This is a genomic window from Vogesella amnigena, from assembly GCF_042648905.1.
GTDB lineage: Bacteria > Pseudomonadota > Gammaproteobacteria > Burkholderiales > Chromobacteriaceae > Vogesella > Vogesella amnigena.
Window position 1 is genome coordinate 1 of record NZ_JBHRYH010000005.1, and the last position, 109,965, is coordinate 109,965.

Here is a 109,965-nt window from a genome sequence, read left to right on the forward strand (position 1 = left end):
TGTCGTCGTCAGCAGAGGAGGCGAACTATACCCATCGCCCCGAACCGCGTCAACAGCGAATTGCACGAAAAGACCAACGAATTCGACAAGTCGTTGATCTGCAAGGCAGGTAAAAAGCAAAAAAGCCTGGCCGCGGCCAGGCTTTTCCAGTTACGAGCAATCAGCGCAGGCTTTCCAGCTGTGCAGGAGTGAGCATGGTTTTGAGTCGCACCTGCTCGATACCGTGTTTCTCACGGTGACTGAGCCACCAGATGGCGCCTTTCTTGACGCTCCATAGCAACGGCTGCTCGGACATCAGCGTAGCGGCCAGGCGGCCAATATAGGGTTGATGCCCGACCAGTACGATGGTCTGCCCCGGTGCTGGCCAGTTGATGGCTTGCAGTACCTGCTCGACGCTGGCATTGGGGTTGAGTGCCGGCAAAATCTCGTAGCTCTTGGCCAGCAGTGCTGCGGTCTGCTGTGAGCGGCGAGCCTCCGATGCCAGCAGGCGGTAGCCATCCGGCAGCTGCTTGCGCAGCCAGTGCGCCATATTGCTGGCTTGCTGCCGGCCGCGATGGGTCAGCGCCCGTGCCAGGTCGTCACTACCCTCTTCGGCCTCGGCATGACGCCACAGGATAAGGTCCATGATATGCCTCGTTATCTTTGTTCTATGGGCAGGCAGTATGCCTGCGCGCTGTTACGGTAATAGGTAATGCACCAGCAGTGGCGCCAGTAGCGCGGTAAACAGGCCGGTCATCCCCATGGCCAGACCGGCGAAGGCACCGGCAGTTTCCGATAGCTGGAATACCCTTGCTGTGCCGATACCATGCGCCGCCACTCCGGTGGCCACTCCCAGCACCACGTCATCCTTGATACCGAATAGCTGGGCCAGCGGCCGGGCAAATACCGCGCCGATAATGCCGGTAACGATGACAAACGTTGCTGCCAACGCCGGAATGCCGCCCAGCACCTCGGCCACGCCCATGGCGATGGGGGTGGTAACCGAGCGCGGGGCCAGCGACAGTAATACCTGATGCGGCAGACCGAACAGTTGGCCGCACAGTACGGCCGTAGCGACACCCGCGATACTGCCCAGCAGGATGCTGCCTAGAATCGCACCTGCATTGCGCCGCAGCCGACCGAGGTTGTTATACAGCGGTATGGCCAGCGCCACAGTAACCGGCCCCAGCAGGAACTGGATGAAGCCCGCCCCCCGTTGGTATTGCTCGAAATTCATGCCCAGCGCCAGCAGCGTCAGCACCACGAAGGTAGCGCCCAGCAACACGGTGTTGACCAACGGGTGCCCGTGGTAGCGGCGACTGAACACCAGCGCCACACGATAAGACAGCAAGGTAAGCAACACACCGGTCAGCGGCGACTGGCGCACCCACTCCAGAGCAGCAATAGTCATGTATTCCCCTGTGTACGGCGACTAAGCCAGTGCATGGCCAGCAAGGTAATCAAGAACGTGGCCAGCGTGGACAGCAGCAACACGGCAGCCATCGCCAGCGGGTGGGCGGACAGCAGCGGCCAGAAGGCGAGGATGCCGACGCCGGCAGGAATGAACAGCAGCGACATGTGCGTCATCAGGGTAGGCACATTGTGGCGCAGTGCGGAAGGCACTTCCTGGCGCAGCAGCAGGGTGACAAACAGCAGCAGCATGCCGATGACGGCGCCCGGTACCGGCAGCCCGAGACTACGTGCCAGGACTTCGCCGACAAACTGGTAGCCCAACAGCCAGATAAACGTTTCGATCATGATGTCATCAATTACGGAAAGAGGTGACTCGGCACCGCTATGACGGGGGACAGCCGGCGGCGCGTTTTGGCATAATGCGCGCCATGACTACCCTACCCCCATGGTCCGACATCTTGCCACCGGCTGCCGCCACCCTGGCAGCCTGTATCGGCACACAAGGTTCATTGACGGAATACCTGATGGCCACTGGCCGGCCGTTTGCCGTGCAAGTACTGGCACAAGGCGAGGCAGTCGTCCTGCCGGACGAGCAGGAAATATTGCAGGTTAGCGCAAACGCCACAGTGTATGCCAGGCACGTTTGCCTGACACTAGCGGGAGAACCCGTGGTGGTGGCACGCAGCGTGACGCGCCAGGACTGCCAGGTGTGGCGGCCGATACTGGAACGCGGCGCGCGCTCACTGGGCTTCACCCTGTTTGGCGGCCTGCCCGAGCTGCAACGCGGAGGCCTGCAGTTCGCACAAGTCAGCGACCCGCACGGCTTGCAGCGGTTGGCCGCCACACAGGATGACCGCGCCAGTCACCTGGCAAGGCGCTGTCGTTTCGCATTGCACGATTCACCCCTGCTGGTCTGTGAAGTGTTCCTGCCAGCGCTGGAGAAATATCTGACATGACACACGCCGTAATGAAAGACCGCCTGCAGGTATATGGCCAGCTGATGCGGGTGGACAAACCTATCGGCACCCTGCTGCTGCTGTGGCCAACGCTGTGGGGGCAGTGGCTGGCGACACAGGGCCGCCCCGATCCGCTGATCCTGCTGATCTTCGTGGTTGGCACCTTCCTGATGCGTTCTGCCGGCTGCGTGATCAACGACTATGCCGACCGCCACATCGACCTGCACGTGGAGCGCACCAGCCAGCGCCCGTTCGCCCGTGGCGCGGTAAGCGAGAAGGAAGCGCTGCTGTTGGCCGCAGCCCTTGCCTTGCTCAGCCTGCTACTGATCCTGCCACTGAACAGCCTCACCCTGCTGATGAGTGTGCCGGCAGTGCTGCTGGCGGCCAGCTACCCGTTCACCAAGCGCTTTTTCCCGGTTCCGCAGGCGTATCTGGGCATTGCCTTCTCGTTCGGTATTCCCATGGTGTTTGCGGCTGAAACCGGCAGCGTGCCGGTAACCGCCTGGTGGCTGCTGGCGGCCAACCTGCTGTGGACGGTAGCTTACGACACTGCCTACGCCATGGCCGACAAGCCGGACGACCTGAAAATCGGCATTCGCACCTCGGCCATCACCTTTGGCGACCATGATGTCAGCGCCATCATGCTGTGCCATGGTCTGTTCATCGGCATGATGCTGCTGCTGGGCGTGGATCAGGGCCTGGGCCTGCCCTACTACGCCGCGCTGGCGGTGTCCTGCCTGCTGATTGCCAAGCAGTACACCGAGATCCGCACCCGCGACCGCAAGCTGTGCTTCAAGGCCTTTCTGGACAATAACCGTGTCGGCGCGGTGATCTTTGCCGGCATGGTGCTGGACTTCCTGCTGCGCCAGGCTGCCTGACAGACTGGAGCCCCGGAAAACAGGCGCAGCGGATTATTCGCTGCGCCTGTTGCATTTTGAAACGGAATCAATTGATACCGCTGGCCGCAAGCGTGGTCTAAGTTGAAACAGACGGCCGGCGTCTGGCCGCGTGTTCCAGGACAAGGAGGCGCATATGCTAAACGGTATCTATCAAGTACGGCTGACCACCAGTGACGGCCATGTCAGCGAAGGACAATGGGTGGTGGACGAACAACACCTCAGCGGCAACGACCAACAGGCCCGCTATCAGGGCAGGTTGCTGCTGTCGGGTGAACATGTGGCATTGCGACTGGACGTACAACGCAACCCGGAGTCACAACACACGCTGTTCGGCCCCGCCAGCCACTACCTACTGGCACTGAACGGCCACCTGCGGCGCGACAGCAACAACTTCGACTTGTCCGGCTCCATCGAACAGGTGCCGGGCATATTCGCCACGCTCAGCGGCCACTGGGTTGGCGCGTTGAGTTAGGCAGGCGCCGTCTCAGTCGTCTTCTGTCCCGGTCTGCAGCCGACCATCCAGCAGGCGGAACTGGCGTGGGCAGGTGTTGGCTAGCCGCGGGTCGTGAGTCACGATCAGGAAAGTGGTGCCTTCTTCGCGATTCAGCTCGTGCAGCAGGCCGAACACCTCGGCCGCGGTCTGGGTATCGAGATTGCCGGTGGGCTCATCCGCCAGCACCAGCCGTGGCCGGTTCATCAGCGCCCGCACAATGGCTACCCGCTGCTGCTGGCCACCGGACAGCTGCACCGGCCGCTTGTGCGCATGTTCCGCCAACCCTACCCGTTGCAGCAGCATCTGCGCCCGCTGCCGGTCGGCGCTACTGATGCGGCCAACGCCGGCCAGCATCGGCATCAACACATTCTCCTCGGCGCTGAACGCCGGCAGCAGATGGTGAAACTGGAAGATGAAACCCAGGTAGCGGTTGCGCAGCACCGTGCGCGCCGCATCATCCAGCTGGCTGGTGGCCTTGCCAGCCAGGCTCAGTTCACCCTCGGTGGGCGGCTCCAGCAGGCCGATGATGTTCAGCAACGTGGACTTGCCGGAGCCGGACGGCCCGAGCAGGGCGGCAAAACTGCCTTCCGCCAGCGCCAGATCAATGCCGTGCAGCACCTCTACCCGGGGTGAGGCACCACCGCCATACGACTTGCGTATACCTTGCAGCAACAGGACATCAGCCACGGATCGCCTCCACCGGGTCCAGCCGCGCCGCGCGCAGCGCCGGCATCAGCGCCGCCAGCACGCCCACCAGAAAGGCAATAATCGCGGTGCTGATAAACAGCTCGCTATCCAGTTGCGCCGGAAACAAGGGCGAGCCATCGGCCGTGCGGGCGATATGGGTAAAGCCGATCGCCAGCCCGGCACCCAGCAGCGAGCCGAACACCGCCCCCACCATGCCGACGATGCCCCCCTGCAACAGAAACACCCCCAGGATGCGCCAGGCCGGCGTGCCCATGGCGCGCAGAATGCCGATCTCGCGCTGGCGCTGCACCACCGACACCACCAGCACGCTGGCAATGCCCAGCGCCACGGCAAAGGTAACAAAGATGCGGATCATCAGGCTGGAGGCGCTCTGGCTTTTCAGTGCCGTCACCAGCTGGCCGTTGCTGGCCTGCCAGCTGTCCGCCTTCAGGCCCGTAGCCAGTGCCAGGTTGGCCGCAAGAGCTTCCGCTTCGAACAGCCGGCTGGTCTTCACATAGATTTCGGTGATGTCCAGCCGGTAGCCAAGCAGGGTCTGCGCACTGCGCAGCGGCATCAGCACCCAACGCCGGTTCAGATCCTTGATGCCGAAATCCAGCACTGCCGTCACCTGCACCGAATCCTGGCGGCCACTGGCCGACTGCAGACGCAGGCGACTGCCCGGCGTCAGCCCCAGCTCCTCGGCCAGCTCCTTGCCTATCATCACCTGACCGGTAGCCAGCTGCAGTTGCCCGGCCACCAGTTTGTTATCCAGCCGCACCACCTGCTGGTAGTCAGCCAGATTCACCCCCATCAACGACACCGAATTGCGCACCCCACCCTGCTGTGCCACGCCGGGGCCGGCAGCCATCGCTGCGGCAGCAGTCACCGTGGGGGTACGCTGCACGGCCGCCAGCAGCGGCGCCCAGTTGCTGATGGTGTTCACCCGCTGGGTACGCTTGCGCACATCCGGCAGCGCGGTAACACCAGGCGCCGGCTGCAGCACCGGCCGGTTGTCGCGGTCCGCCGGACGCAGCACCACGTGCGCCTGGCTGGACAACGTGCGTTCGATGATATTGGACTGCAGGCCATTGACGATGGCAGTGATGTACACCACCACCGCCACCCCCACGCATACGCCACTGAGGATCAGCGCGGTCTGGAAGCGCCCCTCGCGCAGCAGCCGCCAGGCCACGATCCAGACGAAGTTCATGGCTGCACCCGCACGCGCTGACCATCCCGCAGGCTGGCAGCCGGAGCCGGCAGCACCACCTGCTCACCGGCACGCACCCCGGCCTGTACTGGCAGCTCGCCGGCAACGGCCATGCCGGTACGCACCTGGCGCCAGAACAGATGCTGGTCCACCACCACCGCCACCCGGCCGTCACGCACGGCTGCCACTGGCAGCAGCAGCGTCTGCCGCGCCGCACCGGTGCGAATCTCCGCCGATACCGTCATGCCGCTTTTCAGAAAACCGGCTGGCTGGGTAAGCTGCAGCTCCACTTCCACCGTGCCGCTGTCCTGATCCACCCGTGGCGACACCCGGCTCACCCGCGCCGCCACCGGCCGCTGCGGGAAGGCATCCGCCAGCACGGCAGCGGCCAGGCCCACCGCCAGCTGGCCGACATCGCGTTCGTCCAGCTCCAGCAACACGCGCGGCTGGCCGGCGCTGGCAAACAGCAGCGCCGCCTTGCCGGCGGTAAGCACATCGCCGATTTCCACATCCCGCCGCAGCAGCACCCCATCGCTGGGCGCGCGTATTTCGCTTTGCCCCAGGCGCACCAGATTCTGCTGTCGCAGTGCCTGCAGCTGCGCCACGCTCTGGCGTGCGGCGTCGCGGCTCAGGCGGCTACTGTCCAGCGCAGCCTGGCTGATGAATCCCTGGGCAAACAGCTGCTGCTGGCGCTGCCACTGCCGTTCGCTCTCGCGCAGCGTGGCCTGTGCCGATGCCAGCTGCGCCTCGGTCTGCAGTTGCAGCGCACGCAGTTCGTCCGGCTCCAGCCGCAGCAAGGGCTGGCCGGCGCGCACGCTGTCGCCGGCCGCCACCGGCGTAGCTACCACCCGTCCGGTAACAGTGCTGGACAGAGTGCTTTCCAGCTGCGCCTCCACCCGCCCGGTGCTGACTACGCTGAACTGCACCTCTTTGCTGCGCAGTGTCAGCACCGTTACCGCCGGCGGCAGCAGCCACCAGGCCAATGCGGCCAACAGCAGGGCTGCCAGCAACAGCCACCACAGCCACTTCGCGCGAATGCGTTTCATGCCTTCCCCTTGCCAGCCGGTAATGTGTGACCGCACGACAGCGCCACGGCGAACATGCCGTGCGCAATCGTGAACCGGCTCTTAACAATTTACTGTCATCAGCGCGTATTGTAATCAGCCACCGTCGCCACGGTTTATCAGATATGAAACAATCGGCCGGAATTTGACTCACCACAGGATACCCAGCATGAGCTTTGCCGACATTCTCGCCACCCTGCCCGCCATCGACGGCATTGCCGCCGTGGAACTACTGGATGCCAGCGGCAACAGCGTGGCGCGCCTGGAAAACCGCCCCGGCACCGCCGGCTCGGTGCGCGTCTACCATGCGCTGCATGCCCGCTTTGGCAGCATCAACCAGGCCGCCGCCAGCGAAGGCCTGGCGCTGTACGCCGAACACACCGCCGATGCGCGCGCCTTTCCCGGCAAGCACCCGAATATCGACCGCCTGCTGGCGATTGCCGAACAGGGTGCCCCGGCGCTGAGCCTGCGGGTGATCGCGGCCTGATCCGCCTGCTTTCTACAAACAAAAAGCCCGCCGGAATTGGCGGGCTTTTTGTTGAACTGCTTGCGGCCAACGTTGGCCGCAAGGTTTGGCTCCAGTTTACACGTCCTGCCCTTCCACAATCCCGTCATGACTGGCAGCCTTGCCCGGCAGGATCATGTTCAGGATGATGGCCAGCAGCGAGCACAGGCCGACGCCGGCCAGGCCGAAGCTGCCGAATTTCAGCTCCAGGCCGCCGATGCCGGCGGTGAGCACCACCGAGATGATTACCAGGTTGCGCGGCTCCATCAGATCCACCTTGGCTTCGATCAGTGTCTTCAGGCCGATGGAAGCGATGGTGCCGAACAGCAGCACCATGATGCCGCCCATCACCGGCATCGGGATGGACTGCAGCAAGGCGTTGAACTTGCCGAAGAAGGCCATGGCGATGGCGAACAGCGCCGCCCAGGTCATCACCACCGGGTTGAAGTTGCGGGTGATCATCACCGCGCCGGTCACCTCGGCATAGGTGGTCACCGGCGGGCCGCCAACCAGGCCGGCAAAGCACACGCCCAGGCCGTCGCCAGCCAGGGTGCGGTGCAGGCCCGGGGTCTTGGTGTAGTCATTGCCGGTAACGCCGCTGATCGCCATCACACCACCGATGTGCTCGATGGCCGGGGCAATCGCCACCGGCAGCATGAACAGCGCCGCCGCCCAGTTCACTTCCGGGCTGTGGAAGGCCGGCGCCGCGAACCAAGGCGCATTGGCCACCTTGGCGAAATCCACCATACCCATGAAGGCAGCGGCGATGTAGCCAACGATCACACCAGCCAGAATCGGCACCAGCTTGAACATGCCGCGCGCGTAGATGGACACCGCCACGGTGGTGGCCAGCGAAATGGCGGCCAGCAGCAGCGAAGTCTCGTACGGCATTACCTGGTTGCCACCGGCACGGCCCATGGCCATGCCGGACGCGGCGCCAGCCACGCTAAGGCCGATGATCATGATCACCGGGCCGATCACCACCGGCGGCAGCAGGCGGTTTACCAGCTCCATGCCGCGCCAGTGCACGATGGCGGCAAACACGAAGTACATGAAGCCGGCACAGAACAGGCCGAACATGGTGGCACCAGGGCCCCAGGTCTGCATCGAGTAGATGATGGGGCCGATGAAGGCAAACGAGGAGCCGAGGAAGATCGGCACCTGGCGGCCGGTGCACAGCTGGAACAGCAGCGTGCCGACGCCGGCACCCAGCAGCGCCATGGCCGGATTCAGTCCGGTAAGCAGCGGCACCAGCACCAGGGCGCCAAAGGCAACGAACAGGATCTGGGCACCAGATACCGCCGTCTTGAGTTGTTGGAACATGTGGATTCCCTATTGTTATCGGTTAGTGGAAGTGCGTACTGCGTCTTGCCTGGCGCCAGTACTGTCGGCCTCAGCGCAGCCAACAGCTATTGAACAGGCGCTTGCTGCTTGCGGCCAACTGTTAGACAGTGCAGTACATCACCGCCTGCGCAATGATGTTGTTCTGCTCTGCCGCCAGCGTGCTGTGCTGGCGGAAGTCCAGCACCATCGCCTGCACGCGGTGATAGGTATCGAAATTGGGCAGCGGCCGGTAGGCGACATCCACCCCCAGCCGTGCGGCCAGCTTCTTGATGGTGGTGGGCTTGATGCACACATGGTGCTGCGGGTCGCTGTAGGCCAGGAAGCAGGTCACCAGCGGCCACTTGGCCGGGTTGGCATTGCCGTCGTTGCGGCACAGCTGCAGCACCTCGACGAAATCGGCAAAGCTGGTCTCGTCAAAGCAGTACAGCAGCGCATGCAGTGCCGCCACGAACGGCCGGTGCACATCGCTGAACGCCAGGTAGTTGCGGAACGCCATCTTCTCGAAGGTGCTCACCGTAGTGCAGCGGCCCACGATCTGACGGCAGGTGTCGACTACCGCCAAGGTATTGCCACTGTCGATGGCTGCGCGCAATACCGGCTCGGCCAGGCCTTCGCGACACAGCCGCATCACGCCTTCGATGCTGCGGTGCTTCTTGCCCAACGCCAGCCAGGCTTCGTCCTGCAGCCCGTGTGGAAAGCGGGCGAGAAAGTCGGCTTCGATCTGTCGGTATGCGTCCATGGCTTCCCCCTTGCGGCCAACGTTGGCCGCAGCAGTGCTGGCTATCAAGCGTGCCCCATCAGGCGTGTTTGGTACCGAAGATCTTGTCGCCGGCGTCGCCCAGGCCCGGAATGATGTAGCCATGCTCGTTCAGGTGGCTGTCCAGCGAGGCAGCCACGATCTGCACGTTCGGGTGCGCCGCGTTCACCGCTTTCACGCCTTCCGGCGCCGCCACCATCACCACCGCCTTGATCTGTTTGCAGCCATTGCGCTTGAGCAGGTCGATAGTGGCGATCAGCGAGCCACCGGTAGCCAGCATCGGATCGATGATCATGGCGATGCGCTCGTCCAGGTTGCCGACGAACTTCTCGAAGTAGGACACCGGCTCCAGGGTTTCCTCGTTGCGCGCCAGGCCCACCACGCTGATCTTGGCCGACGGTACCAGGTCCAGCACGCCATCCAGCATGCCGATGCCGGCACGCAGGATCGGCACCACGGTCACTTTCTTGCCCTTGATCTGCTGCACCTCGATCGGGCCGCACCAGCCTTCGATGGTCACCGGCTCCAGCTCGAAATCACGGGTGGCCTCGTAAGCCAGCAGGCGTGCCAGCTCCTGGGTGAGCTGGCGGAATTTCATGGTGCTGATATCGCCTTCGCGCAGCAGACCAAGCTTGTGCTGTACCAGCGGGTGATTGACGACGGTAATGTTCATGGCGGTCCAAACCTTGCAACTGGCGCCACCCGGCTCGTAACCGGCTGCGCGCATTCTGGATACGGAAACCGGCAGGCGGATACCTGCCGGTACGGATTTGGGGCGGCATTTTACAGGCAAACGCTTGTTCGCGCGCTGCGGGATGGCCCTTGCCTTATGTGATAGCCGATTTTGTGGCGCACATTTGCGCCGGCACAAACAAAACGGCCCGCACAAGGCGGGCCGCTTCGACGTAAGCATCTGGCGATCAGGCTGCCAGGTCTTTCAGCATTTCCTGCAGTTCGCCGGCCTGGTACATCTCGTACATGATGTCCGAGCCACCAACGAATTCGCCCTTGATGTACAGCTGCGGAATGGTCGGCCAGTTGGAAAATTCCTTGATGCCCTGACGCACGTCGGCATCGGCCAGCACGTCTACGGTCACGAAGTCGTTCACGCCACAGGCTTTCAGGATCTGCACGGCCCGGGAGGAGAAGCCGCACTGCGGGAAAGTGGCGGAGCCTTTCATGAACAACACTACCGGGTTGCTGCTAACGGTCTGCTGGATGGTGTCTTGAACGGACATGATTTTCCTTTGCTTCGGTCTGGCGCCGGGGCATTACCCGACTAATTCAATAAGTTATTTTAGGCCCGCTTGCCCGCTCGGCTCAAGCCTTGCGTTGCAGCACCGCGGCAAAAAAGCCATCGCTGTTATGCAGATGCGGACGCAGGCTCAGGTAGTCGCCGGTATCCAGGTCGATCTTCTGCTCGGCCAGCAGCGTATTGGCCGGCAGCAGACTGAAGTCCGGGTTGGCCGCCAGGAAGGCCTCGACAATGTTCTGGTTCTCCGCCGGCAGCAGGCTGCAGGTGGCGTACACCAGACGGCCACCGGCACGCACCAGGCGGGCGGCGGAAGCCAGGATGGCGGCCTGCTTCACATTCAGCTCGGCCACGCTTTCCGGGCTCTGGCGGTATTTCAGGTCCGGGTTGCGGCGCAGGGTACCCAGGCCGGAACACGGCGCATCCACCAGCACGCGGTCGGCCTTGCCGGCCAGGCGCTTCACCTTGGTGTCGTTCTCGTGCGCGATCAGCGTGCTATGCACATTGGACAGCCCGGAGCGTGCCAGGCGCGGCTTGAGGTTGGCCAGGCGCTTTTCCGATACGTCGAAAGCGTACAGGCGGCCGGTAGAAGCCATCTGCGCGCCCAGCAGCAGGGTCTTGCCGCCGGCGCCGGCGCAGAAATCCACCACCATCTCGCCACGGCGGGCGCCGGTGAGCAGGCCCAACAGCTGGCTGCCCTCGTCCTGTACTTCGATGGCGCCCTGCACGAACAGCGGGTGCTTGGACAGCGCCGGCTTGCCCTTGAGGCGGATGCCCAGCGGCGAATACGGTGTCGGCTCGCATTCGATGCCGGAGTCGCGCAGGTACACCACCGCCTCGTCGCGGCGCATCTTCAGGCTGTTGACGCGCAGGTCCAGCGGCGCGGCAGTGGTCAGGCCCTTGCCCAGCGCCACCACTTCGCCCTCGTCCTGCTCGGCCAACATACCGATCACCCAGCCAGGCAGGCCGGAACGCACCGCCAGGTCTGCCGGCAGCTCGGCGCCCTTGATGCTGGCCAGCCACTCGCTTTCGCCTTCCTTGGTGACGGATTCCAGTTCGCGCAGATTGCTGCCGCCGATGCGCACCAGCGTTGCCAGTGCCAAGCGGCGGGTGTTGATGCGCGGTGCGCACAGGTGGCGCAGCAGTTCCAGGTGGCGCAGGCAGGCGAAGGCGGTTTCGGCGATCAGGTGACGATCGCTGGCGCCCAGCTTGTTGTTCTCGCGGAAGAAGGCGGACAGCACGACATCGGCCGGACGGTCAAAGCGCAGCATGGCATGCAATACCTTGTCCAGCTGCTCGAATTGTTTAGCGCTTACTTTCATTTCTCAGCTTTCTTGGCGGCTGCTTCCACACGGTCTGCCCCGCCAGTTCGATCAGGTTGGCCCGTAGTTCGTAACGCGCATCCTTGCCCACGCGCAACACACGAATCGGGATATTGGCGAAATCCGGCGCCAGCCAGAATTCGTACATTTCATCCGGTTGCTTCACCCGCACCACCACGGCGCGGATATTGCCATCCCCGGTATCAAAATCGGTTTCACCATCCGGCTTCAGCAGCATGCGGTACACCTTCTTGCCGGTGGTGATCTGGATCGGCGCGTCGCCCATATTGTCGCCACGCAGCGCCAGCTGCACCCCCAGGCCCAGCCAATCCTGGGCGCCGGCCTCAAGCGGCTCGCTCTTGTCGGCGTTGCGGTCGCCGTAGCTGAGTACGCCCGCCGACCAGTCGAAATAGGCACGCTCGCGCGGCTCGCCATCACGGCTGGCCTCGAAACGCTCCGGCTTCAGCCCCTGCTTGCCGACACTGCCCACCGTTTCATAGTGCAGTTTCGGGCCGATGGCCGGTACTACGTCGGTAAGCAGACTGTAGCTGCCACCCTCGCGCTGCCACACCATATTGCCCTGCCCGATCAGTATCCCGGAGGTCAGCAAGCCGTACTGCACGCGCGCCGACTGGGGGAAGCGGCGTATCGGCTTGTCCGGCTTCACCGTGTCCTGCGGCGGTGCCTCGGCCACGGCACTGCTGGCCGGCTGCTGCGCCATGCTGGCACTTGCGGCGTGCTTTGCTTCTGCCACGGGGGCGGAGGCTGCCACTGCGGCAGCCGCCACCGCCAGCGGGGCCGATGCCGCCTGATCGCGTGGCGTCTTGCGTGCCGGCTTCGGTTTCGGCCGTGCCGCCACCGGCTGCGAAGCATCGCCACCGTCCGCGCCCAGCGTGCCGGGCAATGCCGGCATCTGCAGCGCCGGTGCCGAGGCTTCGTCCAGCTGCATGGTTTCCAGTTTGGCGGTGAGCTGGCGCAGCTTGGGGTCGTCCGGCATCTCCACACTGTCGAACGACACCAGCCCGCTGCCGAGCATGGTCAGGTGCGCCAGCAGCGAGAGGACAAAAGCCAGCAGCATCAGCCGGCGGGTGTTGGGGCGGAGCTTTTTCAACGCGGCGCCGGTACCAGCAGGCTAAGGTTGGCCGCATCGGCGGCTACACCGGCAATGCGACCGGCGTTGATCGCCAGCTCGCCGGCCACGAAGCGGCGTACCGCGTCCGGGTACAGCTTGTGTTCCTGCGCCAGCACGCGGGCAGCCAGGGCGGACTCGCTGTCGTCGTCCAGCACCGGCACCACTGCCTGCGCCACGATGGGGCCGTGATCCAGCTCGGCGGTGACAAAGTGCACGGTACAGCCGGCTACCTTGCAGCCCATGTCGATGGCGCGCTGGTGGGTGTGCAGGCCGGGGAAGGACGGCAGCAGCGAGGGATGGATATTCAGCATGCGGCCTTCGTAACGCGCGGTGAAAGCCGACGTCAGGATGCGCATGAAGCCGGCCAGCACCACCAGATCCGGCTGGAAGGCATCGATTTCGGCAGCCAGCTGCGCATCGAACGCCTCGCGGCTGGCGAATTGCTTGTGATCCAGGCCCACGGTGGCGATGCCACGTTCGGCGGCCCAGGCGAGGCCGGCGGCGTCCGGGCGGTTGGCAATCACCGCGGCGATGTTGGCTCCGGGAATATTGGCCTCGACAATGGCCTGCATATTGGAGCCGCGGCCGGAAATCAGGATGACGATGTTTTTCATGATGCTGTGGCTAGCCGGCGCAAGCGCCGTGAAACGTTGGCCGCAAACCTGCTGCGGCATGCCGGCGGCATCACTGGCCGCCAAATGAAAGCGCCGCCAGCAAGGCCAGCGGCGCTGTCTGCCCAGGGAGCTTACGCCACCTGGGTCTGGTGCTCGTCGCCGTTGCGCGCGCGGATCACACCGATGCGCGATACGGTTTCGCCCTGCTCGGTCAGGAAGGCAGCCGCGGCGTCGGCATCGGCCGCGTCCACGATTACCACCATGCCGATACCGCAGTTGAAGGTGCGGTACATTTCCTGGGCATCGACATTGCCTTCGGCCTGCAGCCACTGGAACAGCTTGGGCAGCTCCCAGCTACCGGCATCGATCTGCGCCACGGTGTTTTCCGGCAGCACGCGCGGGGTGTTTTCGGTAATGCCGCCACCGGTGATGTGCGCCATGCCCTTCACGTTCAGCTGCTGCATCAGTGCCAACAGCGGCTTCACGTAGATGCGGGTCGGGGCGATGATGGCGTCACGCAGGGTCTTGCCAGCATCGAACTGGGCATCCAGCTGCGGCTGGGCGCGCTCGATGATCTTGCGCACCAGGCTGTAGCCGTTGGAATGCACGCCGTTGGACTTGAGACCCAGTACCACGTCGCCCGGCTTGATGTCGCGGCCGGTGATGACCTTGCTCTTTTCCACCACGCCGACGGCAAAGCCTGCCAGATCGTATTCGCCCACCGGGTACATGCCCGGCATTTCGGCGGTTTCGCCGCCGATCAGCGCGCAACCGGCCTGCTCGCAACCTTCGGCAATGCCTTTGATCACGTCGGTGGCCTGGGCCACATCCAGCTTGCCGCAGGCAAAGTAGTCAAGGAAGAACAACGGCTCGGCACCCTGTACCAGGATGTCGTTCACGCTCATGGCCACCAGGTCGATACCCACGGTGTCATGCTTGTTCCAGTCGAAGGCCAGCTTGAGCTTGGTGCCTACGCCGTCGGTACCGGAAACCAGTACCGGCTCCTGGTATTTCTTGGAAATTTCCACCAGTGCGCCGAAACCGCCGAGGCCACCGAGAACTTCCGGGCGCATGGTGCGCTTGGCAAACGGCTTGATGTTTTCGACGAGCGCGTCACCGGCATCGATGTCGACGCCGGCGTCACGGTAACTGAGGGACGTGGTGTTCAAGATAAACTCGCTTTCTGCTAACGTATTCGCTTTGCTGCCTGGGAGTGCGCGGGCTCGTGGCCCGAAGCGCCTGTATTTTAACTGAAAACCGCCAGACAGTCAGAACTGCTTCAGGAGAGCCAGCATGCAGCTCAAGGACATTCCATTTGGCATCACCGACTGGGCCGGTATCGAGGCCGAAATTCACCCCGGTGAACAAGGCGAGGCGCGCTGGCGTAGCCGCCATTTCGGCGACATCCGGGTACGCATGGTGGAATACAGTGCCGGCTACCTGGCTGATCACTGGTGTAAAAAGGGCCATATCCTGCTGTGCCTGGCCGGCGAACTGCATACCGAGCTGGCCGACGGCCGCCGCTTCGTGCTGACGCCAGGCTGCAGCTACCAGGTGGCTGACGAAGCCGAACCGCACCGCTCCAGTACGCCCCAAGGCGCCACCCTGTTCATTGTCGACTAAGCGTCACCCCACACCTTTCCCTATGCCCTCCAGCCCCATGCAAACACCCTCACCCTCCAGATTGCTGCCCTGGCTGCTGGGCGCCATTGGCGCGTTCAGCGTGCTGTGGCTGCTGGACCGCCTGTCCGCGGTACTGGCGCCGTTCATCACCGCTGCGGTGCTGGCCTATATTCTCGACCCGCTGGTAGACCGGCTGCAGACTCGCCGCCTGTCGCGCAGCGCGGCACTGCTGCTGGTGATGCTGGCCGGCTGCTTCATTGTGCTGGGCTTGCTGCTGATCGTGGTGCCGATGCTGATCTCGCAGGCACAGGCATTGGCCACGCGGCTGCCGGTGCTGGTGGACTTCGTGCAGCACACCGCCCTGCCCTGGCTGAACCACACCCTGGGAACCGCCATCAGCATCGACAGCCAGAGCTGGCGCGAGGCACTGGCGGGCAATGCCGCCGGCGTGCGCCAGGCGCTGGCACGCATCGCGCCGCAACTGGGCCACGGCGGCGCGCTGCTGCTGCAGACAGTGGCCAATCTCTCCTTGCTGCCGGTGCTGCTGTACTACTTCCTGCATGGCTGGGACGACATGGTGCAGCGTGCCGCCACCCTGGTGCCGCGCCGCTGGGTGGACGAGGTTGGCCGCATCGCCAGCGAGGTGGACGACATGCTGGGCCAGTTCCTGCGCGGCCAGTTATCGGTGATGCTGATCATGGCGCTGATCTACGGCGGCGGGCTGGCACTGGTGGGGCTGGATTCCGGCCTGGCCATCGGCATCGTGGCCGGCCTGCTGGTATTCATCCCCTACCTTGGTGCGTTTCTGGGCCTGTTGCTGGCCACGCTGGCGGCACTGCTGCAGTTCGACAGCTTCAGCGGCCTGCTGCTGGTATGGGGCGTATTTGCCGTCGGCCAGCTGCTGGAAAGCTTCCTGATCACCCCCTATCTGGTGGGCGAGCGCATCGGCCTGTCGCCGGTAACGGTGATCTTCGCCCTGATGGCATTCGGCGAGCTGATGGGCTTTGCCGGCGTGCTGCTGGCGCTGCCATTGTCGGCCATCACCGTGATCCTCGGCCGCCATCTGATCCGGCATTATTTCAACAGCCGCTTTTATCAGCGTAGAATCGAGCCCTGATTCCAGATACCCCACATCCATGTTGGACCAGCTCGTTCTCGACCTCCTGCCGGAGCCCCTGCCGGCCTTCGACAACTTCCTAGCCGAACGTAACCGCGAAATCATTGCCGCGCTTACCGCCGAAGAGGGGGAACGTTTCGTCTACCTGTGGGGCGAGCCCGGCTGCGGCAAGACCCACCTGCTGCAGGCGTGGATCGCCCATGCCGAGCGCCTGGGCCGCGCCTCCATCTACCTGGATGCCGCGCACGAACACCTGCCCGACTTTGCCCGCGAAGCCAGCTTCATCGCCGTAGACCACGTGGACGACCTGGCGCCGGATGACCAGATCATGCTGTTCTCCATCTACAACTCGCTGAAGGAAAGCGGCGAAGGCCGCCTGCTGATGGCCGGCCGCCAGCCGCCGATGCAGGCGCCGGTGCGCGACGACCTGCGCACCCGCCTGGGCTGGGGCCTGGTGTTCGAGGTGAAGGCGCTATCCGACGACGACAAGCTGGACGCGCTGCGCCAGCACGCCGCCAGCCGCCAGCTGGCAGTGGGCGACGACGTGTTCCGCTACCTGCTTACCCACTGGCGCCGCGACCTGTCCAGCCTGATCGCCATGCTGGACATGCTGGACCGCTACTCGCTGGCGCTGCGGCGGCCGATTACCGTGCCGCTGGTGAAAAACGTACTGCAAACCACCGAAACCGAGCCATGAACCTTGCCCTGTTTGACCTCGACAACACCCTGATTGCCGGCGACTCCGACACCGAGTGGCCGAAATTCCTGATCAAACGCGGCATACTCGATCCGGAACACCACGCACGCCAGAACGACTACTTCTACGAGCAGTACAAGGCCGGCACGCTGAACATCCTCGAATTCCTCGACTTCCAGCTGGCCCCGCTGGCACGTTTTTCGCGCCCGGAGCTGGATGCGCTGCATGCCGCGTACATGGAAGAACACATCAAGCCCATCATTCCGCTGAAGGCGCGCGAGCTGGTAGCCGCGCACCAGGCGCAGGGCGACGTGGTGATGATCATCACCGCCACCAACCGCTTCATCACCGGCCCCATCGCCCGCGAACTGGGCGTGGAGCACCTGATCGCGGTGGAGCTGGAGCAGGACGCCGCCGGTAACTACACCGGCAAGCCCACCGGCACGCCCAGCTTCCAGGAAGGCAAGATCACCCGCCTGAACGAATGGTTGGCCGCACGCGGCGAAACGCTGCAAAGCTACACCGACACCTTCTTCTACAGCGATTCGCGCAATGACCTGCCGCTGCTGTCCATCGTCAGCAAGCCGGTGGCAGTGGACCCGGACGACACCCTGCGCGCTCATGCCGAGGCACATGGCTGGCCGGTGATCAGCCTGCGGGGCTGAGCATGCAGTTCCGCCTCGCGAGCCAGCATGACATCGCAGCACTGAGCCTCCTCGTCAACCGAGCCTATCGCCCGGCGCCGGAACAGGCCGGCTGGACCCACGAGAACAGTCTGGTCAGCGGCGAGCGCATCACCCCCGCGCAGCTGGCAACACTGCTCGCCCAGCCCAATGGCCAGGTGCTGCTTGGCTGCCAGGAGCAGCGGATCGTCGCCTGCGTGCATATCGAAAACGCTGGTGATTACGGCTATGTCGGCATGCTGGCGGTGGACCCGACCTGCCAGAGCGGCGGACTCGGCAAGGCGATGTTGGCGCATGCCGAGCAACAACTGCAGGCCTTGTACGGCCTTGGCCGCAGCCGCATGACGGTGCTGACGTCACGCCCGGAACTGCGCGCCTACTACCTGCGCCGTGGTTACACAGCCACCGGCGAGCGGCTGCCGTTCCCACTGGATGCCGGTGTGGGTGAATTGCTGCGTCCGGAGCTGGAACTGGAAGTGCTGGAAAAACTGCTGGGGCAATAAGCTCCGCTATTCACAAGGTCAAGCACATGGAAAAACTCGACGCCTTTCTCGCCCGCGCCGAAGCGCTGATGGCACGGCTGGAGCCGCTGCTGCCGCCGGCCATTCCCGAGCCGGACTGGAGCGCGCCGGCCTTTCGCTGGTGCCGTGCCGGCATTACCGGCTGGCTGGAGGCCATTCACGCGCCGCATACCGTGGCGCTGGACGATCTCAACGATATCGAGCGGCAGAAGGCGCTGATCGTGCGCAATACCGAGCAGTTCCTGGCGGGCCGCCCGGCCAACAACGTGCTGCTCACCGGTGCACGCGGCACCGGCAAATCGTCGCTGATCAAGGCACTGCTGGCGGCCTATGCCGAGCGCGGCCTGCGCGTGATCGAGGTGGACAAGAGCCACCTGCCGGACCTGGGGCAGATCGTGGCGCTGGTAGCCGGCCGCCCGGAGCATTTCATCCTGTTCTGCGACGACCTGTCGTTCGAAGAGGGAGAGGACAGCTACAAGGCGCTGAAGTCGGCACTGGATGGTGGCCTGGCGCAGCGTGCGGCCAACCTGCTGGTGTACGCCACCTCCAACCGCCGCCACCTAATGCCGGAGCGTTTCAGCGAGAACCGCGAAAGCTGGGTGCAGGATGGCGAGATTCATCCGGGCGAAACCACCGAAGAGAAAGTCTCGCTGTCCGATCGCTTCGGCCTGTGGCTGTCGTTCTACCCCTTCGACCAGAACGCCTACCTGGCGGCGGTGCGCGGCTGGCTGGCGCATTTCGACCTGCTGCTGGATGCCGAAGCCGAGCGTGCCGCGCTGCAATGGAGCCAGCTGCGCGGCAGCCGCTCCGGCCGCGTGGCCTGGCAGTTTGCCTGCGACTGGGCCGGCCGCGAGCCGGCCGAGCGCCTGGCCGAGCTGGGGCGCTGATGATGGACAGCAAAAAGACCATTCCGGTGGTGGCCGGAGCGTTGATGCAGGCCGATGGCCAGTTCATGCTCGGCAGCCGCCCGGCCGGCAAGCCCTACCCTGGCTACTGGGAATTTCCAGGCGGCAAGGTGGAAGCCGGCGAAACGCCGTACCAGGCACTGGTGCGCGAGCTGCAGGAAGAAATGGGCATTACCGTCACCCACGCCACGCCATGGCTGCGCCGCGTGCATCACTACGAGCATGCTTCGGTGGAGCTGCTGTTCTACCGCGTGTGGGCGTGGGATGGCGAGCCGCAGCCGCACGAGGGGCAGAGTTTTGCCTGGCAGCAGCCGGGCCAGCTGTCGGTGCAGCCGATGCTGCCGGCCAATGCGCCCATCCTGCGCGCGCTGCAGCTGCCGGACGTGCTGCACATCAGCTGCGTGCATGAATTGGGGCGCGACACGGTGCTGGAAGCGCTGGCGCAGCGCCATGACGAACCATGGGTGATCGTGCGCGAGCCGCAACTGGACCGCGAACAGCTGGCAGCGCTAGTGGGCGAGATCAGCCAGATCGTGCATGCGCGTGGCGGCAAGCTGATCGTCAACGCCGACCCGGCTTGGCTGAAAGGCTGGCCGGTGGACGGCGTGCAGCTGAACGGTGCGCGGCTGGCTGCACTGCAGGAACGCCCGGCCCACTTCGCCTGGGTAGGCGCTTCCTGCCACAGCCGTGCCGAACTGGAACGTGCCGCCGAGCTGGGCCTCGACTACGCACTGCTGGGCCATGTGCAGGCCACCGCCAGCCACCCGGATGCGTCGCCGTTGGGCTGGGACGGCCTGGCCGCGCTTACCGCGCCAGCGGCACCGCTGCCGGTGTTCGCCATTGGCGGCCTGACTGCGGCCAACCTTGACGAGGCTCGTCGCTGTGGCGCACATGGCGTGGCGCAGATGCGTGCGGCCTGGAAGCAAGCATGAAAACCAAGCTCACCCGCCAGCAACTGGCATTGATCGCCGTGCTGCTGATCGCCTTTGCCCTGCTCAAGGGCGGGCTGATCTGGTGGTACCTCAGCCACAAGAATCAACCAGCAGCGCCAATCGTCGTCAGCTGCAGCAATCTGCAGGCCGGCTGCCAGCTGCCGGATGGCAGCCGGCTGCAGCTGGATCGCGCCCCGCAGGCAGCCAAACCGTTCGGTCTGACCTTGCGCGGGCTGGACGGCAAGCCGCCAGCCGTCGAGTTTTCCATGCGCGACATGGACATGGGCTTCAACCGCTACCAGCTGCTGCCGCACGGCCAGGACTGGCAGGCAAATATCACCCTGCCGGTATGTGTGACCGGCAGCCGCCAATGGCAGATGGCGTTGAAGTATCAGGATAAGAGCTATCTGATCGATTTCGACACGCAATAACGCAAAAATCGCCGCCCACGATCATTTGACGTGGGTGATCGTGGAGAACAACGCCAGCACCCTGTCTGGCGTTGTTCTTTTCTGGCATGCAGCTTGCTTACCTGTATCTTGCTCCATGGAGCGACAGGTGTTGTTCTCTGCGCTTGTGGTGGTCAGCTCGGCTGATTATCGTTAGGCACAGAGATTCTTGCACGGTTTTGGTGCAACCAAACCGCCCGAATTGGTGCAATGCGCCAATTCGGGGCCTCTTTTTCGCATTCAGTGCCACGCAGCGCGTGGTACGCAGTTTTGATAGAGAGAGAACCAGAACGGCTCAGCCGTCATCTCAACAGGGCAAAAAGGTTGGCCGCAGTCATGCGGCCAACCTTTTGTCTTTCTGGCAGCAGCCAATCCAACGCTCAGGGCTGCTCGCCCACCAGGTAGCGCTTGCTCATGGCGCGGAATTCGTCGCTGCCGGATACCCGCAACGCCTCGAACAGCACCATCTCCCGCGTCACCAGCACCGCGCCGGCGTCGCGCATGCGCTGCAGGCCGTAGTCGCGGTTCACTTCCCCACGGCTGGATACCGCGTCGGCCACCACGAATACCTGCTTGCCCAGCGCCAGCAACTCCAGCACGGTCTGCAACACGCAGACATGGGTTTCCATGCCGCACACCACCACCTGTCCGCGCGCCAGCAGGCTTTCCGGCAGGCACTCCGCCGCCACGCAGGAAAAATGCAGCTTTTCCACCACTAGCGCCGCCGGCGCTGCCGCCAGCAACTCTGTAGCAGTGTGGCCGAGGCCATGCGGGTACTGCTCGGAAAACACTACCGGCAGCCCCACATCGTGCGCCGCCGACACCAGCCAGCGGCAACGCGCCAGCATGCCTTGCGGATCCAGCACCGCTGGCAGCAACTTCTGCTGCACATCCACCACCAGCAGGGTGGCATCGTCCTTGTCGATAAGCATTGTCGTCTCCTTGCCGGCTTCCAATAATCAACACCGGCGCTCATTACTATGACCGTACCAAGCTTACGCAGTTGCCATAAGCAAGGGCAAACCCCAGATGGGCGCGGCGACGTGTTGTGGCACCATGCCGACAACACAGAGAACAGGCCAGCCCCGGCCGCCGGAGAGAATCATGCTGCAAGGTGCTTACCGCGAATTCCATCAGCGCATTCTGGAGACCCTGCCCGCGCGCCGGGTATTCACCGACCCGCTGTCCACCCTGGCCTACGGCACCGACGCCTCCTGTTACCGGCTAACGCCCAAGGTGGTAATCAAGAGCGAAAGCGAGGACGAGGTGCGCGCCATTCTGCGCGAGGCAGCCAGCCTGCAACTGCCGGTGACCTTCCGCGCCGCCGGTACCTCGCTGTCTGGCCAGGCGGTGAGCGACTCGATTCTGGTGGTGGCCAGCCATGGCTGGAAGCGGCTGCAAGTGCTGGATGACGGCCGCGCCATCCGCCTGCAACCGGGGGTGATCGGCGCCGAGGCCAATGCCGCGCTGCTGCCCTACGGCCGCAAGATCGGCCCGGACCCGGCCACCATCAACTCCGCCATGATCGGCGGCATCGTCAACAACAACTCCAGCGGCATGTGCTGCGGCACCGCGCAGAACAGCTACCGCACACTGCGCAGCCTACGCCTGCTGCTGGCCGACGGCACGCTGCTGGACACCGGCGATGCGGCCAGCGTAGCGGCGTTCCGTACCAGCCACGCCGGCCTGCTGGCGCAGTTGGCCGCACTACGCCAGCGCGTGCTGGCTGACGACGCGCTGGCGGCGAAGATCGCCCGCAAGTACAAGATGAAGAACACCACCGGCTACAGCCTGAACGCGCTGCTGGATTTTGCCGACCCGGTGGACATGCTCGCCCACCTGATGGTGGGCAGCGAAGGCACGCTGGGCTTTGTGGCCGAGGTGACCTACCACACGGTGGAGGAGCACCCGCACAAGGCGTCGGCGCTGGTGTTCTACCCGGATATCCAGACCGCCTGCGACGCCGTGCAGCGCCTGGCGCAGCACAAGGACGTGGTGTCCTCAGCCGAGCTGCTGGACCGCGCCAGCCTGCGCTCGGTGGAAAACAAGGCCGGTGTGCCGGAGATCATCCGCACGCTGGGGCCGGACGCCGCCGCCATCCTGATCGAAACCCGCGCCGCCAGCGCCGACAGTCTTGCGGCCAACGTCGCCTTCATCGAACAGCATATCGGCGACATCGCCACCCTGGACGGTATCCGCTTCACCAGCGACGCCGCCGAGTACACGCAGTTCTGGAACATCCGCAAGGGCATGTTCCCCAGCGTGGGCGCGATGCGCGCGGCGGAAACCACGGTAATCATCGAGGACGTGGCCTTCCCCATCGAGCACCTGGCCGAAGGCACACTCAAACTGCAAGCGCTGTTCCGCCAGTTCGGCTACCACGAGGCGATCATTTTCGGCCACGCGCTGGAAGGCAACCTGCACTTCGTGTTCACCCCCAACTTCAGCGGGCCGGCTGAAATCGCCCGCTACGAAGCCTTCCTGGAGGCGGTGTGCCAGCTGGTGGCGGTGGAATACGAAGGCGCACTGAAGGCCGAGCACGGCACCGGCCGCAATATGGCGCCGTTCGTGGAACTGGAATGGGGCGCCACCGCCTTCCGCCTGATGCAGGAGATCAAGGCGCTGTTCGACCCGGCCGGCATCCTCAACCCGGATGTGATCATCACCGCCGACAAACAGCTGCACATCCGCGACCTGAAGCCGATACCCGCGGCCAACCCGCTGATCGACAAATGCATCGAATGCGGCTTCTGCGAGGTGATGTGCCCCAGCCGCGCCATCACCCTCACCCCGCGCCAGCGTATCGTCGCCAACCGCGAGATGGCACAGCTGGAGAAACAGGGCGACAGCGAGCAACTGGCCGAGCTGCGCCGCGCCTACCAGTACGCCGGCGATGAAACCTGCACCACCTGCGGGCTGTGCGAAACCGCCTGCCCGGTGGGCATCAACACCGGCAGCCTCACCAGCCTGCTGCGCGAGGCTGGCCAGAGCGACATCGGCTGGGCCACTGCCAACACCCTGGCCAGCAACTTCGCCACCGCCGCCGCTGGCGCACGGCTGGGGCTGAAGGCGCTGGACACCCTGCACGCGGTGGCCGGCGACGCCGCCACCGGCGCCATCATGCGCGGGCTGCGCAAAGTGGTTGGCCGCAAGATTCCGTACTGGACGCCGTACTTCCCGCGTGCCGCCGGCAAGCTGCAACTGGCCACCGGGCAGGCGCACAGCCAGCGCCAGGTGGTGTACCTGCCGTCCTGCCTCACCCGCACCTTCGCCCCGGCAGGCAATATGCCGGACAGCCGGCCGCTGAACGAGGTGGTGGCCTCGGTACTGGGCAAGGCCGGCTACCGGCTGATCTACCCGGACAATCTGGCCAATCTGTGCTGCGGCACGCCGTTCAAGTCCAAGGGCGCCGCCGATGCCGCACAGCAGAAGGTGAACGAGGTGGAAGCCGCGCTGCTGGCCGCCACCGAGAATGGCCGCTGGCCGGTAATCATCGACAACGGCGTATGCACCGCTGCGCTGCTGGACGGCATTCACGACCCGAGGCTGCGCATTCTCGACGTGACGACTTTTGTGCAGGAAGAGGCCGCACAGTACCTGCGCTTTGTGCCGCAGGACGAAACCGTGGCGCTGCACGTGGTGTGCTCGATGAAGAAAAAAGGCCAGTCCGCCAGCCTCAACGCGCTGGCACGGCGCTGTGCCAGCAAGGTGATTGAGCCAGCCGGCATCACCTGCTGCGGCTTTGCCGGCGACAAGGGCTTCAGCCACCCGGAGCTGAACGAGAGCGCACTAACCGGCTTGCAACAACAGGTGGCTGGCTGCTGCGGCGGCTTCTCCACCAGCGCCACCTGCGAGATCGGGCTATCCAGCCACAGCGGCATTCCCTACCAGCACCTGATGGTGCTGGTAGACAAGGCCAGCCAGCCGCTGCGCTGATACGGCGGCGGCCATTGCCCGGCCGGGCAGTTGCCGCCATTTACATTCGCATGGCATGGTTATGGCCTTGGGTGCGGCCAACCGCTGCCGCACCCGGCAACGTCGAAAGCCGCCCATGCACTACCAGATCCGCCGCCTTGCCCCCCGCGATGCCGCCGCGCTGCACCGCCTGCGCACCAGCCCCGGCGTGGTACGCAACACCCTGCAACAGCCGTTCCAGTCGCTGGCCAGCGTGCAGCAGCTGCTGGACAACTTTCCGCCGCACATCCACGCACTGGTGGCCTGTACGCCGGATGGCGAGCTGGTGGGCTGTGGCGGCCTGCACCTCAACACCCCGCCACGGCGCCGGCACGCCGCGCTGTTCTTCCTGATGGTGCGCGACGACTGGCAGGGCAAGGGCGTGGGCGGCACCCTGCTGCGCGCGGTGCTGGACTACGCCGACAACTGGCTGGATCTCAAGCGCATCGAGCTGGATGCTGTACACGACAACCACGGCGCCATCGCGCTGTACCAGCGCTACGGTTTCGAGCACGAAGGCGTGGCGCGTGGCTTCAATCTGCGCGAAGGCGTGTACGAGGATGCGGTGCTGATGGCGCGGCTGCGCTTTCGCCCCGGCGAGCATGCGGCCAACGCCGATGCTGCAGCCGGCAGCACGCTGCGCCAGGTCGCGCCGCGCCAGCCGTTCAGCCTGCGCCACAGCGAGCCAGGCGACGCCGCCGGCGTGGCCGCGCTGATGGCGCACGACAGCACACAGAGCAATACCCTGCAACTGCCCTACCCGGACGAAAAAGCCTGGCGCCAGCGGCTGAGCGACAGCAAGTACAGCCTGGTGGCGCAGGATGCCGCCGGCAGTATCATCGGCAATGCCGCCATCTGGCAGCCCGGTGACAACCCGCGGCTGGCGCATATCGCCGAGCTGGGCATCACCGTGCATCCGGCACAGCATGGCCAGGGCGTGGGCAGCGCGCTGCTGCAGGCACTGCTGCAACAGGTGGGCGACTACCTGCCCTACCGCCGGCTGCAGCTGAAAGTGTTCAGCGACAACGCCGCAGCAATTGCGCTGTATGAAAAATACGGCTTTGCCCGCGAAGCCATGCTGCGCGGCGACGGCCTGCGCCATGGCAGCTACCACAACTGCCTGTTGATGGCGCGGACAGTCAAGTCAGCATGAAGAGACGGCAGCTGCGCCAGCTCGCCGCCTACCTGTGGGCAGCGCCCTGCTCGCTGCCGGGGCTGTTGCTGGCCGCCCTGCTGCTGCCCTGCGGCGGTCGCATCCGCCGGCAACAGGGCGCGCTGGAGGTGGCGCTGCCGCCCTGGCGCTGGCTGCGGCGGCTGCCGTTTGCCGCCATCACCCTCGGCCACGTGATCCTGGGACTGGATCTGGCCACCCTGGCGGCACTGCGTCCGCATGAGCAGGTGCACGTACGGCAATTCCAGCGCTGGGGCGTGCTGATGCTGCTGGCCTACCCGGCAGCCAGCCTGTGGCAATGGCTGCGCGGTCGTCGCCCGTACTGGGACAATCCGTTCGAAGTGGCGGCGCGGCGGCAGAGCGGCATTCCGCCGGAGCCGCGCTAGGCTACAACTGCGGCCACGGCAGCGCCGCCGGCGGGTTGGCCGCAAGATAGTCGGCCAGCAGCGCTTGCGGCCAACATTCACCATGCACTGGCGGGCTGCAGAAGCTGAACGATTCGCCATCCAGCAAGAAGCTGAGCGCATAAGCATGCAGATAGGTACGGTCGGCGGCACTGCCGCCGTACAGCGCATCACCGAGTATCGGCGCGCCCAGCGACTTCATTGCCACCCGCAGCTGGTGGGTCTTGCCGCTGCGCGGGCGCAGGATAAACAGCCGCCGCCCCGGCGCCAGCGAGTGGCTGAAGAACTGGGTGACCGCCGGGTTGGCCTGGCTCTGGCACAGCTTCCACGCCCCGCCTCGGCCCTTTTCCATATCGCCCTTGATCAGCCCCTGCTTGCGGTTCGGCTTGGCGTCGGACAACGCCAGGTAGTACTTCTGCACCTCGCGACCGGCAAAAGCAGCGCCCAGTGCGGAAGCCGCAACCTGGCTGCGCGCCACCACGATCAGCCCGGAGGTGACCTTGTCCAGCCGATGCACCGGCCACAGCGCCGCGTCCTGCAGCCCGTCGCGCAGGATGTCGAGCAGGCCGGGCTCATCTCCCTCGCGGTGGAAGCCGACACCCGGCGCCTTGGCGATGACGTAGAAACGGGGGTCGGTGGCGATGAGCTGGAACATGGGGGAGGCTTTCGGGGCGGGAACGGCCGGCATTGTCACCATGCCGCGCCCTCAGGGCAAGCACTCCGGCCATTGCTCGCGCCACACCAGCTGCAGGTGGTGCGGCTCGGCCAGATGCAGCCGGTAGCCCAGCTCGGTATAGAAGGCACGCACCGCCTTGTCGTGGCGGAAGCAGCTGAGCGTCACCTGCTGCCCTGGCCGGCACAGTGCATGCACCGCCGCCATCGCCTGCCGCCCCACGCCCCGGCGGCGGTAGCCGCCCAGCACCACGATCAGATGCAGATGCAGGCCATGCGGCTCGCGGGTGAGGCAGAGCAATGCCTGATCCTGCCCGTGGCGGCGGAACCAGAACAGCGTGCCGCGGGCGAAGCAGTCGGCAAAGCGCAGCCGCTGCTCGGCTTCGTTCCACGCTGCCACCTGCCCCACCACCGCGCGCATGCCGTCGCGGTAGACGGCATAGGCGACGGATTTATCCTGCTCCGGTACCGGGAACAGCACTGACCTGCTCACGATCTGCTACGCATAGCAAAACATCATGCGGTGAGTACGCCTTCGAAATGCTCATTTACCATGTGTAAATTCCGCTTTCTCAGTCATTTTCGCCTTGTCTCGCACAAGCTCGCGAGATCGTGGTCTGTTCTTAGCCCAGCGCTTCTTCCATCTTGCGTGCCGCCAGCCGCATCTGCTTGCGGATCTCGGCCTCGCGGAAGCGCTTCTTGTGGCTTTCGGTATCCAGCGACAGCGGCGGCACCGCCACCGCCTGGCCGTTGTCGTAGGCCACCATGGTGAAGTAGCAGCTGTTGGTGTGGCGCACGCTGCGCTGCTGGATGTTCTCTGCCACCACCTTGATGCCGACTTCCATCGAGGTGCGGCCAACGTGGTTGACGCTGGCGTAGAAGGTAACCATTTCGCCCACGTGGATCGGCTGCTTGAACAGCACCTGGTCCACCGACAGCGTTACCACGTAGCAGCCGGCGTAGCGGCTGGCGCAGGCGTAGGCCACCTGGTCCAGCAGCTTCAGCAGCACGCCGCCGTGTACGTTGCCGGAGAAGTTGGCCATGTCCGGCGTCATCAGTACCGACATGCTCAGCTCGCGCTGATTCATGGTTTGTTCGCTCATTTGCTGCCCTGTCCTTTCTGTTGGGTGCCTCGCAAAGCGCCAGCTTTCGTTGCGATACTGCGTTGCTCGCAAAAAACGCCTCCTGACATATCAAGCATATGCGGCGTCGGCGTTTTTCGTTCGCGTCTTGTCTCGCTTGGAAATCCGGGCTTTTCGAGGCCCCCAAATGGTATCGCGGCGCCTTGGCCGCGCTACCAGCTTTGTTATCGATGACAGCCGCGTACAATGGTGCACTCCACACCACTGCCCGCCGCCATCATGTCTTCTTCCCTGTCACGCCTGTTCCAGTATGCCCGCCACTACCGGCGGGATGCCTATCTTGCCAGCCTGTTCTCCGCCTGCAACAAGTTTTTCGACATCCTGCCCGAGGTTTTGATCGGTGTAGCGGTGGATGTGGTGGTAAGCAAGCAGGATTCCTTCCTGGCCCGGCTAGGCATTACCGACACCTTTCACCAGCTGCTGTGGCTGGGCCTGCTCACCGTGCTGATCTGGGGTGGCGAGTCGCTGTTCGAATACCTGTACCAGCTGCGCTGGCGCAACCTGGCGCAGAACCTGCAGCACGATCTGCGGCTGGATGCCTACCGCCACGTGCAGAAGCTGCCGCTGGCCTATTTCGAGAACAGGAGCACCGGCAATCTGCTGTCCATCCTGAACGACGACATCAACCAGATGGAGCGTTTTCTCAACGGCGGCGCCAACAGCATCATCCAGGTGCTGTGCTCCAGCGTGCTGGTGAGCGGCGTGTTCTTCTACCTGGCCCCCAGCCTGGCAGCCATTGCGCTGTTCCCGGTGCCGCTGATCCTGTTCGGCACCTTCTGGTTCCAGCGCCGCATCGCACCACGCTACGCCGCGGTGCGCGAGGCGGCCGGGGTGGTGAACGGCCGGCTGAACAACAATCTGCTGGGCATTGCCACCATCAAGGCGTTTACCGCCGAGGAGTTCGAGGCCAGTCACATCCGCGAAGCCAGCGAACACTACCGTGCGGCCAACGCCAGCGCCATCCGCCTGTCGTCGGCCATCATCCCGGTGATCCGCATGGCGATTCTGGCTGGCTTCGTGGTGACGCTGGTGTACGGCGGCTATCTGGCGCTGACTGGCGCCATCGGCGTGGGCAGTTACTCGGTGCTGGTGTACCTGACGCAACGCCTGCTGTGGCCGCTTACCGGCCTGGCCGACATTGCCGACCTGTACCAGCGCTCGATGACCGCCATCGACCGTGTGCTGGGCGTACTGGCGGCACCGCTGACCATCGACTACCACGGCAAGCCATTACCGGCAGCGGCAGTATCCGGCCAGCTGGCTTTCAACAAGCTGTCATTCGGCTACGGCGCGCAGCCGGTACTGCATGATGTCTCGCTGCAGGTGCCGGCCGGCCATACCGTGGCCTTTGTCGGCGCCACCGGCTCCGGCAAGAGCACGCTGATCAAGCTGCTGCTGCGCTTTTACGAATCGCCGCACGGCTGCATCACGCTGGATGGCCAGGATATCCGCCAGCTGGCGCTGGCCGACCTGCGCCGCGCCATCGGCTACGTGAGCCAGGACGTGTTCCTGACCGACGGCACGGTGGCGGCCAACATTGCCTACGGCATGCCGCAAGCCAGCCGCGACGCGGTGATTGCCGCCGCGCGCGCCGCCGAGGCCGACGAGTTCATCGCCCGCCTGCCGCAGGGCTACGACACGCCGGTGGGCGAGCGCGGCCAGAAGCTGTCCGGCGGCCAGCGCCAGCGGCTGGCACTGGCACGCGCCATTCTGAAAGACCCGAAGATTCTGGTGCTGGACGAGGCCACCAGCGCGGTGGACAACGAAACCGAGGCGGCGATCCAGCGCTCGCTGCAGGTGGTGTCGCAGGGGCGTACTACGCTGGTGATCGCCCACCGCCTGTCTACCGTGCGCCACGCCGACTGCATCTACGTACTGGAGCATGGCCGCGTGGTGGAAAGCGGCACCCACGAGCAGCTGCTGGCGCTGGATGGCAGCTACGCCGCGCTGTGGCGGCTGCAGACCGGCGAGCGCAGCCACTAAGCACCAGCTTGGCCGCAGGGCTGGCCACCACATCACGGGAGGGCCAGCCACCCGCCCTTGCTGTTGCCACGCAATCTGTGCCATAACGACATCATCCTGCATAAGTAGCTGATTCGTCATGACTATTTCCGGCGCCCTGCCTGCGTACCCATCCAGTGCTGCCCTGGCCAGCACCGGGGGCGGGCTGTCGTCGATTGCTGCCCGCTCCCCCGGCCGCAGCAACAACAGCCAGACCGGCGAGCTGAGCGAAGACGACAAGGTACTGCAGCGCGAACTGCAACGGCGCGACCGTGAAGTGCGCGCCCATGAGCAGGCCCATCTGGCAGCGGCCAGCGGTATCGGCGTCAGCGGCCCGGCTTACGACTACCAGACCGGCCCCGATGGCGTGCGTTATGCCATCGGCGGCAATGTGCGTATCGATGTCTCCCCCGGCCGCAGCCCGGAAGATACCGCCGAAAAAGCCCGTACCATCCAGCGCGCCGCACTGGCGCCGGCCCAGCCATCCGGCACCGATCTGGCAGTAGCCGCCCGCGCGCGGCAGATGGAGCTGCAGGCGCTGGCCGAGCAGGCACAGCAACGGCAGCAACAGGGCAAGGTGAGCCAGGCCTACCAGCCCGCCTCCACCGACAGCAATACGCTGGGCAACGGCATCGACACCCAGGCCTGAACCAGGGCTACAACCAGCGCCGCACCCGCTGACAGTAGGCGCGATAGCCGTCACCAAAGTGTGCGGCCAACGCGCGCTCCTCCGGCGCTATCTGGAAGCGGCTGATCCACAGCACGAACAGCAGCGGCCCCAAGACGCTGAGCCAGTTGCCCAGCCAAAGTGCCCAGGCCAGCAACAGGCACAGCATGCCCAGGTACATCGGGTTGCGGCTGATGCGGTAAAAGCCGCTTACCACCAGCGCGCTGCTGTTTTGCGGCCGCAGCGGGTTCACCGTGGTTCGCAGGCGGAGAAAACTCAGCACCGCGCTGCCGTCCAGCAGCAACCCCAGCGCCACCAGCGGCCATGCCAGTGCCGCCGGCAAGGGCATGACGGCTTGCGGCAGCCAGCCATGCAGGCCATACATCAACAGTGCGCACAGCAACCCCACCAGCGGCGGTGGCACCCGGCATTCCAGCCAGCGCATAGTCTTACTCCCTGATTGCCCGCGCCAGGCGCAGGCCGTTGAAAATCACCAGCAGGCTGGCGCCGACATCGGCAAACACCGCCATCCACAGGCTGGCCACACCGGCCAGCGCCAGTACGAAGAATACCGCCTTGATCGCCAGCGCCAGCACGATATTGGCGCGTAGCACCGCCATGCTGCGGCGGGCATGGGCGAACAGTTGCGGCAGCTTGTCGAGGCGATCCTCCATCAGCGCCACCTGCGCGGTTTCCAGCGCCACGTCACTGCCGGCCGCGCCCATGGCGATGCCCAGATCTGCCTGCGCCAGCGCCGGCGCGTCGTTGACACCATCGCCCACCATCGCCACCGCGCCGTGACCTGCCTGCGCCCGGATGCTGGCGAGCTTGTCTTCCGGCAGCAGTGCGCCAGCGGCATCGGCAATACCGGCGGCGGCGGCGATGCGCTCCACTTCCGCCGCGTGATCGCCGGACAGCACCAGCAGGCGCATGCCCTGGCGCTGCAAGGCGGCTACCGCCGCCACCGCCTCTGGACGCAGGCTGTCCGCCACTTGCAGCGTGGCCAGAAGCTCACCATCGCGGCACAGCAGCATGCCGCCACGCTTGTCATGCTCGCTACCGTCGAGCGCGGCGGCATCCAGCCCCAGCCTTGCGGCCAACCTGGCATTGCCGAGGCCATAACGTACGCCGCCGATGCTGGCGATGACGCCCTCGCCTGCCAGCTCCTGCAAGCCCTCGGCCGGCAACAGCGCAATGCCCTGCTGCTGCGCCGCCTGTAGCACCGCGCGGGCCAGCGGGTGGGTGGAGTGCGCCTCCAGGCTGGCGGCCAGCTGCAGCGCGCGGTGCTGCTCCAGCACCGCAGCCAGACAGCGGATGTCGGCCAGTACCGGTTGGCCGCGTGTCAGCGTGCCGGTCTTGTCCAGTGCCACCACCCGCACGCGGGCGGCGGTTTCCAGCGCCGCGCCGCCCTTGATCAGCATGCCGTGGCGCGCAGCGGCGGACAGTGCCGACACCAGCGTTACCGGCGTGGCGATCACCAGCGCGCACGGGCAGGCAATCACCAGCAGCACCAGCGCCTGGTACAGCGCCTGCTGCCACGGCAGCCAGCCGGCCAGCGGCGCGGCAACGGCGAACAGCACGGCCAGCGCCACCACCAGCGGGGTGTACACCGCGGCAAAGCGGTCGATGAAACGCTGGGTAGCCGCCTTGCCGGCCTGCGCGTCGCGCACGCGGGCGATGATGCGCGCCAGCAGGCTGCCATCGGCAGCGGCAGTTACCTGCACCGTTACCAGCCCGGCACCGTTGATGGTGCCGGCAAACACGGCATCGCCCGGCCCCTTGGCCAGCGGCAGGCTTTCGCCATTGATCGCCGCTTCGTCAAAATCGCTGCGGCCGCTGACGATGTGCCCGTCCAGCGGCACGCGCTCGCCGGGGCGCACCCGCACCATGCGGCCAACGGCCACGCTGTCCGCCGCCACCTGCTGCCAATCCTCACCCTGCTGCACCCAGGCCAGCTCCGGCTTGAGCGCCATCAGTGCGCGCACCGCCGCGCCGGCGCGCGCCAGCGACATCGCCTCCAGCCGCTCGGACAGCGCAAACAGGAACAGCACCATCGCCGCCTCCGGCCACTGCCCCAGCAGCATGGCGCCGGCTACCGCCAGGCTCATCAGAAAGTAGATATTCAGGCTGCGGCTTTTCAGCGCGTACCAGCCCTTGCGTGCGGTGCTGCGCCCGCCCAGCAGCATCGATGCCGCCGCCAGCACCACCACCGGCCAGCCGGTTTCCGCCTGGCCGGCAAACACCAGTGCCTCCGCCAGCAGTGCCAGTGCGCCGGAGACGAGCAGCGGCCAGCGCGCAGGCTGCGCCGGGGCAGCAAGGTTGGCCGCATCGCGCTGCAGCTCGGCGGCCAGGCCGGTAGCTGCCAGCGCCTGCTGCACGGCGGCCAGGCTGGCGCCCTGCTGGTGCACGATCAGCGTGCGCTCGATGTAGTTGAAGTCCAGCCGCAGCACGCCGGCCATGCCATGCAATGCCTTTTCCACCATGCGACCCTCGGTGGGGCAATCCATGCCCGGAATCGCCAGCCGCCACGGCTGGCTGCCCGCAGGTGGCGCCGCAGCCGGTGCCACGCTGGCAGCAGCGTCGCAGGCGTCGTGCGCGTGCTGATGGCCGTGGCCGTGTGCATGATCATGATGATGGTCGTGGTGATGGTGATGGTCATGCTCAGGCTCAGGTGCCTGGTCGTGCCGCTGTTGCAGCGGCAACAGCGTCGCGTCGCTCTGGCATGCCCCGTTACCGGGTTGGCAGCATTTGGCCATGGTGGTCTCCGCAGTGATTTGCAGCATTGCAAACCCTGTAGCTACTATAAGGTCAAGCATAGATTCCGGAGACAGCCATGCAAATCGGCGAACTGGCAAAAAAGAGCGGTTGCGATACCGAAACCATCCGCTACTACGAACGCGAGGGCCTGCTGCCGGCACCGGCCCGCACCGCCAGCGGCTACCGCCGCTACGAACCACCGCATCTGGAGCAACTGGCCTTCATCCGCCACTGCCGCTCGCTGGATATGTCGCTGGCCGATATTCGCCGCCTGCAGGATTACCACCTACACCCGTCCGCCGCACCCTGCGACGACATCAACGCGCTGCTGGATGCGCAGCTTGGCCGCATCCAGCAGCAGATCGCCAGCCTGCAGCGGCTGGAGCAGCAGCTGCTCAGCCTGCGTGCGCGCTGCGATGCGCCGCATACCGTGGCCGACTGCGGCATTCTCAAGACCCTGGAACATGCCGCCAGCGGCGATGGCTGTGCCTGCCATGCCGACAGCGACCAGCCCTGAGCCGGCACTTGGCCGCACGCCCGGCTGCTTGTATAGTTGCCGACCGTTGGCCGCATGATGCTGTAACTTGTTAAAATTTATTAATAAATTGCCACCAGGCGGCTACAGACCGGAAACATTCAACCTGGATTCAGTAATGACCTTGCCCCGTTTTTCCCTGCTGGCGGCTCTGGCGGTCAGCGCCAGCCTGCTGTGCACCTCCATCGCCCACGCCTCGCTGTACTCCGTGTCGGAAAGCATCAGCACTACCGTAGGCAGCATTTCCGATTCCGTGCGCGGCTCATCCAAGGCCATCAATGTGGCGGAAGGTGACTACAAAGTCATCGCCGTGGCACAGGCCGAAGACAAACCGGGCCACACCCGCCTGACCCTGCAGGCAGCTGGCGATGCGCAGCAGGCGCCGTTCTTCCTGTTCGTGCCGGCGGCCGGCGGCCAGAACCGCGTCGCCAAGGGTGACATCGTTACCGCCAGCAAGCGCCCCTACGGCCTCGCCTTTGCCGAGGCCGAAGCCACCACGCCGTTTGTGCTGGTGCTGGACCAGGCCTGGCTGCAGGAGCTGCAACCGAAAATCGTTTCCTGAGCGGCAATGGCACTTGTCTTCCGCTGCAGCCTGCTGGCGCTGGTGCTGCTCGTCACGACAGCGGCACATGCCGGCTCGCGGCTGTTCTGTGACCGGCCAGCGCGCCAGAGCCCCGGCCAGCAGGAACAGCTACTGCTGTTTGGCGCCGCCGTACGCGAGCAGCTGGAACAGTCCGGCCATGAGGCTGCCATCGTGGCGCGCGCCGGGCTGGACCTGGCCCGCTTCGGCATACGCTACAGCCACGCCGGCATCAGCCTGAAGCACAGCCCCAACACGCCGTGGTCGGTACGGCAGCTGTATTACGCCTGCGATGATCAGCAGCCGCACCTGTACGATCAGGGCCTGTCCGGCTTCGTGCTGGATAGCCGGCAGCAGGACAGCGTATACGCATCGATATTGCTGTTGCCGCCGGAGGCAGAACAGGCGGTGAGCAGCGCCGCGCTGGACCGGCAGCGGGCGATGGCGGTGCTGTCCCCCGACTACAGCGCCAATGCCTATGCTTTCTCCACGCAGTACCAGAACTGCAACCAGTGGCTGCTGGAGCTGCTGGCCAGCGCCTGGGGGCGGCCGCCTGCCGATGCTCCGCCACGCGCCGCCGCGCAGCAGTGGCTGCAGACACAGCGCTACCAGCCCAGCCAGGTGGATGTGAAATACGGCTTCATGGTATGGGCAGCCTGGCTGGTACCGCTGCTGCACAACAGCGACCACCCTGCGGCCAACCTGTCGGCACGGCAGTACCAGGTCAGCCTGCCGGCGGCCATCGAGCAGTTCGTGCGCCAGCAATGGCCGGACAGCCAGCGGCTGGAACTGTGCGCTCGCGGCAGGCAGCTGGTCATTCACCGCGGCTGGGACAATATTGCCGAAGGCTGCGTGCCGGCAGCGCAGGACGAAGTCCGCCAGCTGGGCTGAGCGCTGCCAGCGTCATTTTTCTTGCCTGTCGCCCGCGGTAGGCCACACTGAAAGCTGTCCGGCAACTCTCCCCCCGAGGTGTCGCATGCGCTCAGGCATTCTGCTTGGCTGGCTACTGCTGTCCATGTCCGCACAAGCCGCCCCACTGCTGACCGTGACCGAAGACTGGCCACCCTATACCACCCTGCACAACCCGCAGCAGGCAGATGGCGCCTATGCCCGCGTGGTACGCACCGCCCTGCAGCGCAGCGGGCTGCCGGACAGTATCGAAGTCTACCCGTGGGCACGCAGCCTGGCGCAGGCACGGGTACGGCCGGATACCCTGCTGTTTGCCGTGGCACGCACCAGCCAGCGCGAAACGCAGTACCAGTGGCTGGCACGGCTGGACACCGTGGCGGTATATCTGTGGCACCGCCCCGGCATGGCAAGCCAAAGCCTGGCGCAGGCCAGGGACTGCTGCAATATCTGCACGGTAAGACAGGATGCCAATCTGGAAGCACTACGTGCCGCCGGCTTCGCGGCAGCGCATCTGCTACAGGCCAACAGCCATGCCGACTGCCTGCGCCTGCTGCAACACGGCAGCGTGCACTACCTGGCGCTGCCCGGCCCGCTGGTGAAGATGCTGCAGCAACAGCAAGGTCTGCCCGCCGACAGCCTGCAGCGTGGCCCGCTACTGCAGCGCTTCGACGTCTATCTGGCCGCCAGCCATGGCACCAGCCCCACTATCACCCAGCCACTGCAGCGCACCCTGCAGCAGATGCAGCGCAGCGGTGAGAGCCGCCGGATCATCGCCAGCACCCTGCAGCAGGCCACCCTGCCACCCTGAATCACTGCCGCCACCACCAGCTGGTATCCGGCAGCGGGTCACCCGCTGGCAGTATCGGGTTGTTCAGCTGCAGCACGCGACGCGGATGTGCACGCAGCGCTGCAATTTCCACCGCGTGGTACTGCTCGAACAAGCGGCGCAGCGAACCATCCGCCAGCGCCAGCTTGAGGCCACGCTCGATACGCTGAGCCAGGGCAGGATTATCCTTGCGCACCCAGAAATACACCGGATAGGGGAAATACAGCGCCAGAGAAGGCTCCAGCATCAGTTGCGGGAATTGCGCGCGGCGCTGCAGCAACTCACGCTGCGCCTCGTTCAGGCCACGCGGAAAGGCATCGAACCGTGCTGCGGCCAACATCCGGAACAGGTTTTCATAGCCGGAGGCCTTCACCACCGACAAACCATTGGCCTCCATGATAGGCACATCCGCCCAGGCCTCGTTGAGGCCAAAATGCAAGCGGCGCAGGCCAGCCAGATCCAGCCCGGCAAAGCGCTGCACGGTGGCCGCCCGGATGATCAGCACCCGGAATCCCACCATGCCACGGCTGATATCGATCTTCACCGGCAGCATGCGCGCCTCGCGCTCGACATTGGTGCCAAGTGCCAGCACATCAATGCCTGCGCCCCCCTGCAACAGCTGCATGGCACGGTCCTGCGACAGCTCTCCGGCAAAGGGTTGCAGCGTCAGGGGGCCTCCGGCCGGAGCATGCGCCAGCGCCAACTCCAGTACTTTCCAGCGATAGGCATAGATCGGCCCCGCCGGGAAATAATGCAGCGTTTGCGCCGCGTGCAGCAGCGACGACAGCAATAGCAAGCACAGTCCGAGCAAGCCCGGGCGCCAGACGGCGATTGCGCCTTCAGCCTTCATCACCCCACCCCCTGTCGTGGCCGGCATGCTCGTGTGTTATCAGCATAGCCCTGGTAGCTGCGGCAGGCCGCGATATAAGAAAAGCCCACGGCTTTGCCGTGGGCTTTTCAATGATTTGGCTCCCCGAGCTGGGCTCGAACCAGCGACCTGCGGATTAACAGTCCGTCGCTCTACCAACTGAGCTATCAGGGAACACAACTTGTAGAAATACTGGCAAGCCAGCACTTCGAATGCTTTTGGCTCCCCGAGCTGGGCTCGAACCAGCGACCTGCGGATTAACAGTCCGTCGCTCTACCAACTGAGCTATCAGGGAACACAACTTGTGGAAATACTGGCGAGCCAGCACTTCGAATGCTTTTGGCTCCCCGAGCTGGGCTCGAACCAGCGACCTGCGGATTAACAGTCCGTCGCTCTACCAACTGAGCTATCAGGGAACATTTTTACTGCGTTTTCTTGAAACTGGCTCCCCGAGCTGGGCTCGAACCAGCGACCTGCGGATTAACAGTCCGTCGCTCTACCAACTGAGCTATCAGGGAATCGCTTCAAGAGGTGCGCATTTTAGGTAACACTTCGATATTCGTCAAGCCTGAAAATGGAAACTTTTCAGGCCTGACGGTACTTTCAGCGCTTAGCCTTCGTTGCGGGTCTGTACCTGCACCAGTTCCACCGGGGCGACTTCCGCCACGTCACGCACCAGCTCGCGACGACGCTTGCCCTTGGGTTCTTCTGCAGCTTCAACAGCTTGCGGCTGTTCGCTGGCGGCACGAGTGGTAACCATTACCAGGCCACCCAGGTCGGCTGGCGCCACGACTTCGGCAACTGCCGGCTTCGCTTCAGCAACCGGGGCCACAGCAACTTCAGCAACCGCCGGCACGACTACAGCGGCTTCGGCATCGACTGCTGCAGCCAGCTCCACGGCCTCGGCGACTTCCACCACCTCGGCAACCGGTGCGTCCTGCGGCACCACTGCAGCCAGTTCCACCACGGCTTCGGCAGCCAGTACCTGCGGCGCGACCACTTGCAACTCCTGCACCACCTCAGCCGGCTCTTCTGCCGGAGCCGCTACTGCCGGCTGCTGGGCAGGCACTTCCGCTACAGTCTCGGCCACTTCAACAGCGCCTGTTTCGACGGCAGCCGTTTCGACAGCAGCCGTTTCGACAACTACAGGCGCCACGGCCACGGCATCAGCTACCGGTGCAGCCACTTCGCTGGCGGCAGTTTCTGCGGCAACCACTGCCACGTTGGCCGCAACAGCAGCTTCGCCGGATTCGCCGGCAGCGGCCTCGCCGGACTCGGCTACGTTGCCATCATCACGACGATCACGGCGGGAACGGCGACGGCGGCGCTCACGCGGCTCGCGCTGCTGCTCGCCAGCTTCCACTGCCTGCGGCTGCTCAGCGCTGCCGGTTTGCTCAGCGGCCTGCTCGGCTGCCTCGGCCACGGCTTCCTGCACGGCTTCGGCGTTGGCGGCGGCTACCTGGGCTTCCTTGCCGGCATCGCGGTTGCGCTCGCGGCGACGCTCATTGCGCGGTTCACGCGCCTCACGTTGCTGCGGTGCATCGCCTTCCACCTGCTCGTTACGCACGGCATTTTCACGCGGCTCACGGGCTTCGCGCGGCTCGCGTTCGCGACGCGGGGCACGTTCCTGGCGCGGCTGCTGCTCGTCACGCGCGGCGGCATCCTGCGGCTGGCCACCACGGCGGCGCTCGTCCTGCTGGCGCGGCTGACGTTCTTCGCGGTTGCCATCACGGCCACCACGCTGCTCGTCACGCTCGCGGCGCTGCTGGCCATTGCCGTTGCCACGGCGCTCATTGCGCTGACGCGGGCCGCGCTGTTCGCGCGCCACAGGCTTCTTGGCCTCGGTCTTCACTTCGGCCGGTGCGGCAGGCGCCTCACCCAGCAGGCCCTTGAACCAGCCCACGATCTTGCCGATCAGGCCACCTTCTGCCGCAGCGGCGGCAGCTGCCGGCGCAACGGGCGCCGCTACCGGCTCGGCCACGGTCGGTGCCGGTTGTGCCGGGGTAATGCCCTTGACGGCGGCTTCCTGACGCTCCGGCTTGGCCTTGTCCTGGCCGAACGGCAGTACGTCATCCTGCTCCGGCATTTCCACGCGGCGGTAGCTCGGCGCATCGCCGATTTCGGCCAGGTCGTCGTGACGCACGCGCACGATCTGGTAATGCGGGGTTTCCAGATGCAGATTGGGGATCAACACCACGGACACATCGAGGCGCGCCTCGATGGCATAGATTTCGGCACGCTTCTCGTTGAGCAGGAAGGTAGCCACATCCACCGGCACCTGTGCGTGCACCGCACCGGTGTTTTCCTTCATTGCCTCTTCCTGGATGATGCGCAGGATGTGCAGGGCGGAGGATTCGATACCGCGGATGAAGCCGATGCCATGACAACGCGGGCACGGCACGTGGCTGGTTTCACCCAGCGACGGCTGCAGGCGCTGACGGGACAGTTCCAGCAGGCCGAAGCGCGACAGCTTGCCCATCTGTACGCGGGCACGGTCATGCTTCAGCACGTCACGCAGACGGTTTTCCACGTCACGCTGGTTCTTGGTGTTCTCCATATCGATGAAGTCGATGACGATCAGGCCACCCAGGTCGCGCAGGCGCAGCTGACGGGCGATCTCTTCCGCGGCTTCCAGGTTGGTGCGGAAGGCGGTGTCTTCGATGTCGGCGCCCTTGGTGGCGCGGGCGGAGTTCACGTCCACCGAAACCAGGGCTTCGGTGTGGTCGATCACGATGGCACCACCGGACGGCAGGGTTACGCTGCGCGAGAAGGCGGTTTCGATCTGGTGTTCGATCTGGAAACGGGAGAACAGCGGTACCGGGTCCTTGTACAGCTTCACGCGGCCAACGTTGTTGGGCATCACGTGGCTCATGAACTGGCGGGCCTGTTCGTAGATTTCTTCGGTATCGATGAGGATTTCGCCGATATCCGGCTGGAAGTAGTCGCGGATGGCGCGGATAACCAGGCTGCCTTCCTGCAGGATCAGGAACGGCGCGGACTGGGCACCGGCGGCGCTGTCAACGGCACGCCACAGTTGCAGCAGGTAGTTCAGGTCCCACTGCAGCTCTTCCAGATTGCGGCCGATGCCGGCGGTACGGGCGATCAGGCTCATGCCACCCGGCACTTCCAGCTGCGACAGCAGGTCTTTCAGCTCCTGACGCTCTTCACCCTCGATGCGGCGCGATACGCCACCGCCACGCGGGTTGTTCGGCATCAGCACCACGTAGCGGCCGGCCAGGCTGATGTAGGTGGTCAGTGCAGCGCCCTTGTTGCCGCGCTCGTCCTTCTCCACCTGCACCACCACTTCCATGCCTTCGCGCAGAACGTCCTGGATACGCGGACGGCCGCCATCGAAGTTCTGGAAATAGGAACGGGCAACTTCCTTGAACGGCAGGAAACCGTGACGTTCGGTGCCGTAGTCGACAAAGCAGGCTTCCAGCGAAGGCTCGATGCGGGTGATCGTGCCCTTGTAGATATTGCCCTTGCGTTGCTCCTTGCCTACGGTCTCGATGTCGAGATCGATGAGCTTTTGCCCATCAACAATGGCGACGCGCAGCTCTTCGGCCTGCGTCGCATTGAACAGCATGCGTTTCATTAAAAAAAGTCCCTGTGCGCACACTCACGCAAGGGGTACAGCAAGTATTTGACGGCCCAATGTCTGAGATGGGCGCATTCCGAAAGAAGCGTTAGGTAAAGAGCGCAATACAACGATGTACTAAGCCGACTTCCTGTCTTAATGTCACGTGGCCCCCGGCCGCCTGGATTCCAGGCTGTCCGGTATCAATGCTGTTCCCTCCGGATGACTTCATGCTGGCGGGAACGAATGGGTTGCGGCAGGCCACGCCGGGTCAAACTTTGCTGCGAACCCCGTAACAGGCTTGTTGTCGCGGGGTGGAATCTGGCGTGAGTGCGTCATGCATGTAAATGCATTAACATCGCTACTTTGCGGTGAGCGAGACAACCTTGGCTGCGTCCGGGAAACCGGCGTCAGGTCTGGCACTAAGCCAGCCGGCCAGTCGGTGTAGCGCAGCAGCGCCGCGGACATTCTGTCTGCGACCCCAAATCCGGTAAGCTTCAAGCCATAATTTCGGGCAAAAAGCTTACGAAGTATAAGCATTATGACTGACATTCGCAAAGATTCTGTAACCCTGCATCAAGTGGACGAAAACGGCGCCGAGCAAAGACTGGACAATTACCTGGTCAAGTTGCTGCGCGGCGTCCCCAAAAGCCATATCTATCGCATCATCCGCTCCGGCGAGGTGCGCGTGAACAAGGGCCGCGCCAAGGCCGAAACCAAGCTGGCCAGCGGCGACGAGTTGCGCATTCCGCCGATTAGGGTGGCGGAACGCCCGGCACAGGATGCGGTACCCGGCTGCGAATTTCCCATCGTGTACGAGGACGACGCGCTGCTGGTAATCAACAAGCCGGCCGGCGTCGCAGTGCATGGCGGCAGCGGCGTGTCCTTCGGTGTGATCGAGCAGCTGCGCCGCGCCCGCCCCGAGGCACGCTACCTGGAGCTGGTGCACCGCCTGGACCGCGAGACCTCCGGCCTGCTGATGATCGCCAAGAAACGCTCGGCGCTGGTAAAGCTGCACGAGATGATCCGCAACGACGTGCCGCAGAAGCGCTATTTCGCTCTGGGGCTGGGCAGCTGGCCGGCCAATGTGCAGCACGTCAAATTGCCGCTGCACCGCTTTCACACCCCCAGCGGCGAACGCATGGTACGCGTGGATGCCGACCAGGGTATCTACGCGCATACTATTTTCACCGTGCAGCAGCGCTACCGCGGGTTTACGCTGGTAGAAGCGCTGCTGCGCACCGGGCGCACACACCAGATCCGCGTGCACATGCAGGCCAGCGGCTGCCCGATTGCCGGCGACGAGAAATACGGCGATTTTGCCGCCAACCGCGAGCTGCAGAAGCGCGGCCTCAAGCGCATGTTCCTGCATGCGGCCAACCTGGCATTGCCGCACCCACTGACCGGTGAGCCATTGGCCCTGCACGCGCCGCTGCCGCCGGAACTGACCCGTTTTCTGGATACCCTGACGCATGAAGCATGAACTTGATCTGATCGTGTTCGACTGGGACGGCACGCTGATGGACTCCACCGCCCATATCGTGCATTCCATCCAGGCGGCCTGCCGCGACCTGGGCCTGCCCACGCCGCCGCGCGAGCGCGCCAGCCATGTCATCGGCCTGGGATTGGTGGATGCCATGCGCCACGTCTGCCCTGGCCTGCCGGAAAGCGGCTACCAGGACATGGTGCAGGCCTACCGTCACCACTACCTGTCCGGCGACGAAACCATCGAACTGTTCGAAGGCGTTGCCGAAGGCCTGGCCGCGCTGGAAGACGCCGGCTACCTGCTGGCAGTCGCCACCGGCAAGAGCCGCGTCGGGCTGGATCGCGTATTGGCCGCCACCGGCCTTGGCCGGCACTTCCTCACCACCCGCACCGTGGACGAGTGCCAATCCAAGCCGCACCCGGAAATGCTGCTGCAGATCACCGACCAGCTGGGCATGCTGCCGGCCCGCACGGTGATGGTGGGCGACACCACTCACGACCTGCTGATGGCGCGCAATGCCGGCACCATGGCGGTGGGCATGAGCTACGGTGCCCACCCGGTGGAAGACCTGGAAGACTGCGAACCGCGCGCCATCTTCCACAGTTTTGCCGAACTGCAGGCATGGCTGCTGTCCGGCAACTGATTGCTTGCAGCGAGCAGCTGCAGGAAGGCGGCCTGGGAGTGCGCTTCACCGTGCAGCTGGCCGGCGAGCCCACCCCTGCCGCCGCATTTGCCATTCGCTATGCAGGCAAGGTGCACGCCTACCTCAACCGCTGCCGTCACGTGCCCACCGAACTGGACTGGCAGGACGGCCGCTTCTTCGACTTCAGCGGCCACTACCTGATCTGCAGCCTGCATGGCGCGCTGTACCTACCGGAAAGCGGCCAGTGCGTGGCTGGTCCCTGCAATGGGCGCAGCCTGTTCAAGCTGCGGATAGAGGAATGTGACGGCCAGGTATACTATCTGGCCGAAACTACCAGCTGACATAAGGAATCGACGTGGAACAGGAACCGCACTGGGAACGCCAGCTGATCGAAAAACTGGCCAGCGCAGGGCTGATCGAGCAGCGCCGCACGCGACGCTGGAAGACCTTCTTCCGCCTGATGTGGCTGGGCGTGGCACTGCTGGCGCTGTACGGCCTGTTCAGCACGCCGGCGCTGGAGAACCACAACGGCGCGCACACCGCGCTGGTAGCACTGGACGGCGTCATCGACAGCGAAAGCCAGGCCAGCGGCAAATTGCTGGAAGGCCTGCAGCAGGCCTACGACGACAGCAATACCCGCGGCATCATCATTCGCGCCAACAGCCCTGGTGGCAGCCCGGCGCTATCCGGCATAGCCAATGACGAAATCCGCCGCCTCAAGTCGCTGCATCCGAACATTCCGCTGTACGTGGTGGTGGAAGAAGTGTGCGCCTCCGGCTGCTACTACATTGCCGCCGCCGCCGACCGCATCTACGTGGACAAGGCCAGCCTGGTCGGCTCCATTGGCGTGATCTCGGAAGGCTTTGGTTTCAACAAGGCAATGGACAAGCTCGGCATTGAGCGGCGCCTGGCCACCGCCGGCAGCAACAAGGGCATGGGCGACCCGTTCTCGCCGCAGGAGCCAAAACAGGAGGCAATTCGCCAGTCCTTGCTGAACGACATCCACCAGCAATTCATCGCCGTGGTGAAACAGGGCCGCGGCCAACGTCTGAAGAATGACCCGGAGCTGTTCAGCGGCCGGGTATGGCTGGGCAGCGGCGCCGTGCCGCTGGGCCTGGCCGATGGCCTGGGCTCGGTGAACTCAGTGGCGCGCGAAGTGATCAAGGCGGAAACAGTTGTGGACTTCACCCCGGACGACGACTTTGCCAGCCGCGTGGCGCGCCAGGTTGGCGTGGCTTTCCGCGGCAGCGTGAGCTCGTTGTTCGATCTGCGCTGGCGCTAAGCGCCAGCCAGCCTGGAGGATTGACATGGCACGACGTCGCAGACGGGAAGAAGAACACGAGAACCACGAACGCTGGCTGGTTTCCTACGCCGACTTCATCACCCTGCTGTTCGCCTTTTTCGTGGTGATGTATTCGATCTCGCAGGTGAACGAGGGCAAGTACCGGGTACTGTCCGGCGCCATGATGGATGCCTTCCGCAGCGGCAGCCTGGCCATTCAGGCTACCCCGCCGTCCGGTAGCGCCAACACCATGATCGAAGTCCCCAACACCAAGCCGATTGCCAATGCGGTAAAGGGCGAGGCGCGCATCCGCGAACGGCAGAAACTGGAGGCCCTCACCAGCGGCCTGTCGAAAACGCTGTCGCCGCTGATCCAGGGCGGCCAGCTGTCGATGAACCAGGACGACGAAGGCATCCATATCGAGATTCGCGATACCGCGCTGTTCCCCACCGGCCAGGCTGCCCCGCTGGGCAATTCGCCGCAGCTGCTGGCCAGCGTGGCACGACAACTGGCCATGGTGGACAACCAGATCCGCGTGGAAGGCTTCACCGACAACACCCCGATCCGCAACGCGGTGTATCCGTCCAACTGGGAGCTGTCTGCCGCACGCGCCGGCAGCATCGTGCGCCTGTTCATGGAAAACGGCATAGCTCCGGACCGGCTGGTAGCCGTTGGCCGCGCCGAAACCAAGCCGGCCGCCGACAACGGCACCATGGAAGGCCGCGCCAGGAACCGCCGCGTGGCCATTACCGTGATTTCCAATACTGCGCTGCAGCAAAGTGATGTACCAAATGCTGGCAGCCCTTCCTCCAACCCCTGATCGCTGACGCCCGGATACTCTCCATGACCACGCACATCACACCAGCCGCCCTGGCCCAACTGTTTACCGATGCCCGCACCCACACTCACTGGCAGGATCGCCAGGTCAGCGAAGCGACACTGCGCGAACTGTTCGATCTGCTGAAGATGGGCCCGACCAGCGCCAACAGCTCACCGGCGCGCTTCGTGTTCGTGCAATCCCCCGAAGCCAAGGCCAGGCTCAAGCCCTGCCTGTCGGAAGGCAATGTCGACAAGACCATGCAGGCGCCGGTTACCGTCATCGTCGCCATGGACATGCAGTTCTATGAACAGCTGGGCAAGCTGTATCCGCACAGCCCGGACGCGCGCAGCTGGTTTGCCGGCAACGATGCGGTGATCCACAGCACCGCCTTCCGCAACAGCTCGCTGCAGGGTGCCTACCTGATCATGGCAGCCCGCGCACTGGGGCTGGATTGCGGCCCGATGTCCGGTTTCGATGCCGCCAAGCTGGAAGCCGAGTTCTTCCCGCAGGGCAATATCAAGGCCAACTTCCTGATCAATCTGGGTTATGGCGAGGCCGGCAGGCTGCATGCGCGCTCACCGCGCTTTGCCTTCGAAGACGCCTGCCAGATCGTGTAATCCCCCCTGTTGCCCGCGCCCGGTTATAATGCCGGGCGTTTTCATTTCCCGGAGTCACCATGCTTTACCCCCTGATACGCCCCTTGCTGTTCAAGACCGATGCGGAAAATGCGCATGAAATGACACTGAAGATGCTGGATCTTTCGCACCAGCTGCAGCTGTCCGGTCTGGTAGCAGGCAAGGTTGGCCGCAACCCGGTAAAAGCCATGGGACTCACCTTCCCCAACCCGGTGGGCCTGGCCGCCGGCCTGGACAAGAACGGCGACCACATCGACGCGCTGGCGGCGCTCGGTTTCGGTTTCATTGAAATCGGCACCGTCACCCCGCGGCCACAGGATGGCAACCCCAAGCCACGCCTGTTCCGCGTGCCGGAGCACCAGGGCATCATCAACCGCATGGGCTTCAACAACAAGGGCGTGGATGCCCTACTGCAGAACGTGCGCCAGAGCCGCTTCAAGGGCATCCTCGGCATCAATATCGGCAAGAACGCCACCACGCCGATCGAGCAGGCCAAGGACGACTACCTGATCTGCCTGGACAAGGTGTACGAGTGTGCCAGCTACGTCACCGTCAATATCTCCTCGCCCAATACCAAGAACCTGCGTCAGCTGCAGCAGGCCGATGAACTGTCCGACCTGCTGCTGGCACTGAAGAATCGCCAGTCGCGGCTGGCCGACCAGTACGGCCGCTACGTGCCGCTGGCAGTGAAGATCGCGCCTGACCTGGACGATGAACAGATCGACGCCATCGGCCGCCTGCTGATGCAGCACCAGCTCGATGCGGTGATCGCCACCAACACCACACTGTCGCGTAGCGAAATTGCCGGCCACCCGTTGGAAAACGAGGCTGGCGGCCTGTCCGGCGCGCCGGTGCGCGAGCGCTCCACCCAGCTGATCCGCAAGCTGGCCCGCACCCTGGACGGCGCCCTGCCCATCATTGGCGTGGGCGGTATCCTGTGCGGCGAAGACGCGAAGGAAAAAATCGATGCCGGCGCCACCCTGGTACAGCTGTACTCCGGCCTGATCTACCGCGGCCCGGAGCTGATCGCCGAGTGCGCCAAGGCTCTGCAGGCGCGCTAAGCCTGCGGCAGCAATGACAATGCCCACCTTGCGGTGGGCATTTGTGTTTGCGGCCAACAGTTACGTCGCTGCGTCACCTGGCGGGAATGGCACCCAGCGCCCTTCGAACAAACGCTCCAGCGGCTGATAGCGCTGCTTGTAGGCCATCTTCGGTGACTCGCCGATCCAGTAGCCCAGGTACACGTGCGGCAAACCCAGGCTGCGGGCCTGCTCCACCTGCCACAGCACCCCGTAGACGCCATAGCAAGCGCCGGCGACATCGGGGTCAAAAAAGGTATACACCGCCGACATGCCGTCATCCAGATGATCGATCAGGCTGACCATGCGTAGCACGCCATCTTCGCGGAATTCCACCAGCGAACTGTTCACCCGGCTCTTCAGAATGAACTCGGCATACTGCGCCGGATCGTCCTCCGACATGCCGCCGCCATCGTGCCGCGCCTTCTGGTAGCGACAATACAGCTGGTAGTGCTCCTCGCTGAACTGCAGCGGCAGGCTGTGGCTGCTGAGGCCGGCATGCCGCTGCCAGGCGCGGCGCTGGCTGCGATCCGGCACAAAGCGCGCCACCGGGATGCGCACCGGGATGCAGGCCTGGCAGTCATCGCAATACGGACGGTAGGTAAAGTGCCCGCTGCGACGAAAGCCCAGGCTTACCAGCCTGGAATACACGCTGCCATCGATGGCATCGGCCGGTATCGCCACCTGCGAACGCGCCTGCCTGCCCTCCAGATAGCTGCAGGCATAGGGCGCAGTGGCATAGAAATGAATGATCGCTACAGCATCATCACGATGGCTCATTGCAGAACTCGGTGGCCCACAGGGAAGCAGGCGCTGGCAGTCGGATATACGTTTCGAGTCTAGCAACAAATTCGGCACGTGGAATCAGTTGCGCGCCCAGGCTTTCCAGATGCGGTGTGAACAGCTGGCAGTCGATCATGCCGAAACCATTGCCGAACAGCACTTCCGCCAGCCGGACCACGGCGATCTTGGAGGCATCGGTAACACGGTGAAACATGGATTCGCCATAGAACATGCGGCCAACCGCCACGCCGTACAGCCCGCCTACCAGCCGGCCCTGCTGCCAGACTTCGGCGGAATGGGCATGGCCCGCCGCATGCAGCGCGCAGTAGGCGGCGATCATGTCCTCGGTGATCCAGGTGCCGCTCTGGCCGACACGCGGTGCGGCACAAGCCCGCATCACCGCCTCGAAATCACGGTCGAAACAGAAGGTGTATGGCTTGTTGCGCAGCGACTTGGCCAGCGAGCGGGTGACTCGCAGCTTGTCCGGCTGCAGCACCATGCGCTGCGATGGCGCCCACCACAGTATCGGATCGCCAGGGGAAAACCAGGGGAAGATGCCGCGCTGATAGCCAGCCAGCAGGCGGCCACTACTCAGGTCACCACCTACGGCCAGCAGGCCGTCAGGTTCGGCCAGCGCGCGAGAGACAGCTGGGAATTCGTAAGCGTCGCCCAGCAGCGGGATCATCGCTTGTAGGTTTTGGGAGCGGTACCGGCGCAGTCGCTGCATTCGCCATACAGGTACAGCGAATGTTCCTGGATGGTAAAGCCGTGCTGGGCGGCAATGCGGTTCTGCAGTTCTTCGATCTGCGGATCGAAGAACTCGGTTACCTTGCCGCAGCGGTAGCACACCATGTGGTCGTGGTGGCCGCCTTCGTTCAGCTCGTATACCGCCTTGCCGGATTCGAAATGGTGGCGCACCAGAATACCGGCCTGCTCGAACTGGGTCAGCACGCGGTAAATGGTAGCCAGGCCGATATCAGCATCCTCGGACAGCAGCTTCTTGTATACATCTTCGGCGGACAGGTGACGTTCATTGCTGTTTTCAAACAGATCCAGAATACGCAGACGCGGTCCGGTGGCCTTGAGGCCGATGCCTTTCAGATGGCTGGCTTTGTTCATGAGTTTGCGGTGTATATCGTGGTTGGCAGTCTTCCAGTATGATAAAGCCTTTCAGCAGATTCCCCAACTATGAAGGTAGCCATGGCCAAACTGCTCAAGCCCGCTCTCGTGCTCTCCGCCCTGCTGTTGGCAGGTTGCAGCAGCCTCAATCCGCTGAACTGGTTCTCCGCCCATCGCATGGACATCCAGCAAGGCAACTATGTGACCGAGGACGTGGTTGCCCGCGTGAAACCGGGCATGAACCGCTCGCAGGTGCGCTTCCTGCTGGGCACCCCGCTGTTGACCGATATCTTCCACGCCAACCGCTGGGACTACCTGTACCGCATCGAGCGCCCGGGCAAGCCGCTGGAGGAAAAGAGCCTGGTGGTGTATTTCAATGCCAATGACCAGGTGGAACGTATCGAAGGCCAGGCTTTCCCTGCCCTGCGTCCGCAACTGGATGCCAGCAACGCAACTGGACAAGTAACACAATGAGCACCCTGAACGTCGTCATCGTCGGCGCCGGCGGCCGCATGGGCCGCACGCTGATCGAATCCGTACTCGAAACCCCGAATGCCCGCCTGCACGCCGCCCTGGAACGTGAAGGTTCGCCGTTCATCGGCCAGGATGCCGGCCTGTTCATGGGCCGCGATACCGGCGTGAAGATCAGCAGCGACTTCAACGCCGCGCTGGATGGCGCCAGCGTGGTGATCGACTTCACCCGCCCGGAAGGCACGCTGGCCCACATGGCCGCCTGCGTGGAGCGGAACGTGCAGATGATCATCGGCACCACCGGCTTCGACGACGCCGGCAAGGCCGCCATCCAGGCTGCCGGCGAGAAGATCGGCATCGTGTTTGCGGCCAACTTCAGCGTGGGCGTGAACCTCACTTTCAAGCTGCTGGACATGGCTGCCCGCGTGCTGGACGAAGGTTACGATATCGAGATTACCGAAGCGCACCACCGCTTCAAGGTAGACGCCCCGTCCGGCACCGCGCTGCGCATGGGCGAAGTGGTTGCCAATGCGCTGGGCCGCGACCTCAAGCAATGCGCGGTATACGGCCGCGAAGGCGTTACCGGCGAGCGTGACCCCGGCACCATCGGCTTTGCCACCGTGCGCGCCGGCGACGTGGTGGGCGACCACACCGTGCTGTTCGCCGCACTGGGCGAGCGCGTGGAGATCACCCACAAGGCTTCCAGCCGTGCGACCTTCGCCAATGGCGCGGTACGTGCAGCCAAATGGCTGGCGGACAAGCCGCACGGCCTGTTCGACATGCAGGACGTGCTTGGCCTGCGTTAAGAATAGATTCACGATCTCGCGAGCTAGGGCGAGACAAGGCAAAAATGGCTGAGGAAGCGGAGTTTACAAGTGGTAAATGAGCATTTCGAAGCCGTTTTTAACGCCGTATCGCCGACGCGCAGCAAATCGTGAGCAATATCTGATGTCGAGCCGCCTGTGGTTCCTGCTACTGGCCAGCCTTACCGGGCTGGCCAGTGTCGTTTCATTGCTGGCCGGCAACGATGCCGCGGCCAGCATCGCCGCCCTGCTGCAATTGCCGGGGCATGACCCGCTGCAACACACCCTGCTGCTGCAACTGCGCCTACCCCGCATCGTCAGTGCCGCCTCCGCCGGCGCGCTGCTGGCCTGCGCCGGGCTGGCGATCCAGGCGCGCTTTCACAATGATCTGGCCGAGCCCGGCCTGATCGGCATTTCCGGTGGCGGCGCGCTGGCCGCCGCGCTGGCACTGGCCGCCGCGCTGCCGGCACAACTGGTTTCGCTGGCGGCCTTTGCCGGCTCCACGCTGGCGCTGCTGGCGATCCAGCTGCTGGCCCACGGCCGCTCTGCCGCCAAGCTGCTGCTGGCAGGCGTAGCGGTAAATGCGCTGTGTGGCAGCCTGCTCACCTTGCTGATCTCCTCCCTGCCGGATGGCGCGCTGCGCAATGTCACCTTCTGGTTGATGGGCAGCTTTGCCGGCGCCAGCCCGGCGCAGGCACTGCTGCTGGCGGCCGCGGCACTGCTGATCGGCACCCTGCTGTGGCGGCAGGCGGATTTCCTGCAGGCGCTGCAGCTGGGCGACCGGGCGGCGTTCTATAGCGGTTTCCATGTTGGCCGCAGCGGCGCCATTACCGTGCTGCTGGCCACACTGGCCTGCGGTCTGGTGGTGGCGCAGTGCGGCATGGTTGGCTTCATCGGCCTGATGGCGCCGCACATGCTGCGACGGCTGGTTGGCCTGCAATTGCGACCACTGCTGCTGCTCACCCCGCTGGCCGGCGCGCTGCTGGCGCTGGTAGCCGACCTGATCGCCAGCCAGGCGCTGTACCCGGCGGAGCTGCCGATCGGGGTGATCACCAGCTTGGCCGGCGCACCGTTCTTCCTCTACCTGCTGGCCAGGCAGCGAGGCGCCGATGCTTGAAATCCGTGCGCTCAGCCTGCTGCGGCCAACCCGCTTGCATGACATCAGCGCCACGCTGCCGGCTGGCCAGCTCAGCGTGATCCTAGGCCCCAACGGCGCTGGCAAGAGCACGCTGCTGCACCTGCTGGGCGGCGCGCTGCGCCCTGCCAGCGGTACAGTAAGCATGGCAGGGCAAGCTATCAGCGGCCAGGCACCGGCCGTACTCGCCACCATGCGCGCCATGGTAGAGCAGCAGCCGGCACGCCCTGCAGGCATGACGGTGGCTACCCTGCTGGATATCGGCCACGGCCTGCCGGATGCGGATGCCCGACAACAGGCGATCGACGCCACCTGCATCCACGATCTGCTAGCCCGCGACTGCGCCACGCTGTCCGGCGGCGAAATCGCCCGCGTGCACCTGGCGCGGGCGCTGCACCAGCTGTTTGCCAGCAGCAACGCCTGCCGTTACCTGCTGCTGGACGAGCCCACCGCCGCGCTGGACATCGGCGCCGCCCAGCTGCAGCTGGCCAGCCTGCGCCAGCTGGCACACCAGCACAACATTGGCGTGGTAGCAGTGCTGCACGACGTGAACCTGGCGGCGCAACATGCCGACCACGTGCTGCTACTGAAAGACGGTAGCGCCATGGCCAGCGGCGCAGCCGCGGATATCCTGCAGCTGCCGCTGCTGCAGGACCTGTACGACGCGCCGCTGCACGAGCTGCGTGATGCGGACGGGCGCCGCGCCTTTCTGGCGGTGTAGCCGTACAACACGTAGGGCGGAAGCCTCGTAGAGGCGTTCCGCTACGAGGTCGCCAACTTGCTGGCGGAACGCCCCTGACGGGGCTTCCGCCCTACATGCTTATCCGGGCTACCTGTCGCACCTCAGCTGCACACAAAGCACAAGGCCGGGCATTGCCCGGCCTTGTGCTTTGCCATGCGGCCAACCTTTACGCCATCGCCGGCACCTCTGGTTTCACTTCAAAACGCTGCTGCACCGTGCCGTCGGTATCCACACTTTCCAGCCGCACGTCGAAGCCCCACAGCCGTGCCACGTGCTTCAGCACTTCCTGCGCGCTGCCGTCATCCAGCGGTTTGCGGTTGTGCCTGCTGTGGCGCAGCGTCAGGCTGCGATCGCCACGCACATTCACCGACCACACCTGGATGTTCGGCTCGCGGGTTCCCAGGTTGTACTGCTCGGACAGCATCTGGCGGATGCGACGGTAGCCGGCCTCGTCGTGAATGGCGGCAACCTCCAGCTTGTCGTCCTGGTCGTCGTCGCGGATGGCGAACAGGCGGAAGTCGCGGATCAGCTTGGGCGACAGGTACTGTGAAATGAAGCTTTCGTCCTTGAAGTTCTTCATGGCGAATTCCAGCACCGGGCGCCACGGCTGGCCGGCGATGTCCGGGAACCATTCGCGGTCTTCGTCGGTGGGGTGCTCGCAGATGCGCCGGATGTCCTGATACATGTTGAAGCCCAGCGCATACGGGTTGATGCCGTTGTACCAGCGCGCGGTCACCGGCGGCTGGTACACCACATTGGTGTGGCTCTGCAGGAACTCCATCATGAAACCGTCGGTCACCAGCCCCTTCTCGTACAGCCGGTTGAGAATGGTGTAGTGCCAGAAGGTGGCCCAGCCCTCGTTCATCACCTGGGTCTGGCGCTGCGGGTAGAAGTACTGCGCCACCTTGCGCACGATGCGCACGATCTCGCGCTGCCACGGCTCCAGCAGCGGTGCGGATTTTTCAATGAAGTACAGCAGGTTTTCCTGCGGCTCCGGCGGAAAGCGCGGCGGCCCCTTGCTGCTGTCGTCGCGTTCACGGCGCGGAATGGTGCGCCACAGGTCGTTCACCTGCATCTGTAGGTATTGCTCGCGCTCGTGCAGCCGTGCCTGTTCCTCGGCCAGTGACAGCCGCTGCGGCCGCTTGTAGCGGTCCACGCCGTAGTTCATCAGCGCATGGCAGGAATCCAGCAGGTCTTCCACCGCCTCGATGCCGTAGCGCTCCTCGCAGCGGCTGATGTACTGCTTGGCAAACACCAGGTAGTCGATGATGGCCGAGGCGTCGGTCCAGGTACGGAACAGGTAGTTGCCCTTGAAGAAGCTGTTGTGGCCATAGGCGGCGTGTGCGATCACCAGTGCCTGCATGGTCATGGAGTTTTCTTCCATCAGGTAGGCGATGCAGGGATTGGAGTTGATCACGATCTCGTAGGCCAGCCCCATCTGGCCGCGCTTGTAGCTCTTCTCGGTGGAAACGAAGTGCTTGCCATAGCTCCAGTGGTGGTAGTTCACCGGCATGCCTACCGAGGAGTAGGCATCCATCATCTGCTCGGCAGTGATGATCTCCAGCTGGTTGGGGTAGCAGTCCAGCTGAAACTCGTCGATGGCGATCTCGCGAATCGCCTTGTCGTACTCGTTGATCAGTTCGAAAGTCCATTCGGACCCGGTAGAGATGGGTTTCATGCTGTAGCCCTCCTCAGGCATGCGGCCAACCCTGCGAACCTGTTCACGATCTGCTGCGCGTCGGCGTTACAGCGTTAAAAGCGTCTTCGAGATGCTCATTGACTTCATGTCAATTCCGCTCTCTCTGCCGTTTTCGCCTTGTCTCGCTCTAGCTCGCTAGATCGTGAACAGGTCCTAGCGGGTGGCCGGCTGCCGCTTGAACAGTTCGCGGAACACCGGATAGATGTCGGATGGCGTGCGGATCTTCTGCATGGCGAAGTGCTTGCTCTGGTCCGCCACCTTCATGTACTCGTACCACAGGTTCTGCGGTTCACCCTCGGTAATTTCGATATAGGCGAAATACTGGCACCACGGCAGCAGCTGTTCCTGCAGGATGCGGCTGCAGTTGGCCGAATCACTGTCCCAGTTGTCGCCATCCGATGCCTGCGCGGCATAGATGTTCCACTCGCTGTTGGCGTAGCGTTTCTTCACCACGTCCGCCATCAGGTTCAGTGCCGAGGACACCACGGTGCCGCCGGATTCGCGCGAGTGAAAGAAGTCGTGCTCGTTCACCTCCACCGCACTGGTGTGGTGGCGGATGAACACCACTTCGATCTTCTCGTAATTGCGCTGCAAAAACAGGTACAGCAGGATGAAGAAGCGTTTGGCCATATCCTTCTTGCCTTCATCCATCGAGCCGGACACGTCCATCAGGCAGAACATCACCGCCTTGCTGGTGGGCTTGGGCTGCTTGACGCGGTTGTTGTAGCGCAGGTCGAACGGGTCAATGAACGGTATGCGGTTCACTTTCTCGCGCAGCGCGTGGATGTGCCGGCGGCGCTCGCGCACTTCCAGCGTGTTTTCCTCGTCCGATTCCAGCAGCGTGTCCAGGTCTTCTTCTGCCTCGCGCAGCTGGCGCAGCGTCGGGGCGGCCATGGCTACCCGCCGCGCCAGCGCGCCGCGCAGGCTGCGCACGATGCTGATATTGGCCGGCGTGCCGTCGTTGGTGTAGCCGGCGCGCACCGGCTTCATTTCCTCGATGCCCATCAGCTGGGTCTTGATCAGGTTGGGCAGCGCCAGATCCTCGAAGAACACGTTCATGAATTCTTCGCGCGACAGCTGGAACACGAAATCGTCCTCGCCCTCGCCTTCGTTGCTGGCTTTGCCGCCACCACCGCCGCCGCCACCGCCTTGCGGCCGGTTCAGGCGATCGCCCTCGATGAACTCCTCGTTGCCCGGATGTACATGGTCGGCCACGCCGCCTCGGCCGTGATGGAATACCGGTTCGGAAATGTCCTTTACCGGAATGGAGACGTTTTCACCATTCTCGATATCGGTGATGCTGCGCCCCTTGATGGCCTTGCCTACCGCCTCCTTGATCTGCGCCTTGAAACGGCGCAGGAAGCGCTCGCGGTTGACGGCCGATTTGTTCTTGCCGTTCAGTCTTCTATCGATAATGTGCGACATGCTTGTCTCCTAAAGCCTGTCGTTGGCCTGTCCGCCCGGCTGACACGGCGGCAGGATGGGCTCGGCTGGCGTTTCAGCCGGCAGGGTTGGCCGCATGCGGCCAACCCTCTCCCCGCATCACGAGGATTTGCGCACCCGCAGATACCATTCGCACAGCAGCCGCACCTGCTTGGGCGTGTAGCCCTTGGTCACCATGCGGTTGACGAAGTCTTCGTGTTTCTTGGCCTCGTCGGCGCTGGCCTTGGCGTTGAAGCTGATCACCGGCAGCAGTTCTTCCGTATTGGAGAACATCTTTTTCTCGATCACGGTGCGCAGCTTTTCGTAGCTGGTCCACAGCGGGTTCTTGCCGGCGTTGTTGGCGCGGGCGCGCAGTACAAAGTTGACGATCTCGTTGCGGAAGTCCTTCGGGTTGGAGATGCCGGCCGGCTTCTCGATTTTTTCCAGTTCAGCGTTCAGCGACGTGCGGTCGAAGCTCTCGCCGGTATCCGGGTCGCGGTATTCCTGATCCTGGATCCAGAAGTCGGCAAAGGTCACGTAGCGATCGAAGATGTTCTGCCCGTACTCGCTGTAGCTTTCCAGGTAGGCGGTCTGGATCTCCTTGCCGATGAACTCCACGTACTTGGGTGCCAGGTACTCCTTGATGAAAGTAAGGTACTTCTGCTCCTGCTCGGCGGGAAACTGCTCGCGCTCCACCTGCTGCTCCAGCACGTACAGCAAGTGCACCGGGTTGGCCGCCACTTCGGTGTGGTCGAAGTTGAACACCTTGGACAGAATCTTGTAGGCAAAGCGGGTGGATAGCCCGTTCATGCCCTCGTCCACGCCGGCAAAGTCACGGTACTCCTGCAGCGACTTGGCCTTCGGGTCGGTGTCCTTCAGGTTTTCGCCGTCATACACCTGCATCTTGCTGTACAGGCTGGAGTTTTCCGGGTCTTTCAGCCGCGACAGCACCGCGAACTGCGCCATCATCTTCAGCGTGCCCGGAGCGCAGGGCGAGCCGGACAGCGAGGAGTTGCGCAACAGCTTGTCGTAGATCTTGATCTCTTCCGTCACCCGCAGGCAGTACGGCACCTTGACGATGTAGATACGGTCGAGGAAGGCCTCGTTGTTCTTGTTGTTGCGGAACTGCTTCCATTCACTCTCGTTGGAGTGCGCCAGGATGATGCCGTCGAAGGGAATCGCGCCGAAACCTTCCGTGCCCTTGAAGTTGCCCTCCTGGGTGGCGGTCAGCAGCGGGTGCAGCACCTTGATCGGCGCCTTGAACATTTCCACGAATTCCAGCAGGCCCTGGTTGGCCAAGCACAGGCCACCGGAGTAGCTGTAGGCGTCCGGATCGTCCTGGGCGTAGCTTTCCAGTTTGCGGATGTCCACCTTGCCCACCAGCGAGCTGATGTCCTGGTTGTTCTCGTCACCTGGCTCGGTTTTGGATACCGCAATCTGCTTCAGTACCGACGGGTAGCGCTTCACCACGCGGAACTGGCTGATGTCACCATTGAACTCGTGCAGGCGTTTCACCGCCCACGGGCTGGGAATCGCCCGCAGGTAGCGGCGCGGAATGCCGTACTGCTCTTCCAGCAGGGCGCCGTCTTCGTCATAGTTGAACAGCCCCAGGGCCGACTCGTTCACCGGGCTGCCCTTGATGCTGTAGAACGGCACCCGTTCCATCAGCTCCTTCAGTTTTTCGGCAATCGACGACTTACCACCACCCACCGGGCCCAGCAGGTAGAGAATCTGCTTCTTCTCTTCCAGCCCTTGCGCGGCGTGGCGGAAGTAGGCAACTACCTGTTCGATAGCATCTTCCATGCCGTAAAACTCACGGAAGGCCGGGTAGACGCGGATCATCTTGTTGCTGAAGATGCGGGACAGGCGCGAATCGTGACGGGTATCGACCATCTCAGGCTCGCCAATCGCCATCAGCATGCGCTCGGCCGGCGAGGCGTAGGTCATCGGGTCGCGCTTGCACAGCTCAAGGAACTCCTGGATGGTGTATTCCTCTTCGCGGGTGCGGTCGTAACGGGAAGCGTAGTGACTGAAGATGTCTGGGGTCATGGCGTCACCCTCCTGGTGGAGGCAAACGAGACCCTGGCAGAAGCATGATTGCCGTGCCAGATCCCCCTTGCCAAGTTGTCAGCTGTCGCGGAAAAGCTGTTCTTTGTTTGGGTATAGCACAGCAAAAAAACTGCAAGTAAGAAAAAGCCGTCATGCAGACGGCTTTTTTAATATTTACTTATCAAACCCATTGTCATGTTTTGCGCTGCAAAATCCGTGCGCCGATTTCATACAGCTTGCCGCGCTCCACCTCGTTGCAGCGCCGCACCTCCACTGTGGCCTCCAGCGGCCGCATCGGCACGTTGCCGACCCCAGGGACGATCACCACCACTTCCAGTCTTTCGCCGTGCTGCGGCACGTAGGAGCAACGTATCGCCATGCCGTCCACCGACAGGTCGACACACTCGCCATAGTGCGTCTCGCCGGTGTGCAGCGACTTGAACTTGGTGCGGCAGCCCATGCGCATGCGGCGGCCGACGCGGCGATCCTGGTAGTGGCTCTCAAACGGTTTCACCAGCGAGCTTCCCCTGTTGCCATGCGGCCAACCAGTGCAGGCCGACTATGGTCTTGCTGTCCGCGATTTCCCCGCTCAGCGCCATCTGCTGCACGTCTTCCAGCGGCAGCAGCAGCACTTCCAGGAATTCGCCCTCGTCCAGCTGCCGTTGCTGCAGCTGCAGGCCGGTGGCCAGGTAGTAGTGGATCACCTCGTCGGCATAGCCGATGCAGGGCCAGGCCTTGCCAAGATAGCGCCACTGGCTGGCGACATAGCCGGTTTCTTCCAGCAGTTCGCGCCGCGCGGTGTCGTGAGGATGTTCCGCCGGGTCCAGTTTGCCAGCCGGTATCTCCAGAAACTCGCGGCCAGCCGGGTAGCGATACTGCCGCTCCATTACCAGTCTGCCGTCGTCGGTCAGTGCCAGCATCGCGGCGGCACCGGGGTGGCGAATGAATTCGCGCACCGCCGTGGCGCCATCGGGCAGGCTTACCTGGTCGCGGCTTACCTGGATGAAACTGCCGCGAAACACCTGTTCGCTACTGAGGGTTTTTTCTGTGAGATCCACGCTGCGTCTTTCGCTGTTGCCAATGATGCCGCACCACCAGGCGCCAGCTGAACATCACCAGGCCGTAACCGCACAGGGCCAGGATCAGCCCCAGCAGCGGCACGCCCAGCAGCAGCGGTGCGCCATACTCGCGCAGCCAGTACAGCAGCTGCGGCCCGGATAGTGCGATGTCGTACCAGGCGCCTTCCGGCATCTGCGGCATTGTAACTGCCCCCGGCTGGCCAAGTAATGCCTCTCCCAACCGGAAAGCCAGGAAATACAGCGGCAGATAGGTGAACGGGTTGGTATACAGCGTGCAGATCAACGCCACCGGCAGATTGATGCGGAAAAGCAACGCCAGCGCGCCGGCAGTGAGCATCTGCGTCGGCCCCGGCATCAGGCCGGAGAACATGCCCACAGCCACCGCGCGCGCCACATTGCGCCGTTGCACGCTCCACAGCTCGGGGCGGTCCAGATAAGGGCGCAAGAAGCGCAGTGCCGGCGCCTGCAGCCAGCCGTGGGCGATGTCCATCTTGTTGCGTACCCAGCGCTTCAGTCTTGCCATGCCATTTCCATAGATATTCGATCCGAAATTGTTTGCCAAAACGGCAGGAATAATTTAAACAGTCGTTTGATTTAGTTCTGCCAAGGCAGAAGACACGCACGGCCGCCCACCCGGCCAACACGAGGAAACCGACCCGGCCACGCGCCGGGCCGCGCAAAACAACGGAGACCATCATGCCCGCTTACCAAGCACCGCTGCGCGATTTTGATTTTGTCCTCAATGAGCTGATCAAAGTTCAGGACATCCTGCCCTCACTGCCGGGTTATGAAGAGGCGAGCCAGGATATTTTCACTTCCTACCTGGAAGCCGCCGCCCAGTTCTGCCAGCAGGAGCTGGCACCGCTGAACCGCCAGGGCGACGAGGAAGGCTGCCAGTTCGACCCGGCCACCAAGTCGGTTACCACCCCGGTGGGCTTCAAGGATGCATACAAACAGTATTGCGAACTCGGCTTCCCGGCGCTGGACTGCGACCCGGCCTACGGCGGCCAGGGCATGCCCAAATCGCTGGCCTTTCCGGTAATGGAGATGCAGTGTGCGGCCAACGTGGCCTGGTCGATGTACCCCGGCCTGTCGCACGGCGCCTATTCCGCCATTCACGCCCACGGCACCAATGAGCAGAAGGCTACCTATCTGCCGCGGCTGGTGGACGGCAGCTGGACCGGCACCATGTGCCTGACCGAGCCGCACTGCGGCACCGATCTTGGCCTGCTGAAGACCCGTGCCGAACCGAACGCAGACGGCAGCTACAGCATCACCGGCACCAAGATCTTCATCTCCGCCGGCGAGCACGACATGTCCGACAACATCATCCACCTGGTGCTGGCGCGCCTGCCGGATGCCCCCCGGGACGTGAAAGGCATCTCGCTGTTCATCGTGCCCAAGTTCCACCAGGACGGTAGCCGCAACAGCGTGTTCTGCGGCAGCCTGGAACACAAGATGGGCATCAAGGCCAACGCCACCGCGGTGATCAACCTGGATGGCGCCAAGGGCTGGCTGATCGGCGAAGCAAACAAGGGCCTGGCCTGCATGTTCACCATGATGAACGCCGCGCGACTGGGCTGCGGCATGCAGGGCCTGGGCATTGGCGAGGCGTCCTACCAGGGCGCGCTGACCTATGCCCGCGAGCGCCTGCAGATGCGCGCGCTGGCCGGGGCGAAATTCCCGGAAAAACCGGCCGACCCCATCATCGTGCACCCGGACGTGCGCCGCATGCTGCTGACGCAGAAGGCCTACACCGAAGCCGGCCGCGCACTGTCGGCACTGCTGGCGCTGCAACTGGACATCGAAGACAAGCACCCGGATGCCGATGCCCGTCAGGACGCCGCCGACCTGGTGGCACTGCTCACCCCGGTGGCCAAGGCCTTCATGACCGATAACGGCTATCTTGCGGCCAACCTTGGCATGCAGGTGTTCGGCGGCCACGGCTTCATCCGCGAATGGGGCATGGAACAGCTGGTGCGCGACTGCCGCATTTCGCAGATCTACGAAGGCACCAACGGCATCCAGGCCATCGACCTGCTGGGCCGCAAGGTGCTGCTGGATCAGGGGGCGAAGCTGCGCAAGTTCAGCAAGCAGATCCACAAGTTCTGCCAGGCCAACGAAGGCAATGCGCAGCTGGCGGAATTCGTCGGCCCGCTGGCCAAGCTGCTGAAGGAAGTGGGCGACATCACCATGGGCGTGGGCATGGCCGCGATGCAGGATCGCGATGCTGCCGGCGCCGCCGCCACCGACTACCTGCGCCTGGTGGGTCATCTGACCTATGCCTGGCTGTGGGCGCGCATGGCGGAAGTGGCCTATGCCAAGCTGGAAACCGGCAGCGATGCCTTCTACCAGGCCAAGATCGCTACCGCCCGCTTCTACTACGCCAAGCTGCTGCCGGAAGTGGAAGCGCTGAAGGTGAGCATCAAGTCCGGCGCCCAGCCGCTGATGGCACTGGAAGACGAGCACTTCGCGTTCTGAGCACGCAGGTTTGCCAATGCAAACGGCGCCATTACGGCGCCGTTTTTTCTATGCATCGCACGTTTGACCGTAGCCCGGATAAGCCGCAGGCGCATCCGGGACAGGGAGCAGTCACATCCCGAAGCCGTTGCCCCGGATGCGCTGCGCTTATCCGGGCTACCACTACAGCTGGCGCCTTGTTACTTATTGTCCGCATCATCACCACGCAGCCGGCGCAGCACCGATTGCAGCTGCGCTTCGGCGGTGCCTTCCGGTTGTTCCAGCCGCATCAGCCGCAGGTGTAGCAGCATGTTCTCCAGCACCAGCCGTGCGGTGGAGAGCATATAGATCAGCTGGCACTCCTCCGGGCTGGCCTCGGTCTGCAACTGCTCATCGCGCTGCAGCAAGTCGGCCATCACCAGCCGGCGTAACTCGTCGTCATCCATCGGCAGATCGGCAAAATCCAGCGGATCGCCGCGCTCCACTTCCTGCAGCAGCTGCAGCATTTCCTCCAGCCCCAGCCTCATGATGCTTCTCCCGGTTACGTTCTGAGTGTAGATGGCAAAAACAAACCCCGTGCCGGGGCACGGGGTTTGTGAACTTGGACAAGCCCGGTAGGGCTTGTCATGAAAACAGCAAGGCTGCGGATGCCATCACCTTCCATGAGCGGCCCGGCTTTGCCGGGTCCGGTAGCTGCGGAACATCACACCGTGTTGGCAGCCCCAAACCCCGTGCCGGGGCACAGGGTTGTGGTGTTGAGGTTGGCCGCAAGCGGCCACCGCTCAGTTACGGCCGTGGCAAGCCTTGTACTTCTTGCCGCTGCCGCACGGGCACGGATCGTTGCGGCCAACCTTGTCACCTTCGCGGCGCACGGTTACCGGCGCCTGCTCCTTGGCGCGCCAGTAGGTGTATACCGCCAGCAGCGCATCTTCGAACTCGCCCTTGAAACCATTGATCTCGGCCTCGCCAAACTGCAGCAGAGCTGCTTCGCCGTTTTCGCCGTCGAACATGCCGCCCAGTGCCATCACCGGCATCAGCAGGTCTTCGAAACCTTCATCGTCGGCCGCTTCGAACCAGTCGGTGGGCACCACGTCCAGCGCATACATGAAGGCATTGCACCACGGGCGGAAGTCGGCCTCTTCGCCGTCTTCTTCCTCATACAGCACCAGCTCCGGCAGCTCGCCATCGGCCAGCGCTTCAGCGGTGGCAGCGTAGAACTTTTCCAGCAGGCTGCGCACTTCGGCTTCGTGCTCCGGGTTGTCGAAGGCCGGGGCATCACCCAGCACTTCCGGCAGCCAGGTGTCGGTATCCAGCCGGTCCGGGCCACATGCCAGCGCGGCAAAGAAGCCCTGCACCTCATCCGGGCGCATGGTGGTGCCAGCCTGCGACAGCGGGGTCAGCAGCATTTCCAGGCGGGTGAGGTCGGCCTCGTCGAATCGGGTCATGATCTATCTCCATCAAGAATGGCGCGCATTGTAGCCCATCAGCTCAGTTTAGTCGGCAAGCGCCAGCTTACCGGCGGCATATGACAGCAAAAAGCCCCGCATCTGCGGGGCCAGTCGGCTGCAAATGGCTCAGGCCGTCTTGTCTTCCTCCAGCCCCAGCTTCTGCTTCATCTGCTGGCGCATCATGAATTTCTGGATCTTGCCGGTGATGGTCATCGGGAAACTGTCGACGAACTCGATATAACGCGGAATCTTGTAGTGCGCGATCTGGCCGCTGCAGAAGGCGCGGATTTCGTCCGCGGTGCAAGTCTCCCCGTCACGCAGCCGTATCCAGGCGCACAGCTCCTCACCGTACTTGCTGTCTGGCACGCCCACCACCTGCACGTCCTGCACCTTGGGGTGGCGGTAGAGGAATTCCTCGATCTCGCGCGGGTAGATGTTCTCGCCGCCGCGGATCACCATGTCTTTCACGCGGCCTACGATATTGCAGTAGCCATCGGCATCCAGCACCGCCAGGTCGCCGGTATGCATCCAGCCGGCGGCATCGATCGCCTCGCGGGTTTTTTCCTCGTCGCCCCAGTAGCCCAGCATCACCGAGTAGCCGCGGGTGAGCAGTTCGCCGGTTTCGCCGCGCGGCACGATGCGGCCTTGCGGGTCGACGATCTTCACCTCCACGTGCGGGTGGATGCGGCCAACGGTGGACACTTTCTTTTCCAGCGGGGTATCGGTATGGCTCTGGAAGCTCACCGGGCTGGTTTCAGTCATGCCATAAGCAATAGTGACCTCGGCCATGTGCATCTGCGCCACCACCCGCTTCATCACCTCGATCGGGCACGGGCTGCCGGCCATGATGCCGGTGCGCAGCGTGGACAGGTCGAACTCGGCGAAACGCGGGTGATCCAGCACCGCGATGAACATGGTGGGCACGCCGTGCAGCGCAGTGCATTTTTCCGCCGCCACCGTCTCCAGCACCGCCAGCGGCTCGAAGGCTTCCGACGGGAACACGATGGTGCTGCCATGGGTCAGGCAGGCCAGCACGCCCAACACCATGCCGAAGCAGTGGTACAGCGGCACCGGGATGCACAGCCGGTCGTGCTCGGTCAGCCGCATCGCCTCGCCGACAAAAAAGCCGTTGTTGAGGATGTTGTGGTGAGTGAGCGTGGCACCCTTGGGGCTGCCGGTGGTGCCGGAGGTGAACTGGATGTTGATCGGGTCATCGAACTGCAGCGTCTGCCCCACTTGCTGCAGCGCCTGGCGCTCGGCATCGCTTGGCGCAGTCAGCAGACTGTCGAAGTTCAGCATGCCCGGCGTGGGTTCGCTGCCAAGGCGGACAACCCAGCGCAGCTCCGGCAGGCTGGCCGCCTGCAACTCGCCCGGCTGGCTTGCGGCCAACTCCGGCACCACGTCGTTCAGGATGGCCAGGTAGTCGCTGCTCTTGAAGCTGGGCGACAGCACCAGCGCGCGGCAGCCCACCTTGCCCAGCGCGTATTCCAGCTCGCTGCGGCGGTAAGCCGGGTTGATGTTCACCAGCACCAGCCCAGCCTTGGCGGTGGCGAACTGCATCAGCACCCACTCCACATTGTTCTGCGACCAGATGCCGATGCGCTCGCCCAGCTGCAGCCCCAGCCGGCGCAGGCCGCAGGCGAGGCGCGTCACCTGCTCGCCAAATTCGGCGTAGCTCCAGCGCACGCCCTGCTGGCGCACGACCAGGCCATCGCGCGCGGCGTAGCGCTGGCAGGCGGCATCGAAGAACTGGCCGATGGTCTGGCCGAGCAGCGGCTTGTCGCTGCCGCCGTGCACGTAGCTTTGTTGTTGCGTCATGGGCTGTTGCGTCATGATGAGGTCTCTCCGCTGGGATGCTGTTGTCTTTTTTACATTAACTTACTATTACGTTAACGTAAGCTCAAGTACAAGTCGGGACACTGCGACAAAAAACGCTACAATCGCCGCACACCATCAGGAAGCCCCATGAGCGAAGACCGCCTTTTCACCATTTCCGACCTGGCACGCGATTTCGACGTCACGCTGCGCACCATCCGCTTTTACGAAGAACAGGGCCTGATCGAACCGCAGCGCGAAGGCCGCCAGCGGCTGTTCACCCACCGCGACCGCGCACGACTGAAGCTGATTCTGCGCGGCAAGCGCATTGGTCTGGCGCTGTCGGAGATCCGCGAGATCCTGGACCTGTACGAGCTGGCGCGCGATGAGGCCAGCCAGTCGCTGAAGCTGCTGCAGCTGCTATCCGACCGCAAGAAACAACTCGAGGAACAACGCCAGGACATCGACGCCGTGCTGGCCGAGATCGACATGCTGGAAGGCCACTGCCGCCAGGTAATCGACACCATGACCGGCAAGGAAGCCACACCCTGACGCCACACATGCCATCCCGATGGATGGTTTTGTCATTGCTTATTGACGTTAACGTAAGCGTAATTCAACATAAGCCCATCAACGGTGCAAAAAGCATCTATCAAGAAGCCATATGCCAGCGCCCTCGCCGGGCACAAAGGAGAGACACATGTACAGCAGCCTGCGCTTTGACCATGGTGAAACCTACGACATGCTGCGCGAATCGGTGCGCGACTTCGCCCAGAGCGAGATCGCCCCGCGTGCCGCCGACATCGACCGCGACAACCTGTTCCCGGCCGACCTGTGGAAGAAATTCGGCGACATGGGCCTCTTGGGCATCACCGTCAGCGAGGAATACGGCGGCGCCAATATGGGCTACCTGGCACACATGATCGCCATGGAAGAGATCAGCCGCGCCAGCGCCTCGGTGGCGCTGTCCTACGGCGCGCACTCCAACCTGTGCGTGAACCAGATCTACAAGAACGGCAACGCGGCGCAAAAACAGAAATACCTGCCCAAGCTGATCTCCGGCGATCACATCGGCGCGCTGGCGATGTCCGAGCCGAACGCCGGCTCCGACGTGGTGAGCATGAAGCTGCGCGCCGACAAGGTGGCCGGCGGCTACAAGCTCAACGGCAGCAAGATGTGGATCACCAACGGCGGCGACGCCGACACCCTGGTGGTGTACGCCAAGACCGATATCAACGCCGGCCCGAAAGGCATTACCGCTTTCATCATCGAAAAAGGTTTTGCCGGTTTCAGCCACGGTACCAAGCTGGACAAGCTGGGCATGCGCGGCTCCAACACCTACCCGATCTTCTTTGACGACTGCTTCGTGCCGGAAGAAAACGTGCTGGGCGGCGAAGGCAATGGCGTGAAAGTGCTGATGAGCGGCCTGGATTTCGAGCGCGCGGTGCTGTCTGCCGGCCCGCTGGGCATCATGCAGGCCTGCATGGACGTGGTGGTGCCGTACCTGACCGACCGCAAACAGTTCGGCCAGAGCATCGGCGACTTCCAGCTGATGCAGGGCAAGCTGGCCGATATGTACGTGAAACTGTCCGCCAGCCGCGCCTACGTGTACGCCGTGGGCCAGGCACTGGACCGTGGCGAACAGGGGCGCCAGACCCGCAAGGACGCCGCCGGCGCCATCCTGTACGCAGCAGAGAGCGCCACCCAGATGGCGCTGGACGCCATCCAGTGCCTGGGCGGCAACGGCTATATCAATGAATACAGCACCGGCCGCCTGCTGCGCGATGCCAAACTGTACGAGATCGGCGCCGGCACCAGCGAAATCCGCCGCTGGCTGATCGGCCGCGAGCTGATGGCGGAAACCCGCTGATTTTTGGGAGTAGGGAGTGGGGAGTGGGGAGTAACACCTCCCGGCGACCCACAACCTACTGAAGAATAACCTGGTGAGTCGGCAGCCCACTCCCTACTCACCACTCCCCACTCCCTGACATCATGCCCATCATCGAATCCAAGCTCTCCCCCCGCGCCGCCGACTTTGCGGCCAACGCCGACAAGATGCGCGCCGTGGTGGCCGACCTGAAAGACAAGGTTGCCCGTGCCGCGAACGGCGGTGGCGACAAGGCGCGCGCCAAGCACGTGGCCCGCGGCAAGCTGCTGCCGCGCGAACGCATCGACCTGCTGCTGGATGCCGGCTCGCCGTTCCTGGAGCTGTCGCAGTTGGCCGCATACGACATGTATGGCGACGATGCGCCGGGTGCCGGCGTAATCACCGGCATCGGCCGCATCGGCGGCATCGAATGCCTGATCGTGGCCAACGACGCCACCGTCAAGGGCGGCACCTACTACCCGATGACGGTGAAAAAACACCTGCGCGCGCAGGAAATCGCCCGCGAAAACCGCTTGCCCTGTGTCTACCTGGTAGATTCCGGCGGCGCCTTCCTGCCGCTGCAGGATGAGGTATTCCCCGACCGCGAACACTTCGGTCGCATCTTCTATAACCAGGCCCAGCTGTCCGCCGCCGGCATTCCGCAGATCGCGGTGGTGATGGGTAGCTGCACCGCCGGCGGCGCCTACGTGCCGGCGATGAGCGACGAGACGGTGATCGTCAAGGAACAGGGCACCATCTTCCTGGGCGGCCCGCCGCTGGTGAAGGCCGCCACCGGCGAGGTGGTGTCGGCGGAAGAACTGGGCGGTGGCGACGTGCACACCCGCGTGTCCGGCGTGGCCGACCACCTGGCGCAGAACGATGCCCACGCGCTGTCCATCGCCCGCCGCATCGTGTCCGACCTCAACTGGAAGAAACAGGGCGAACTGGACCGCGCCGAGCCGAAGCCGCCGCGCTATGCCGCCGAGGAAATCTACGGCGTGATTCCGGCCGACCCGAAAAAGCCGTTCGACGTGCGCGAAATCATCGCCCGCCTGGTGGACGATTCCGACTTCGACGAATTCAAGCAGAACTACGGCACTACCCTGGTGACGGGCTTCGCCCGCCTCAACGGCTACCGCGTCGGCATCATCGCCAACAACGGCATCCTGTTTTCCGAATCTGCCCTCAAGGGCGCGCACTTCGTGGAGCTGTGCTGCCAGCGCGGCATTCCGCTGATCTTCCTGCAGAACATCACCGGCTTCATGGTGGGCAAGAAGTATGAAAACGGCGGCATCGCCAAGGACGGCGCCAAGCTGGTGACTGCCGTGGCCTGCGCCAGCGTGCCCAAGTTCACCGTGCTGATCGGCGGCAGCTTTGGTGCCGGCAACTACGGCATGTGCGGCCGCGCCTACTCGCCGCGTTTCCTGTGGATGTGGCCGAACAGCCGCATCTCGGTAATGGGCGGCGAACAGGCTGCCGGTGTGTTGGCACAGGTGAAGAAGGAACAGCTGGGCGACGCCTTCACCCCGGAGCAGGAAGAAGCGCTGAAAGCGCCGGTGCGCGAGCAGTACGAGCGCCAGGGCCACCCCTACTACGCCAGCGCACGGCTGTGGGACGACGGCGTGATCGACCCGGCACAAACACGCGACGTGCTGAGCCTGGCGCTGGAAGCCAGCCTGTCGGCGCCGGTGGAAAAAACCCGTTTCGGCGTATTCCGGATGTGATGTCAGAGGAGTTGCGGACATGAGCTACACAACACTAGAGATTGAACGTGCCGGCCAGGTAGCCACGGTGTGGATGAACCGCCCGGAGCTGCACAATGCAATGAACGAACACCTGATCGGCGACCTGACCGCGGCGTTCCGCGAGCTGAACCACGATGACAACGTGCGCGTGATCGTGCTGGCCGGGCGTGGCAAGAGCTTTTCCGCCGGGGCCGACCTGGACTGGATGCGCCGCGCCGCAGGCTACAGCGAGGCGCAGAACCTGGAAGACGCCGGCAAGCTGGCCGCCATGCTCAAGGGCATCTACCGCAGCAAGAAGCCGGTGATCGCCCGTATCCACGGCGCCGCCATGGCTGGCGGCACCGGGCTTACCGCGGTGTGCGACATCGCCATTGCCACCCCGGCCGCCAAGTTTGCGCTTACCGAAGTACGACTGGGGCTGATTCCGGCCACCATCGGCCCTTACGTGGCAGATGCCATCGGCTGGCGCCAGGCGCGTCGCTACTTCCTGACTGCAGAGCGCATCGATGCCGCCACCGCCGAACGCATCGGCCTGGTGCACGAGGTGGTAGACGAAGCCGCGCTGGACGATCGCGTGGCCGCAGTCGCCGCCGAACTGACCAAGGGCGGGCCGCATGCCCTGTCTGCCGCCAAGGAGCTGCTGGGCTGCCTGCGCGATGGCTCACCACAGAAAGACGAGCTGCTGTCCGACACCGCGCACCGCATCGCCGCCATCCGCGTTACAGAAGAAGCCCGCGAGGGCCTGGCCGCCTTCTTCGACAAGCGCCCGCCGCGCTGGGTCAAGGACTGAAGCCTACCCTTGCGGCCAACGTTGGCCGCAAGGGTGCGGCAAAGCGCCGCGTACCTACCAGCAGTGGTACCGACAATAAAAGGGATCACCCCGATATGTTCACCAAGATTCTGATTGCCAACCGCGGAGAGATCGCCTGCCGCGTGATCAAGACCGCCCGCGCCATGGGCGTGGCCACCGTGGCGGTGTATTCCGATGCCGACGCCAATGCCCGCTTCGTGAAACTGGCGGATGAAGCCTACCGGCTGGGGCCGGCACCGGCCGCCGAGTCCTATCTCAAGGCCGATCTCATTCTGGACATCGCCCGCCAATCCGGTGCACAGGCGGTACATCCGGGCTACGGTTTCCTGTCCGAGAACGAAGACTTCGCCGCCGCCTGCGAAGCCGCCGGCATCGCCTTCATCGGCCCGCCGGCCAGCGCCATCGCCGCCATGGGCAGCAAGTCCGCGGCCAAGGCGCTGATGGAAACAGCCAACGTACCGCTGGTGCCGGGCTACCACGGCGACAATCAGGATGAGCCATTGCTGAAAAGCCAGGCCGATGCCATCGGCTACCCGGTGCTGATCAAGGCCAGCGCCGGCGGTGGCGGCAAGGGCATGCGCATCGTGGAACGCAGCGACGACTTCCTGGCCGCGCTGGCCAGCTGCCAGCGCGAGGCCCGCGCCAGCTTTGGCGACGACAAGGTGCTGGTAGAGAAATACCTGACCCGCCCGCGCCACGTGGAGATACAGGTGTTCGCCGACAGCCTCGGCGGCTGTGTCTACCTGTTCGAGCGCGACTGCTCGGTACAGCGCCGCCACCAGAAAGTGCTGGAAGAAGCCCCTGCCCCGCACCTGCCGGCAGAAACCCGCCAGGCAATGGGCGAAGCAGCGGTAGCCGCCGCCCGCGCCGTGGGCTATGTGGGCGCCGGTACAGTGGAATTCATCATGGATGTGGACAGTGGCAAGTTCTACTTCATGGAAATGAACACCCGCCTGCAGGTGGAACACCCGGTAACCGAGATGATCACCGGCCAGGACCTGGTGGCCTGGCAACTGAAGGTGGCCAGTGGCCAGCCGCTGCCGTTGCAGCAGCACGAGCTGGCTATCCACGGCCACAGCATCGAGGCGCGCATCTACGCCGAAGATCCGGACAAGGGCTTTCTGCCGGCCACCGGCACCTTGCTACACCTGGTGCCGCCAGTGGAAAACGCCCATGTGCGGGTGGATACCGGCGTGCTGCAGGGCGATACCATTTCGCCGTTCTACGACCCGATGATCGCCAAGCTGATCGTGTGGGGCGAAACGCGCGAAGCAGCGCTGCAACAGCTGGACGCCGCACTGGCCGCCTACCAGGTGGTGGGCGTTACCACCAATATCCGCTTCCTGCGCCGCATTGCGGCCAACCCGGCGTTTGCCAGTGGCGACGTGGATACCGGCCTGATTGCCCGCTACCACGACAGTCTGCTGCCCACACCGGCCGCCCCCGACAGCGAACAGCTGGCTCTGCTGGCGCTGGGCGAGGTGCTGGCCAGCGCCGGCAGCGACAACCATGCCTTTGGCGCGCTGCAGGGCTGGCGCCTGAACGGCACACAGCAACGCCGCATCGGCTTTGCCCACGGCGAGCAGCGCTGCGAAGTGCTGCTGCGTTACGACGGCAAGGGCTTCGTGCTCAACATCGGCAATGACACCTTGCACGCCAGCGCCAGCCTGCACGGCAGCCAGCTTGCGGCCAACCTGGGCAGCAAGCAGCTGCAGGCCACCCTGGTGCGCCACGGGCTGCAGCGCGTGCTGTTTACCGGCGGCGAGCGCATTGCCGTGGACTACCTCGACCCTTACGCCTATGAAGAAGCAGGCGTACACGGCGAGACCCATCTCAAGGCACCAATGCCGGGCCGCGTGGTGGCACTGCTGGCTGAAAGCGGCCAGACCGTGGCCAAGGGCGAGCCGCTGCTGATCCTGGAAGCGATGAAGATGGAACACACCATCGCCGCCCCGGCAGATGGCAAGGTACTGGCCTTCTACTTTGCCGCCGGCGAGCAGGTGAACGACGGCGACGAGCTGGTGGATTTCGAGGCGGATTGAATTTTTCGCCACGAAAACCACGAAATCACACGAAAACGCCCGCCCACGCAGTGAGCGGGGCATGCCGGAGCACCCAGCCAGCACCAGGTTCGTGTTTTTTTGTGGGGTTCGTGGCCAGGAGAAGCATGGCATGACGCACGTAAAAATCGTCGAAGTCGGCCCCCGCGACGGGCTGCAGAATGAAAAACACAGCATCAGCCTGGCCACCAAGCTGGAGCTGATCCGCCGCCTGGCAACCAGCGGTCTGACTTGCATCGAGGCCGGTGCCTTCGTGTCGCCCAAGTGGGTGCCACAGATGGCCGACAGTCTGGCAGTGCTGCAGGCGCTGGACATGAATGCCGGCATCGACTACCCGGTGCTGGTGCCCAACGACAAGGGGCTGGATGCAGCGCTGGAAGCCGGCGTGCGCGAGATTGCGGTGTTCGGCGCCGCCAGCGAGGCGTTCAGCCAGAAGAACATCAACGCCAGCATCGCCGAGAGCCTGCAGCGCTTCGAATCGGTAATGAAGCGAGCACTGGCCGAAGGCATCAAGGTGCGCGGCTATGTGTCCTGTGTGGTGGGTTGCCCGTACGAGGGCGAAGTGGCGCCCTACAAGGTGGCCGAAGTGGCTCGCGCGCTGTACGGCATGGGCTGCTACGAGATTTCGCTGGGCGACACCATCGGCGTGGGCACACCAAACAAGGTGACGGCGATGCTGGATGCGGTGTGCGAGGTGGTGCCGGTAGAAAAACTGGCCGGCCACTTCCACGACACCTACGGCATGGCAATTGCCAACATCCACACCGCGCTGCAAGCCGGGGTGCGTACCTTCGACAGCTCGATATCCGGCCTGGGCGGCTGCCCGTATGCCAAGGGTGCCTCTGGTAACGTGGCCACCGAAGACGTGGTGTACCTGCTGCATGGCCTGGGCTACCACACCGGTGTGGACCTGAACAAACTGGCCGACACCTCGTGGTTCATTGCCGAGGCGCTGGTGCGCGACCCGGGCTCACGCTATGCCAAGGCGCGCGGTTACAGCCCGGCATGAGCCAGGCATGAACGCCGCTTCAGCGGGGAGGATCCGGCGGCGGGCTACGCAGTGCCGCCAGCACCATCGCATCGTTGACCTCATCGAAATGGCGATAGAACTGGCCGACGGCGGAAAAATCCGCCGTAACCTGCAAGCACAGCACCTCATCAGCAACAGCCTGTACCCGCTGCAGCGTATCGGGTGGCGCCACCGGCACCGCGCACACCAGCCGGGCCGGATGCTTGCGCCGCAAGGCCTGCAGTGCGGCCAACATGGTGGCGCCGGTGGCCAGGCCGTCGTCGACCACGATCACCAGCCGGCCGCTTACCGGTATTGCCGGTTGCAGCGCGCTGTAGCTGGCACGGCGGCGGCGGATCACCGCCAGTTGCCGCTCGCGCTCTTCATCGACATAGGCGGCAGGCAGATCGTCGGCCAGCGCATCCAGCGAGACAACGCCGCTTTCATCCACCGCGCCGATAGCCAGCTCCGGCGACCACGGCGCGCCCAGTTTGCGTACCAGCACCACGTCCAGCTCGCCGCCCAGGCTGTCGGCAATCAGCCGCGCCATCGGCACGCCGCCACGCGGAATGCCCAGCAGCAGCGGTCGCTTGCCGCGATAGGCTGCCAGCGCCTCGGCCAGCTGGCTGGCCGCGTGTTCCCGGTCGACAAACATCCGCTACCTCCCGCTTTGTGTGCTCCGATGTTTCGTTATACCCGCTGCGGCGGCGGCTATCTAAGCGCGATGGCCCAGCAGAGTGGAAATGTTGGCCGCGCAGTCGCGCAGCTGGCGGGCCAGCTCGCCTTGCCAGTCCGGGTCGAACTCCGCCGCCGGCCCCAGGGTGGTGATCACCAGCGCCAGCTGACCACCGTTATCGAACACCGGCGCCGACAGCGCATTGATGCCGGCCAGCGGGTAACCCACCGCGCGCGCCATGCCGTGCGCGCGCACTTCGGCCAGCATGGCAGCCACGTCCGGGCGCTGCGTCGCCGGCTTGTGCGCCAGTTCCTGTTGCAGCAGCTCGGCGGTCAGGTGCGCCGGCAGGTAGGCAGCAAACACGCGGCCGGTGGCGGAATCCAGCAGCGACATCACGCTGCCGGTGCGCATATTGATATGCACGATGCGGTTGCATTCCTGGATGCGCACCACGGTAGGCCCGTGGTTGCCCCACACCGCCAGCGCCACGTTCTGCTGGCAAGTCAGCGCCAGCACCGCCGCCTGGTCGCTGGCCACCTTGATGGCATCCAGCTCGTGCAGTGCGGTCAGCCCCATCTGCAACGCGAAGCTGCCCAGCTTGTACAGGCCGGTGACGCTGTCCTGTTCGATCAGCCCCAGCTTGCCAAAGCTCACCAGGTAGGGGTGCGCCTTCGCCGGCGGCATACCGGCTTCGCGCGCCAGGTCTTTGAGCATCATCGGTGTGCCGAAGCGCACCAGGGTTTGCAGCAGCGCGCCGCCCACTTCAATGGACTGGATGCCGCGGCGAGTGTCTTTTTCGAGTTCCATGATCTGCATTGTTATGGCGGATTCGCGGGCCAGTGTAGCAGCCCTGTGACGATTACGTTATTCGTTAATAGCAAATCGATTGATCATTATCTAATCTTGACGTATGGTTCCACCCGCAGCCAGACCTGCACGCACCGGGAGACAACACCATGCTGATCAACAAAATCCACCACGTGGCCTATCGCTGCAAAGACGCGAAAGAAACCGTGGAGTGGTACGTAAAACACCTGGACATGAAATTCGTGCTCGCCATCGCCGAGAACGAAGTGCCGTCCACCAAGGCGCCGGACCCGTACATGCACGTGTTCCTGGATGCCGGCCAGGGCAATATCCTGGCCTTCTTCGAGCTGCCCACCCGCGCCGAGATGGGCCGCGACCCGAACACCCCGGCCTGGGTACAGCACCTGGCACTGGAGGTGGACAGCATGGACACGCTGCTGGCCACCAAGGCGCGGCTGCAGGCGGCAGGCATCGACGTGATCGGCCCCACCGACCACACCATTTTCCAGTCGATCTACTTCTTCGACCCGAACGGCCACCGCCTGGAGCTGGCCTGCAATACTGCCACCCCGAAAATGCTGCAGATGCTGGACGATGTGAAATGGGACATGCTCAACGAGTGGGCTGTCACCAAGAAGGCGCCGCAGCATGCGCGCTGGATGCACGACGGCAGCTACAAGGAGCAAAACTGACATGAAACTCGCCACCCTCAACCACGGCGGCCGTGACGGCACGCTGGTCGTCGTCAACCGCGCCCTGACCCACTACTGCACCGTGGGCCACATCGCCACCACCCTGCAGGCAGCGCTGGACAACTGGCATGACTGTGCGCCGCAGCTGCACGTGGTGTACGAGCAGCTCAACGCCGGCACTGCGGCCAACATGCAACCCTTCGACCAGCACCAGTGCGCCAGTCCGCTGCCACGCGCCTACCAGTGGGCCGACGGCTCCGCCTACATCAACCACGTGGAACTGGTACGCAAGGCGCGCGGCGCCGAGCTGCCGGCCAGCTTCCATACCGACCCGCTGATGTACCAGGGCGGCTCCGACCGCTTCATCGGCCCGCGCGACGAAATTGTTGCCGCCGAAAGCTGGGGCATCGACTTCGAAGCCGAGGTGGCGGTAGTCACTGGCGACGTGCCGCTGGGCGCCAGCGTGGAAGACTGCGCCCGCGCCATCCGACTGGTGATGCTGGTGAACGACGTGAGCCTGCGCAACCTGATTCCGAACGAACTGGCGAAGGGCTTCGGCTTCTTCCAGAGCAAGCCGGCATCGGCATTCTCGCCGGTGGCGGTAACCCCGGACGAGCTGGGCAGCGCCTGGCACGACAGCAAGCTGCACCTGCCGCTGACCGTGGCGCTGAACGGCACCGTGTTCGGCCAGCCCAATGCCGGCGTGGACATGACCTTCAACTTCGCGCAGCTGGTGGCACACGTGGCCAAGACCCGCGAGCTGGGTGCCGGCTCCATCATCGGCAGCGGCACGGTGTCCAACAAGCAGGGCGACCTGTGGGGCTCCAGCGTGGAAAACGGTGGCGTGGGCTACTGCTGCCTGGCCGAAGTGCGCATGTACGAAACCATCGAACAGGGCCAGCCGCGCACATCATTCATGAAACACGGCGACCGCGTGCACATCGAGATGTTCGACGCTTCCGGTCACAGCATTTTTGGCGCGATCGATAACACCGTGCGCGCCATCCCCGGCTAACAAGCCCTAGCCTGCGGCCAACGTTGGCCGCAGGCTGCAGTACACTGCTTCATCACACAACACCTGCCCCACCAGAGGAGAACACACATGCAGGCACCGGATACCCCGCTGTGGCAACCCAGCGCGTCGCGCATCGCCGCCAGCCACCTGGCCGCCTTCAGCAAGCTGGCCGCACTGGCCGACAATAGCGACTACCCGGACTATGCCAGCCTGTGGCAGGGCAGCGTCACCCAGCCCGGCCGCTTCTGGAACCATGTGTGGGACTATTGCGGTGTGGTGGGCGACAAGGGCAGCGTGGCACTGCAGCCGAACGCCAATATGCGCGAGGCGCGCTTCTTCCCCGAGGCCAGCCTCAACTACGCCGAGAACATGCTGAAACGCCGCGACGATTCGCTGGCAGTGGCGTTCTGGGGCGAAGACCAGGTCAAGCGCGAGCTGAGCTGGTGGGAGCTGAACGACCTGGTATCGCGCCTGCAGCAGGCGATGCGCGCGCACGGCATCCAGCCGGGCGACCGCGTGGCCGGCTACATGCCAAACATGCCGGAAACCCTGGCCGCCATGCTGGCCGCCGCCAGCCTGGGTGCGGTATGGACCAGCTGCTCGCCGGACTTCGGCACCGACGGCGCCATCGACCGCTTCGGCCAGACCGAGCCGCGCCTGCTGTTCTGCCCGGATGGCTACTTCTACAACGGCAAGCGCATCGACATCGCCGACAAGCTGCAGGTGATCATGGCCGGCCTGCCGACGGTGGAAAAACTCATCGTGGTGCCCTACACCGGCGACACCGACACCCTGGCCGCCAGCCTGCCACGCGCGCTGATGCTGGACGACTTCGTGGCCGGCCTGGTAGGCAGCCGGGTGGAATTCACCCGCGTGGCGTTCAACCACCCGCTGTTCATCCTGTATTCCAGCGGCACCACCGGCAAACCCAAGTGCATCGTGCATGGCCACGGCGGCACCCTGCTGCAGCACCTGAAGGAACACCAGCTGCACGCCGACATCCACAACGGCGACCGCCTGTTCTACTTCACCACCTGCGGCTGGATGATGTGGAACTGGCTGGTGTCCGGCCTCGCCAGCGGCGCCACGCTGATGCTGTTCGACGGCTCGCCGTTCGCCAAGAGCGGCCGCATTCTGTGGGAATACGCGCAGGCCTACCGCTGCAGCCATTTCGGTACTTCGGCCAAGTACATCGATGGCCTGCGCAAGATCGACCTGCAGCCTGGCCGCGACTACGACCTGAGCTGCCTGCGCGCGGTGTTCTCCACCGGCTCGCCGCTGGTGGCGGAAAGCTTCGACTGGGTGTACCAGGCGATCAAGGCCGATCTCAACCTGGCTTCCATCTCCGGCGGCACTGACATCGTGTCCTGCTTCGCGCTGGGCTGCGCCACGCTGCCGGTATACCGCGGCGAGCTGCAATGCCGCGGCCTGGGCATGGCGGTTGAAATCTGGAACGACGCCGGCAAGCCGGTTCGCGGCGAGAAGGGCGAACTGGTGTGCACCCAGCCGTTCCCGTCGATGCCGGTGGGCTTCTGGGGCGATGACAGTGGCGAGAAATACCGCAAGGCCTACTTCGAGCGCTATGCCGACACCTGGTGCCACGGCGACTATGCCGAGCTGACCGAACACGATGGCATGATCATCTATGGTCGCTCCGACGCAGTACTGAACCCGGGCGGCGTGCGCATCGGCACCGCCGAGATCTATCGCCAGGTGGAAACCTTCGACGAGGTGCTGGAGAGCATCGTGGTGGGTCAGCGCTGGCTGGATGACGAGCGCGTAGTGCTGTTCGTGAAGCTGCGCGAAGGCCGGGAGCTGGACAACGAACTGGTTGGCCGCATCAAGGACAAGATCAAGAATGGCGCCAGCCCGCGCCACGTGCCGGCCAAGATCATCGCCGTGGCCGACATCCCCAAGACCATCAGCGGCAAGATCGTGGAACTGGCGGTGAAGAACGTGATCCACAACGAGCCGGTGAACAACCTGACCGCACTGGCCAACCCGGACGCGCTGCAGCTGTTCGCCGACCTGCCACAGTTGCAGAGCTGAGCTTCGCGGCACGCAGGCAAAGGCCCCGCGCAATGCGGGGCCTTTTGCAGCAGGCTTCCCGCTACGGTACCGGTTAACGTCCCTTTCACCGGCAAAGCAGGTCGGAACCAGACAATTTTCAGCCAGGCATTGCATCGATAATGGTCTGATTCCTTACCAGACCAGCTGGAGCCTGTATGTCCGATTTCATCACCGTACTGCGTGAAACCTGCCCCACTCCGGTAGTGGATGCCACCAAGTGGAAGCGCATCGGCGGCGACCCGCACACCGTCAACCTGAATGCCTACCTGTCCAAGGACGGCAGCAAGATCATGGGCACCTGGATCTGCACGCCGGGCAAATTCGAGGTGAATTACGAAAAGTGGGAGTACTGCCACTTCCTTGACGGCTACTGCATCATCACCCCGGAAGGCGAGCAGCCGGTACACCTGAAAGCCGGCGATGTATTCGTGATCGAGCCGGGCATGAAAGGCACCTGGGAAGTGGTGGAGACGGTGCGCAAGTATTTCGTGTTTGCCTGAGGACGCTGCCGAGTCAGCCAGCGGCCCTTGTGCCTACCGTGACAAAGCCCTTTCGCTATGCGAAAGGGCTTTGTATTAGCAACAACAGCAAGGCTGCCGATACCAGCAGCTGGCGCGGCGCGGCCTTGCTCACTCCGGCTTTTGCAGCAGCACGTACTGCTCGTGCTTGTCGCGTGCGCGGCTGCCCTGCCAGCGCACTTGCCAGCCATCAGGGTTGGCCGCACCGGCCTGCGGGTCACGCACCAGCAGCCACAGCTGGCACGGTACCGGCTGCCCGGAAGCAAACGGGCGTAGCTGCAGCTTGCCGTAATATGCCCAACTGATGCGGGCCATGGTCTGCTGCTGTTCCACCGCCACGCACTGGTCGCCTGTCGGCAGCGCGCGCAGCATGCCGGCCACCACCGGCTGGTAACTCTTGGCCGCATCCAGGAATGGCAGCCACAGCGTCAGCAGCAGGCCCCAGAACAGCGTAAGCCCCGCCGCCCAGTTGGTCACCGCCTGGCGGCCACGCAAATGGCGGCGCGTTACCGCCCACAGCCACAGCGCGGTAGCCACCAGCGCCAGCACCACGGCCAGTGCCGAGACCTGCGGTATGTAGTAGGGGCTGAAGTACTCGGCGCGGCGAGCGAGCCGTTCCGGCCAGCCAAAGTTCATCGCCGCCCAGCCCAGCCACACCAGCAGGGCAAAGAAGCCGAATGCCATCAGCCCGAACCAGTTGAGGAAGGCAGCGGCGCCGCGACGCAGGCTGTCCAGCTCCACCGCCCCCAGCAGGGCCAGCGGCAGCAGCAGCACCATGGCGTCCTCGCTCTGGCTGCGGCTGGAGAAGGTCAGCAACAGCAGCAGCACCAGGAAGCACAGCAGCGGCAGCTGCAGCATGGGCAGCTCGTAGCGGCGATTCTTCCACAGCGCCCATGCGGCCAACGGCCACGCCGGCCAGGCATACCACAGCACCAGCTTGGGGTAGTAACCAAACTCGTGGAACAGCCCGACCCGGCCAAAACCCTGCAACGGCCCCAGTGCATACGCCTGCCACCACAGGCCGAACACCTGCGGGTAGTTCTTGTACAGCGCCCACGGCCATACCAGCAGCAGCGGCAAGGCAAACAACAGCGCCATCAACAGGGTGATGCCATAGTTGCGGTTGCGCCAGGCGCTGAAGGCCGGCAGGCACATGGCGACACTGGCGATCAGCAGTAGCTGCAGCAGGTTGGTGGACAGGAAGATCACCACCATGGCGGCGCCCAGCAGCGCACCGGCAATGGCCGGCGCCCGCCAGGTAAGCACCAGCGCGTACAGTGCGGCGGCAAAGCCGGCAAAGCCCGCCACCACCGGGTTCATTTCGTGGCCGGTAACAATCAGCCCCAGGCTGCCGATCAGGATCAGCACCACGCTGCGGCCGTGGCGCCGACCTACCAGCTCGCGCCCCAGGCCGCCGGCAAAGGCCAGCGCCAGCGCCATGAACAGCGGCGTGGCCAGGCGGGCGGCATCGTGCAGCGGCAGCAGCCACGGCGACAGCAGTTTCACCAGCACCGCTGCCACCCAGTAATACAGTGGCGCATGCTCCAGGTAGGGCTGCCCGACCACGCTGGGCAACAGCCAGTGGCCACCGGCCACGAAGTGCTGCACCACGGCGGTAACATAGGGTTCGTCCGGCTTCCACGGCGTATGGCCGAAAATGCCCGGCCACAGCCAGACAAAGGCCAGCAACAGCAGCAGCCAGGGTTTTTCGGTGGGCCGCGCTTCGCTATGGCTGTGAGGGGAGTAAGTCAGCATGAACCTGCCAGCCTGATAAAAACGTCATGTTAACGATACATGCCTCATGCACCCAGCGGGCATGAGGCAACTGCCATTGGCAACGCGCGCGTCAGGCGGCTTACAGCGCCTCGCCGCGCAGGCGCAGCTGCAGCCGGGCCAGCGCCACTTTCATGTCCACCCGACGCTTGCGCAGCGAATTGCGCAGCTTGTTGCGACGGCGCTGACGCTTGTGCTCCGGCGCGGCCTGCAGGCGCTTGAGTTCGTTCTCGTCCCAATGGTGCGCGGCGCAGCTTGCAGCCAGCGTTGCCACCGCGGTGTCCGCCGGCTGGGCATCGAAAAAGCGCGCCAGATACAGCGGCGCCTCGTAACTGTAGTTCCAGTAATGGTGCAACGCATCGCCCAGCGGCAGCATCTGGTAGCGGCTGCAGGCCACCAGCGACAGCGCGAATTGCTCTACCCAGTTGCGTGGCACCACGCGGGTGAACAGGTAGTCGTTCACTCGCAGCACATCGTCGAAGAACGCGGTACTGCCCGGCGGCACGCCGATAGCGCCGGCATTCCACATCAGCAGCTTGTCCACCGACTTCACCCCCAGCGGCAGCAGAGACTGTGCCTGCTGGCTGACAAAACGGTGGTAGTCCGGGAAGAACTCCGGCGAGAACGCGCCTTCCGGCACGTGCATGCAGCATACCGGCTGCGCGGCATCCGCTTGCGACAGGCGGGCGAACAGCGCGTCCGGCAGGCTCAGCCAGCGGGTATCGCAATCCACGTACAGCAGCGCGCCATCCAGCTCCAGCGTGGCGCGGCGCAGCACCTGCAGCTTGATGCGGTGCACGTAGTCGAAGCGGCCGCGATAGCCGGCCATTTCGGCGGCGGTCAGCGGCATGGTCTGAATCAGCGGATGCGATGGCACGCTGCCGGTGTCATCGGTATACACCACGATGCGGATATCGCTGCGCTGCGCCTGCAGCAACAGATGCAACAGGGTCAGCACCGAAAAACGGGTCTGATCGTAGTACTTGCGACCACCATGCGACAGATAGACAACGTTGACCGGCATGTTCAGGCTCCGGGGAAATGACAAGTGGCCACCTCGCAAACCTCCAGCTTTCGTCGCGACACTGCGTTGCTCACGAAAAATTTCTCCTTACATATCAACCATATGCTGCGTCGAAATTTTTCGCTCGCGCCTTGTTTCGCTTAGAAATCCGGGGTTTTCGAGGCGCCAAAATGCGATGGCTGCATGCGCAAAAAAGGCAGCCGAAGCTGCCTTTGGATAGCATCCTGCAAGCCGGGATTAACGCTTGAAGAAACCGCCGAACTTCTGGTTGAAGCGATCAACGCGACCAGCGGTATCAACGATCTTCTGCTTGCCGGTGTAGAACGGGTGGCACTGGGAGCAAACTTCGATGTGGAAGTTTTCTTTGCCCATGGTGGACTTGGTTACGAACTGGTTGCCGCAGGAGCAGGTAACCTGAACGTCTTTGTAGTTCGGCTGAATGGCAGCTTGCATGATTTTTCCTTGGTAAACACGGGTACAGGGGTTTTGCCTGTACTTCTTGAAACACGCGATTATCCCGGCATTAACCAGGCTTGGCAAGGGGCGGCGGCCAAATCCGCTATCGCCCTCCCCCGTTCAGATGCAAAAACCTCAGGCGCGGCGCCAGGTAGTGCCGGCGGCGCTGTCTTCCAGCACGATGCCGGCCGCGGTCAGCTCGTCGCGGATGCGATCGGACTCGGCCCAGTTCTTGGCCACGCGCGCATCCTTGCGCGCCTGGATCAGCGCTTCCACCTGCTCGGCGCTAAGGCCATCGCTGCCGGCCTCGCCCTGCAGGAAGGCTTCCGGGTCACGCTGCAACAGGCCCAGCACGCCGCCCAGATCTTTCAGCAAGCGTGCCAGCGCCAGGTCGCCACTCTTGTTCACTTCGCCGGCCAGCTCGAACAGCACCGCCACCGCTTCCGAGGTGCCGAAGTCGTCGTCCATCGCCGCCTTGAAGCGCGCCGCGTACGGGTTGCTCCAGTCGATGCCGGTGGAAGCCGGCAGTTCCAGGCCGCGCAGCGCGGTGTACAGCCGGGTCAGGCCCTGCTTGGCGTCGTTGAGGATGCCATCGGTGAAGTTCACCGGGCTGCGGTAGTGGCTGCGCACGATGAAGAAGCGGATCACCTCGCCATCGAAATGGCCCAGCACGTCGCGGATGGTGAAGAAGTTGCCCAGGCTCTTGGACATTTTCTCGCCATCGACATTGATGAAGCCGTTATGCATCCAGTAATTCACGTACTGCTGCCCGTGCGCGCCCTCGCTCTGGGCGATTTCGTTTTCGTGGTGCGGGAACTGCAGGTCCTCGCCGCCGCCGTGGATGTCGAAATGCTCGCCCAGGTGATGACAGCTCATCGCCGAGCACTCGATATGCCAGCCCGGGCGGCCGGCGCCCCACGGGCTTTGCCACTGCGGCTCGCCCGGCTTGGCGGCTTTCCACAGCACGAAGTCGTGCGCATCGCGCTTGTTCGGGTCCACCTCGATACGCTCGCCGGCGCGCAGGCTCTCCAGCGTCTTGCCGGACAGCTTGCCGTAGCCGGGGAACTCGCGCACCGCGTAGTACACGTCACCGTTGGCCGCAGGATAGGCCTTGCCACGGGAAATCAGCTTGCTGATGATGTCCTGCATGCCGCCGATATGCTGGGTGGCGCGCGGCTCGAACGTAGGCGGCAACAGGCCCAGCGCATTGGTATCGGCGTGCATGTCGGCGATGGTTTCTTCCACCAGCGCCTCGGGGCTGATGCCGCGCTCGGCGGAGCGCTTGATGATCTTGTCGTCGATATCGGTGATATTGCGCACATAGGTCACCTCGTAACCGGAGGCGGCGAACCAGCGATAGATCACGTCGAAGGCGGTCAGCATGCGGGCATGACCGATGTGACACAGGTCGTAAACGGTCATGCCACACACGTACATCTTTACCTTGCCGGGTGCTATGGGGTTGAATGCTTCTTTTTGGCGGGTCAGTGTGTTGTAGAGATTGAGCATGGCAGGGGTATGGCCGTTCGTGGTCGACAAAGCGCCATTGTAGCAAACCCGTCAAGCCCGCCACAGCCGGCAACGGAACAGTTTGTCGCGACAACACTCAATGCCTGTTTCCCGAGCACGGCACATAAGGAGAAATGATGGATTGGAGTCAGGAACTCGTCGGCAGCACCATCTGGCTGGGCAAGGCGCTGGCCATCACGCTGCTGGTCAGCGCGGCCAGTATCTGGCTGCTGACCCGCTTCAGCACCTGGGGGCGCCAGTTCTGGCGGCTGGCAGGTGATTTTTTCATTCCGGCCAGAAACGGCTGGCGGCCGCTCTTGACCACCCTGCTGATTCTGGTGATCACCCTGGCCGGGGTGCGTGTCAGCGTACTGTTCTCCAACTGGTACAACGGCATGTACACCGCCTTGCAGCAGGTGAACGCCAAGCTGTTCTGGGCATCGATGTGGGGCTTCGCGGTGCTGGCATCGGTACATGTTGGCCGCGCGCTGCTGGAGTACTACCTGCAGCAGGCCTTCGTGATCCGCTGGCGCGAGTGGCTGAACGAACGCATGCTGCAGCGCTGGCTGAACCAGCAGGCCTATTACCGTACCGCCCACCTGGCCACCCCTACCGATAACCCGGATCAGCGTATCCAGCAGGACATCGCCAGCTTCGTGTCCAGCTCGCTGTCGCTGTCCATGGGGGTGATCGACGCCCTGGTATCCACCTTCGAATTCACCCTGATCCTGTGGGGGCTGTCCGGCGTGCTGACGCTGTTCGGGGTGGATATCCCGCGCGGCATGGTGTTCGTGGTCTACCTGTACGTGATCGTGGCTACCTTTCTAGCGTTCCGCATCGGCAAACCGTTGATCCGCCTGAATTTCCTGAATGAAAAACTGGGCGCCGACTATCGTTACTCGCTGATCCGCCTGCGCGAATACGGCGAGAGCGTGGCGTTCTACCGTGGCGAGGCGGTGGAAGGCCGCACCCTGCGCCACCGCTTTGGCAATGTGATCGATAACCTGTGGCAGATCGTGTTCCGGAGCCTGAAGTTCAACGGCTTCAACTTCATCGTCAGCCAGACCGCCGCGGTGTTTCCGTTCCTGATCCAGGCCAAGCGCTTCTTTGCCAAGCAGATCTCGCTGGGCGACATGGTGCAGACCGCACAGGCCTTCGGCCAGCTGCAGGGAAACCTGTCGTTCTTCCGCAGCGCCTACGACAGCTTTGCCGAGTACAAGGCGGTGCTGGATCGTCTTACCGGCTTCCTCGACGCAGTGGAAGCCGCTGCAAGGCTGCCACAGCCGACGCACACCCGCTGCGACCAGGGGTTGCAGCTGCAGGATCTGAATGTGCGCCGCCCGGACCAGCAACCGCTGCTCAGCGGTCTGAACCTGAGTATGGATGCCGGCGAGGCCTTGCTGATCCGCGGCCCGTCCGGCAGCGGCAAGACCACGCTGCTGCGTGCCATCGCCGGGCTGTGGCCACATTGCGATGGCCAGATGCAGCACCCGGACGCCAGCCAGCTGCTGTTCCTGTCCCAGCGCCCATACCTGCCGCTGGGCACGCTGCGCGATGCGCTGTATTACCCCACTCCTGCCAGCGGCAACGATGCCGATGCCATCGCCGCGCTGCAGGCGGTACACCTGGGCCATCTGGCCGCCAAGCTGGACGTGGAGGCCGACTGGAGCCATACCCTGTCGCTGGGCGAGCAGCAGCGGCTGGCGTTTGGCCGCCTGCTGCTGGCATCGCCGCGCGTAGCCTTCCTCGACGAAGCCACATCGGCAATGGACGAGGGGCTGGAAGACACGCTGTACCGGCTGCTGCGCCAGCGCCTGCCGTATACCACCCTGGTCAGCGTCGGCCATCGCAGCTCGCTGCTGGCACACCACGACCGCCAGCTGCAGTTGCAAGGTGGTGGTGGCTGGCAGCTGCAAGCCAGCTAAGCGGCGCCGGGCCGTGGCGTTTCGCGCCGCCAGCGGCCCGGTGAATATTCACTGCCAACCCGAGGCCGCCATGCCAGGCCACAACCGTCAACGCCACATGCGGGCATGGCCAACACCCTCTGCCTGCCGGTTGGCAGCACAAGGGCAATCCGGTAGCATCCGGTGTTCGCATTCGCTTGAAACAGAATGAATGTCAGCCAGCTAAGCAGGCAGCATTGCCGAGGCATTTGGCAATTGCCAGCCGGCTGACGCATAGTGAATCCATTGCCGTGCATACCCGGGAGATAGCAGGCTCATGAACGTAGGTATCGGTTACGCCATTGCCTTGGTGTGTATTTTTGGCGCCTACATCATTCACGGCGGCAACATGACCGTGATCATCCATGCGCTGCCCACCGAATTGCTGGCCATTTTCGGCGGCTCGCTGGGCGCTTTCGTGGTGACCAACCAGGGCAAGACGCTGAAAGCGGTAAAGGCCGCCCTGCCCACGCTGTTCAAAGGTTCGCGCTACACCAAGGAGCGCTATATGGACCTGCTGGGCATGCTGTTCGAGATCCTGGTGAAGATCCGCAAGGAAGGCCTGATGTCGGTGGAGAAGGATGTCGACGATCCGCACAGCAGCCCGGTGTTCTCCAAGTACGAGAAGATCTCCAGCGACCACCATGTGATGGACTTCATCACCGACTACCTGCGCATCATGGTATCCGGCAACCTCAATGCCATGGAAATCGAGAACCTGATGGATATCGAAATCGAGACCCATCACCACGAAGGCCACGCCCCGGCCGCCGCCATCACCCGTCTGGGCGATGCGCTGCCGGCATTCGGTATTGTGGCGGCGGTGCTTGGGGTGGTGAACACCATGGGCTCGGTAGGCCAGCCACCAGCGGTGCTGGGCGGCATGATCGGCTCGGCACTGGTGGGTACCTTCCTAGGTATTCTGCTGGCCTATGCCTTCGTCGGCCCGCTGGGCACGCTGCTGGAACAGAAGCTGGACGAAAGCAGCAAGGAGTTCCAGTGCATCAAGACCGTGCTGCTGGCCAGCATGCAGGGCTATGCGCCGCAAACGGCGGTGGAATTCGGCCGCAAGGTGCTGTACTCCACCGAACGCCCGAGCTTCGCCGAGCTGGAACAAAGCATCAAGGGCAAGAAGTAATCTGGCAGATTTCTCCCCTTCCAAGGCGCCCCTCGCGGGCGCCTTTGCTTTTGCTGCTGGCCGCATTGACAGCCTCGCCGCTGGCTTCTTTAATGGGCACCCCTCCCCGCACGGACAGCCCATGACTCCCTTGCTACACGACTGGCAGCCACGCCTTGTCGAGCTGGCGCGCCACCATGCCGGCGATGATGGCGCCCATGACCTGAATCACCTGCAACGCGTGTGGCGCACCGCGCAGCAGCTGCTTGCCCGCTATCCACAGGCCGATGCGCTGGTGGTAATGGCCGCCTGCTATTTGCACGACCTGGTCAACCTGCCGAAAAACCACCCCGAACGCGCACTGGCCTCGCGCCAGGCCGCAGCGCTGGCCAGCCGCGAGCTGGCAGCGCTGGGCTTTCCGGCAGACAAGCTGGCGGCCACCGCGCACGCCATCGAGGCGCACAGCTTTTCCGCCGGCATCACGCCGCAAACGCTGGAAGCGCAGATCGTGCAAGATGCCGACCGCCTGGATGCGCTGGGCGCGGTGGGGCTGGCGCGGCTGTTCTACACTGCCGGACGCATGAACAGCCAGCTGGCGCACCCGGACGATGCGCTGGCTGCCAGCCGCGCACTGGACGACCGCGAATACGCGCTCGACCACATCGCCGTCAAACTCGCTACCCTGCCGGCCAGCATGCAGACCGAAGCCGGCAAGGCGCTGGGCGAGGCACGTCTGGCCAGGCTGTACCAGTTCCGCGACGACTTTGTCGCGGAATGGGGCGATTAGGCCGTTTGCGGCCAACCTTTACCGCCACGGCGCACAAGCCACATAGAGGGCTGCCGCGGCGGTGTTTACCCACAACACCTGACAGAGCAATATGGACATTCAGAACCTGATCGACAGCATCGCGCACGATGTTGCCCCCTATCTGGCCCAGGGCCGGCCAGCCGACTACATTCCGGCACTGGCCCAGGAAAGCCCGCAGCAATTCGCCATGGCGGTAGCCACACTGGATGGCGGCCTGTACGCCACCGGCCTTGCCGATAAACGTTTTTCCATCCAGAGCATCTCCAAGGCCTTCATGCTGGCGCACACTCTGCAGCGCCACGGCGAAGCCTTGTGGCAGCGGGTGGGCAAGGAGCCGTCCGGCAATCCGTTCAACTCGCTGGTGCAGCTGGAATACGAACACGGCATCCCGCGCAACCCGTTCATCAATGCCGGCGCGCTGGTGGTGACCGATATCGCCATCAGCGAATTCGGCGACAGCAGCAGCGCGCTGCGCAGCCTGCTGCGCGAGGAAAGCGGCGAGCCGGCCATCGACTTCGACTACGTGATTGCCGCCTCCGAGGCCGAGCACGGCCACCGCAACGCCGCGCTGGGCCACTTCATGAAAAGCTGCAACAACATCAACGGTGGCGTCGACCAGCTGCTGGCGCACTATTTCCGCGCCTGCAGCATCCGCATGAACGTGCGCGAACTGGCACGCGCCGGCCTGTTCCTGGCCAATCACGGTGCCTCGCCGGTAAGCGGCCAGCAGCGCCTGAGCCGCAGCCAGGCCAAGCAGATCAACGCCATCATGCTCACCTGCGGTACCTACGACGCCGCCGGCGAATTCGCCTACCGCGTCGGCCTGCCGTGCAAGAGCGGCGTGGGCGGCGGCATCCTGGCGATTCTGCCCGGCAAGATGAGCATCGCGGTATGGAGCCCGGGGCTGGACGCACGCGGCAACTCGCTGGCCGGGCTGGAGGCGCTGGACCGCTTTACCACCCGCAGCGGCGAGTCGGTGTTCTAGGCGCCGCGAACAAAACCCCTGATCCTGCGTTGCGCCTCCTTGCCGTACTAATTGTACTGTCTGCGTCGGCGCGCCTTGGCTCAGGTACGCTACGCGGTTTTGTTAGCAGCGCTAGACTCCAGGGTTGGCCGCATGCGGCCAACCCTGGCACCCAAACGCAAAAAAGCCTGCATCGCGTGATGCAGGCTTTTTGTTTGCCGGGCAGGAAAAACGATCAGTCGTCCAGCACTGCGGAGGTGTACACCTCCTGTACATCGTCCAGGTCTTCCAGGGCGTCCAGCAGCTTCTGCATGCGCACCGCGTCGTCGCCAGTCAGCTCGGTTTCGTTCTGCGGGCGCATGGTGACTTCGCCACCCTCGGCCTTGAAGCCGGCGGCTTCCAGCGCCGCCTTGATCAGCGGGAACTCGTACGGCGGGGTCAGCACTTCCAGCGAACCGTCGTCGTTGGTGATCACGTCATCGGCGCCGGCTTCCAGTGCCGCTTCCATCAGCGCGTCTTCATCCACGCCCGGAGCGTACAGCAGTGCGCCGCAGTGGGTGAACTGGAACGCCACGCAACCGTCGGTGCCCATATTGCCGCCGTACTTGGAGAAGGCATGGCGCACGTCGGCCACGGTACGAGTCTTGTTATCGGTCAGGCAGTCCACCATCACCGCCGCGCCGCCGATGCCGTAACCCTCGTAACGGCACTCCAGGTAGTCCACGCCTTCCAGGGTGCCGGCGCCGCGGTCGATGGCACGCTGGATGTTGTCCTTGGGCATGTTGGCATCCCAGGCCTTGTCCACCGCCAGACGCAGGCGCGGGTTGGAGTCGATGTCGGCGCCGCCCATCTTGGCGGCAACGGTGATTTCCTTGATCAGGCGGGTAAAGATCTTGCCGCGCTTGGCGTCGGCGCGTTCCTTCTTGTGCTTAATGTTCGCCCATTTGCTGTGGCCAGCCATAAAAGCCTCGGTATATCAGTGGTTTGCGACCTGCCAGCAGGCAGGCCGGGAGAAAAATAACGCGTCATTCTAGCAAAAAGCTAGGGCGCCTTCAGCAGGGTCGCAATAAAGTCGAAACCTTCGCGGTACAACTGGCTGATGGCCGGCTCCAGTAGCGGCAGGCTCAGGTACAGCGCAATGAAGCCGATCATCAGCGTCAGCGGGAAGCCGAACGAGAAAATGTTGAACTGCGGTGCCGCCCGCGTCATGACCGCAATCGCCAGGTTGACTACCAGCAGGCAGCCCACCACCGGCAGTGACAGCCACAAGCCCCAGGCAAACAGCTTGCCGCCCCAGATCGCCAGCTCGCGCAGGCTTTCCGGAGCCAGCATGGTACCAATGGGGAAGGTCCGGAAGCTGTCCACCAGTGCTGCCAGCAATACCTGGTGGCCGTCAAAACTCAGGAACAGCAAGGTGGCAAAGATGGTCAGCACCCGCGAGACCGCCGGCACCTGCGCCGAATGCTGCGGGTCGAAAAACATGGCAAAGCCCAGGCCCATCTGGGTACCCATCAGGAAGCCCGCCATTTCCACCGCGGTAATCACGATGCGCATGGCAGTGCCGATGATGATGCCGATCAGCAGCTGCTGTACCACCAGCAGCGTCCCCTCGGCCGACAGCACCGGAATGGCCGGCATCGGCGGCAGGATAGGCGCCAGCAACACGGTAAGCAGCAGCGCGAAACCGGCCTTGAAGCGGCGCGGGATATTGCGCGAGGACAGCAGCGGGTCCGCCAGCATCAGGCCAACGATGCGGGCGAATGGCCACAGAAAATAGGCCAGAAACGCGCTGATCTGGGTATCGCTGAATGTCAGCATGGGTTGGCCGCGGTCAGCCGATGACGCCGGGGATGCTCTGGAACAGGCGCGTCATGTAGTCCAGCAGGGTAGTCAGCATCCACGGCCCGGCCAGCACCAGCACCAGGAACATGGCCAGCAGCTTGGGGATGAAGGTCAGCGTCATCTCGTTGATCTGGGTAGCCGCCTGCAGGATGCTCACCAGCAGACCCACCAGCAGCGACACCGCCAGTGGCGGGCCGGATACCAGGATCAGCACGTACAGCGCGTTCTGCAACAGATTGATGACGGTTTCCGGTGTCATGACGCCCCCTCAGTTCACGGCAAAGCTCTGCACCAGCGAGCCCATCAACAGTGTCCAGCCATCCACCAGCACGAACAGCATCATCTTGAATGGCAAGGAAATCACCACCGGCGACACCATCATCATACCCATGGCCATCAGGATGCTGGCCACCATCAGGTCGATGATCAGGAAGGGGATGAACACCATGAAGCCGATCTGGAACGCGGTTTTCAGCTCGCTGACCACAAAGGCCGGAATCAGCGTCTTCAGTGACACGTCCGCCTTGGTGGCCGGCGGCGGCGACTTGGAGATCTCGATGAAAAACGCCAGGTCTTTCTCGCGGGTCTGCGCCAGCATGAAGGCCTTCATCGGCTTGGCGGCTTCATCCGCCGCCTGCTGGAAGGTAATGCGGTCTTCCGACAGCGGCACCCAGGCCTTGTTGTAGACCTCGTCCAGCGTCGGCGCCATCACGAACATGCTCAGGAACAGCGCCAGCCCCACCAGCACCTGGTTGGGCGGCGACTGCATGGTGCCCAGCGCCTGGCGCAGCAGCGACAGCACGATGATGATGCGGGTGAACGAGGTCATCATCAGCACCATGGCCGGGATGAAACTCAGGCCGGTCATCAAGAGCAGCATCTGCAGGCTGAGCGAATAATTCTGTCCGCCGCCCGGCGCCGGCGTACTGGTCATCAGCGGCAGGCTGGCCGCCCATACGGCCGCAGGCAACAGTGACAGCAGCAGGCCTAAACTCAACTTCCATTTCATTTGTCGCCATCCCCCTGGCGCTTTCTGGCCTTGTCCATGGCACTGGCCAGCCACTGCGCGAATGGCGGGTTGGCCGCAGGCTGCCCGCCCTGCTCGCTGCCTTCCGGCTTGGGCATGCTTTTCAGCAGGTTGACATTGCGCGCGGTCACCCCCAGCACCAGCCATTCCCCGGCCAGCTCCACGATCACCACCCGCTCATGCGGCCCCACCATCACACCGCTGACCACCCTTGCCGGCTGGATGCGGCCCAGCATCGCACCCATGGAAAAGCGGCGAAACAACCAGGCAATGGCAAAAATGGCTGCCAGCACCAGCAGCAGGCCAAAGCTGACCTGCAGCATGCCCCAGAACGGCGACGGCCCCTCGGCAGGAGGGGCCGCCAGCGCTGGCGCAGCAAGCAGCAAGCAGAACAGTAGACGCAGCATACTCATTTCTGCAGCCGGCGCAGCCGCTCGGCCGGGGTAATGATATCGGTCAGACGGATACCGAACTTGTCATTCACCACCACCACTTCGCCCTGGGCGATCAGGCAGCCGTTCACCAGCACATCCATCGGCTCGCCGGCCAGGCCATCCAGCTCCACCACCGAGCCCTGCGCCAGCTGCAGCAGGTTGCGGATGGCGATCTTGGTACGCCCCAGTTCCACGGTAAGCTGCACCGGGATGTCCAGGATCATGTCCAGGTTCTGCGGTACCGACTGCGCAGCGCCAGCGGCAGAGAAGTCCTGGAACAGCGAGGTGGCCGGCTTCACTTCTGTAGCAGCAGCGGCAGCATCCACCTGCTCCTGCTCCGCCATCGCCGCGGCCCAGTCGTCCATCACATCGTCGCCGCCCGCGCCTTCCATGCCGGCCACGGAATCCGGATCAAAGCCTTGTTCTTCAGCCATCTTCGTTTTCTCCATTGGGCAAGTCGGCCAGATCGTGCGCGCCGGCCAGGATTTCATCCACCTTCAGCGCATAATTGCCCGATACCGTGCCGTAGCTACAGGACAGTACCGGGATGCCCGATACATCAGCCACAATCTTTTCAGGGACATCCACCATCACGACGTCCCCTTCCTTCAAGTTCAGAATCTGCCCCAGGGTAATCTTGGCCTGGGCCAGGGTAGCGACCAGCTCCACCTCTGCCGCCTGTACCTGACGCTGCATCAGGTTCACCCAGCGGTTATCCACCTCGGTGCGGTCTGCCTGCATGGTGCTGGACAGCAGGTCGCGCAGCGGCTCCACCATCGAGTACGGCAGGCAGACGTGGAAGTCACCGCCGCCAGCACCCAGTTCGATATGGAAAGTCACCGCCACCACCACCTCGGTAGGGGTGGCGATGTTGGCGAACTGGGTGTTCATCTCGGAACGGATATAGCCGAACTCGATCGGATATACCGGCTCCCAGGCTTTCTGGTACTCGGTAAATACCACTTCCAGCAGTTTCTGGATGATGCGCTGCTCGGTCGGCGTGAAATCGCGCCCCTCCACCCGCACGTGAAAGCGGCCATCGCTGCCGAACAGGTTGTCCACCACCAGAAACACCAGGTCCGGGTCAAAAATCAGCAAGCCGGTACCACGCAGTGGCTTGATGTGCACCAGGTTCAGGTTGGTGGGTACTACCAGGTTGCGAATGAATTCGCTGTATTTCTGCACCCGCACCGGCCCGACCGAGATTTCGGCATTGCGGCGGATGAAATTGAAAAAGCCAATGCGCAGGTTGCGCGCAAAACGCTCGTTGATGATTTCGAGCGTGGGCATGCGGCCACGGACGATACGTTCCTGCCGACCAATGTCGTAGGAACGTATCGAACTTCCGTCGCCGGAATCGCCATCATCTTCCTCTTCCCCGGTAACACCGCGCAGTAACGCGTCTACCTCTTCCTGGGACAGGATCTCGTCGGCCATAGCTCGGTATGTATTACTGCTGCTGGATGATGAAGGAAGTAAACAGCACGCCTTCCACCGGTTCGGTTTCGGCAGCGTCCATCGCTTCGTTCATGATGCGTTTGATCTGGGCACGCAGCTTGACCTTGCCGTCCGGCGTGGCCAGTTCTTCTTCGGTCTTGGAGGACAGTAGCAGAATCACGGCACTGCGGATCTTCGGCATGTAGGCCTTGAAGTTGTTCTTGGCTTCTTCATCCGCCAGTTCCGCCTGCATTTCCACTTGCAGCATAGGTGCAGTCGGGCCGCCGGTCAGGTTCACCACGAAAGAGTCCAGCTTTTCGAAAATCGGCGGACCTTCTTTCTTTTCCTTCTTGGGCTCGGCTTCCTGACTGTGCTCGGCACTGGCCGCTGCCGGCGCATGCGACTGCCCCAGGATCAGATAGGCTGCCAGGCCACCAATGGCGGCCAACAGCACCACCAGAAGAACGATGACAATGATGATAAGTTTTTTATTACCACCTGCTGCCGGTGCAGCTGCCACGGGTGCCTTGGTGTCTTCCTTTTTTTCAGCCATCTTTGCTCAACTCGCTAGCGGGAAATGATTGCCCGCTATTTTCCCCATTTCCACCACGATTGAACAGGGCTGACGGTGAAAAGCCCTTTATATCAAGCCCGGATACTGAGCTGATCGCTCGCCGCCACCGTTTCCGGCTGCAATTCGGCTGCGCCCAGCGCCGCTACCGCCTCGTCACCACGTGCCTGAGTCTCGTCTGCCGGGGTACGCTGCTGCTGGCCGCGCTGCTGGCCATGCTGCCAATGCTGGGCCTGCTGCTGGGCAAACTGCTGCTGCGAGCTGACCTCCACATTCCCCAGCTGGATGCCGGATTGTTCCAGCATGCGGCCCAATTGCGGCAAGCTGCTTTCCACGATCTCGCGGGCGGCATGGTTGGCCGCCACCACGTTGATCTGCGCCTTGTTCTGCGAATCGAAGCTGATGGAGATATCCAGAGGGCCGAGATGCTCCGGCGTCACTTTGATGCTGGCGGAATCGAGTTTGAACTGCACCATCTGGCCCAGCTTTTCGGCGAACTCATGCCGCCAGGCCTGACTGCCGCGTGCCATGGGCTGGCTAAGCTCGTGGTTCAGTGCCTGGCTGGCACCTGCGGTCGGCAGCGATGCCGCAGCCAGGTTGGCAGCATGCGTATCGTCCAGCTGCGGTACCGCCTGCTGCAGCTCATCGTCGGCAGCAGCGGCCTCGGCGCGGAACATCAATCGCACATCGTCCGGCAGCACGCCGCCACGCCGCGCACTCCCCTTGCCAGCCTCTACCAGACCAGCGACCGTAGCCTGGGTATCCAGCTGTGCCAGCTCTCCATCGTCGGTGCCCGGCAACAACTGGCTGACATCGAATGCAGCCGCCTCCCCCGCCCCGGCGGCATCAGCCTGGGCCAGGCGCTGGCTGATTACCTCCGAGTGCTGCGCCTGGCTGGCCAGCAAGGCGGTGATCGCCTGCGACGGCAAGGGCTGACCGGCAAATCCTGCCGACTCTGGCAATTGCTGCCGCCCGTTGCTGCCTGGCAAGCCATGCAGTGGCTGGTAACCCGGCATCAGCAGCTGCACTGCCTGGGCAAAGGCACTGGCATCGCCAGCAGCAGACGGCTCCGCCATGGCCTTACCCTTGCCCAGCAGGCCGCCAAGCCCTGGCGATAGCGTGGCGTCCTCGCCACTGCCCTGTAGCTGCGATAGCAGCAGGGAAAAGATACTGTTATCACCGCTCTGCGCGCTGGCTGCAGCGGCGGTGGATGGTGTCTGATGATTGACGGTGCTTGCGGCAGAAATTGCATGGGCCATGGTGCTTGCCCCTTTTGACTGGATGCAGCGGTAAAGCAGATTGCGTGCCAGCTGTCAGCCCGGTTTTTTCAGCCGGGCGGAAAACTCGTCCAGGGTCTTCTGCTCGCGGCGCTTCTGGCTGAGCGCGGCACGTTTTTCCTCGCGCTTCTGCAGCACCTCGTAGGATTTGAGCTTGCGCCGCTCCAGCAACCAGGCCTGCTTTTCCACCAGGAAGCGCTGCGCGCTGCGCTCCACCTCCTGCTGTTGCTGCTCGCGGGCATCATCCAGCTTTTGCATGAACAGGCGGAAATCCTGCCACTGCAGCACCGACATGCCCGCCTGCCCCTGGCTGAGCATGCGCTGCTGATAATCGGCAATAAAGCCATCCAGTTGCAGCAGCATCTGCTGGGCATGTTGCTGCGCCTGCTGTGCCTTGCGCATGCGCTCCGCCGCCGCCTCCAGGCGGTCGCTGGCCAAACGTAGCAGTAGCGCGAACTTGCTCATGATTCAGCGCCGAATCAACCGGCCAGGGTTTCGCCCAGCATGCCGCTGCAGCTGGCAAAGTCGAAGTTTTCATGCATCGACTGGGTGAGAAATGACACCATCTGGCCGTGGCGGCGGATGGCTTCGTCCAGCATCGGGTCGGAGCCCGGCACGTAGGCGCCGACGCTGATCAGGTCACGGCTGCGCATATAGCGCGAGAACAGCTGCTTGAAGCGCCGCGCCAGGTCCATGTGCGAACGGCTGACTACGTCCACCATCACCCGTGAAATCGACTGTTCGATATCGATGGCCGGGTAATGACCGGATTCGGCCAGCTCGCGCGACAGCACGAAGTGGCCATCCAGGATCGCCCGCGCCGAGTCGGCAATCGGGTCCTGCTGGTCATCGCCCTCCGACAGCACGGTATAAAACGCGGTGATCGAGCCGCCACCAGCCTCGCCATTGCCGGCACGCTCGATCAGCTGTGGCAGCTTGGCAAATACCGACGGCGGATACCCCTTGCTCACTGGCGGCTCGCCGATGGCCAGTGCAATCTCGCGCTGCGCCATGGCATAACGGGTAACCGAATCCATCAACAGCAGCACATCCAGCCCCTGCGCACGGAAGTACTCCGCCAGTGCGGTGGCGTAGGCGGAGCCATGCAAGCGCATCAATGGCGGCATGTCGGCGGGGGCAGCCACCACCACCGAGCGCGCCAGGCCTTCCTCGCCGAGAATGTTCTCGATGAAGTCCTTCACCTCGCGGCCACGCTCGCCGATCAGCCCCACCACCACCACATCGGCACGGGTGAAGCGCGCCATCATGCCCAGCAGCACCGATTTGCCGACACCGGAGCCGGCAAACAGGCCCAGACGTTGGCCGCGGCCAACGGTGAGCAGACCGTTGATCGCTTTCACCCCCACATCCAGCACATCGTGCACCGGCGTGCGATGCAAGGGGTTCAGTGGCTGACTGTACAAGGGGAAGTAGGCATCCGGGTACACCGGCCCCTTGCCGTCCAGCGGCCGGCCCAGCGAATCCAGCACTCGCCCCAGCAGGCTGAGCCCTACCGGTACCTGCCGCCCCAGCGGGCCGTTGACTTCCGGCTTGACGCTGCTTTGCTGGTAGTCCGGCGGCTGGTACGACACCACCGGCTTGACCGGCGTGCCTGGCAGCAGCCCCTGGATATTGGTCAGCGGCATCAGAAACAGCCGCTCTTCGGAAAAGCCGACCACCTCGGCCTCCACCACATGGCCGGGGGCCACCTCCACGGTGCAGGCGCTCCCCACCGGCAGCCGCAGGCCCACCGCCTCCATCACCAGCCCGGTCACGCGGACCAGCTGCCCCTGCACCTGCCACAGCGGCGCCTGGGCCGCCGCCTCGCGGCAGGATTGCAGGAAACGGCGCTGCGCGGCCAACAGTTCAGTCATCCTGTACTCCCAGCGCACGGCGCAGCGCCTGCAGCCGCTGCGGTAAGGACAGATCGATCTTGCGCTGACTGGTCTCGATCAGGCAGCCGCCGCGATCCACCGCCTCGTCCGCCAGCCAGTGCCAGTTCACGCCGGGGTATTGGCGGGTGGCAAAACTTTCGATGATGCCGATATCGGCCGGATGCGCGCGCACCCTGGCCTGCAACAAACCCTGGCCAACCTCGTCCAGCGCCTGCTGCACCAGCGGCAGCATCGCAGCATGATCCAGCTCGATATGCGCCGCCACGATACGCTCCGCCAATTCCACCGCCAGGGTCAGCACGTCGCCGGAAAGATCCTGCCCGAGTTGCTGCAACTGCTGTTCAAAGCTCTGTTGCAACGCCTGCAATGGCTGCCAGTGCTCGGCAAAACGCGCGGCAACTTCCGCCTGTGCCGCGGCCTCGCCGGCAGCGCGCCCCTGCTGCAGGCCTTCCTGCTGTCCGGCATCAAAGCCTGCCTGCCAGGCCTCCTGGTGAATGGCTTCCAGTTCGGCCGCCGTGGGGTAGGCCAGCGGCGCCTCTTCCGGCTCCGGCTCCAGCGCGTCCGTCTCCGGCAAGGGCTCAGGCATGGCCTGGTCCAGCGCCGGCTCCAATACAGAAACCCCCTGGGCAGGGGGTTCACTGGTATCTGCAGTCTGCTCCGGCGGTAACTGCTGCGCGGGGTCTGCCCCCAGCTCACCAAAACGCCAGGACTTCCACTGCCCCAGCGCCTCAGCCGGAATCACATTGTTATTCGACAAGGCCTTCGTCTCCACCCTTGCTGGCTAGCACGATCTGGCCTTCGTCGGCCAGCCTGCGCACGATCTTGAGAATTTCCTTCTGCTCGGCTTCCACTTCCGACAGCTTGACCGGCCCCTTGGACTCCAGATCGTCGCGCAGCATCTCGGCAGCACGGCTCGACATATTGCGGAAGATCTTGTCCTTGAGCTCCTGGCTGGTGCCCTTGAGGGCCACCACCAGCGAATCGGACTGCACTTCGCGCAGAATGGTCTGAATGGAGCGGTCGTCGATCTCCAGCAGGTTGTCGAACACAAACATCTTGTCCTGGATGCGCTGCGCCAGTTCCGGATCGTACTCGCGGATGTAGGACAGCGCCGAGGCTTCCACGTTGGAGCCCAGGAAGTTGAGGATTTCCGCGGTCATGCCCACACCACCAGCGGCACTCTTCTTGATACGATCGGAGCCGGACAACAGCTGGGTCAGCACATCGTTCAGCTCGCGCAGCGCCTGCGGCTGCACGCCTTCCAGCGTGGCGGTACGGATCAGCACTTCGTTGCGCAGCCGCTCCGGGAAATAGGCCAGGATGGCACTGGAAAGATCCGGATCCAGGTGCACCATGATGGTGGCAATGATCTGCGGGTGCTCGTTGCGGATCAGGTCGGCAGCCGAGGACGGGTCCATCCACTTCAGGCTTTCGATACCGCTGTGGTCGTTGCCCTGTAGGATCTTGTCCAGCAGGTTGGCCGCCTTGTCCGGGCCCAGCGCCTCGATCAGCACGTTGCGCAGGTATTCGTCGGTGGCGCCGAAGTTGGCACGCGCGGCGTACTCTTCCTCGAACTGGCCAACAACCTTTTCCACTTCCTCGTGGCTGAGGTTGCTCAGCCCCGACATGGCCAGGCTCAGCTTCTGCACTTCCTTTGGCCCGAGGTACTTGAATACCTCGATGGCCTCGGCCTGCCCCAGGCTGAACAGCAGCACGGAGCTGCGGCGGATACCGGCATCACTCATCGGACGCAATCCATTCCTTGATGATCTGTGCAGCCATGCGCGGATCGGCCCTTACCAGATCACGCGCACCCTGCAGCTTGAGTTCGTACTGCCGGCGCTGCTGCTCTTTCGGATCCTGCGATTCCAGCGAACCGGCTCCGCCCTCGCCTTCGGCACCTTCTTCCCCGGCTACTGCCAGCAGGCGACCACCGGTGGCGGCTGCCTGCTCGCCGGCGGCGCCCTCCAGCGGTTCGGCTGGTGCCGGCTTGACCACGTCACGCATGATGGGGCGCACCACACCAAACAGCAGGTACAGCACCGCCAGAATCAACAAGCCGTACTTGATCAGGTTGGCCGCATTGTCGGTGGCGTACTCCACCAGCCTGTCCTTGGTGGACACTGTCGGCACTGCCTCGGCAAAGCTGGCGTTGACAACATTCACCGAGTCGCCGCGTTCCTGATTATAGCCAACCGCTTCCTTTACCAGGTCGGTGATCTGCTGGTATTCCTTGGCGGACATCGGCGTGGGCTTGGCTTCGCCATTGTTGTCCGTCACCATCTTGTAGTTCACCACCACCGCTGCAGTCAGGCGCTTGATATTGCCCTGCGGCTGCTTGGTATGCTGAATGGTCTTGTCGACTTCGTAATTGGTGGTGATCTCGCGATGCACACTGCCAGAGGCGCCCCCCATCGGCAGACCGGACAGCGTGGCAGTACCCGGCGCAGCGCCCGGCGGCAGCGTCAGCGGCGCGGATGCCGCGCTGGGCGGCTGATTGGTCAGCGCGCCAGGCACTCCGGACGGCAGGCTGGCATCCCTGCCCAGCGTTTCCATGATCTGCTGGCTGCGGGTGGCGGACGGGTTGGGCGTGGAGTTCGGCCGGTAGGTCTCCGATGTCTGCTCCACCTCGGAGAAATCGACACTGGCGGTAACCTGGGCGCGGGCATTGCCGCGGCCGAAGATCGGCTCCAGGATCGCCTCCACCCGCTTGGCGTAATCGGCCTCGATCTGGCGCACAAAAGCCAGCTGACGGCGGTCCATGCCGTTATTGCCGCCATCCTGCACCGTGGACAGCAAGTTGCCATCCTGGTCCACCACCGACACATTGCGTATCGGCAGGTTGGGAACCGCACTGGATACCAGATAGACGATACCGGCGATCTGGCCGGCATCCAGAATGCGGCCGCCGCGCAACTCCAGCATCACGGAAGCGGTGGGCAGCTGCTGATCGCGCACGAACACGCTTTGCTTGGGAATGGCCAGGTGCACGCGGGCGCTGTTCACCGCAGCGACGGATTCAATGGTACGCGCCAGCTCGCCTTCGATGGAGCGCTGGTAATTGACCTGCTCGGCAAACTGGCTGATGCCGAATTTCTGCTTGTCCATCAGCTCGAAACCGACGCCGCCGGCCTTGGGCAGCCCCTGTGACGCCAGCCGCAGGCGGGTGTCGTAGACCTTGTCACTGGGCACGGAAATTACCCCGCCCTCACCCAGCTGGTACGGCACGTTCATCTGCTGCAAGGCAGCAGTGATCTGACCACCGTCACGATCGGCAATGCCGGAGAACAGGATCTTGTACCCAGGGTCGCGATTGAAGGCCGCCAGGGCAATGACAATAGACAATACCGCAGCAAGTGCGGCAAAAAGCAGAATCTTGCGATTGTTGGGGAGTGCATTGAAGCGCGCCGTCATGTCATTGAGGCGCGCTTTCCAGGCAGGCGTAGCGTTGTCTACCAGATCAGCCATACAGTGGTTATTTCGTTATAGGTTTACCGCTGCAGGCGAGCCTCACAGCAGCGCTACACTTGCGTATTCATGATTTCCTGGTAGGCCGAAACCAGTTTGTTTCTAGCCTGCACCATGGTCTGGAAGCTCAGGCTGGCTTTCTGCATGGTCACCATCACATCCTGGATGTTGACCCCTTCTTCACCCAGTTCGAAGCGTTTCTGCAGCTCCTGGGAGGTTTGCTGCACCTGGTTGACCTGCTCCAGCGTCGACTGCAACACCGAAGAAAAGTCGACCTCAGGCGCCTGCGCCGGCGCTTCCGCCGGCTTGCCGGCAGCCAGTGCCGACATCGCCTTGAGTTCACCCAGCAGCTGGTTGATGCCTTGCGTAGACATGTCGATTTCTACCTGTCTGTTTCCACCTGCGTTCAGGTGGCGTCACCATCTTCTTCACGGTAACGCTGCAGCTTGTAGCGCAGGGTTCGTTCACTGATCCCCAGACGCTCGGCGGCCAGTTTCTTGACACCGCCCACCGCTTCCAGAATATGCTTTTTCTCGATGGACCGCATGTCCATCGCCTGTTCGTCCGCAGAGGCTTCCGAAGAGACCCGCGGCAAGGTAACAGCTTGCTCCGGCAGCACAGACTCCAGCATCAGATCGGCGGCAAAAACCTCCGTCCCGGCGGCAAGAATTGCCGCCCGCTGCATTACATTGTCCAGCTCGCGGATGTTACCTTCCCAACTATAGGCAGTCAATTCTCGTTCGGCATCGTTGCCAAGTGTTAAATTGGGCTTGCCTACTGCGTCGGCATGTTTTTTGAGCAATTTCCGTGCCAAGGGCAGAATATCCTCCGCCCGCTCCGCGAGGCCGGGCAGCTGCAGCGGGAAAACATTGAGCCGGAAGTACAGGTCCTCACGGAAGCGGCCAGCGGCGACTTCAGCCTGAATATCCCGGTTGCTGGTGGCCAGCACGCGAATATCCAGCTTGATGGTACGGGTACCCCCCACCCGCTCCACTTCGCGCTCCTGCAACACCCGCAGCAGCTTGGCCTGCAGCGACAGCGGCATCTCGGTAATTTCGTCCAGCAGGATGGTGCCACCTTGCGCCTGCTCGAACTTGCCAGCCAGGCTGGTAGTGGCGCCAGTGAACGCGCCCTTCTCGTGCCCGAACAAGGTGGACTCCAGCAGGCTATCCGGAATCGCCGCGCAATTCACCGCCACGAAGGGGCCATCCTTGCGTCGCGAGTGCTGGTGCATGAAGCGCGCCAGCACTTCCTTGCCGGCACCGCTGGGGCCGCTGATCAGCACACTGGCGTCGCTGGGCGCCACCCGGCTGGCAATGGACAGCAGCCTGCGCATGGCAGGCGACTCCGCCACCAGGGTATCTGCGCTGACCTCCGGCGCATCCAGCACGAAGCGCCCGACCTCGGCTATCAGCTGCTGCGGTTCGAACGGCTTCAGCAGGTAGTGGCTGGCGCCGGCGCGCAGCAGTTCGATGGCGCGTTCGATCACCCCATAGGCAGTCATCAGAATGAAAGGCAGCCCCGGATAACGGTCCTTGATCTGGAAGAACAGGCTGTAGCCGTCCATCGGCTGCATCTGCGCATCGGAAATCACCAGCCCCACCGGTTCATGCTGCAGCACCTGCAGCGCCGCCTCGCCATCAGCGGCTTCCACCACCTGGAAGCCGGCCAACATCAGGGTATCGACCAGCGCTTCGCGCAGGTCGACATCATCTTCCACCACCAAAACAGGCAAGCGTTTCATTGAATATCGTGTTCCATTGTTACCGTGCTGCCACTAGCGGGCGGCACACAGCGCCAGCAGCCGGCTGGCAATGCTCTGCAGCGGCAGCACCTCGTGCACGCCGCCGCTGGCGATCGCTTCCTTGGGCATGCCGAACACCACGCAGCTGGCTTCGTCCTGGGCAATATTGATGGCGCCAGCTTCGCGCAGCTCCAGCATGCCGGCAGCACCATCACGCCCCATGCCGGTGAGGATCACGCCGATACAGTGTTTGCCGGCCACGTTGGCCGCGGAGCGGAACAGCACGTCCACCGATGGCTTGTGCCGATTTACCGGCGGCCCCTGGTGCAGGCTGGCGGCATAGGCGATGCCATTGGTGGATTTGACCAGCAGGTGCGAATGTCCGGGGGCGATGTACACCGTTCCAGGTTGCAGACGCTCGCCGTCTTCGGCTTCCTTCACCCGCAGACGACACAGCGCGTCGAGCCGGCTGGCAAACGACTTGGTGAACATTTCCGGCATGTGCTGCGTCACCACGATGGGCGGCATCTCGGCAGGCAAGGCACTGAGCAGCACGCGCAGCGCCTCGGTTCCGCCGGTGGAGGAACCGATGGCGATCAGCGGCAGTTTGCCCAGCGCCGTGCGCACCGGCTGGCGATGCAGGATGACATCGGCGCTATGGCTGGGCGCCACGGTCAAGGGTTGGGCATCTTGTTTTCTGTTGGCACTGGCCATGTTTTCCCCATTTGCGACAAGCAGTAACTAGCGCAGCGACTGCTGCCAGTGGCGGCACCAGGCATCGCAGGCTTCCTCCACCAGATCGAGCACGGTTTCGAAGCCCTGCGGGCCGCCATAGTACGGGTCCGGCACCTCGGCACCTGGCTCCAGTATCGACAATAGCAGCAGCGGCTCCACTCCTCGACCAGCGCGCAGCGGTGCCAGATTGGCCAGATTGTCCTGATCGGCGACCAGCACGAAGTCGAAATCCGAGAAATCCCTCGCCGTTACCTGGCGCGCACGCTGTGCCGACAGGTCGTAACCGCGACGTGCCGCGGCGGCCTGGGTGCGCGGATCGGGTGCGCGGCCGATGTGGTAATCATGGGTACCGGCGGAATCCACCTCGACCCGGTCCTGCAGGCCGTATGCGGCCAACCTGGCGCGCAGCACGCCCTCCATGGTGGGTGAGCGGCAGATATTGCCCATGCACACCATCAATACCCGCAGCTTGTCTTGCATGCTCTTCCCTTCTGCCGACTTAGAGTCGGTTCTCGATCTGCTGCGCGCCGGTGATACAGCGTTAAGTTCGACTCAGGTATGCGCATTTACTCTATGTAAACTCCGCTTCCTCAGCCGTTTTCGCCTTGTCTCACCCTAGCTCGCGAGATCGTGAACACGCTCTTACATATCATTGAGCCAGGCTTTTTCTTTCAGCGTCTTCAGTTCGTCGCGCAGCTTGGCCGCCTGTTCGAATTCCAGATTGCGCGCCGCTTCCAGCATGGCTTTTTCCAGCCGCTTGATTTCCTTGGCCAGCGTTTTCTCGTCCATCATCGCCACGCGCGCGGTGTCGGCCAACTGCTGCCGCTGCTGCGACTTGTCATGGTAGACGCCGTCGATGATGTCCTTGATCTTCTTGTTCACGCCCTGCGGCACGATGCCGTGCTCGGCGTTGAACGCCAGCTGCTTGGCGCGGCGGCGCTCGGTTTCGTCGATGGCGCGCTGCATGGAATTGGTGATGCGGTCGGCGTACAGCAATGCCTTGCCGTTAAGGTTGCGCGCGGCGCGGCCTATGGTCTGGATCAGGCTGCGCTCGCTGCGCAGGAAGCCTTCCTTGTCGGCGTCCAGGATCGCCACCAGACTCACCTCCGGAATGTCCAGGCCCTCGCGCAGCAAGTTGATGCCGATCAGCACGTCGAACATGCCCAGGCGCAGGTCGCGGATGATCTCCACCCGCTCCACGGTATCGATATCGGAGTGCAGGTAGCGCACCTTCACGTTGTGCTCGGTGTAGTAGTCGGCCAGCTGCTCCGCCATGCGCTTGGTCAGCGTGGTCACCAGCACACGCTCGCCCAGATCGATGCGCAGCCGGATTTCAGACAACAAGTCGTCTACCTGGGTGGCTACCGGGCGTATCTCGATCACCGGGTCGACCAGACCGGTTGGCCGCACGACCTGCTCCACCACCTGGCCGGCATGCGTACCTTCATAATCGGACGGCGTAGCCGAAACGAATACGGTCTGCGGCATCAGTTTTTCGAACTCATGGAACTTCAGCGGCCGGTTGTCCACCGCCGACGGCAGGCGGAAGCCATACTCCACCAGGTTCTGCTTGCGCGCCGCATCACCCTTGTACATCGCTCCCACCTGCGGCACGGTGACGTGGCTTTCGTCGATGAACATCAGGGCATTCTTGGGCAGGTAGTCGATCAGCGTCGGCGGCGCCTCGCCCGGCGCGCGGCCGGAAAAGTGCCGCGAGTAGTTCTCGATGCCCTTACAGAAGCCCATTTCATACAGCATTTCCAGGTCGAAGCGGGTGCGCTGCTCGATGCGCTGTGCCTCCACCAGCTTGCCTTCCTTGTTGTACCACTCGATACGCTGCCGCAGCTCTTCCTTGATCTTTTCGCAGGCGCGCAGCACGGTGTCGCGCGGTGTCACATAGTGGCTGCCCGGATATACGGTAAAGCGCCCCACCCGCTGCTTGGTGACACCGGTCAGCGGGTCGAACAGGGTCAGTGTTTCCACTTCGTCGTCGAACAGGCTGACACGCAGCGCGGTGTCGTTGCTTTCCGCCGGGAAGATGTCGATCACGTCGCCGCGCACACGGAAGGTGCCGCGGGCGAAATCCATATCATTGCGATCGTACTGCATGGCGGTGAGACGGCTGATGATCTCGCGCTGCGGCGTGCTCTCGCCTTCCTTCAGGTGCAGGATCATCTGGTGGTATTCGGTGGGATCACCGATACCGTAAATAGCGGATACGGTGGCCACGATCACGCAGTCGGGCCGCTCCAGGATGCTCTTGGTGGCCGACAGCCGCATCTGCTCGATATGCTCGTTGATGCTGGAATCTTTCTCGATGAACAGATCCCGGCTCGGCACATAGGCTTCCGGCTGGTAGTAGTCATAGTAGGAGACGAAATACTCGACCGCATTTTCGGGAAAGAACTCGCGCATCTCGCTGTACAGCTGTGCGGCCAAGGTCTTGTTGTGCGCCATGATGATGGCCGGCCGGCCAGTCTGCGCGATGACGTTGGCCATGGTATAGGTCTTGCCGGAACCGGTGACGCCCAGCAGGGTCTGGTAACTCAGACCATCCGACAGGCCTTCGACCAGGCTGGCAATCGCCGTTGGCTGGTCGCCAGCGGGCGGAAAAGGCTGATGCAGCCGGAAAGGGCTGCCGGGATAGGTCACAAGCATAGTGTCTCACTCGTATGTCACGCGGATTGTAGCCGAAAACCGCGCCAGTCATGGCTGACGGGGCAATTTCTCCCGCACAACCGCTTTATTTCAATTTAAAATTGGAATATCGAATCGCAATAAACTCGCATCGGAGCCAAAATCATGATGCTAAGAACTCTGGCCATGCTGGTTTGCCTGGCCGGCGCCCCATTGATGGCCGGCGCAGCCCAGAAAGTCAACTTTGCCACCGTGGAAGCCGGCCCACAGCTAAGCTCGCACGCCGTTGCCGTGGTGGATGCCGAAACCGGGCAGCTGATTTACGAAAAGAACGCCAACCAGATACAGCCGTTTGCCTCCATCACCAAGCTGATGACCGCCATGGTGGCACTGGACGCCAATCTGCCGCTGGATGCCGAAATCACCATTACCGATGATGAAATCGATCGTCTGAAGAACACCAGCTCGCGGCTGGCAGTTGGCTCCACGCTGACCCGCCGCGAAATGCTGCTGCTGGCGTTGATGTCGTCGGAGAACCGTGCCGCTGCCTCGCTGGCGCGTACCTATCCCGGCGGCAAGGCGGCCTTCGTGGCGCAGATGAACCGCAAGGCACGCTCGCTGGGCATGCGCAACACCATTTTCCATGACGCCACCGGGCTGGACATGCGCAATACCGGCACCGCCATGGACCTGGTGCGCATGGTGAAGGCGGCCTCCACCTACCCGCTGATCCGCCAGTTCACCACCACGGCCGAATACTACGCACACCCCACCGCCACCCGGGTGCTGCATTACAAGAACAGCAACTCGCTGGTGCGTGAAGGCGCCTGGGATATCGGCCTGTCCAAGACCGGCTATATCGAGGAAGCCGGCCGCTGTCTGGTGATGCAGGCCGCAGTGGGCAGCCAGCGCATGATCATGGTGCTGCTGGCCGCCAACGGCTCGGCCGCGCGGGTGAACGATGCCAAGTCGATCAAGACCTGGCTGGAGTCGCACCCCAATACCTGGCTGTCGGGCTGAGCTTCCCCACTCGCCAGTAGAAACGCCCTTGCATCTATTGCAAGGGCGTTTTGTTTGGCCGCCAGCGTACAGTTACAAGCTGGATTCAAACCTGCTTGAAGGCAATCAGGTGATCCAGCTCCAGTCGGATGCCAATGGCTTCGCCAATGGCGTGATCGTGATGGCTGGGAACCTGTGCCAGCACGCTGTGACCGGAGGCCAGCTGCAGGGTATAGACAAACTCGGCACCACGGAACACCTTGGCCAGCACCTTGGCCTTTACCTTGCTGGCATCGTCGTGCACCACGTCGTCCGGCCGCAGCAGCACGTCAACGGCATCCCCCACCACAAACTGGCGCGGCACCGCGCTGCAGTATTCGCCCAGCTCCAGGCTGACACAGCGCGGGCCGGTGACCTTACCAGGCACGAAGGCGCCCTGGCCGATAAAATCCGCCACGTAGCGTGTTGCCGGCTCGTGATACAGCTGATACGGCGCCGCCCATTGCTGTAGCCGCCCCTCTGCCATGACGCCTACCTTGTCCGCCATGGCAAAGGCCTCGTGCTGGTCGTGCGTCACCAGGATGGCGGTGGTGCCCTGTGACTTGAGAATGTCGCGCACCTCGCGCGACAGGCGCTCGCGCAAATCCACATCCAGGTTGGAGAACGGCTCGTCCAGCAGCAGCAGGCGCGGCTGCGGTGCCAGCGCGCGTGCCAGCGCCACCCGCTGCTGCTGCCCGCCGGACAGCTCGTGCGGATAGGCCTTGCCATATGCGGCCAGCCCCACCACTTCCAGCATGGCGGCCACCCGCGACTCGCGCTGCGTCCTGGGCATCCGCCCGAGGCCAAAGCCGATGTTCTCCGCTACCGACAGGTGCGGGAACAGCGCGTAGTCCTGGAACACCATGCCGATTTCGCGCAGGTGCGCCGGCACGTTGGCCGCAGCGCTGGCAATGCAGCGCCCGGCCAGGCGAATCTCGCCGCCCTGCAGCGGCTCGAAACCGGCGATGCAGCGCAGCACCGTGGTCTTGCCACAACCGGAGCTACCCAGCAGGCAGGCTATCTCTCCGGCCTGCAAGGCAAACGACATGTCATCAATGATGTTACGGTCGCCGTACGACTGCGACACCGACTGCAATTCGAGCAAACTCATCAGGCTACATCCCGTTGACGCGACAGCAGAATCACCGGCAGCAAACCGGCCAGCACAATGGCGATGGCGGGCAGTGCTGCCTGGTCCCACATGCCCTCGCTGGTCATGTTGTATACCCGTACCGATAGCGTGTCCCAGCCGAAGGGGCGGGTCATCAGGGTGATGGGCATTTCCTTCATCACATCGACAAACACCATCAGCACGCCAGAAAACAGCCCACCGGACAGCAGCGGCAGGTACACACGCCGCAGCAGCGCCCAGCCGGAAACACCAAGATTGCGCGCGGCTTCATCGTGGCTGCGGGTGATGCGGTTCATCGCGGTTTCCACCGAGGAATACGCCACCGCCAGGAAGCGCGCCACGAAGGCCACCAGCATGGCCAGCAAGGTACCCTTGAACACCGCGGTCACCTCGCCCCCCCAGCCCATCAGCGCAATGATCTGGTTATCCAGCCAGGCCACCGGTACGAATACCCCCACCGCCAGCACCGTGCCGGGAATGGCATAACCCAGGGTGGCCACCCGTGCGGCCAACTTGAACGCCCGGCCACCCTCGCGCCGCACCACATAGCACAGCAGCAGGGCAAGAAACGTCACCAGCACCGCCGCCAGCAGCGACAGCAGCACCGAGCGCCAGGCATAGCCGAGGAAGTCGGCACTGAACTGGTTGGCAAAATCCCGCGACGCCCAGTAGCCCAGCTGCAGCAGCGGCAGCACGAACGCCAGCAGCAGCACGGCACTGGCTACGGCAGCCGCCGCCCAGCCTTGCCAGCCACCCAGCACGATGCGTGGCGCTGGTGCGCCGCGACCAGCCTGCGAATAGGCGCGACGGCCACGGCTGCGCTGTTCCAGCACCAGCATGGCAAACACCATGATCACCAGCAGCGAGGCCAGCTGCTTGGCGGTATCCAGCGAGAACAGCGCGAACCAGGCCTTGTAGACCGCGGTAGTGAAAGTGTCGTAGTTGAATACCGCCACGGTGCCGAAATCGGCCAGGCTTTCCATTACCACCAGCAGCAGGCCGCCCATGATCCACGGGCGCGCCATTGGCAGCGCAATGCGCCAGAAGCCTTCGCGCCGCGACAAGCCCAGGCTCTGGCCGACCTCCAGCGCCCGCCGCCCCATGGTGGCGAAGGCATTGCGCGACAGCAGGTAGACATAGGGATAGAACGACAGCGACATCACCAGGATCAGCCCCCAGGTGCTACGCACCTGCGGGAACCAGCGCATATTATCGAAATGCGGTCGCAGCAGGCTCTGCACCGGGCCGGAGAACTCCAGGATGCCCACCTGGGCAAAGGCCAGCACATAGGCCGGCATCGCCAGCGGCAACATCAGCGCCCAGTTGAACAGCCGCCGCCCCGGAAACTCATACACCGCCACCAGCCAGGCCAGCGATACCCCGATCAGTAGCACGCCTGCCGACACCCCCAGCAGCATCACCGCGGTATTGGCCAGCAGCTCGGGCAGCGCGAACGACAGCAGGTGCTGCCAGATCGCCTCGTCCGGCGTGAACGCCGACAGCATCACCACCCCCAGCGGCACGATGGTGAACAGACTGATGGCCAGCGCCAGCAGGCGGTGCGACCAGGCAGAAAGATGTCGGTTCATGACAGGGGTGCTTGGGAAGGAAAGCTGCCGATTATCCGGCGCCGGCAGGATTTTCTCAAACGACATTGCAGTACTCTTGCTGGCCGGCAGCGGTCGGCGAACGATAGCCGGCAGAAAACAACGAGCGTGCCGAGGCGGCCTCGGACGGCGGAAACATGCGCGGATTACACACTAGCGGCAGCGACAGGCTGCCAGCTTACAAAACAAAGTCCTTTCGCACCGCGAAAGGACTTTTTCAACAACATTCAGGGCGCCGAAGCGCCCCGGCATGGTTGGCAGCTACGCTTACTTGTAGCCGACGCGGTCCATCAGCATCACTGCCTGTGCCTGCTTGGAGCCGGCTTCAGACACGTTGATCAGATCCTGCTTGGGCTTGCCCCACGACGCCACCACCGGATTCGACGCCACTTTCGGGTTGGCTGGGAATTCCATGTCGATGTCGGCGTACAGCTTCTGCGCCTTCTCGGTGGACAGCCATTCCAGCAGCTTCACCGCACCCTTGGCATTCTTGGCGTACTTGGTGACACCAGCGCCGGATACGTTCACATGCACGCCATCCAGCTTCTGGTTGGCCCAGAACAGGCCTACCGGCAGATTCGGCTGGGTCTTCAGCAGACGGCCGTAGTAGTAGGTGTTGGCAATGCCGACATCACACTGGCCGGCGCCGATGGCTTCCAGCATCTTGGTGTCATCCGGGAATACCGGCGCTGCCAGGTTGTCCACCCAGCCACGCACGATCTTCTCGGTCTTCACCGGGCCGTAGCTGCCGATCATGGTGCCGACCAGCGACTGGTTGTACACCTTCTTGGAGGTACGCAGGCACAGCTTGCCCTTCCACTTCGGGCTGGCCAGATCTTCGTAGCTGGACAGCTGTTCCGGCTTCACGGTCTGCTTGTTGTAGAAAATGGTGCGGGCGCGAACCGACAGGCCGAACCAGTTGTTACCCGGGTCGCGCAGATGCGCCGGGATGTTGGCCGCCAGCGCAGCGGATTTCACTGGCTGGAACAGGCCCATATTGTTGGCCTGCCACAGATTGCCGGCATCCACGGTCATGAACACATCGGCCGGGGTGTTGCTGCCTTCGGCTTTCAGGCGCTCCATCAGCGGGCCTTCGCTGCCGCTGACCACGTTTACCTTGATGCCGGTTTCCTGCTCGAAAACCGCCACGATGGGCTTGATCAGCTGCTCGGCGCGAGCGGTGTAGAGAGTGATTTCCTCAGCTGCCGCCACATTGCTCAGCGCAGCCAGTACCGCCAGCGATACGATCTTCTTGCTCACGACCAATCCTTTTCTACATGTGGAAACAATTTAATGCAGAAAATTCTAATACCAATAAGAATTAATATCAATACGAAACATTAATTAGGCCGAACGGGGAAGCGCACCCAATCGCCCGCTTCCACTTTCAGGCTGCTGTTGCGCATGCGGCCAACCGCCAGCCGCGGCTGTACCTGCACGATTTCCAGGTCGCCGATCACCTGCTCCGGCACTCCCAGCACCTGGCCATCCATGCGCCGTACCTCGCTGGCCGGGCGCGGCTTGTACAGCAGCAGGCGATCGCGCAGCGCCAGGCCATCCAGTGCGCCGGCCTCCAGGTACACCTTGTCGCCTTCCACCCGTGCCACCCGGCTGCTGAACGGCAGGCACTGCATGGTGTCCCGCACCTTGGCCGCAATCTCGCCCATTGTCTGTTCGATCAGCCGGCCATAGTCGGAGCTGGCCAGCGTCCCGGTGTCGAACAGGTGCATCGACGCCATGCTGACATTGCCGCGGGCCTCGCGCGTCAGTTGCTCGCGCAGCAGCACACCGCCGCTGAGCGCGTCATACAGCCAGTACTCCACTACCAGCCGGCGCTGCACCGGCACCGGCTGAATGGACAAGCCCAGCAGCCCGGACAATGGCCCGGTGTAGTACACGCCCTGATCGGTATCGTTGCGCTGGTCAAAGGCAATCGGCCGGGGCTCCTTGCGGGTAACGGCGGTATCGACGATGCGGCCAGCCAGCACGAACTGCACGCTTTCGCGGCGGCCGATATCACGCACGGTTTCCACTGCCTGCCATGGTTCCTGTACCTGCCCCTGCGGGAACAGGCTCATCTGGCTGGCATCCAGCGCCTGCACATCGCGCTGCTGGTTCAGCTTACTGGCCAGCTGCGACGGAAACCAGCTGGCAATGCCGCCAAGATCGCTGGCCTGCGCCGGTTGCTGCACGCTGAAATAAGTACTGACGATACGTCGCGCCAGAAAGCGCCCCGGCGGCAACGCCGAGCGCTGGCAGGAGGCGCCGCCGCCAGTCGCTCCCGCCTGCTGGGCCGCCGGAAGCGGCGGGTCGGTATCGTGCTCCACCGACACAATCAGCATGCCGGCACGCTGGGTTTCACTGAGCACCCTGGTCTTGCCCGGCAGGCTTACCGGGCCAAGCATCAGGCTTTCCGCCACCACCGCGCCATCCGCGGCCTGGCTGCTGCCCTGCAAACCACCCTGATGGGTAATGGCAATCTGCCGCAGTGCGTCCTCGATGGCGGCCTGGCGCGCGGCGACGCGGCCAACCTCCAGCGAGGCCATGCCTTCGGCCCGATAGATTTCCGCCAGCGCCGGCAGCGGCGCCAGAAAGACAAACGCCGCCCCGAAGGCGGCGCGCAACAGAGTGGATGTCAACATGGTTGCTCAGTGCGAAACGTAGAAGTCC

The 109,965-nt window shown here is 63.7% G+C and carries 113 protein-coding genes, 4 tRNA genes and 1 pseudogene (1 of these 118 only partly in view); 50 read left to right on the forward strand and 68 right to left on the reverse strand.

Going from position 1 to position 109,965, the window contains the following annotated elements:
* On the forward strand, positions 1-192 hold a 192-nt coding region (locus tag ACFOKJ_RS01705), incomplete at its 5' end, for a hypothetical protein (protein WP_390276264.1).
* On the opposite strand, the gene ACFOKJ_RS01710 is transcribed toward ACFOKJ_RS01705, so the two are convergent.
* Genes ACFOKJ_RS01710 through ACFOKJ_RS01720 form a run of 3 tightly spaced genes read right to left on the reverse strand, consistent with a single transcriptional unit; the run spans position 161 to position 1,737 of the window.
* Entirely contained in the window at positions 161-625 is a 465-nt protein-coding gene (locus tag ACFOKJ_RS01710; protein WP_390276265.1) for a SixA phosphatase family protein, read from the reverse strand. The genes ACFOKJ_RS01705 and ACFOKJ_RS01710 overlap by 32 nt on opposite strands.
* A 51-nt stretch (positions 626-676) precedes the next feature.
* Positions 677-1,390: an LrgB family protein gene (locus ACFOKJ_RS01715; RefSeq protein ID WP_390276266.1), complete on the reverse strand. Its 714-nt coding sequence runs from the start codon at positions 1,388-1,390 to the stop codon at positions 677-679.
* Positions 1,387-1,737, reverse strand: a complete 351-nt coding sequence (locus ACFOKJ_RS01720; RefSeq protein WP_390276267.1) for a CidA/LrgA family protein — start codon at positions 1,735-1,737, stop codon at positions 1,387-1,389. The genes ACFOKJ_RS01715 and ACFOKJ_RS01720 overlap by 4 nt, the downstream gene beginning before the upstream one ends.
* Before the next feature lie 83 nt (positions 1,738-1,820).
* On the opposite strand from ACFOKJ_RS01720, the gene ACFOKJ_RS01725 reads away from it, so the two are divergent.
* The 3 genes from ACFOKJ_RS01725 to ACFOKJ_RS01735 all read left to right on the forward strand — a co-directional run bounded on the left by ACFOKJ_RS01725 (position 1,821) and on the right by ACFOKJ_RS01735 (position 3,719).
* Complete coding sequence (locus ACFOKJ_RS01725) at positions 1,821-2,348, forward strand: chorismate--pyruvate lyase family protein (protein WP_390276268.1); 528 nt, start codon at positions 1,821-1,823, stop codon at positions 2,346-2,348.
* Positions 2,345-3,226, forward strand: a complete 882-nt coding sequence (gene ubiA / locus ACFOKJ_RS01730) for a 4-hydroxybenzoate octaprenyltransferase (RefSeq protein ID WP_390276269.1) — start codon at positions 2,345-2,347, stop codon at positions 3,224-3,226. Before ACFOKJ_RS01725 ends, ubiA begins: the two co-directional genes overlap by 4 nt.
* 154 nt (positions 3,227-3,380) lie before the next feature.
* Positions 3,381-3,719, forward strand: a complete 339-nt coding sequence (locus ACFOKJ_RS01735) for a hypothetical protein (protein WP_390276271.1) — start codon at positions 3,381-3,383, stop codon at positions 3,717-3,719.
* 12 nt (positions 3,720-3,731) lie between these two features.
* On the opposite strand, the gene ACFOKJ_RS01740 is transcribed toward ACFOKJ_RS01735, so the two are convergent.
* Genes ACFOKJ_RS01740 through ACFOKJ_RS01750 form a run of 3 tightly spaced genes read right to left on the reverse strand, consistent with a single transcriptional unit; the run spans position 3,732 to position 6,683 of the window.
* Complete coding sequence (locus tag ACFOKJ_RS01740) at positions 3,732-4,427, reverse strand: ABC transporter ATP-binding protein (RefSeq protein WP_390276272.1); 696 nt, start codon at positions 4,425-4,427, stop codon at positions 3,732-3,734.
* Positions 4,420-5,637: an ABC transporter permease gene (locus ACFOKJ_RS01745; RefSeq protein ID WP_390276273.1), complete on the reverse strand. Its 1,218-nt coding sequence runs from the start codon at positions 5,635-5,637 to the stop codon at positions 4,420-4,422. The genes ACFOKJ_RS01740 and ACFOKJ_RS01745 overlap by 8 nt, the downstream gene beginning before the upstream one ends.
* Positions 5,634-6,683 (reverse strand): efflux RND transporter periplasmic adaptor subunit, encoded by a 1,050-nt coding sequence (locus tag ACFOKJ_RS01750; RefSeq protein ID WP_390276274.1) that lies wholly within the window; start codon positions 6,681-6,683, stop codon positions 5,634-5,636. The genes ACFOKJ_RS01745 and ACFOKJ_RS01750 overlap by 4 nt, the downstream gene beginning before the upstream one ends.
* Positions 6,684-6,870: 187 nt before the next feature.
* On the opposite strand from ACFOKJ_RS01750, the gene ACFOKJ_RS01755 reads away from it, so the two are divergent.
* Positions 6,871-7,188, forward strand: a complete 318-nt coding sequence (locus ACFOKJ_RS01755) for a DUF2322 family protein (protein WP_390276275.1) — start codon at positions 6,871-6,873, stop codon at positions 7,186-7,188.
* Between the two features lie 96 nt (positions 7,189-7,284).
* On the opposite strand, the gene ACFOKJ_RS01760 is transcribed toward ACFOKJ_RS01755, so the two are convergent.
* The 8 genes from ACFOKJ_RS01760 to purM all read right to left on the reverse strand — a co-directional run bounded on the left by ACFOKJ_RS01760 (position 7,285) and on the right by purM (position 14,796).
* Positions 7,285-8,529, reverse strand: coding sequence for a uracil-xanthine permease family protein (locus ACFOKJ_RS01760; protein WP_390276276.1), 1,245 nt, complete (start codon positions 8,527-8,529; stop codon positions 7,285-7,287).
* Positions 8,530-8,650: 121 nt separating this feature from the next.
* The gene (locus ACFOKJ_RS01765) at positions 8,651-9,289 is read right to left on the reverse strand and encodes a hypothetical protein (protein WP_390276277.1); all 639 of its coding nucleotides are present in this window, start codon (positions 9,287-9,289) and stop codon (positions 8,651-8,653) included.
* Between the two features lie 58 nt (positions 9,290-9,347).
* Positions 9,348-9,980 (reverse strand): uracil phosphoribosyltransferase, encoded by a 633-nt coding sequence (gene upp / locus ACFOKJ_RS01770; protein ID WP_390276279.1) that lies wholly within the window; start codon positions 9,978-9,980, stop codon positions 9,348-9,350.
* A gap of 247 nt (positions 9,981-10,227) precedes the next feature.
* Entirely contained in the window at positions 10,228-10,545 is a 318-nt protein-coding gene (gene grxD, locus ACFOKJ_RS01775) for a Grx4 family monothiol glutaredoxin (protein ID WP_390276280.1), read from the reverse strand.
* 82 nt (positions 10,546-10,627) lie between these two features.
* Positions 10,628-11,881, reverse strand: a complete 1,254-nt coding sequence (locus tag ACFOKJ_RS01780) for an RsmB/NOP family class I SAM-dependent RNA methyltransferase (RefSeq protein ID WP_390276281.1) — start codon at positions 11,879-11,881, stop codon at positions 10,628-10,630.
* Positions 11,865-12,992, reverse strand: a complete 1,128-nt coding sequence (locus tag ACFOKJ_RS01785) for a DUF3108 domain-containing protein (protein WP_390276282.1) — start codon at positions 12,990-12,992, stop codon at positions 11,865-11,867. The genes ACFOKJ_RS01780 and ACFOKJ_RS01785 overlap by 17 nt, the downstream gene beginning before the upstream one ends.
* Positions 12,989-13,687, reverse strand: coding sequence for a phosphoribosylglycinamide formyltransferase (gene purN, locus ACFOKJ_RS01790; RefSeq protein ID WP_390276284.1), 699 nt, complete (start codon positions 13,685-13,687; stop codon positions 12,989-12,991). The genes ACFOKJ_RS01785 and purN overlap by 4 nt, the downstream gene beginning before the upstream one ends.
* A gap of 71 nt (positions 13,688-13,758) precedes the next feature.
* The gene (purM, locus tag ACFOKJ_RS01795) at positions 13,759-14,796 is read right to left on the reverse strand and encodes a phosphoribosylformylglycinamidine cyclo-ligase (RefSeq protein ID WP_390276285.1); all 1,038 of its coding nucleotides are present in this window, start codon (positions 14,794-14,796) and stop codon (positions 13,759-13,761) included.
* 124 nt (positions 14,797-14,920) lie between these two features.
* On the opposite strand from purM, the gene ACFOKJ_RS01800 reads away from it, so the two are divergent.
* From ACFOKJ_RS01800 to ACFOKJ_RS01835, 8 genes are read left to right on the forward strand one after another with little or no spacing between them, the layout of a single operon-like run.
* Positions 14,921-15,250, forward strand: coding sequence for a DHCW motif cupin fold protein (locus ACFOKJ_RS01800; protein ID WP_390276286.1), 330 nt, complete (start codon positions 14,921-14,923; stop codon positions 15,248-15,250).
* A 37-nt stretch (positions 15,251-15,287) separates the two neighbouring features.
* On the forward strand, positions 15,288-16,367 hold the full coding sequence (locus ACFOKJ_RS01805; RefSeq protein ID WP_390276287.1) for an AI-2E family transporter: 1,080 nt from the start codon (positions 15,288-15,290) through the stop codon (positions 16,365-16,367).
* Positions 16,368-16,386: 19 nt separating this feature from the next.
* On the forward strand, positions 16,387-17,064 hold the full coding sequence (gene hda, locus ACFOKJ_RS01810) for a DnaA regulatory inactivator Hda (RefSeq protein ID WP_390276288.1): 678 nt from the start codon (positions 16,387-16,389) through the stop codon (positions 17,062-17,064).
* On the forward strand, positions 17,061-17,729 hold the full coding sequence (locus ACFOKJ_RS01815) for a histidinol-phosphatase (RefSeq protein ID WP_390276289.1): 669 nt from the start codon (positions 17,061-17,063) through the stop codon (positions 17,727-17,729). The genes hda and ACFOKJ_RS01815 overlap by 4 nt, the downstream gene beginning before the upstream one ends.
* 2 nt (positions 17,730-17,731) lie before the next feature.
* Positions 17,732-18,250 carry a GNAT family N-acetyltransferase gene (locus tag ACFOKJ_RS01820; protein ID WP_390276290.1) on the forward strand — a complete coding sequence of 173 codons (519 nt, stop codon included), beginning with the start codon at positions 17,732-17,734 and terminating at the stop codon, positions 18,248-18,250.
* 26 nt (positions 18,251-18,276) lie between these two features.
* Positions 18,277-19,155 (forward strand): ATP-binding protein, encoded by an 879-nt coding sequence (locus tag ACFOKJ_RS01825; RefSeq protein ID WP_390276291.1) that lies wholly within the window; start codon positions 18,277-18,279, stop codon positions 19,153-19,155.
* Positions 19,155-20,105 (forward strand): Nudix family hydrolase, encoded by a 951-nt coding sequence (locus ACFOKJ_RS01830; RefSeq protein WP_390276292.1) that lies wholly within the window; start codon positions 19,155-19,157, stop codon positions 20,103-20,105. The genes ACFOKJ_RS01825 and ACFOKJ_RS01830 overlap by 1 nt, the downstream gene beginning before the upstream one ends.
* The gene (locus ACFOKJ_RS01835; protein WP_390276293.1) at positions 20,102-20,536 is read left to right on the forward strand and encodes a hypothetical protein; all 435 of its coding nucleotides are present in this window, start codon (positions 20,102-20,104) and stop codon (positions 20,534-20,536) included. Before ACFOKJ_RS01830 ends, ACFOKJ_RS01835 begins: the two co-directional genes overlap by 4 nt.
* A gap of 398 nt (positions 20,537-20,934) precedes the next feature.
* On the opposite strand, the gene ACFOKJ_RS01840 is transcribed toward ACFOKJ_RS01835, so the two are convergent.
* Entirely contained in the window at positions 20,935-21,486 is a 552-nt protein-coding gene (locus tag ACFOKJ_RS01840) for a hydrolase (RefSeq protein ID WP_390276294.1), read from the reverse strand.
* A gap of 172 nt (positions 21,487-21,658) precedes the next feature.
* On the opposite strand from ACFOKJ_RS01840, the gene ACFOKJ_RS01845 reads away from it, so the two are divergent.
* The 3 genes from ACFOKJ_RS01845 (at position 21,659) to ACFOKJ_RS01855 (ending at position 26,065) form a co-directional block, all read left to right on the forward strand.
* The gene (locus tag ACFOKJ_RS01845) at positions 21,659-24,490 is read left to right on the forward strand and encodes an FAD-binding and (Fe-S)-binding domain-containing protein (RefSeq protein WP_390276295.1); all 2,832 of its coding nucleotides are present in this window, start codon (positions 21,659-21,661) and stop codon (positions 24,488-24,490) included.
* A gap of 115 nt (positions 24,491-24,605) precedes the next feature.
* Positions 24,606-25,661 (forward strand): GNAT family N-acetyltransferase, encoded by a 1,056-nt coding sequence (locus tag ACFOKJ_RS01850; RefSeq protein ID WP_390276296.1) that lies wholly within the window; start codon positions 24,606-24,608, stop codon positions 25,659-25,661.
* Positions 25,658-26,065 (forward strand): hypothetical protein, encoded by a 408-nt coding sequence (locus tag ACFOKJ_RS01855; protein WP_390276297.1) that lies wholly within the window; start codon positions 25,658-25,660, stop codon positions 26,063-26,065. Before ACFOKJ_RS01850 ends, ACFOKJ_RS01855 begins: the two co-directional genes overlap by 4 nt.
* Before the next feature lies 1 nt (position 26,066).
* Here ACFOKJ_RS01855 and ACFOKJ_RS01860 read toward each other — a convergent pair whose 3' ends face one another.
* The 3 genes from ACFOKJ_RS01860 to ACFOKJ_RS01870 all read right to left on the reverse strand — a co-directional run bounded on the left by ACFOKJ_RS01860 (position 26,067) and on the right by ACFOKJ_RS01870 (position 27,858).
* Entirely contained in the window at positions 26,067-26,738 is a 672-nt protein-coding gene (locus ACFOKJ_RS01860) for a TIGR01621 family pseudouridine synthase (RefSeq protein ID WP_390276298.1), read from the reverse strand.
* A 51-nt stretch (positions 26,739-26,789) separates the two neighbouring features.
* Positions 26,790-27,248 (reverse strand): GNAT family N-acetyltransferase, encoded by a 459-nt coding sequence (locus ACFOKJ_RS01865; RefSeq protein ID WP_390276299.1) that lies wholly within the window; start codon positions 27,246-27,248, stop codon positions 26,790-26,792.
* 130 nt (positions 27,249-27,378) lie between these two features.
* Complete coding sequence (locus ACFOKJ_RS01870) at positions 27,379-27,858, reverse strand: acyl-CoA thioesterase (RefSeq protein ID WP_390276300.1); 480 nt, start codon at positions 27,856-27,858, stop codon at positions 27,379-27,381.
* A 258-nt stretch (positions 27,859-28,116) separates the two neighbouring features.
* On the opposite strand from ACFOKJ_RS01870, the gene ACFOKJ_RS01875 reads away from it, so the two are divergent.
* A complete protein-coding gene (locus ACFOKJ_RS01875; protein WP_390276301.1) occupies positions 28,117-29,880 on the forward strand; it encodes an ABC transporter ATP-binding protein in 1,764 nt (587 codons plus the stop codon).
* Between the two features lie 118 nt (positions 29,881-29,998).
* Positions 29,999-30,547 (forward strand): putative metalloprotease CJM1_0395 family protein, encoded by a 549-nt coding sequence (locus tag ACFOKJ_RS01880; protein WP_390276302.1) that lies wholly within the window; start codon positions 29,999-30,001, stop codon positions 30,545-30,547.
* Between the two features lie 7 nt (positions 30,548-30,554).
* Here ACFOKJ_RS01880 and ACFOKJ_RS01885 read toward each other — a convergent pair whose 3' ends face one another.
* Both ACFOKJ_RS01885 and ACFOKJ_RS01890 read right to left on the reverse strand, forming a co-directional pair.
* Positions 30,555-31,010, reverse strand: a complete 456-nt coding sequence (locus ACFOKJ_RS01885; protein WP_390276303.1) for a methyltransferase family protein — start codon at positions 31,008-31,010, stop codon at positions 30,555-30,557.
* 4 nt (positions 31,011-31,014) lie between these two features.
* Positions 31,015-33,348: a heavy metal translocating P-type ATPase gene (locus ACFOKJ_RS01890; protein WP_390276304.1), complete on the reverse strand. Its 2,334-nt coding sequence runs from the start codon at positions 33,346-33,348 to the stop codon at positions 31,015-31,017.
* 50 nt (positions 33,349-33,398) lie between these two features.
* Here ACFOKJ_RS01890 and cadR point away from each other — a divergent pair, with 50 nt between their 5' ends.
* The 4 genes from cadR to ACFOKJ_RS01910 all read left to right on the forward strand — a co-directional run bounded on the left by cadR (position 33,399) and on the right by ACFOKJ_RS01910 (position 36,154).
* Positions 33,399-33,839: a Cd(II)/Pb(II)-responsive transcriptional regulator gene (gene cadR / locus ACFOKJ_RS01895; RefSeq protein ID WP_390276305.1), complete on the forward strand. Its 441-nt coding sequence runs from the start codon at positions 33,399-33,401 to the stop codon at positions 33,837-33,839.
* A gap of 136 nt (positions 33,840-33,975) precedes the next feature.
* On the forward strand, positions 33,976-34,419 hold the full coding sequence (locus ACFOKJ_RS01900; RefSeq protein ID WP_390276306.1) for a hypothetical protein: 444 nt from the start codon (positions 33,976-33,978) through the stop codon (positions 34,417-34,419).
* A 6-nt stretch (positions 34,420-34,425) separates the two neighbouring features.
* Positions 34,426-35,328 (forward strand): DUF2145 domain-containing protein, encoded by a 903-nt coding sequence (locus ACFOKJ_RS01905; protein ID WP_390276307.1) that lies wholly within the window; start codon positions 34,426-34,428, stop codon positions 35,326-35,328.
* A gap of 85 nt (positions 35,329-35,413) precedes the next feature.
* Entirely contained in the window at positions 35,414-36,154 is a 741-nt protein-coding gene (locus tag ACFOKJ_RS01910; protein ID WP_390276308.1) for a substrate-binding periplasmic protein, read from the forward strand.
* Between the two features lies 1 nt (position 36,155).
* Here the strand turns inward: ACFOKJ_RS01910 and ACFOKJ_RS01915 are convergent, their stop codons facing one another.
* From ACFOKJ_RS01915 to rne, 6 genes are all read right to left on the reverse strand, one after another.
* Positions 36,156-37,022: a substrate-binding periplasmic protein gene (locus tag ACFOKJ_RS01915; protein WP_390276309.1), complete on the reverse strand. Its 867-nt coding sequence runs from the start codon at positions 37,020-37,022 to the stop codon at positions 36,156-36,158.
* Between the two features lie 116 nt (positions 37,023-37,138).
* Positions 37,139-37,214: transfer RNA gene (locus ACFOKJ_RS01920), tRNA-Asn, on the reverse strand.
* 45 nt (positions 37,215-37,259) lie between these two features.
* Positions 37,260-37,335, reverse strand: a tRNA-Asn gene (locus ACFOKJ_RS01925).
* Positions 37,336-37,380: 45 nt separating this feature from the next.
* Positions 37,381-37,456: transfer RNA gene (locus ACFOKJ_RS01930), tRNA-Asn, on the reverse strand.
* A gap of 26 nt (positions 37,457-37,482) precedes the next feature.
* Positions 37,483-37,558, reverse strand: a tRNA-Asn gene (locus tag ACFOKJ_RS01935).
* A gap of 92 nt (positions 37,559-37,650) precedes the next feature.
* A complete protein-coding gene (rne, locus tag ACFOKJ_RS01940; RefSeq protein WP_390276310.1) occupies positions 37,651-40,635 on the reverse strand; it encodes a ribonuclease E in 2,985 nt (994 codons plus the stop codon).
* Between the two features lie 523 nt (positions 40,636-41,158).
* Here rne and ACFOKJ_RS01945 point away from each other — a divergent pair.
* Genes ACFOKJ_RS01945 through ACFOKJ_RS01975 form a run of 7 tightly spaced genes read left to right on the forward strand, consistent with a single transcriptional unit; the run spans position 41,159 to position 46,544 of the window.
* On the forward strand, positions 41,159-42,100 hold the full coding sequence (locus ACFOKJ_RS01945) for an RluA family pseudouridine synthase (protein ID WP_390276311.1): 942 nt from the start codon (positions 41,159-41,161) through the stop codon (positions 42,098-42,100).
* Positions 42,090-42,746 (forward strand): HAD-IA family hydrolase, encoded by a 657-nt coding sequence (locus ACFOKJ_RS01950; protein WP_390276312.1) that lies wholly within the window; start codon positions 42,090-42,092, stop codon positions 42,744-42,746. Before ACFOKJ_RS01945 ends, ACFOKJ_RS01950 begins: the two co-directional genes overlap by 11 nt.
* Positions 42,725-43,087 carry a Rieske (2Fe-2S) protein gene (locus tag ACFOKJ_RS01955; RefSeq protein ID WP_390276313.1) on the forward strand — a complete coding sequence of 121 codons (363 nt, stop codon included), beginning with the start codon at positions 42,725-42,727 and terminating at the stop codon, positions 43,085-43,087. The genes ACFOKJ_RS01950 and ACFOKJ_RS01955 overlap by 22 nt, the downstream gene beginning before the upstream one ends.
* A 14-nt stretch (positions 43,088-43,101) precedes the next feature.
* A complete protein-coding gene (locus ACFOKJ_RS01960; RefSeq protein WP_390276314.1) occupies positions 43,102-44,028 on the forward strand; it encodes a S49 family peptidase in 927 nt (308 codons plus the stop codon).
* A gap of 25 nt (positions 44,029-44,053) precedes the next feature.
* Positions 44,054-44,848, forward strand: coding sequence for a flagellar motor protein MotD (gene motD, locus ACFOKJ_RS01965; protein ID WP_390276315.1), 795 nt, complete (start codon positions 44,054-44,056; stop codon positions 44,846-44,848).
* 23 nt (positions 44,849-44,871) lie between these two features.
* Positions 44,872-45,465, forward strand: coding sequence for a malonic semialdehyde reductase (locus tag ACFOKJ_RS01970; protein ID WP_390276316.1), 594 nt, complete (start codon positions 44,872-44,874; stop codon positions 45,463-45,465).
* 59 nt (positions 45,466-45,524) lie between these two features.
* A complete protein-coding gene (locus ACFOKJ_RS01975; protein ID WP_390276317.1) occupies positions 45,525-46,544 on the forward strand; it encodes a quinone-dependent dihydroorotate dehydrogenase in 1,020 nt (339 codons plus the stop codon).
* Between the two features lie 60 nt (positions 46,545-46,604).
* On the opposite strand, the gene ACFOKJ_RS01980 is transcribed toward ACFOKJ_RS01975, so the two are convergent.
* From ACFOKJ_RS01980 to fur, 3 genes are read right to left on the reverse strand one after another with little or no spacing between them, the layout of a single operon-like run.
* On the reverse strand, positions 46,605-47,342 hold the full coding sequence (locus tag ACFOKJ_RS01980) for an arginyltransferase (protein WP_390276318.1): 738 nt from the start codon (positions 47,340-47,342) through the stop codon (positions 46,605-46,607).
* The gene (gene aat / locus ACFOKJ_RS01985; protein ID WP_390276319.1) at positions 47,329-48,030 is read right to left on the reverse strand and encodes a leucyl/phenylalanyl-tRNA--protein transferase; all 702 of its coding nucleotides are present in this window, start codon (positions 48,028-48,030) and stop codon (positions 47,329-47,331) included. Before aat ends, ACFOKJ_RS01980 begins: the two co-directional genes overlap by 14 nt.
* A complete protein-coding gene (gene fur / locus ACFOKJ_RS01990; protein ID WP_390276320.1) occupies positions 48,027-48,464 on the reverse strand; it encodes a ferric iron uptake transcriptional regulator in 438 nt (145 codons plus the stop codon). Before fur ends, aat begins: the two co-directional genes overlap by 4 nt.
* An 81-nt stretch (positions 48,465-48,545) precedes the next feature.
* Here fur and ACFOKJ_RS01995 point away from each other — a divergent pair, with 81 nt between their 5' ends.
* From ACFOKJ_RS01995 to ACFOKJ_RS02010, 4 genes are all read left to right on the forward strand, one after another.
* The gene (locus ACFOKJ_RS01995; protein ID WP_390276321.1) at positions 48,546-48,938 is read left to right on the forward strand and encodes an outer membrane protein assembly factor BamE; all 393 of its coding nucleotides are present in this window, start codon (positions 48,546-48,548) and stop codon (positions 48,936-48,938) included.
* A complete protein-coding gene (gene dapB / locus ACFOKJ_RS02000) occupies positions 48,935-49,741 on the forward strand; it encodes a 4-hydroxy-tetrahydrodipicolinate reductase (protein ID WP_390276322.1) in 807 nt (268 codons plus the stop codon). The genes ACFOKJ_RS01995 and dapB overlap by 4 nt, the downstream gene beginning before the upstream one ends.
* Before the next feature lie 142 nt (positions 49,742-49,883).
* A complete protein-coding gene (locus ACFOKJ_RS02005; RefSeq protein ID WP_390276323.1) occupies positions 49,884-50,855 on the forward strand; it encodes a FecCD family ABC transporter permease in 972 nt (323 codons plus the stop codon).
* Positions 50,848-51,594 carry an ABC transporter ATP-binding protein gene (locus ACFOKJ_RS02010; protein ID WP_390276324.1) on the forward strand — a complete coding sequence of 249 codons (747 nt, stop codon included), beginning with the start codon at positions 50,848-50,850 and terminating at the stop codon, positions 51,592-51,594. The genes ACFOKJ_RS02005 and ACFOKJ_RS02010 overlap by 8 nt, the downstream gene beginning before the upstream one ends.
* 187 nt (positions 51,595-51,781) lie before the next feature.
* On the opposite strand, the gene ACFOKJ_RS02015 is transcribed toward ACFOKJ_RS02010, so the two are convergent.
* The 6 genes from ACFOKJ_RS02015 to ACFOKJ_RS02040 all read right to left on the reverse strand — a co-directional run bounded on the left by ACFOKJ_RS02015 (position 51,782) and on the right by ACFOKJ_RS02040 (position 58,387).
* A complete protein-coding gene (locus ACFOKJ_RS02015; RefSeq protein ID WP_390276325.1) occupies positions 51,782-53,293 on the reverse strand; it encodes a SpoVR family protein in 1,512 nt (503 codons plus the stop codon).
* Between the two features lie 174 nt (positions 53,294-53,467).
* Complete coding sequence (locus tag ACFOKJ_RS02020) at positions 53,468-54,739, reverse strand: YeaH/YhbH family protein (RefSeq protein ID WP_390276326.1); 1,272 nt, start codon at positions 54,737-54,739, stop codon at positions 53,468-53,470.
* Positions 54,740-54,856: 117 nt separating this feature from the next.
* Complete coding sequence (locus ACFOKJ_RS02025; RefSeq protein ID WP_390276327.1) at positions 54,857-56,785, reverse strand: PrkA family serine protein kinase; 1,929 nt, start codon at positions 56,783-56,785, stop codon at positions 54,857-54,859.
* Positions 56,786-56,978: 193 nt separating this feature from the next.
* Positions 56,979-57,299 (reverse strand): PilZ domain-containing protein, encoded by a 321-nt coding sequence (locus ACFOKJ_RS02030; RefSeq protein WP_390276328.1) that lies wholly within the window; start codon positions 57,297-57,299, stop codon positions 56,979-56,981.
* A complete protein-coding gene (locus ACFOKJ_RS02035) occupies positions 57,286-57,843 on the reverse strand; it encodes an NUDIX domain-containing protein (protein WP_390276329.1) in 558 nt (185 codons plus the stop codon). The genes ACFOKJ_RS02030 and ACFOKJ_RS02035 overlap by 14 nt, the downstream gene beginning before the upstream one ends.
* On the reverse strand, positions 57,815-58,387 hold the full coding sequence (locus ACFOKJ_RS02040; RefSeq protein ID WP_390276330.1) for a DUF2062 domain-containing protein: 573 nt from the start codon (positions 58,385-58,387) through the stop codon (positions 57,815-57,817). The genes ACFOKJ_RS02035 and ACFOKJ_RS02040 overlap by 29 nt, the downstream gene beginning before the upstream one ends.
* A 173-nt stretch (positions 58,388-58,560) precedes the next feature.
* Between ACFOKJ_RS02040 and ACFOKJ_RS02045 the strand changes: the two genes are divergently transcribed.
* Positions 58,561-60,345 (forward strand): acyl-CoA dehydrogenase C-terminal domain-containing protein, encoded by a 1,785-nt coding sequence (locus tag ACFOKJ_RS02045; protein WP_390276331.1) that lies wholly within the window; start codon positions 58,561-58,563, stop codon positions 60,343-60,345.
* A gap of 179 nt (positions 60,346-60,524) precedes the next feature.
* On the opposite strand, the gene ACFOKJ_RS02050 is transcribed toward ACFOKJ_RS02045, so the two are convergent.
* The 3 genes from ACFOKJ_RS02050 to ACFOKJ_RS02060 form a co-directional block, all read right to left on the reverse strand.
* Positions 60,525-60,851 (reverse strand): hypothetical protein, encoded by a 327-nt coding sequence (locus ACFOKJ_RS02050; protein ID WP_390276332.1) that lies wholly within the window; start codon positions 60,849-60,851, stop codon positions 60,525-60,527.
* 255 nt (positions 60,852-61,106) lie between these two features.
* Positions 61,107-61,769, reverse strand: coding sequence for a UPF0149 family protein (locus tag ACFOKJ_RS02055; protein WP_390276333.1), 663 nt, complete (start codon positions 61,767-61,769; stop codon positions 61,107-61,109).
* Positions 61,770-61,898: 129 nt separating this feature from the next.
* On the reverse strand, positions 61,899-63,590 hold the full coding sequence (locus ACFOKJ_RS02060; RefSeq protein ID WP_390276334.1) for an AMP-binding protein: 1,692 nt from the start codon (positions 63,588-63,590) through the stop codon (positions 61,899-61,901).
* Between the two features lie 147 nt (positions 63,591-63,737).
* Here ACFOKJ_RS02060 and ACFOKJ_RS02065 point away from each other — a divergent pair, with 147 nt between their 5' ends.
* The 7 genes and pseudogenes from ACFOKJ_RS02065 to ACFOKJ_RS02095 all read left to right on the forward strand — a co-directional run bounded on the left by ACFOKJ_RS02065 (position 63,738) and on the right by ACFOKJ_RS02095 (position 71,079).
* On the forward strand, positions 63,738-64,139 hold the full coding sequence (locus tag ACFOKJ_RS02065) for a MerR family transcriptional regulator (RefSeq protein WP_390276335.1): 402 nt from the start codon (positions 63,738-63,740) through the stop codon (positions 64,137-64,139).
* Between the two features lie 148 nt (positions 64,140-64,287).
* Complete coding sequence (locus ACFOKJ_RS02070; RefSeq protein ID WP_390276336.1) at positions 64,288-65,457, forward strand: isovaleryl-CoA dehydrogenase; 1,170 nt, start codon at positions 64,288-64,290, stop codon at positions 65,455-65,457.
* Between the two features lie 122 nt (positions 65,458-65,579).
* On the forward strand, positions 65,580-67,178 hold the full coding sequence (locus ACFOKJ_RS02075; protein ID WP_390276337.1) for a carboxyl transferase domain-containing protein: 1,599 nt from the start codon (positions 65,580-65,582) through the stop codon (positions 67,176-67,178).
* Between the two features lie 19 nt (positions 67,179-67,197).
* Positions 67,198-67,989, forward strand: coding sequence for an enoyl-CoA hydratase/isomerase family protein (locus ACFOKJ_RS02080; protein ID WP_390276338.1), 792 nt, complete (start codon positions 67,198-67,200; stop codon positions 67,987-67,989).
* Between the two features lie 95 nt (positions 67,990-68,084).
* Positions 68,085-69,398 (forward strand): annotated as a pseudogene (locus tag ACFOKJ_RS02085) (acetyl-CoA carboxylase biotin carboxylase subunit); the annotation flags it as partial.
* A gap of 93 nt (positions 69,399-69,491) precedes the next feature.
* Positions 69,492-70,052 carry a biotin/lipoyl-containing protein gene (locus tag ACFOKJ_RS17030; protein ID WP_449369326.1) on the forward strand — a complete coding sequence of 187 codons (561 nt, stop codon included), beginning with the start codon at positions 69,492-69,494 and terminating at the stop codon, positions 70,050-70,052.
* 130 nt (positions 70,053-70,182) lie between these two features.
* Positions 70,183-71,079 (forward strand): hydroxymethylglutaryl-CoA lyase, encoded by an 897-nt coding sequence (locus ACFOKJ_RS02095; RefSeq protein WP_390276339.1) that lies wholly within the window; start codon positions 70,183-70,185, stop codon positions 71,077-71,079.
* 19 nt (positions 71,080-71,098) lie between these two features.
* Here ACFOKJ_RS02095 and ACFOKJ_RS02100 read toward each other — a convergent pair whose 3' ends face one another.
* Both ACFOKJ_RS02100 and ACFOKJ_RS02105 read right to left on the reverse strand, forming a co-directional pair.
* Positions 71,099-71,734, reverse strand: coding sequence for a phosphoribosyltransferase (locus tag ACFOKJ_RS02100; RefSeq protein WP_390276340.1), 636 nt, complete (start codon positions 71,732-71,734; stop codon positions 71,099-71,101).
* Between the two features lie 60 nt (positions 71,735-71,794).
* Complete coding sequence (locus tag ACFOKJ_RS02105) at positions 71,795-72,562, reverse strand: IclR family transcriptional regulator (RefSeq protein WP_390276341.1); 768 nt, start codon at positions 72,560-72,562, stop codon at positions 71,795-71,797.
* A gap of 149 nt (positions 72,563-72,711) precedes the next feature.
* Here ACFOKJ_RS02105 and ACFOKJ_RS02110 point away from each other — a divergent pair, with 149 nt between their 5' ends.
* The 4 genes from ACFOKJ_RS02110 (at position 72,712) to ACFOKJ_RS02125 (ending at position 76,839) form a co-directional block, all read left to right on the forward strand.
* Positions 72,712-73,254, forward strand: a complete 543-nt coding sequence (locus ACFOKJ_RS02110) for a VOC family protein (protein ID WP_390276342.1) — start codon at positions 72,712-72,714, stop codon at positions 73,252-73,254.
* Position 73,255: 1 nt separating this feature from the next.
* Entirely contained in the window at positions 73,256-74,269 is a 1,014-nt protein-coding gene (locus ACFOKJ_RS02115) for a fumarylacetoacetate hydrolase family protein (protein ID WP_390276343.1), read from the forward strand.
* Positions 74,270-74,356: 87 nt separating this feature from the next.
* Positions 74,357-76,318, forward strand: coding sequence for an acetoacetate--CoA ligase (locus ACFOKJ_RS02120; protein ID WP_390276344.1), 1,962 nt, complete (start codon positions 74,357-74,359; stop codon positions 76,316-76,318).
* A 176-nt stretch (positions 76,319-76,494) separates the two neighbouring features.
* Positions 76,495-76,839 (forward strand): cupin domain-containing protein, encoded by a 345-nt coding sequence (locus ACFOKJ_RS02125; RefSeq protein WP_008954152.1) that lies wholly within the window; start codon positions 76,495-76,497, stop codon positions 76,837-76,839.
* A 129-nt stretch (positions 76,840-76,968) separates the two neighbouring features.
* Here the strand turns inward: ACFOKJ_RS02125 and ACFOKJ_RS02130 are convergent, their stop codons facing one another.
* From ACFOKJ_RS02130 to cysS, 4 genes are all read right to left on the reverse strand, one after another.
* Positions 76,969-78,612, reverse strand: coding sequence for an ArnT family glycosyltransferase (locus tag ACFOKJ_RS02130; protein ID WP_390276345.1), 1,644 nt, complete (start codon positions 78,610-78,612; stop codon positions 76,969-76,971).
* Between the two features lie 100 nt (positions 78,613-78,712).
* Entirely contained in the window at positions 78,713-79,654 is a 942-nt protein-coding gene (locus tag ACFOKJ_RS02135) for a hypothetical protein (RefSeq protein ID WP_390276346.1), read from the reverse strand.
* 237 nt (positions 79,655-79,891) lie between these two features.
* Entirely contained in the window at positions 79,892-80,107 is a 216-nt protein-coding gene (gene rpmE / locus ACFOKJ_RS02140) for a 50S ribosomal protein L31 (RefSeq protein ID WP_390276347.1), read from the reverse strand.
* A gap of 138 nt (positions 80,108-80,245) precedes the next feature.
* Entirely contained in the window at positions 80,246-81,619 is a 1,374-nt protein-coding gene (cysS, locus tag ACFOKJ_RS02145) for a cysteine--tRNA ligase (RefSeq protein WP_390276348.1), read from the reverse strand.
* 134 nt (positions 81,620-81,753) lie between these two features.
* Here cysS and ACFOKJ_RS02150 point away from each other — a divergent pair, with 134 nt between their 5' ends.
* The 4 genes from ACFOKJ_RS02150 (at position 81,754) to ACFOKJ_RS02165 (ending at position 86,472) form a co-directional block, all read left to right on the forward strand.
* On the forward strand, positions 81,754-83,544 hold the full coding sequence (locus ACFOKJ_RS02150; RefSeq protein ID WP_390276349.1) for an ABC transporter ATP-binding protein/permease: 1,791 nt from the start codon (positions 81,754-81,756) through the stop codon (positions 83,542-83,544).
* A gap of 295 nt (positions 83,545-83,839) precedes the next feature.
* The gene (motA, locus tag ACFOKJ_RS02155; protein WP_390276350.1) at positions 83,840-84,700 is read left to right on the forward strand and encodes a flagellar motor stator protein MotA; all 861 of its coding nucleotides are present in this window, start codon (positions 83,840-83,842) and stop codon (positions 84,698-84,700) included.
* Between the two features lie 121 nt (positions 84,701-84,821).
* A complete protein-coding gene (locus ACFOKJ_RS02160; RefSeq protein WP_390276351.1) occupies positions 84,822-85,466 on the forward strand; it encodes an HD domain-containing protein in 645 nt (214 codons plus the stop codon).
* A gap of 91 nt (positions 85,467-85,557) precedes the next feature.
* Positions 85,558-86,472 (forward strand): glutaminase, encoded by a 915-nt coding sequence (locus ACFOKJ_RS02165; RefSeq protein ID WP_390276352.1) that lies wholly within the window; start codon positions 85,558-85,560, stop codon positions 86,470-86,472.
* Positions 86,473-86,686: 214 nt separating this feature from the next.
* Here ACFOKJ_RS02165 and ACFOKJ_RS02170 read toward each other — a convergent pair whose 3' ends face one another.
* The 19 genes from ACFOKJ_RS02170 to uvrB form a co-directional block, all read right to left on the reverse strand.
* Positions 86,687-87,412 (reverse strand): YebC/PmpR family DNA-binding transcriptional regulator, encoded by a 726-nt coding sequence (locus ACFOKJ_RS02170; protein ID WP_390276353.1) that lies wholly within the window; start codon positions 87,410-87,412, stop codon positions 86,687-86,689.
* A gap of 80 nt (positions 87,413-87,492) precedes the next feature.
* The gene (fliR, locus tag ACFOKJ_RS02175) at positions 87,493-88,269 is read right to left on the reverse strand and encodes a flagellar biosynthetic protein FliR (protein WP_390276354.1); all 777 of its coding nucleotides are present in this window, start codon (positions 88,267-88,269) and stop codon (positions 87,493-87,495) included.
* 13 nt (positions 88,270-88,282) lie between these two features.
* Complete coding sequence (gene fliQ, locus ACFOKJ_RS02180; RefSeq protein ID WP_390276355.1) at positions 88,283-88,552, reverse strand: flagellar biosynthesis protein FliQ; 270 nt, start codon at positions 88,550-88,552, stop codon at positions 88,283-88,285.
* A gap of 9 nt (positions 88,553-88,561) precedes the next feature.
* A complete protein-coding gene (gene fliP / locus ACFOKJ_RS02185; protein ID WP_390276356.1) occupies positions 88,562-89,302 on the reverse strand; it encodes a flagellar type III secretion system pore protein FliP in 741 nt (246 codons plus the stop codon).
* Positions 89,299-89,727: a flagellar biosynthetic protein FliO gene (gene fliO / locus ACFOKJ_RS02190; protein ID WP_390276357.1), complete on the reverse strand. Its 429-nt coding sequence runs from the start codon at positions 89,725-89,727 to the stop codon at positions 89,299-89,301. The genes fliP and fliO overlap by 4 nt, the downstream gene beginning before the upstream one ends.
* 2 nt (positions 89,728-89,729) lie before the next feature.
* Positions 89,730-90,188: a flagellar motor switch protein FliN gene (gene fliN / locus ACFOKJ_RS02195; RefSeq protein WP_390276358.1), complete on the reverse strand. Its 459-nt coding sequence runs from the start codon at positions 90,186-90,188 to the stop codon at positions 89,730-89,732.
* Positions 90,181-91,191: a flagellar motor switch protein FliM gene (fliM, locus tag ACFOKJ_RS02200; protein ID WP_390276359.1), complete on the reverse strand. Its 1,011-nt coding sequence runs from the start codon at positions 91,189-91,191 to the stop codon at positions 90,181-90,183. The genes fliN and fliM overlap by 8 nt, the downstream gene beginning before the upstream one ends.
* A 13-nt stretch (positions 91,192-91,204) precedes the next feature.
* Positions 91,205-91,744 (reverse strand): flagellar basal body-associated FliL family protein, encoded by a 540-nt coding sequence (locus tag ACFOKJ_RS02205; protein ID WP_390276360.1) that lies wholly within the window; start codon positions 91,742-91,744, stop codon positions 91,205-91,207.
* A gap of 92 nt (positions 91,745-91,836) precedes the next feature.
* The gene (locus tag ACFOKJ_RS02210; RefSeq protein WP_390276361.1) at positions 91,837-93,021 is read right to left on the reverse strand and encodes a flagellar hook-length control protein FliK; all 1,185 of its coding nucleotides are present in this window, start codon (positions 93,019-93,021) and stop codon (positions 91,837-91,839) included.
* A gap of 54 nt (positions 93,022-93,075) precedes the next feature.
* A complete protein-coding gene (fliJ, locus tag ACFOKJ_RS02215) occupies positions 93,076-93,504 on the reverse strand; it encodes a flagellar export protein FliJ (RefSeq protein WP_390276362.1) in 429 nt (142 codons plus the stop codon).
* 14 nt (positions 93,505-93,518) lie between these two features.
* A complete protein-coding gene (gene fliI, locus ACFOKJ_RS02220) occupies positions 93,519-94,913 on the reverse strand; it encodes a flagellar protein export ATPase FliI (RefSeq protein ID WP_390276363.1) in 1,395 nt (464 codons plus the stop codon).
* Positions 94,906-95,691, reverse strand: coding sequence for a FliH/SctL family protein (locus tag ACFOKJ_RS02225; protein ID WP_390276364.1), 786 nt, complete (start codon positions 95,689-95,691; stop codon positions 94,906-94,908). The genes fliI and ACFOKJ_RS02225 overlap by 8 nt, the downstream gene beginning before the upstream one ends.
* Positions 95,681-96,679 carry a flagellar motor switch protein FliG gene (fliG, locus tag ACFOKJ_RS02230; protein ID WP_088966988.1) on the reverse strand — a complete coding sequence of 333 codons (999 nt, stop codon included), beginning with the start codon at positions 96,677-96,679 and terminating at the stop codon, positions 95,681-95,683. The genes ACFOKJ_RS02225 and fliG overlap by 11 nt, the downstream gene beginning before the upstream one ends.
* Entirely contained in the window at positions 96,672-98,402 is a 1,731-nt protein-coding gene (gene fliF, locus ACFOKJ_RS02235; RefSeq protein ID WP_390276365.1) for a flagellar basal-body MS-ring/collar protein FliF, read from the reverse strand. Before fliF ends, fliG begins: the two co-directional genes overlap by 8 nt.
* Before the next feature lie 53 nt (positions 98,403-98,455).
* Complete coding sequence (gene fliE / locus ACFOKJ_RS02240) at positions 98,456-98,776, reverse strand: flagellar hook-basal body complex protein FliE (RefSeq protein ID WP_390276366.1); 321 nt, start codon at positions 98,774-98,776, stop codon at positions 98,456-98,458.
* A 32-nt stretch (positions 98,777-98,808) separates the two neighbouring features.
* Complete coding sequence (locus tag ACFOKJ_RS02245) at positions 98,809-100,146, reverse strand: sigma-54-dependent transcriptional regulator (RefSeq protein ID WP_390276367.1); 1,338 nt, start codon at positions 100,144-100,146, stop codon at positions 98,809-98,811.
* 33 nt (positions 100,147-100,179) lie between these two features.
* Positions 100,180-100,860 (reverse strand): chemotaxis protein CheB, encoded by a 681-nt coding sequence (locus tag ACFOKJ_RS02250; RefSeq protein ID WP_390276368.1) that lies wholly within the window; start codon positions 100,858-100,860, stop codon positions 100,180-100,182.
* A 27-nt stretch (positions 100,861-100,887) separates the two neighbouring features.
* A complete protein-coding gene (locus ACFOKJ_RS02255; RefSeq protein WP_390276369.1) occupies positions 100,888-101,361 on the reverse strand; it encodes a low molecular weight protein-tyrosine-phosphatase in 474 nt (157 codons plus the stop codon).
* Positions 101,362-101,523: 162 nt separating this feature from the next.
* Positions 101,524-103,539 (reverse strand): excinuclease ABC subunit UvrB, encoded by a 2,016-nt coding sequence (gene uvrB / locus ACFOKJ_RS02260; protein WP_390276370.1) that lies wholly within the window; start codon positions 103,537-103,539, stop codon positions 101,524-101,526.
* A 144-nt stretch (positions 103,540-103,683) separates the two neighbouring features.
* Here uvrB and ACFOKJ_RS02265 point away from each other — a divergent pair, with 144 nt between their 5' ends.
* Positions 103,684-104,538, forward strand: coding sequence for a serine hydrolase (locus tag ACFOKJ_RS02265; protein ID WP_390276371.1), 855 nt, complete (start codon positions 103,684-103,686; stop codon positions 104,536-104,538).
* 85 nt (positions 104,539-104,623) lie between these two features.
* On the opposite strand, the gene ACFOKJ_RS02270 is transcribed toward ACFOKJ_RS02265, so the two are convergent.
* The 5 genes from ACFOKJ_RS02270 to ACFOKJ_RS02290 form a co-directional block, all read right to left on the reverse strand.
* On the reverse strand, positions 104,624-105,667 hold the full coding sequence (locus ACFOKJ_RS02270) for an ABC transporter ATP-binding protein (protein ID WP_390276372.1): 1,044 nt from the start codon (positions 105,665-105,667) through the stop codon (positions 104,624-104,626).
* Positions 105,667-107,277, reverse strand: a complete 1,611-nt coding sequence (locus ACFOKJ_RS02275) for an ABC transporter permease (RefSeq protein WP_390276373.1) — start codon at positions 107,275-107,277, stop codon at positions 105,667-105,669. The genes ACFOKJ_RS02270 and ACFOKJ_RS02275 overlap by 1 nt, the downstream gene beginning before the upstream one ends.
* Positions 107,278-107,562: 285 nt before the next feature.
* Positions 107,563-108,561 (reverse strand): extracellular solute-binding protein, encoded by a 999-nt coding sequence (locus ACFOKJ_RS02280; RefSeq protein WP_390276374.1) that lies wholly within the window; start codon positions 108,559-108,561, stop codon positions 107,563-107,565.
* Positions 108,562-108,635: 74 nt separating this feature from the next.
* Entirely contained in the window at positions 108,636-109,937 is a 1,302-nt protein-coding gene (locus tag ACFOKJ_RS02285) for a flagella assembly protein FlgT middle domain-containing protein (RefSeq protein ID WP_390276375.1), read from the reverse strand.
* 6 nt (positions 109,938-109,943) lie between these two features.
* A protein-coding gene (locus ACFOKJ_RS02290; RefSeq protein WP_390276376.1) for an LPP20 family lipoprotein crosses the window boundary here: on the reverse strand, positions 109,944-109,965 show its 3' portion. Its footprint extends 701 nt past the window's final position; only the last 22 of its 723 coding nucleotides appear in the window; the start codon falls outside the window, past its right edge — the gene reads right to left on this strand; it ends in the stop codon at positions 109,944-109,946.

Excerpts from the sequence above, each read along its gene's own strand:
- ACFOKJ_RS02100 (WP_390276340.1), bottom strand. The coding sequence starts at position 71,734 with ATGTTTGTCGACCGGGAACACGCGGCCAGCCAGCTGGCCGAGGCGCTG.
- ACFOKJ_RS02275 (WP_390276373.1), bottom strand. The coding sequence starts at position 107,277 with ATGAACCGACATCTTTCTGCCTGGTCGCACCGCCTGCTGGCGCTGGCC.
- fliP (WP_390276356.1), bottom strand. The coding sequence starts at position 89,302 with ATGAAATGGAAGTTGAGTTTAGGCCTGCTGCTGTCACTGTTGCCTGCG.
- fliO (WP_390276357.1), bottom strand. The coding sequence starts at position 89,727 with ATGCTGCGTCTACTGTTCTGCTTGCTGCTTGCTGCGCCAGCGCTGGCG.
- ACFOKJ_RS01830 (WP_390276292.1), top strand. The coding sequence starts at position 19,155 with ATGATGGACAGCAAAAAGACCATTCCGGTGGTGGCCGGAGCGTTGATG.
- ACFOKJ_RS02060 (WP_390276334.1), bottom strand. The coding sequence starts at position 63,590 with ATGACGCAACAACAAAGCTACGTGCACGGCGGCAGCGACAAGCCGCTG.
- ACFOKJ_RS01870 (WP_390276300.1), bottom strand. The coding sequence starts at position 27,858 with ATGAGCGAACAAACCATGAATCAGCGCGAGCTGAGCATGTCGGTACTG.
- ACFOKJ_RS01765 (WP_390276277.1), bottom strand. The coding sequence starts at position 9,289 with ATGGACGCATACCGACAGATCGAAGCCGACTTTCTCGCCCGCTTTCCA.
- ACFOKJ_RS01900 (WP_390276306.1), top strand. The coding sequence starts at position 33,976 with ATGACCTTGCCCCGTTTTTCCCTGCTGGCGGCTCTGGCGGTCAGCGCC.
- ACFOKJ_RS02105 (WP_390276341.1), bottom strand. The coding sequence starts at position 72,562 with ATGGAACTCGAAAAAGACACTCGCCGCGGCATCCAGTCCATTGAAGTG.
- ubiA (WP_390276269.1), top strand. The coding sequence starts at position 2,345 with ATGACACACGCCGTAATGAAAGACCGCCTGCAGGTATATGGCCAGCTG.
- ACFOKJ_RS01760 (WP_390276276.1), bottom strand. The coding sequence starts at position 8,529 with ATGTTCCAACAACTCAAGACGGCGGTATCTGGTGCCCAGATCCTGTTC.
- ACFOKJ_RS01905 (WP_390276307.1), top strand. The coding sequence starts at position 34,426 with ATGGCACTTGTCTTCCGCTGCAGCCTGCTGGCGCTGGTGCTGCTCGTC.
- motA (WP_390276350.1), top strand. The coding sequence starts at position 83,840 with ATGAACGTAGGTATCGGTTACGCCATTGCCTTGGTGTGTATTTTTGGC.
- ACFOKJ_RS01750 (WP_390276274.1), bottom strand. The coding sequence starts at position 6,683 with ATGAAACGCATTCGCGCGAAGTGGCTGTGGTGGCTGTTGCTGGCAGCC.
- rpmE (WP_390276347.1), bottom strand. The coding sequence starts at position 80,107 with ATGCAAGCTGCCATTCAGCCGAACTACAAAGACGTTCAGGTTACCTGC.
- ACFOKJ_RS02020 (WP_390276326.1), bottom strand. The coding sequence starts at position 54,739 with ATGTCGCACATTATCGATAGAAGACTGAACGGCAAGAACAAATCGGCC.
- fliQ (WP_390276355.1), bottom strand. The coding sequence starts at position 88,552 with ATGACACCGGAAACCGTCATCAATCTGTTGCAGAACGCGCTGTACGTG.
- ACFOKJ_RS02115 (WP_390276343.1), top strand. The coding sequence starts at position 73,256 with ATGAAACTCGCCACCCTCAACCACGGCGGCCGTGACGGCACGCTGGTC.
- fur (WP_390276320.1), bottom strand. The coding sequence starts at position 48,464 with ATGAACAAAGCCAGCCATCTGAAAGGCATCGGCCTCAAGGCCACCGGA.
- ACFOKJ_RS02150 (WP_390276349.1), top strand. The coding sequence starts at position 81,754 with ATGATGGATTGGAGTCAGGAACTCGTCGGCAGCACCATCTGGCTGGGC.
- ACFOKJ_RS02040 (WP_390276330.1), bottom strand. The coding sequence starts at position 58,387 with ATGGCAAGACTGAAGCGCTGGGTACGCAACAAGATGGACATCGCCCAC.
- ACFOKJ_RS01820 (WP_390276290.1), top strand. The coding sequence starts at position 17,732 with ATGCAGTTCCGCCTCGCGAGCCAGCATGACATCGCAGCACTGAGCCTC.
- ACFOKJ_RS01945 (WP_390276311.1), top strand. The coding sequence starts at position 41,159 with ATGACTGACATTCGCAAAGATTCTGTAACCCTGCATCAAGTGGACGAA.
- ACFOKJ_RS01715 (WP_390276266.1), bottom strand. The coding sequence starts at position 1,390 with ATGACTATTGCTGCTCTGGAGTGGGTGCGCCAGTCGCCGCTGACCGGT.
- ACFOKJ_RS02025 (WP_390276327.1), bottom strand. The coding sequence starts at position 56,785 with ATGACCCCAGACATCTTCAGTCACTACGCTTCCCGTTACGACCGCACC.
- ACFOKJ_RS02250 (WP_390276368.1), bottom strand. The coding sequence starts at position 100,860 with ATGGCCAGTGCCAACAGAAAACAAGATGCCCAACCCTTGACCGTGGCG.
- ACFOKJ_RS02075 (WP_390276337.1), top strand. The coding sequence starts at position 65,580 with ATGCCCATCATCGAATCCAAGCTCTCCCCCCGCGCCGCCGACTTTGCG.
- ACFOKJ_RS02055 (WP_390276333.1), bottom strand. The coding sequence starts at position 61,769 with ATGACCCGATTCGACGAGGCCGACCTCACCCGCCTGGAAATGCTGCTG.
- cysS (WP_390276348.1), bottom strand. The coding sequence starts at position 81,619 with ATGCTCAATCTCTACAACACACTGACCCGCCAAAAAGAAGCATTCAAC.
- ACFOKJ_RS01800 (WP_390276286.1), top strand. The coding sequence starts at position 14,921 with ATGCAGCTCAAGGACATTCCATTTGGCATCACCGACTGGGCCGGTATC.
- ACFOKJ_RS01710 (WP_390276265.1), bottom strand. The coding sequence starts at position 625 with ATGGACCTTATCCTGTGGCGTCATGCCGAGGCCGAAGAGGGTAGTGAC.
- dapB (WP_390276322.1), top strand. The coding sequence starts at position 48,935 with ATGAGCACCCTGAACGTCGTCATCGTCGGCGCCGGCGGCCGCATGGGC.
- ACFOKJ_RS02120 (WP_390276344.1), top strand. The coding sequence starts at position 74,357 with ATGCAGGCACCGGATACCCCGCTGTGGCAACCCAGCGCGTCGCGCATC.
- ACFOKJ_RS02245 (WP_390276367.1), bottom strand. The coding sequence starts at position 100,146 with ATGAAACGCTTGCCTGTTTTGGTGGTGGAAGATGATGTCGACCTGCGC.
- fliE (WP_390276366.1), bottom strand. The coding sequence starts at position 98,776 with ATGTCTACGCAAGGCATCAACCAGCTGCTGGGTGAACTCAAGGCGATG.
- ACFOKJ_RS01855 (WP_390276297.1), top strand. The coding sequence starts at position 25,658 with ATGAAGAGACGGCAGCTGCGCCAGCTCGCCGCCTACCTGTGGGCAGCG.
- motD (WP_390276315.1), top strand. The coding sequence starts at position 44,054 with ATGGCACGACGTCGCAGACGGGAAGAAGAACACGAGAACCACGAACGC.
- ACFOKJ_RS01735 (WP_390276271.1), top strand. The coding sequence starts at position 3,381 with ATGCTAAACGGTATCTATCAAGTACGGCTGACCACCAGTGACGGCCAT.
- ACFOKJ_RS02015 (WP_390276325.1), bottom strand. The coding sequence starts at position 53,293 with ATGAAACCCATCTCTACCGGGTCCGAATGGACTTTCGAACTGATCAAC.
- ACFOKJ_RS02005 (WP_390276323.1), top strand. The coding sequence starts at position 49,884 with ATGTCGAGCCGCCTGTGGTTCCTGCTACTGGCCAGCCTTACCGGGCTG.
- ACFOKJ_RS01845 (WP_390276295.1), top strand. The coding sequence starts at position 21,659 with ATGCTGCAAGGTGCTTACCGCGAATTCCATCAGCGCATTCTGGAGACC.
- ACFOKJ_RS02160 (WP_390276351.1), top strand. The coding sequence starts at position 84,822 with ATGACTCCCTTGCTACACGACTGGCAGCCACGCCTTGTCGAGCTGGCG.
- ACFOKJ_RS01915 (WP_390276309.1), bottom strand. The coding sequence starts at position 37,022 with ATGAAGGCTGAAGGCGCAATCGCCGTCTGGCGCCCGGGCTTGCTCGGA.
- ACFOKJ_RS01910 (WP_390276308.1), top strand. The coding sequence starts at position 35,414 with ATGCGCTCAGGCATTCTGCTTGGCTGGCTACTGCTGTCCATGTCCGCA.
- ACFOKJ_RS01780 (WP_390276281.1), bottom strand. The coding sequence starts at position 11,881 with ATGAAAGTAAGCGCTAAACAATTCGAGCAGCTGGACAAGGTATTGCAT.
- fliN (WP_390276358.1), bottom strand. The coding sequence starts at position 90,188 with ATGGCTGAAGAACAAGGCTTTGATCCGGATTCCGTGGCCGGCATGGAA.
- ACFOKJ_RS02125 (WP_008954152.1), top strand. The coding sequence starts at position 76,495 with ATGTCCGATTTCATCACCGTACTGCGTGAAACCTGCCCCACTCCGGTA.
- ACFOKJ_RS01850 (WP_390276296.1), top strand. The coding sequence starts at position 24,606 with ATGCACTACCAGATCCGCCGCCTTGCCCCCCGCGATGCCGCCGCGCTG.
- ACFOKJ_RS02285 (WP_390276375.1), bottom strand. The coding sequence starts at position 109,937 with ATGTTGACATCCACTCTGTTGCGCGCCGCCTTCGGGGCGGCGTTTGTC.
- ACFOKJ_RS01825 (WP_390276291.1), top strand. The coding sequence starts at position 18,277 with ATGGAAAAACTCGACGCCTTTCTCGCCCGCGCCGAAGCGCTGATGGCA.
- purN (WP_390276284.1), bottom strand. The coding sequence starts at position 13,687 with ATGCCGCAGCAGGTTTGCGGCCAACGTTTCACGGCGCTTGCGCCGGCT.
- ACFOKJ_RS01875 (WP_390276301.1), top strand. The coding sequence starts at position 28,117 with ATGTCTTCTTCCCTGTCACGCCTGTTCCAGTATGCCCGCCACTACCGG.
- ACFOKJ_RS02255 (WP_390276369.1), bottom strand. The coding sequence starts at position 101,361 with ATGCAAGACAAGCTGCGGGTATTGATGGTGTGCATGGGCAATATCTGC.
- grxD (WP_390276280.1), bottom strand. The coding sequence starts at position 10,545 with ATGTCCGTTCAAGACACCATCCAGCAGACCGTTAGCAGCAACCCGGTA.
- rne (WP_390276310.1), bottom strand. The coding sequence starts at position 40,635 with ATGAAACGCATGCTGTTCAATGCGACGCAGGCCGAAGAGCTGCGCGTC.
- ACFOKJ_RS02045 (WP_390276331.1), top strand. The coding sequence starts at position 58,561 with ATGCCCGCTTACCAAGCACCGCTGCGCGATTTTGATTTTGTCCTCAAT.
- ACFOKJ_RS02210 (WP_390276361.1), bottom strand. The coding sequence starts at position 93,021 with ATGGCCCATGCAATTTCTGCCGCAAGCACCGTCAATCATCAGACACCA.
- ACFOKJ_RS02095 (WP_390276339.1), top strand. The coding sequence starts at position 70,183 with ATGACGCACGTAAAAATCGTCGAAGTCGGCCCCCGCGACGGGCTGCAG.
- ACFOKJ_RS01980 (WP_390276318.1), bottom strand. The coding sequence starts at position 47,342 with ATGAGCCATCGTGATGATGCTGTAGCGATCATTCATTTCTATGCCACT.
- ACFOKJ_RS02135 (WP_390276346.1), bottom strand. The coding sequence starts at position 79,654 with ATGCCGGTCAACGTTGTCTATCTGTCGCATGGTGGTCGCAAGTACTAC.
- aat (WP_390276319.1), bottom strand. The coding sequence starts at position 48,030 with ATGATCCCGCTGCTGGGCGACGCTTACGAATTCCCAGCTGTCTCTCGC.
- ACFOKJ_RS01805 (WP_390276287.1), top strand. The coding sequence starts at position 15,288 with ATGCAAACACCCTCACCCTCCAGATTGCTGCCCTGGCTGCTGGGCGCC.
- fliM (WP_390276359.1), bottom strand. The coding sequence starts at position 91,191 with ATGGCCGACGAGATCCTGTCCCAGGAAGAGGTAGACGCGTTACTGCGC.
- ACFOKJ_RS01860 (WP_390276298.1), bottom strand. The coding sequence starts at position 26,738 with ATGTTCCAGCTCATCGCCACCGACCCCCGTTTCTACGTCATCGCCAAG.
- ACFOKJ_RS02165 (WP_390276352.1), top strand. The coding sequence starts at position 85,558 with ATGGACATTCAGAACCTGATCGACAGCATCGCGCACGATGTTGCCCCC.
- ACFOKJ_RS01955 (WP_390276313.1), top strand. The coding sequence starts at position 42,725 with ATGGCTGCTGTCCGGCAACTGATTGCTTGCAGCGAGCAGCTGCAGGAA.
- ACFOKJ_RS01815 (WP_390276289.1), top strand. The coding sequence starts at position 17,061 with ATGAACCTTGCCCTGTTTGACCTCGACAACACCCTGATTGCCGGCGAC.
- ACFOKJ_RS02265 (WP_390276371.1), top strand. The coding sequence starts at position 103,684 with ATGATGCTAAGAACTCTGGCCATGCTGGTTTGCCTGGCCGGCGCCCCA.
- ACFOKJ_RS02065 (WP_390276335.1), top strand. The coding sequence starts at position 63,738 with ATGAGCGAAGACCGCCTTTTCACCATTTCCGACCTGGCACGCGATTTC.
- cadR (WP_390276305.1), top strand. The coding sequence starts at position 33,399 with ATGCAAATCGGCGAACTGGCAAAAAAGAGCGGTTGCGATACCGAAACC.
- ACFOKJ_RS02050 (WP_390276332.1), bottom strand. The coding sequence starts at position 60,851 with ATGAGGCTGGGGCTGGAGGAAATGCTGCAGCTGCTGCAGGAAGTGGAG.
- ACFOKJ_RS01720 (WP_390276267.1), bottom strand. The coding sequence starts at position 1,737 with ATGATCGAAACGTTTATCTGGCTGTTGGGCTACCAGTTTGTCGGCGAA.
- ACFOKJ_RS01745 (WP_390276273.1), bottom strand. The coding sequence starts at position 5,637 with ATGAACTTCGTCTGGATCGTGGCCTGGCGGCTGCTGCGCGAGGGGCGC.
- ACFOKJ_RS01950 (WP_390276312.1), top strand. The coding sequence starts at position 42,090 with ATGAAGCATGAACTTGATCTGATCGTGTTCGACTGGGACGGCACGCTG.
- uvrB (WP_390276370.1), bottom strand. The coding sequence starts at position 103,539 with ATGCTTGTGACCTATCCCGGCAGCCCTTTCCGGCTGCATCAGCCTTTT.
- ACFOKJ_RS01840 (WP_390276294.1), bottom strand. The coding sequence starts at position 21,486 with ATGCTTATCGACAAGGACGATGCCACCCTGCTGGTGGTGGATGTGCAG.
- ACFOKJ_RS02080 (WP_390276338.1), top strand. The coding sequence starts at position 67,198 with ATGAGCTACACAACACTAGAGATTGAACGTGCCGGCCAGGTAGCCACG.
- hda (WP_390276288.1), top strand. The coding sequence starts at position 16,387 with ATGTTGGACCAGCTCGTTCTCGACCTCCTGCCGGAGCCCCTGCCGGCC.
- fliF (WP_390276365.1), bottom strand. The coding sequence starts at position 98,402 with ATGGCTGATCTGGTAGACAACGCTACGCCTGCCTGGAAAGCGCGCCTC.
- ACFOKJ_RS01890 (WP_390276304.1), bottom strand. The coding sequence starts at position 33,348 with ATGCTGCAAATCACTGCGGAGACCACCATGGCCAAATGCTGCCAACCC.
- ACFOKJ_RS01835 (WP_390276293.1), top strand. The coding sequence starts at position 20,102 with ATGAAAACCAAGCTCACCCGCCAGCAACTGGCATTGATCGCCGTGCTG.
- ACFOKJ_RS02270 (WP_390276372.1), bottom strand. The coding sequence starts at position 105,667 with ATGAGTTTGCTCGAATTGCAGTCGGTGTCGCAGTCGTACGGCGACCGT.
- ACFOKJ_RS01880 (WP_390276302.1), top strand. The coding sequence starts at position 29,999 with ATGACTATTTCCGGCGCCCTGCCTGCGTACCCATCCAGTGCTGCCCTG.
- ACFOKJ_RS01725 (WP_390276268.1), top strand. The coding sequence starts at position 1,821 with ATGACTACCCTACCCCCATGGTCCGACATCTTGCCACCGGCTGCCGCC.
- ACFOKJ_RS01885 (WP_390276303.1), bottom strand. The coding sequence starts at position 31,010 with ATGCGCTGGCTGGAATGCCGGGTGCCACCGCCGCTGGTGGGGTTGCTG.
- ACFOKJ_RS02110 (WP_390276342.1), top strand. The coding sequence starts at position 72,712 with ATGCTGATCAACAAAATCCACCACGTGGCCTATCGCTGCAAAGACGCG.
- ACFOKJ_RS02170 (WP_390276353.1), bottom strand. The coding sequence starts at position 87,412 with ATGGCTGGCCACAGCAAATGGGCGAACATTAAGCACAAGAAGGAACGC.
- ACFOKJ_RS02205 (WP_390276360.1), bottom strand. The coding sequence starts at position 91,744 with ATGGCTGAAAAAAAGGAAGACACCAAGGCACCCGTGGCAGCTGCACCG.
- fliR (WP_390276354.1), bottom strand. The coding sequence starts at position 88,269 with ATGCTGACATTCAGCGATACCCAGATCAGCGCGTTTCTGGCCTATTTT.
- ACFOKJ_RS01995 (WP_390276321.1), top strand. The coding sequence starts at position 48,546 with ATGGCCAAACTGCTCAAGCCCGCTCTCGTGCTCTCCGCCCTGCTGTTG.
- fliG (WP_088966988.1), bottom strand. The coding sequence starts at position 96,679 with ATGAGTGATGCCGGTATCCGCCGCAGCTCCGTGCTGCTGTTCAGCCTG.
- ACFOKJ_RS02070 (WP_390276336.1), top strand. The coding sequence starts at position 64,288 with ATGTACAGCAGCCTGCGCTTTGACCATGGTGAAACCTACGACATGCTG.
- ACFOKJ_RS01975 (WP_390276317.1), top strand. The coding sequence starts at position 45,525 with ATGCTTTACCCCCTGATACGCCCCTTGCTGTTCAAGACCGATGCGGAA.
- upp (WP_390276279.1), bottom strand. The coding sequence starts at position 9,980 with ATGAACATTACCGTCGTCAATCACCCGCTGGTACAGCACAAGCTTGGT.
- ACFOKJ_RS02010 (WP_390276324.1), top strand. The coding sequence starts at position 50,848 with ATGCTTGAAATCCGTGCGCTCAGCCTGCTGCGGCCAACCCGCTTGCAT.
- ACFOKJ_RS02130 (WP_390276345.1), bottom strand. The coding sequence starts at position 78,612 with ATGCTGACTTACTCCCCTCACAGCCATAGCGAAGCGCGGCCCACCGAA.
- ACFOKJ_RS01970 (WP_390276316.1), top strand. The coding sequence starts at position 44,872 with ATGACCACGCACATCACACCAGCCGCCCTGGCCCAACTGTTTACCGAT.
- fliJ (WP_390276362.1), bottom strand. The coding sequence starts at position 93,504 with ATGAGCAAGTTCGCGCTACTGCTACGTTTGGCCAGCGACCGCCTGGAG.
- fliI (WP_390276363.1), bottom strand. The coding sequence starts at position 94,913 with ATGACTGAACTGTTGGCCGCGCAGCGCCGTTTCCTGCAATCCTGCCGC.
- ACFOKJ_RS01755 (WP_390276275.1), top strand. The coding sequence starts at position 6,871 with ATGAGCTTTGCCGACATTCTCGCCACCCTGCCCGCCATCGACGGCATT.